General features: G+C 47.6%; 123 protein-coding genes, 1 tRNA gene, 2 pseudogenes and 3 other annotated features (1 of these 129 running past the window's edge). Of the genes and pseudogenes, 107 read left to right on the top strand and 19 right to left on the bottom strand.

Features of this window, described 5'->3' with window-relative positions:
- From C1710_RS00605 to C1710_RS00495, 24 genes are all read left to right on the top strand, one after another.
- Positions 1-379, top strand: the final stretch of a protein-coding gene (locus tag C1710_RS00605; RefSeq protein WP_180961263.1) for a replication initiation and membrane attachment family protein. The gene continues 998 nt to the left of window position 1, outside the view; 379 of the gene's 1,377 nt are visible here — the last part of the coding sequence; its start codon lies off the left edge, out of view; the stop codon is at positions 377-379.
- Between the two features lie 21 nt (positions 380-400).
- Positions 401-1,333: a primosomal protein DnaI gene (gene dnaI, locus C1710_RS00600; protein WP_102278925.1), complete on the top strand. Its 933-nt coding sequence runs from the start codon at positions 401-403 to the stop codon at positions 1,331-1,333.
- Between the two features lie 55 nt (positions 1,334-1,388).
- Positions 1,389-1,523, top strand: a sequence feature (ribosomal protein L20 leader region).
- 41 nt (positions 1,524-1,564) lie between these two features.
- Complete coding sequence (gene infC / locus C1710_RS00595; RefSeq protein WP_102278923.1) at positions 1,565-2,077, top strand: translation initiation factor IF-3; 513 nt, start codon at positions 1,565-1,567, stop codon at positions 2,075-2,077.
- 21 nt (positions 2,078-2,098) lie between these two features.
- Positions 2,099-2,296 carry a 50S ribosomal protein L35 gene (gene rpmI, locus C1710_RS00590; RefSeq protein ID WP_102278920.1) on the top strand — a complete coding sequence of 66 codons (198 nt, stop codon included), beginning with the start codon at positions 2,099-2,101 and terminating at the stop codon, positions 2,294-2,296.
- 42 nt (positions 2,297-2,338) lie between these two features.
- Complete coding sequence (rplT, locus tag C1710_RS00585; RefSeq protein ID WP_102278918.1) at positions 2,339-2,692, top strand: 50S ribosomal protein L20; 354 nt, start codon at positions 2,339-2,341, stop codon at positions 2,690-2,692.
- Positions 2,693-2,813: 121 nt separating this feature from the next.
- A complete protein-coding gene (locus C1710_RS00580) occupies positions 2,814-3,344 on the top strand; it encodes a YqeG family HAD IIIA-type phosphatase (RefSeq protein WP_102278916.1) in 531 nt (176 codons plus the stop codon).
- A complete protein-coding gene (gene yqeH, locus C1710_RS00575) occupies positions 3,344-4,468 on the top strand; it encodes a ribosome biogenesis GTPase YqeH (protein ID WP_102278913.1) in 1,125 nt (374 codons plus the stop codon). The genes C1710_RS00580 and yqeH overlap by 1 nt, the downstream gene beginning before the upstream one ends.
- A 12-nt stretch (positions 4,469-4,480) precedes the next feature.
- Positions 4,481-4,792, top strand: a complete 312-nt coding sequence (yhbY, locus tag C1710_RS00570; protein WP_102278911.1) for a ribosome assembly RNA-binding protein YhbY — start codon at positions 4,481-4,483, stop codon at positions 4,790-4,792.
- 19 nt (positions 4,793-4,811) lie between these two features.
- A complete protein-coding gene (locus C1710_RS00565; RefSeq protein ID WP_102278908.1) occupies positions 4,812-5,447 on the top strand; it encodes a nicotinate-nucleotide adenylyltransferase in 636 nt (211 codons plus the stop codon).
- On the top strand, positions 5,440-6,048 hold the full coding sequence (gene yqeK, locus C1710_RS00560; protein WP_102278905.1) for a bis(5'-nucleosyl)-tetraphosphatase (symmetrical) YqeK: 609 nt from the start codon (positions 5,440-5,442) through the stop codon (positions 6,046-6,048). Before C1710_RS00565 ends, yqeK begins: the two co-directional genes overlap by 8 nt.
- Positions 6,048-6,404, top strand: coding sequence for a ribosome silencing factor (gene rsfS / locus C1710_RS00555; RefSeq protein ID WP_102278902.1), 357 nt, complete (start codon positions 6,048-6,050; stop codon positions 6,402-6,404). Before yqeK ends, rsfS begins: the two co-directional genes overlap by 1 nt.
- Positions 6,404-7,147, top strand: a complete 744-nt coding sequence (locus C1710_RS00550) for a class I SAM-dependent DNA methyltransferase (protein ID WP_102278900.1) — start codon at positions 6,404-6,406, stop codon at positions 7,145-7,147. The genes rsfS and C1710_RS00550 overlap by 1 nt, the downstream gene beginning before the upstream one ends.
- 11 nt (positions 7,148-7,158) lie before the next feature.
- Positions 7,159-8,289, top strand: coding sequence for a nucleotidyltransferase (locus C1710_RS00545; protein ID WP_102278898.1), 1,131 nt, complete (start codon positions 7,159-7,161; stop codon positions 8,287-8,289).
- 76 nt (positions 8,290-8,365) lie between these two features.
- On the top strand, positions 8,366-8,917 hold the full coding sequence (locus tag C1710_RS00540; RefSeq protein WP_102278895.1) for a DUF177 domain-containing protein: 552 nt from the start codon (positions 8,366-8,368) through the stop codon (positions 8,915-8,917).
- A 56-nt stretch (positions 8,918-8,973) separates the two neighbouring features.
- Positions 8,974-9,153 (top strand): 50S ribosomal protein L32, encoded by a 180-nt coding sequence (gene rpmF / locus C1710_RS00535; protein WP_102278893.1) that lies wholly within the window; start codon positions 8,974-8,976, stop codon positions 9,151-9,153.
- A 172-nt stretch (positions 9,154-9,325) separates the two neighbouring features.
- The gene (locus tag C1710_RS00530; RefSeq protein ID WP_102278890.1) at positions 9,326-10,036 is read left to right on the top strand and encodes a CHAP domain-containing protein; all 711 of its coding nucleotides are present in this window, start codon (positions 9,326-9,328) and stop codon (positions 10,034-10,036) included.
- Between the two features lie 6 nt (positions 10,037-10,042).
- The gene (locus tag C1710_RS08225; protein WP_180961262.1) at positions 10,043-10,198 is read left to right on the top strand and encodes a hypothetical protein; all 156 of its coding nucleotides are present in this window, start codon (positions 10,043-10,045) and stop codon (positions 10,196-10,198) included.
- Positions 10,199-10,390: 192 nt separating this feature from the next.
- Complete coding sequence (locus tag C1710_RS00525; protein WP_102278888.1) at positions 10,391-11,080, top strand: response regulator transcription factor; 690 nt, start codon at positions 10,391-10,393, stop codon at positions 11,078-11,080.
- Between the two features lie 27 nt (positions 11,081-11,107).
- Entirely contained in the window at positions 11,108-12,571 is a 1,464-nt protein-coding gene (locus C1710_RS00520) for a HAMP domain-containing sensor histidine kinase (RefSeq protein ID WP_102278885.1), read from the top strand.
- 316 nt (positions 12,572-12,887) lie between these two features.
- Positions 12,888-14,348, top strand: coding sequence for a histidine-histamine antiporter (gene hdcC / locus C1710_RS00515; RefSeq protein WP_102278882.1), 1,461 nt, complete (start codon positions 12,888-12,890; stop codon positions 14,346-14,348).
- Positions 14,349-14,610: 262 nt separating this feature from the next.
- On the top strand, positions 14,611-15,546 hold the full coding sequence (hdcA, locus tag C1710_RS00510; protein WP_102278880.1) for a histidine decarboxylase, pyruvoyl type: 936 nt from the start codon (positions 14,611-14,613) through the stop codon (positions 15,544-15,546).
- A 98-nt stretch (positions 15,547-15,644) separates the two neighbouring features.
- Positions 15,645-16,169, top strand: a complete 525-nt coding sequence (gene hdcB, locus C1710_RS00505; protein WP_102278878.1) for a histidine decarboxylase maturation protein HdcB — start codon at positions 15,645-15,647, stop codon at positions 16,167-16,169.
- A 336-nt stretch (positions 16,170-16,505) separates the two neighbouring features.
- Positions 16,506-17,798 carry a histidine--tRNA ligase gene (hisS, locus tag C1710_RS00500; RefSeq protein WP_102278875.1) on the top strand — a complete coding sequence of 431 codons (1,293 nt, stop codon included), beginning with the start codon at positions 16,506-16,508 and terminating at the stop codon, positions 17,796-17,798.
- Between the two features lie 382 nt (positions 17,799-18,180).
- Positions 18,181-19,506, top strand: coding sequence for an ISL3 family transposase (locus C1710_RS00495; protein ID WP_102281683.1), 1,326 nt, complete (start codon positions 18,181-18,183; stop codon positions 19,504-19,506).
- Positions 19,507-19,559: 53 nt separating this feature from the next.
- Here the strand turns inward: C1710_RS00495 and C1710_RS00490 are convergent, their stop codons facing one another.
- From C1710_RS00490 to C1710_RS00475, 4 genes are all read right to left on the bottom strand, one after another.
- Positions 19,560-20,873, bottom strand: a complete 1,314-nt coding sequence (locus C1710_RS00490; RefSeq protein ID WP_102278873.1) for an MATE family efflux transporter — start codon at positions 20,871-20,873, stop codon at positions 19,560-19,562.
- Between the two features lie 79 nt (positions 20,874-20,952).
- Positions 20,953-21,363 (bottom strand): peptide deformylase, encoded by a 411-nt coding sequence (locus C1710_RS00485; protein ID WP_102278870.1) that lies wholly within the window; start codon positions 21,361-21,363, stop codon positions 20,953-20,955.
- A gap of 51 nt (positions 21,364-21,414) precedes the next feature.
- Complete coding sequence (gene yidC, locus C1710_RS00480; protein WP_102278867.1) at positions 21,415-22,335, bottom strand: membrane protein insertase YidC; 921 nt, start codon at positions 22,333-22,335, stop codon at positions 21,415-21,417.
- A gap of 72 nt (positions 22,336-22,407) precedes the next feature.
- On the bottom strand, positions 22,408-22,680 hold the full coding sequence (locus C1710_RS00475) for an acylphosphatase (protein WP_102278865.1): 273 nt from the start codon (positions 22,678-22,680) through the stop codon (positions 22,408-22,410).
- Between the two features lie 62 nt (positions 22,681-22,742).
- Between C1710_RS00475 and C1710_RS00470 the strand changes: the two genes are divergently transcribed.
- From C1710_RS00470 to greA, 8 genes are all read left to right on the top strand, one after another.
- Positions 22,743-23,510, top strand: a complete 768-nt coding sequence (locus C1710_RS00470) for a TrmH family RNA methyltransferase (RefSeq protein WP_102278863.1) — start codon at positions 22,743-22,745, stop codon at positions 23,508-23,510.
- 115 nt (positions 23,511-23,625) lie between these two features.
- The gene (locus C1710_RS00465) at positions 23,626-24,150 is read left to right on the top strand and encodes an HD domain-containing protein (protein WP_102278861.1); all 525 of its coding nucleotides are present in this window, start codon (positions 23,626-23,628) and stop codon (positions 24,148-24,150) included.
- Positions 24,143-24,481 carry a winged helix-turn-helix transcriptional regulator gene (locus tag C1710_RS00460; protein ID WP_102278859.1) on the top strand — a complete coding sequence of 113 codons (339 nt, stop codon included), beginning with the start codon at positions 24,143-24,145 and terminating at the stop codon, positions 24,479-24,481. Before C1710_RS00465 ends, C1710_RS00460 begins: the two co-directional genes overlap by 8 nt.
- A 49-nt stretch (positions 24,482-24,530) precedes the next feature.
- Positions 24,531-24,734, top strand: a binding site (T-box leader).
- A gap of 45 nt (positions 24,735-24,779) precedes the next feature.
- A complete protein-coding gene (gene pheS / locus C1710_RS00455; RefSeq protein WP_102278856.1) occupies positions 24,780-25,826 on the top strand; it encodes a phenylalanine--tRNA ligase subunit alpha in 1,047 nt (348 codons plus the stop codon).
- Between the two features lie 6 nt (positions 25,827-25,832).
- Positions 25,833-28,259, top strand: coding sequence for a phenylalanine--tRNA ligase subunit beta (gene pheT / locus C1710_RS00450; RefSeq protein ID WP_102278854.1), 2,427 nt, complete (start codon positions 25,833-25,835; stop codon positions 28,257-28,259).
- On the top strand, positions 28,259-28,624 hold the full coding sequence (locus C1710_RS00445; RefSeq protein WP_235857934.1) for an endolytic transglycosylase MltG: 366 nt from the start codon (positions 28,259-28,261) through the stop codon (positions 28,622-28,624). The genes pheT and C1710_RS00445 overlap by 1 nt, the downstream gene beginning before the upstream one ends.
- Before the next feature lie 15 nt (positions 28,625-28,639).
- Entirely contained in the window at positions 28,640-29,296 is a 657-nt protein-coding gene (udk, locus tag C1710_RS00440) for a uridine kinase (protein WP_102278852.1), read from the top strand.
- Between the two features lie 72 nt (positions 29,297-29,368).
- Positions 29,369-29,845 (top strand): transcription elongation factor GreA, encoded by a 477-nt coding sequence (gene greA, locus C1710_RS00435; protein WP_102278850.1) that lies wholly within the window; start codon positions 29,369-29,371, stop codon positions 29,843-29,845.
- A 63-nt stretch (positions 29,846-29,908) separates the two neighbouring features.
- Here greA and C1710_RS00430 read toward each other — a convergent pair whose 3' ends face one another.
- The gene (locus C1710_RS00430) at positions 29,909-32,521 is read right to left on the bottom strand and encodes a YfhO family protein (protein WP_102278848.1); all 2,613 of its coding nucleotides are present in this window, start codon (positions 32,519-32,521) and stop codon (positions 29,909-29,911) included.
- Positions 32,522-32,725: 204 nt separating this feature from the next.
- Between C1710_RS00430 and C1710_RS00425 the strand changes: the two genes are divergently transcribed.
- The 7 genes from C1710_RS00425 (at position 32,726) to C1710_RS00395 (ending at position 38,018) form a co-directional block, all read left to right on the top strand.
- Positions 32,726-34,801, top strand: coding sequence for a peptidoglycan D,D-transpeptidase FtsI family protein (locus C1710_RS00425; protein WP_102281679.1), 2,076 nt, complete (start codon positions 32,726-32,728; stop codon positions 34,799-34,801).
- A gap of 95 nt (positions 34,802-34,896) precedes the next feature.
- On the top strand, positions 34,897-35,046 hold the full coding sequence (rpmG, locus tag C1710_RS00420; RefSeq protein WP_047768829.1) for a 50S ribosomal protein L33: 150 nt from the start codon (positions 34,897-34,899) through the stop codon (positions 35,044-35,046).
- 101 nt (positions 35,047-35,147) lie between these two features.
- Positions 35,148-35,705 carry a 5-formyltetrahydrofolate cyclo-ligase gene (locus C1710_RS00415; protein WP_102278846.1) on the top strand — a complete coding sequence of 186 codons (558 nt, stop codon included), beginning with the start codon at positions 35,148-35,150 and terminating at the stop codon, positions 35,703-35,705.
- The gene (locus tag C1710_RS00410; RefSeq protein WP_180961261.1) at positions 35,702-36,361 is read left to right on the top strand and encodes a rhomboid family intramembrane serine protease; all 660 of its coding nucleotides are present in this window, start codon (positions 35,702-35,704) and stop codon (positions 36,359-36,361) included. The genes C1710_RS00415 and C1710_RS00410 overlap by 4 nt, the downstream gene beginning before the upstream one ends.
- Positions 36,361-36,603 (top strand): YqgQ family protein, encoded by a 243-nt coding sequence (locus C1710_RS00405; protein WP_102278843.1) that lies wholly within the window; start codon positions 36,361-36,363, stop codon positions 36,601-36,603. Before C1710_RS00410 ends, C1710_RS00405 begins: the two co-directional genes overlap by 1 nt.
- An 8-nt stretch (positions 36,604-36,611) precedes the next feature.
- A complete protein-coding gene (locus tag C1710_RS00400; RefSeq protein WP_102278840.1) occupies positions 36,612-37,574 on the top strand; it encodes an ROK family glucokinase in 963 nt (320 codons plus the stop codon).
- A 21-nt stretch (positions 37,575-37,595) separates the two neighbouring features.
- Positions 37,596-38,018, top strand: coding sequence for a rhodanese-like domain-containing protein (locus C1710_RS00395; RefSeq protein WP_180961260.1), 423 nt, complete (start codon positions 37,596-37,598; stop codon positions 38,016-38,018).
- 124 nt (positions 38,019-38,142) lie between these two features.
- Here C1710_RS00395 and C1710_RS00390 read toward each other — a convergent pair whose 3' ends face one another.
- Positions 38,143-38,319: a DUF3042 family protein gene (locus tag C1710_RS00390; RefSeq protein ID WP_102278838.1), complete on the bottom strand. Its 177-nt coding sequence runs from the start codon at positions 38,317-38,319 to the stop codon at positions 38,143-38,145.
- Between the two features lie 94 nt (positions 38,320-38,413).
- Here C1710_RS00390 and miaA point away from each other — a divergent pair, with 94 nt between their 5' ends.
- Both miaA and glnA read left to right on the top strand, forming a co-directional pair.
- Positions 38,414-39,337 carry a tRNA (adenosine(37)-N6)-dimethylallyltransferase MiaA gene (miaA, locus tag C1710_RS00385; protein ID WP_102278836.1) on the top strand — a complete coding sequence of 308 codons (924 nt, stop codon included), beginning with the start codon at positions 38,414-38,416 and terminating at the stop codon, positions 39,335-39,337.
- A 208-nt stretch (positions 39,338-39,545) separates the two neighbouring features.
- Positions 39,546-40,889, top strand: a complete 1,344-nt coding sequence (gene glnA, locus C1710_RS00380; protein WP_102278834.1) for a type I glutamate--ammonia ligase — start codon at positions 39,546-39,548, stop codon at positions 40,887-40,889.
- Positions 40,890-41,049: 160 nt separating this feature from the next.
- On the opposite strand, the gene C1710_RS08410 is transcribed toward glnA, so the two are convergent.
- Complete coding sequence (locus C1710_RS08410; protein WP_268874798.1) at positions 41,050-41,181, bottom strand: hypothetical protein; 132 nt, start codon at positions 41,179-41,181, stop codon at positions 41,050-41,052.
- A 207-nt stretch (positions 41,182-41,388) separates the two neighbouring features.
- Between C1710_RS08410 and C1710_RS00375 the strand changes: the two genes are divergently transcribed.
- From C1710_RS00375 to C1710_RS08405, 4 genes are all read left to right on the top strand, one after another.
- Positions 41,389-42,279 carry an exonuclease SbcC gene (locus C1710_RS00375; RefSeq protein WP_102278831.1) on the top strand — a complete coding sequence of 297 codons (891 nt, stop codon included), beginning with the start codon at positions 41,389-41,391 and terminating at the stop codon, positions 42,277-42,279.
- On the top strand, positions 42,269-43,270 hold the full coding sequence (locus C1710_RS00370) for a hypothetical protein (RefSeq protein WP_102278829.1): 1,002 nt from the start codon (positions 42,269-42,271) through the stop codon (positions 43,268-43,270). Before C1710_RS00375 ends, C1710_RS00370 begins: the two co-directional genes overlap by 11 nt.
- Positions 43,257-43,790 (top strand): hypothetical protein, encoded by a 534-nt coding sequence (locus C1710_RS00365; RefSeq protein ID WP_102278826.1) that lies wholly within the window; start codon positions 43,257-43,259, stop codon positions 43,788-43,790. Before C1710_RS00370 ends, C1710_RS00365 begins: the two co-directional genes overlap by 14 nt.
- Positions 43,791-43,888: 98 nt before the next feature.
- Complete coding sequence (locus tag C1710_RS08405; protein ID WP_268874797.1) at positions 43,889-44,011, top strand: hypothetical protein; 123 nt, start codon at positions 43,889-43,891, stop codon at positions 44,009-44,011.
- 66 nt (positions 44,012-44,077) lie between these two features.
- On the opposite strand, the gene C1710_RS00360 is transcribed toward C1710_RS08405, so the two are convergent.
- Positions 44,078-44,151: transfer RNA gene (locus C1710_RS00360), tRNA-Arg, on the bottom strand.
- Between the two features lie 119 nt (positions 44,152-44,270).
- Positions 44,271-44,340 (top strand) — a sequence feature (ribosomal protein L21 leader region).
- A 16-nt stretch (positions 44,341-44,356) separates the two neighbouring features.
- Here C1710_RS00360 and rplU point away from each other — a divergent pair.
- The 13 genes from rplU (at position 44,357) to recN (ending at position 54,030) form a co-directional block, all read left to right on the top strand.
- Positions 44,357-44,665, top strand: coding sequence for a 50S ribosomal protein L21 (gene rplU / locus C1710_RS00355; protein ID WP_102278824.1), 309 nt, complete (start codon positions 44,357-44,359; stop codon positions 44,663-44,665).
- A gap of 2 nt (positions 44,666-44,667) precedes the next feature.
- Positions 44,668-44,991 carry a ribosomal-processing cysteine protease Prp gene (locus C1710_RS00350; RefSeq protein WP_102278822.1) on the top strand — a complete coding sequence of 108 codons (324 nt, stop codon included), beginning with the start codon at positions 44,668-44,670 and terminating at the stop codon, positions 44,989-44,991.
- A 24-nt stretch (positions 44,992-45,015) separates the two neighbouring features.
- Positions 45,016-45,297 carry a 50S ribosomal protein L27 gene (rpmA, locus tag C1710_RS00345; RefSeq protein WP_102278819.1) on the top strand — a complete coding sequence of 94 codons (282 nt, stop codon included), beginning with the start codon at positions 45,016-45,018 and terminating at the stop codon, positions 45,295-45,297.
- A 128-nt stretch (positions 45,298-45,425) separates the two neighbouring features.
- Complete coding sequence (locus tag C1710_RS00340; protein ID WP_102278816.1) at positions 45,426-46,511, top strand: M24 family metallopeptidase; 1,086 nt, start codon at positions 45,426-45,428, stop codon at positions 46,509-46,511.
- An 81-nt stretch (positions 46,512-46,592) separates the two neighbouring features.
- Positions 46,593-47,039 carry an Asp23/Gls24 family envelope stress response protein gene (locus C1710_RS00335; protein ID WP_102278814.1) on the top strand — a complete coding sequence of 149 codons (447 nt, stop codon included), beginning with the start codon at positions 46,593-46,595 and terminating at the stop codon, positions 47,037-47,039.
- Between the two features lie 2 nt (positions 47,040-47,041).
- On the top strand, positions 47,042-47,443 hold the full coding sequence (gene nusB / locus C1710_RS00330; protein WP_102278812.1) for a transcription antitermination factor NusB: 402 nt from the start codon (positions 47,042-47,044) through the stop codon (positions 47,441-47,443).
- Between the two features lie 176 nt (positions 47,444-47,619).
- Positions 47,620-48,474 (top strand): bifunctional 5,10-methylenetetrahydrofolate dehydrogenase/5,10-methenyltetrahydrofolate cyclohydrolase, encoded by an 855-nt coding sequence (locus C1710_RS00325; protein WP_102278810.1) that lies wholly within the window; start codon positions 47,620-47,622, stop codon positions 48,472-48,474.
- Positions 48,467-49,828: an exodeoxyribonuclease VII large subunit gene (gene xseA / locus C1710_RS00320; protein WP_102278808.1), complete on the top strand. Its 1,362-nt coding sequence runs from the start codon at positions 48,467-48,469 to the stop codon at positions 49,826-49,828. Before C1710_RS00325 ends, xseA begins: the two co-directional genes overlap by 8 nt.
- Entirely contained in the window at positions 49,806-50,108 is a 303-nt protein-coding gene (locus C1710_RS00315; protein ID WP_102278806.1) for an exodeoxyribonuclease VII small subunit, read from the top strand. Before xseA ends, C1710_RS00315 begins: the two co-directional genes overlap by 23 nt.
- 25 nt (positions 50,109-50,133) lie before the next feature.
- The gene (locus tag C1710_RS00310; protein ID WP_102278804.1) at positions 50,134-51,033 is read left to right on the top strand and encodes a polyprenyl synthetase family protein; all 900 of its coding nucleotides are present in this window, start codon (positions 50,134-50,136) and stop codon (positions 51,031-51,033) included.
- Entirely contained in the window at positions 51,033-51,857 is an 825-nt protein-coding gene (locus tag C1710_RS00305) for a TlyA family RNA methyltransferase (protein WP_102278802.1), read from the top strand. The genes C1710_RS00310 and C1710_RS00305 overlap by 1 nt, the downstream gene beginning before the upstream one ends.
- A 17-nt stretch (positions 51,858-51,874) precedes the next feature.
- A complete protein-coding gene (locus tag C1710_RS00300) occupies positions 51,875-52,327 on the top strand; it encodes an arginine repressor (RefSeq protein ID WP_102278799.1) in 453 nt (150 codons plus the stop codon).
- 17 nt (positions 52,328-52,344) lie between these two features.
- On the top strand, positions 52,345-54,030 hold the full coding sequence (recN, locus tag C1710_RS00295; protein WP_102278797.1) for a DNA repair protein RecN: 1,686 nt from the start codon (positions 52,345-52,347) through the stop codon (positions 54,028-54,030).
- A 76-nt stretch (positions 54,031-54,106) separates the two neighbouring features.
- Here the strand turns inward: recN and C1710_RS00290 are convergent, their stop codons facing one another.
- Positions 54,107-54,427 (bottom strand): hypothetical protein, encoded by a 321-nt coding sequence (locus C1710_RS00290; protein ID WP_102278795.1) that lies wholly within the window; start codon positions 54,425-54,427, stop codon positions 54,107-54,109.
- Positions 54,428-54,593: 166 nt separating this feature from the next.
- Between C1710_RS00290 and gmk the strand changes: the two genes are divergently transcribed.
- The 23 genes from gmk (at position 54,594) to C1710_RS00175 (ending at position 81,350) form a co-directional block, all read left to right on the top strand.
- A complete protein-coding gene (gene gmk, locus C1710_RS00285) occupies positions 54,594-55,208 on the top strand; it encodes a guanylate kinase (protein WP_102278793.1) in 615 nt (204 codons plus the stop codon).
- Positions 55,209-55,316: 108 nt separating this feature from the next.
- Positions 55,317-55,535 (top strand): DNA-directed RNA polymerase subunit omega, encoded by a 219-nt coding sequence (rpoZ, locus tag C1710_RS00280; RefSeq protein WP_102278790.1) that lies wholly within the window; start codon positions 55,317-55,319, stop codon positions 55,533-55,535.
- Between the two features lie 94 nt (positions 55,536-55,629).
- Positions 55,630-56,841: a bifunctional phosphopantothenoylcysteine decarboxylase/phosphopantothenate--cysteine ligase CoaBC gene (gene coaBC, locus C1710_RS00275; RefSeq protein ID WP_180961331.1), complete on the top strand. Its 1,212-nt coding sequence runs from the start codon at positions 55,630-55,632 to the stop codon at positions 56,839-56,841.
- Positions 56,842-59,259 (top strand): primosomal protein N', encoded by a 2,418-nt coding sequence (priA, locus tag C1710_RS00270; protein ID WP_102278785.1) that lies wholly within the window; start codon positions 56,842-56,844, stop codon positions 59,257-59,259. It abuts the gene before it with no gap.
- A gap of 17 nt (positions 59,260-59,276) precedes the next feature.
- On the top strand, positions 59,277-60,233 hold the full coding sequence (gene fmt, locus C1710_RS00265; RefSeq protein WP_102278782.1) for a methionyl-tRNA formyltransferase: 957 nt from the start codon (positions 59,277-59,279) through the stop codon (positions 60,231-60,233).
- A complete protein-coding gene (gene rsmB, locus C1710_RS00260; protein ID WP_102278780.1) occupies positions 60,220-61,557 on the top strand; it encodes a 16S rRNA (cytosine(967)-C(5))-methyltransferase RsmB in 1,338 nt (445 codons plus the stop codon). Before fmt ends, rsmB begins: the two co-directional genes overlap by 14 nt.
- Positions 61,558-61,574: 17 nt before the next feature.
- Positions 61,575-62,297 carry a Stp1/IreP family PP2C-type Ser/Thr phosphatase gene (locus C1710_RS00255; protein ID WP_102278778.1) on the top strand — a complete coding sequence of 241 codons (723 nt, stop codon included), beginning with the start codon at positions 61,575-61,577 and terminating at the stop codon, positions 62,295-62,297.
- Between the two features lie 20 nt (positions 62,298-62,317).
- Complete coding sequence (gene pknB, locus C1710_RS00250; RefSeq protein WP_102278775.1) at positions 62,318-64,216, top strand: Stk1 family PASTA domain-containing Ser/Thr kinase; 1,899 nt, start codon at positions 62,318-62,320, stop codon at positions 64,214-64,216.
- 11 nt (positions 64,217-64,227) lie between these two features.
- The gene (gene rsgA / locus C1710_RS00245; RefSeq protein ID WP_102278772.1) at positions 64,228-65,112 is read left to right on the top strand and encodes a ribosome small subunit-dependent GTPase A; all 885 of its coding nucleotides are present in this window, start codon (positions 64,228-64,230) and stop codon (positions 65,110-65,112) included.
- Positions 65,113-65,130: 18 nt separating this feature from the next.
- Complete coding sequence (gene rpe, locus C1710_RS00240; protein ID WP_102278769.1) at positions 65,131-65,784, top strand: ribulose-phosphate 3-epimerase; 654 nt, start codon at positions 65,131-65,133, stop codon at positions 65,782-65,784.
- A gap of 63 nt (positions 65,785-65,847) precedes the next feature.
- Entirely contained in the window at positions 65,848-66,534 is a 687-nt protein-coding gene (locus tag C1710_RS00235; protein WP_102278767.1) for a thiamine diphosphokinase, read from the top strand.
- A 99-nt stretch (positions 66,535-66,633) separates the two neighbouring features.
- A complete protein-coding gene (gene rpmB / locus C1710_RS00230) occupies positions 66,634-66,819 on the top strand; it encodes a 50S ribosomal protein L28 (RefSeq protein ID WP_102278765.1) in 186 nt (61 codons plus the stop codon).
- 141 nt (positions 66,820-66,960) lie between these two features.
- Positions 66,961-67,326 carry an Asp23/Gls24 family envelope stress response protein gene (locus C1710_RS00225; protein WP_102278762.1) on the top strand — a complete coding sequence of 122 codons (366 nt, stop codon included), beginning with the start codon at positions 66,961-66,963 and terminating at the stop codon, positions 67,324-67,326.
- Positions 67,327-67,345: 19 nt separating this feature from the next.
- Positions 67,346-69,055 (top strand): DAK2 domain-containing protein, encoded by a 1,710-nt coding sequence (locus C1710_RS00220; protein ID WP_102278758.1) that lies wholly within the window; start codon positions 67,346-67,348, stop codon positions 69,053-69,055.
- Between the two features lie 76 nt (positions 69,056-69,131).
- Entirely contained in the window at positions 69,132-71,171 is a 2,040-nt protein-coding gene (gene recG, locus C1710_RS00215) for an ATP-dependent DNA helicase RecG (protein WP_102278756.1), read from the top strand.
- A gap of 13 nt (positions 71,172-71,184) precedes the next feature.
- Positions 71,185-72,210, top strand: a complete 1,026-nt coding sequence (gene plsX / locus C1710_RS00210; protein WP_102278754.1) for a phosphate acyltransferase PlsX — start codon at positions 71,185-71,187, stop codon at positions 72,208-72,210.
- A 54-nt stretch (positions 72,211-72,264) separates the two neighbouring features.
- Positions 72,265-72,516 carry an acyl carrier protein gene (gene acpP / locus C1710_RS00205; protein WP_102278752.1) on the top strand — a complete coding sequence of 84 codons (252 nt, stop codon included), beginning with the start codon at positions 72,265-72,267 and terminating at the stop codon, positions 72,514-72,516.
- Between the two features lie 66 nt (positions 72,517-72,582).
- Positions 72,583-73,290: a ribonuclease III gene (rnc, locus tag C1710_RS00200; RefSeq protein ID WP_102278750.1), complete on the top strand. Its 708-nt coding sequence runs from the start codon at positions 72,583-72,585 to the stop codon at positions 73,288-73,290.
- Between the two features lie 6 nt (positions 73,291-73,296).
- Positions 73,297-76,863, top strand: a complete 3,567-nt coding sequence (gene smc / locus C1710_RS00195) for a chromosome segregation protein SMC (RefSeq protein ID WP_102278748.1) — start codon at positions 73,297-73,299, stop codon at positions 76,861-76,863.
- 16 nt (positions 76,864-76,879) lie between these two features.
- Positions 76,880-78,235 (top strand): signal recognition particle-docking protein FtsY, encoded by a 1,356-nt coding sequence (gene ftsY, locus C1710_RS00190; protein WP_102278747.1) that lies wholly within the window; start codon positions 76,880-76,882, stop codon positions 78,233-78,235.
- Between the two features lie 13 nt (positions 78,236-78,248).
- Positions 78,249-78,590: a putative DNA-binding protein gene (locus tag C1710_RS00185; protein WP_102278744.1), complete on the top strand. Its 342-nt coding sequence runs from the start codon at positions 78,249-78,251 to the stop codon at positions 78,588-78,590.
- A gap of 61 nt (positions 78,591-78,651) precedes the next feature.
- On the top strand, positions 78,652-80,097 hold the full coding sequence (gene ffh / locus C1710_RS00180) for a signal recognition particle protein (protein WP_102278742.1): 1,446 nt from the start codon (positions 78,652-78,654) through the stop codon (positions 80,095-80,097).
- 77 nt (positions 80,098-80,174) lie between these two features.
- Complete coding sequence (locus C1710_RS00175) at positions 80,175-81,350, top strand: ATP-binding protein (RefSeq protein ID WP_102278739.1); 1,176 nt, start codon at positions 80,175-80,177, stop codon at positions 81,348-81,350.
- A gap of 47 nt (positions 81,351-81,397) precedes the next feature.
- Here C1710_RS00175 and efp read toward each other — a convergent pair whose 3' ends face one another.
- Positions 81,398-81,955 carry an elongation factor P gene (efp, locus tag C1710_RS00170; protein WP_102278736.1) on the bottom strand — a complete coding sequence of 186 codons (558 nt, stop codon included), beginning with the start codon at positions 81,953-81,955 and terminating at the stop codon, positions 81,398-81,400.
- A gap of 222 nt (positions 81,956-82,177) precedes the next feature.
- Here efp and rpsP point away from each other — a divergent pair, with 222 nt between their 5' ends.
- From rpsP to C1710_RS00090, 17 genes are all read left to right on the top strand, one after another.
- A complete protein-coding gene (gene rpsP, locus C1710_RS00165; RefSeq protein WP_102278734.1) occupies positions 82,178-82,456 on the top strand; it encodes a 30S ribosomal protein S16 in 279 nt (92 codons plus the stop codon).
- A gap of 12 nt (positions 82,457-82,468) precedes the next feature.
- The gene (locus C1710_RS00160) at positions 82,469-82,729 is read left to right on the top strand and encodes a KH domain-containing protein (protein WP_102278732.1); all 261 of its coding nucleotides are present in this window, start codon (positions 82,469-82,471) and stop codon (positions 82,727-82,729) included.
- A gap of 71 nt (positions 82,730-82,800) precedes the next feature.
- Complete coding sequence (gene rimM, locus C1710_RS00155) at positions 82,801-83,310, top strand: ribosome maturation factor RimM (RefSeq protein ID WP_102278730.1); 510 nt, start codon at positions 82,801-82,803, stop codon at positions 83,308-83,310.
- Entirely contained in the window at positions 83,310-84,068 is a 759-nt protein-coding gene (gene trmD / locus C1710_RS00150; protein WP_102278728.1) for a tRNA (guanosine(37)-N1)-methyltransferase TrmD, read from the top strand. Before rimM ends, trmD begins: the two co-directional genes overlap by 1 nt.
- 112 nt (positions 84,069-84,180) lie before the next feature.
- Positions 84,181-84,546 (top strand): 50S ribosomal protein L19, encoded by a 366-nt coding sequence (gene rplS, locus C1710_RS00145; protein WP_102278725.1) that lies wholly within the window; start codon positions 84,181-84,183, stop codon positions 84,544-84,546.
- Positions 84,547-84,645: 99 nt separating this feature from the next.
- Positions 84,646-85,584, top strand: coding sequence for a DNA/RNA non-specific endonuclease (locus tag C1710_RS00140; RefSeq protein ID WP_180961259.1), 939 nt, complete (start codon positions 84,646-84,648; stop codon positions 85,582-85,584).
- Positions 85,585-85,616: 32 nt separating this feature from the next.
- Positions 85,617-86,468 carry an aldo/keto reductase gene (locus tag C1710_RS00135; protein ID WP_102278719.1) on the top strand — a complete coding sequence of 284 codons (852 nt, stop codon included), beginning with the start codon at positions 85,617-85,619 and terminating at the stop codon, positions 86,466-86,468.
- A 29-nt stretch (positions 86,469-86,497) separates the two neighbouring features.
- Positions 86,498-86,965, top strand: coding sequence for a nitroreductase family protein (locus tag C1710_RS00130; protein ID WP_102278717.1), 468 nt, complete (start codon positions 86,498-86,500; stop codon positions 86,963-86,965).
- 282 nt (positions 86,966-87,247) lie between these two features.
- Positions 87,248-88,681, top strand: a complete 1,434-nt coding sequence (locus tag C1710_RS00125; protein ID WP_102278715.1) for an APC family permease — start codon at positions 87,248-87,250, stop codon at positions 88,679-88,681.
- 95 nt (positions 88,682-88,776) lie between these two features.
- Positions 88,777-89,163 carry a hypothetical protein gene (locus C1710_RS00120; RefSeq protein WP_102278712.1) on the top strand — a complete coding sequence of 129 codons (387 nt, stop codon included), beginning with the start codon at positions 88,777-88,779 and terminating at the stop codon, positions 89,161-89,163.
- Between the two features lie 5 nt (positions 89,164-89,168).
- Positions 89,169-89,330, top strand: a complete 162-nt coding sequence (locus C1710_RS08220; RefSeq protein ID WP_180961348.1) for a hypothetical protein — start codon at positions 89,169-89,171, stop codon at positions 89,328-89,330.
- Between the two features lie 94 nt (positions 89,331-89,424).
- Positions 89,425-90,219, top strand: a complete 795-nt coding sequence (gene sufC, locus C1710_RS00115; protein ID WP_102278709.1) for a Fe-S cluster assembly ATPase SufC — start codon at positions 89,425-89,427, stop codon at positions 90,217-90,219.
- Positions 90,220-90,230: 11 nt separating this feature from the next.
- The gene (gene sufD / locus C1710_RS00110; protein WP_102278706.1) at positions 90,231-91,517 is read left to right on the top strand and encodes a Fe-S cluster assembly protein SufD; all 1,287 of its coding nucleotides are present in this window, start codon (positions 90,231-90,233) and stop codon (positions 91,515-91,517) included.
- On the top strand, positions 91,510-92,745 hold the full coding sequence (locus tag C1710_RS00105) for a cysteine desulfurase (RefSeq protein ID WP_102278704.1): 1,236 nt from the start codon (positions 91,510-91,512) through the stop codon (positions 92,743-92,745). The genes sufD and C1710_RS00105 overlap by 8 nt, the downstream gene beginning before the upstream one ends.
- Positions 92,732-93,208 (top strand): Fe-S cluster assembly sulfur transfer protein SufU, encoded by a 477-nt coding sequence (sufU, locus tag C1710_RS00100; RefSeq protein ID WP_102278702.1) that lies wholly within the window; start codon positions 92,732-92,734, stop codon positions 93,206-93,208. The genes C1710_RS00105 and sufU overlap by 14 nt, the downstream gene beginning before the upstream one ends.
- Entirely contained in the window at positions 93,189-94,595 is a 1,407-nt protein-coding gene (gene sufB / locus C1710_RS00095) for a Fe-S cluster assembly protein SufB (protein ID WP_102278700.1), read from the top strand. The genes sufU and sufB overlap by 20 nt, the downstream gene beginning before the upstream one ends.
- Before the next feature lie 8 nt (positions 94,596-94,603).
- Positions 94,604-94,924 carry a metal-sulfur cluster assembly factor gene (locus C1710_RS00090; protein ID WP_102278698.1) on the top strand — a complete coding sequence of 107 codons (321 nt, stop codon included), beginning with the start codon at positions 94,604-94,606 and terminating at the stop codon, positions 94,922-94,924.
- A gap of 258 nt (positions 94,925-95,182) precedes the next feature.
- Here C1710_RS00090 and C1710_RS00085 read toward each other — a convergent pair whose 3' ends face one another.
- The gene (locus tag C1710_RS00085; protein ID WP_102278696.1) at positions 95,183-95,998 is read right to left on the bottom strand and encodes a Cof-type HAD-IIB family hydrolase; all 816 of its coding nucleotides are present in this window, start codon (positions 95,996-95,998) and stop codon (positions 95,183-95,185) included.
- Between the two features lie 114 nt (positions 95,999-96,112).
- On the opposite strand from C1710_RS00085, the gene C1710_RS00080 reads away from it, so the two are divergent.
- The gene (locus C1710_RS00080; protein ID WP_102278694.1) at positions 96,113-97,513 is read left to right on the top strand and encodes an RsmB/NOP family class I SAM-dependent RNA methyltransferase; all 1,401 of its coding nucleotides are present in this window, start codon (positions 96,113-96,115) and stop codon (positions 97,511-97,513) included.
- Positions 97,514-97,635: 122 nt separating this feature from the next.
- On the opposite strand, the gene fni is transcribed toward C1710_RS00080, so the two are convergent.
- The 4 genes from fni to mvk are packed head-to-tail and all read right to left on the bottom strand — an operon-like array spanning position 97,636 to position 101,727.
- A complete protein-coding gene (fni, locus tag C1710_RS00075; RefSeq protein ID WP_102278692.1) occupies positions 97,636-98,685 on the bottom strand; it encodes a type 2 isopentenyl-diphosphate Delta-isomerase in 1,050 nt (349 codons plus the stop codon).
- Positions 98,686-98,688: 3 nt separating this feature from the next.
- On the bottom strand, positions 98,689-99,777 hold the full coding sequence (locus C1710_RS00070; protein WP_102278689.1) for a phosphomevalonate kinase: 1,089 nt from the start codon (positions 99,775-99,777) through the stop codon (positions 98,689-98,691).
- A gap of 22 nt (positions 99,778-99,799) precedes the next feature.
- Positions 99,800-100,774, bottom strand: a complete 975-nt coding sequence (gene mvaD / locus C1710_RS00065; RefSeq protein WP_102278687.1) for a diphosphomevalonate decarboxylase — start codon at positions 100,772-100,774, stop codon at positions 99,800-99,802.
- A gap of 20 nt (positions 100,775-100,794) precedes the next feature.
- Positions 100,795-101,727, bottom strand: coding sequence for a mevalonate kinase (gene mvk, locus C1710_RS00060; RefSeq protein WP_102281672.1), 933 nt, complete (start codon positions 101,725-101,727; stop codon positions 100,795-100,797).
- A gap of 134 nt (positions 101,728-101,861) precedes the next feature.
- Here mvk and C1710_RS00055 point away from each other — a divergent pair, with 134 nt between their 5' ends.
- The 5 genes from C1710_RS00055 (at position 101,862) to C1710_RS00035 (ending at position 108,887) form a co-directional block, all read left to right on the top strand.
- Entirely contained in the window at positions 101,862-104,699 is a 2,838-nt protein-coding gene (locus C1710_RS00055; protein WP_102278685.1) for a helicase C-terminal domain-containing protein, read from the top strand.
- A gap of 50 nt (positions 104,700-104,749) precedes the next feature.
- Positions 104,750-105,268, top strand: coding sequence for a cell wall elongation regulator TseB-like domain-containing protein (locus tag C1710_RS00050; protein ID WP_102278683.1), 519 nt, complete (start codon positions 104,750-104,752; stop codon positions 105,266-105,268).
- A gap of 36 nt (positions 105,269-105,304) precedes the next feature.
- Positions 105,305-106,603, top strand: a complete 1,299-nt coding sequence (gene asnS, locus C1710_RS00045) for an asparagine--tRNA ligase (RefSeq protein WP_102278681.1) — start codon at positions 105,305-105,307, stop codon at positions 106,601-106,603.
- Positions 106,604-106,663: 60 nt separating this feature from the next.
- On the top strand, positions 106,664-107,419 hold the full coding sequence (locus C1710_RS00040; RefSeq protein ID WP_102278679.1) for a DnaD domain-containing protein: 756 nt from the start codon (positions 106,664-106,666) through the stop codon (positions 107,417-107,419).
- A 271-nt stretch (positions 107,420-107,690) separates the two neighbouring features.
- Positions 107,691-108,887 (top strand): chloride channel protein, encoded by a 1,197-nt coding sequence (locus tag C1710_RS00035; RefSeq protein ID WP_102278677.1) that lies wholly within the window; start codon positions 107,691-107,693, stop codon positions 108,885-108,887.
- Between the two features lie 63 nt (positions 108,888-108,950).
- On the opposite strand, the gene C1710_RS00030 is transcribed toward C1710_RS00035, so the two are convergent.
- From C1710_RS00030 to C1710_RS00020, 3 genes are all read right to left on the bottom strand, one after another.
- Positions 108,951-111,059, bottom strand: coding sequence for a mucin-binding protein (locus C1710_RS00030; protein ID WP_102281670.1), 2,109 nt, complete (start codon positions 111,057-111,059; stop codon positions 108,951-108,953).
- 295 nt (positions 111,060-111,354) lie between these two features.
- Complete coding sequence (locus C1710_RS00025; RefSeq protein ID WP_102278674.1) at positions 111,355-112,338, bottom strand: AraC family transcriptional regulator; 984 nt, start codon at positions 112,336-112,338, stop codon at positions 111,355-111,357.
- Positions 112,339-112,346: 8 nt separating this feature from the next.
- Positions 112,347-113,132 carry an SDR family NAD(P)-dependent oxidoreductase gene (locus tag C1710_RS00020; protein ID WP_102278672.1) on the bottom strand — a complete coding sequence of 262 codons (786 nt, stop codon included), beginning with the start codon at positions 113,130-113,132 and terminating at the stop codon, positions 112,347-112,349.
- 178 nt (positions 113,133-113,310) lie between these two features.
- Between C1710_RS00020 and C1710_RS08475 the strand changes: the two genes are divergently transcribed.
- The 3 genes and pseudogenes from C1710_RS08475 to C1710_RS00010 form a co-directional block, all read left to right on the top strand.
- Entirely contained in the window at positions 113,311-113,589 is a 279-nt protein-coding gene (locus tag C1710_RS08475) for a GNAT family protein (RefSeq protein WP_328587330.1), read from the top strand.
- Positions 113,571-113,630 (top strand): annotated as a pseudogene (locus C1710_RS08470) (hypothetical protein); the annotation flags it as partial. The gene C1710_RS08475 and the pseudogene C1710_RS08470, both read left to right, overlap by 19 nt.
- 688 nt (positions 113,631-114,318) lie before the next feature.
- Positions 114,319-115,020: pseudogene (locus C1710_RS00010) on the top strand (branched-chain amino acid transport system II carrier protein); the annotation flags it as partial.
- A 37-nt stretch (positions 115,021-115,057) separates the two neighbouring features.
- Here C1710_RS00010 and C1710_RS08495 read toward each other — a convergent pair.
- Positions 115,058-115,315, bottom strand: a complete 258-nt coding sequence (locus tag C1710_RS08495) for an IS3 family transposase (protein ID WP_408065703.1) — start codon at positions 115,313-115,315, stop codon at positions 115,058-115,060.
- Positions 115,316-115,343: the final 28 nt, after the last annotated feature.

Below are 115,343 nucleotides of genomic sequence, written 5' to 3'. Positions count from 1 at the left end.
CAACTTGCTTAACCAGGGCCTGGCTCCTGAAGTAGTTAATATGTTAAGCTACTACGTCATTGTCCAGCAGGACTTGCCGACCTTACGGAAAAACCTCGTTGACACGATTGCCAACAGTTGGCAGCGGAGCCACATCAGGACGGCTAGTGAAGCACTCAAGGAAATTAAGAACTTTAACCAACCTCGCAAGGCCAAACCGCGGAAGAGCGGTAAAAGTTATCGCCGCCGTGGGGGCCGCGTCAAAGAACAGCTGCCTGAGTGGGCACAAAACAATCAGTCTGGTAAGAAGACCAGGACGAAGGCCAGTGCAGCCCAATTGCGCGAGTCTCAGCAACTACTTGCCAAATTGAAGCAGAAGCATGACAATAAGAAGAAATAATATCGTCAGGAGGTGGGAAGAATGGAATCTGTTAGCCAGCAACTACAAAAAATTATGGCATCTCGTCATGAAGAGACTAAACGCTTGCGCCAGGAAGTATTAAATGATCCGGAGATCAGTCATTTTTTGCAATATCACCAGGCAGAGCTGACGCCGGAGATTATCGACCGGGGGATGTCCAAGCTGTACGAGTTTTACCACGAAAAACAGTTAGCCACTAATAACCAGACGACTGTTGCCCCGGGTTACTCGCCACAGTTAACCATTCGTAACCAGCAGATTGACGTGACCTACGTACCAACTGAAAAGCTGAAGGCCCAACAGGCAGCACGAGAACTGGAAAAACGGGTGACATTACGGAATATGCCCAAGTTTATCCGGCAGGCTGACTTTGACCACTTTTATACCGATGATGCACACCAAACCGCGAGCCGCCAGGAGGCTTTTAATGCGGCGCTGCGCTTTGTTAGTTCCTATCAACCCGGACAGTTCCAACAAGGACTTTACCTCTATGGCAGCTTTGGGGTGGGGAAAACCTATCTCCTGGGAGCAATTGCCAATGCCCTCGCCCAGCAAGGGGTCGAATCCACTTTACTGCATTTTCCAAGCTTTGCTGTTTCCATGAAGGCGGCCATTCGCGATAATGCTACCGGTGAACTGTTAGACCAGGTCAAGCAGGCCCCCATTTTGATGATCGACGACATTGGTGCCGATGCGATGTCGGCCTGGGTTCGTGACGATATTTTAGGGGTTATTTTGGAATACCGGATGCAGCAAGAACTGTCCACTTTCTTTACCTCTAACTTTTCGATGAAACAGCTGGAAGAAGAGCACCTGGCGATTGATAACCAGGGGAATGAAGAACCATTAAAAGCCAAGCGGATTATGGAACGGATTCGGTTCCTCTCCATGGAAACGCCAATGATGGGGGATAATTTGCGCAATGGCAACTAACTTTGCCTAACTCCTTGACATTAACGATTTGATTTAGTAAAGTATTAACCGTTGAAAGAAAAAGCAGAAGCACCCGCTTCTCGCCTAGGTTACTAGAGTGGCCGGGCAAACGAGCTGAATGTTAACACGGATCTTCCTGATTCGTGGCTAAGTGGCGGGGTGTGTATATGCCCCGCCTTTTGCTGTTTCTTTCGCGAAATAAATTGGAGGTGTGTTGCCATAGCTCAAGGAATGATTGTCAATGACGGTATCCGAGCACGTGAGGTGCGACTAATTGGTCAAGATGGTGAACAGTTGGGAATTAAGTCCCGCCGTGAAGCCATGCAGCTGGCAGAAAATGCCGGCCTCGACTTAGTACTGGTTGCCCCAAAGGCTCGACCGGCAGTTGCACGGATTATGGATTATGGGAAGTACCGTTACGAGATGCAAAAGAAGGAACGGGAAGCCCGCAAAAAGCAAAAGACGGTAGCGGTCAAAGAAATTCGCCTGAGCCCAACGATCGACACTAACGACTTCAACATTAAGTTGAACCGGGTAAAGAAGTTTATCGCTAAGGGCAACAAGGTACGAATTTCAATTCGCTTCCGTGGACGTGCGATCACGCACAAGGATATTGGTCGTGACATGATTGAAAAGATGGCCGATGCAACCAAGGAAATTGCAACGGTTGAGCAACGACCAAAGATGGAAGGTCGGAGCATGTTCTTAACCATTGCTCCGCGGACGGACAAAGATAACAAATAATAAAGAAGGTAGGAATTTCTTATGCCAAAGATGAAGACTAATCGCGCTGCTGCAAAGCGTTTTAAGAAGACTGCCAAGGGCGGTTTCAAGAGCGGTCACGCATTCACTAGCCACCGTTTTCACGGCAAGACTAAGAAGCAACGTCGTCAACTGCGCGGTACTGGTATGATGGACCAAACGAACATCAAGCGTTTCAAAAAGATGCTGCCATTCAAGTAAGCAGACGGTATTATTAACGATTAACGAGGAGGAAACGACACAATGCGAGTAAAAGGTGGAACAGTAACGCGCGCACGGCGCAAGCGGATTATGAAGTTGGCACGGGGCTACCGTGGTTCAAAGGGTACCCTGTTCAAGACTGCTAAAGACCAGGTAATGAAGAGCTACACTTACGCATTCCGTGACCGGAAGGTTAACAAGCGTAAGTTCCGTGAACTGTGGATTGCACGGATCAATGCAGCTGCCCGCATGAACGGGATCAGCTACAGCAAGCTGATGCACGGTTTGAAGCTGGCTAACATCGACATCAACCGGAAGATGCTGGCTGACCTGGCTGTTAACGATGCAGACGCATTCACTGCCATTGTTAACGAAGCTAAGAGTGCTCTTAAGTAATTAAGAAGTTTTATTGGCGGGGGACTGGTTACCGGTTCCCCGCTTTTTGTTTCAAAAATTTGAACCAGCGAAAAGACGCCGTTATAATTATTTTTGGAACCATTGAGAAAGGATTACGAACATGATTGAGCTTTTTAAACCGACGTGGATGATCGAAACGGCTTACCAAATCGACCCTCAAGCACTAAAACGGCATGGTATTCGTGCGGTTTTTAGCGATCTAGACAATACGCTGACTGCTTGGAACAACCCCAACGGGACTCCTGAAATGCGCGACTGGATGCAACGGCTGAAGGCAGCTGGCATTCCGCTAATTATCATTTCCAATAATACTGCTAAGCGGGTTGGCAAGGCGGTCGAAGCGTTGGATTTGCCTTTCATGGCGCGATCATTAAAGCCGCTCGGTTTTGGTATTACCCGGGCACGGCAAAAACTGGGCCTCAAGAAGAGTGAAGTGCTGATGGTTGGCGATCAGTTAATGACCGATATTGCCGCTGCTAACAGTGCTGGTGTCCGTAGTGCGTTGGTCAAGCCACTGATTAGTACTGATAAGTGGGTAACGAAGATTAACCGTCTGGCCGAAAAACCAGTTATGAAACAATTAAAGCGCCGTTTTCCGGAAGAAATTCAATGGCAGGAGAAAATTAATTAATGGATCAATCACAAGATAAAGAAGAACTTCGTTGCATTGGCTGTGGTGCAGTCATTCAGACGAGTGATCCCAACGAGGTTGGTTATACGCCGAAGAGTGCGCTGGAGCGTGGACTAGCGAACGATGAACTGTATTGTCAGCGCTGTTTTCGTCTCCGGCACTATAACGAGATTGCCCCGGTTTCACTGAACGATGATGATTTTTTACGGTTACTCAACCAATTAGGTAAAGTTAATGCATTAGTTGTTTATGTTGTCGATATTTTTGACGTCACTGGTAGTTTAATCCCGGGTTTGCACCGGTTCGTCGGGGATAATCCCGTCCTGCTTGTGGGGAATAAGGAAGACCTCTTGCCGCGGTCGTTAAGGCGGAGCAAGTTACGCGATTGGTTGCGCCAGCAGGTTAATCAGGCGGGGATTCGTCCGGTAGGAACAGTCCTGGTATCAGCAAAGAAAAACCGTCAGATTGATTCACTCCTGGATAAAATTGAGCATTACCGGCAGGGACGCGACGTCTATGTTGTGGGTGTTACTAATGTTGGTAAGTCAACCTTAATTAACTCGATTATTAAGCAAAGAACGGGCGTTAGCGATCTCATTACCACTTCGCGTTTCCCGGGAACGACGCTTGATAAGATTGAAATTCCGCTGGACGATGGACACCAGCTGGTCGACACGCCGGGGATTATTCATGAAGAGCAAATGGCCCACATCTTACCGGCGAATGATCTCAAGATTATTTCTCCGCAACGAGAAATTAAACCGCGCACTTACCAGCTGACTGAGTGGCAAACGTTGTTCTTCGGGGCGGTAGCACGGTTTGACTATGTGAGTGGACCGAAGGCGGGGTTTAACGCCTACTTCGATAATAATCTGATGATTCACCGCACCAAGCTGGCCAACGCAGACCATTTTTACGAGCAGCATGCCGGTGAATTATTGACGCCGCCAACGAAGGAGGAACTGAAGGAGATCCCGCCACTGGTTGAGCATAGCTTCGCTGTCTCGCAGCGCAGCGACCTAGTGATTGAAGGTCTGGGCTGGGTCACGGTACCGGCAGGATGTTCGGTCGTTGGCTGGGCGCCGAAGGGTGTCGGCGTGGTTTTGCGTCGGGCAATGATTTAAAAGGAGAAAACAATGCAGTTACGTGGAAAACAGAAACGATACTTACGGGCACAGGCCAACCACTTGTCGCCGATCTTTAGTGTCGGCAAAAACGGTCTAACACAGGCGTGGCTCGATCAATTAGATGGTGCACTGGACCGGCGAGAGCTAATTAAAGTGAGCCTCCAGCAAAATACCGACACGACTGTCGAAGAAACAGCTCAGTTTATTGAAAGTAACACCGACATTCAAGTTGTTCAAAAAATTGGTCGGGTGCTGTTGTTATTTAAGGAGTCGGCCAACGAGAAACAACGTGATTTATCAACCAAGGTTGACAAAATTTAATTAATTGGTGGTGAGAGTGATGCAGGAGCAAAAACAGGCAGGGGTTGTCGTGCAACCAGCGCCACAACCGTTGATTTTCAGCAAGCGGCGGCGTGTTGGCTTGTACGGAGGGACGTTTAACCCCGTACACAATGCGCATTTATTAGTGGCCGACCAGGCTGGCAAGGCCCTCTGTTTAGACCAGGTTTTGTTTTTGCCAGATGCTCAACCGCCACACGTTGACCATAAGGAAGCCATTGATGTCAAAGACCGAGTAGCAATGCTGCGGCTAGCTATCGCTAATAATAGCTTTTTTGGTCTTGAGCTGGATGAGGTCAAACGTGGGGGGACTAGTTATAGTTACGATACCGTCAAACGGATGAAGGAACGCCATCCCGACGTTGATTACTACTTTATTATTGGCGGCGACATGGTTGATTATTTACCTACCTGGTACCGGATTGATGACCTGGTTAAGCTCGTTCACTTTGTTGGTGTTCGGCGTCCAGGGGCAAAAAATGAAACTTCTTATCCCGTCACCTGGGTGGACGTGCCGCAAATTGATTTTAGTTCAACGGATATCCGTCAACGGGTAAAGACGGGTCAGTCTATTAAATACATGGTTCCGTCAGCAGTTGAAGATTATATTGAGGAGCATCAGTTGTACCATGACTAAGATTGAATACCAGCAGCACTTGTTGCCATTAAGTCGCCAGCAGCTCGTTAACAAGCTAGACCAGGCACTTACTACGGATCGTTTCCACCACGTCCTGCGGGTCGAGGAGACGGCAATAAAGCTAGCCAAGCAATACGGGGTTGACCCAGAGAAGGCCAGTGTTGCAGGTCTTTGCCACGACTATGCCAAGCAACGGCCTGATGAAGACTTTATTAAAGAGATTAAACAAGATGGTTTGGATCCCGACTTGTTAAACTGGAATAATGCGATTTGGCACGGAATTGTTGGTGCTGAAATGGTCAAGCACGAGCTAGGTGTGTGGGATGAAGATATCCTGAACGCAATCCGCCACCACACAACTGGTGCGCCAGTGATGAGCCGCCTGGAACAAATTATTTACATGGCTGATTATATTGAGCCGGGACGCAGTTTTGATGAGGTCGTGAAGGCCCGTCAATTGACGGCTAAAAGTTTAAAACTGGGTGTCGCCTACCAGACTGAACAGACGTTGGCCTACCTGGTGGAACGGGACTTACCTGTTTACCCGGCTACTATTCTCACCTACAATGCCTGGGTACCACAAAATAAAGGAGAACTTTAATGGATAGTAAAAAAACACTCGAACTTGTTGTGAAGGCCGCTGACGGACGGCGGGCTGAAGATATTGTGGCCATGAAAGTGGACCAAATTAGTCCGATGGCCGATTACTTTGTTGTCATGACCGGTGGTTCTAACCGCCAGGTGCAGGCTATTACCAATGCGATTGTGGAAATGGCGCATGAACAAAAGATTGAAATCGGCAGTGTTGAAGGAAAAAACGCAGCTCAATGGGTCTTAGTTGACCTCGGCGATGTGGTCGTTCACATTTTCCGCGAAGAGACGCGGCAATTTTATAACCTGGAAAAGCTGTGGTCTGATGCGCCACTGGTCGACCTTAGCGCATGGGTTAACGAATAATGGGTGTTTACCAAAGTTTTGCCAGGATCTACGATCAGCTATTTGATCCGGTAATGTATGAGCACTGGGCTGATTTTAGTCAGCAGCGTGTTCATTTGCAAAGACCAGCCGTCCTCGACCTTGCGGGGGGAGCTGGTCGTTTTGCTAGTTTGATGGCTCAGCGCGGCTGGCAAATGACCGACCTTGACCAATCTGAGGAAATGCTTGCACTGGCTTCAGAACACGCCGCGGCAGCCAATGTTAACTTGACGTTCGTCCAAGGGGATATGACGCAGCTGGCGGGCTTGCCGATCTATGATGTCGTGACCTGTTACGCAGATTCACTGAACTATCTGCCAACACCTGCGCTGGTCAGCCAAACACTCAACGAGGTGGCGGCTCATCTGACCGATACAGGGATCTTCCTGTTTGACGTGATCACACCATACCAGACAGACGTTATTTATCCTGGCTATATGTATAATGACGAAACAGACGATGAGCAGGCAGCACTGATGTGGCGGTCGTATGCTGATGATGACGTGGCTCACGGTGTTATCCATGACCTAGTAATTTTTAATCGGACCGATGATGGTAGCTATCAGCGGCAATCGGAAATGCATTTTGAACGGGCATATCCACTATCATGGTGGCAAGAGCAGTTGGCGGCTGCAGGTTTTAACAAAGTATCCGTTACGGCAGGCTTTGGTCAACAGCAGCTAACAAAAACCACGTCCCGCTGGTTTTTCGAGTGTCATCGTTAGGGGGTGACGAGATGAAAGCAGTTGGTTTAGTGGCTGAGTATAATCCCTTTCACAACGGCCACCTCTACCACCGCCAGCAGGCACAGCGGTTGACGGGGGCAGACGTGGTGGTGGCGGTGATGAGCGGTAACTTTACGCAGCGCGGAGTGCCGACCATCGTTGATAAGTGGCAGCGGGCTCGGGAGGCCCTGCAAAGCGGGGTTGACCTGGTAGTGGAGCTACCGGTCTTTGATGCCGTTCAGCCGGCCCACCTTTTTGCGGCTGGCGCATTACGGTTGTTGGCCGGACTAGGGGTTGCTGACGTTGTCTTTGGCGCTGAACACCCTGATTGGGACTTTCAACAGATGGTCGCAGCTGAAAAATCATTCCAGTCGGCCAGCTTCCAGCGCTATAACGCCACCTTTGCGACCCAGTTCAACCAGGAGCTCGCCAAGCAAACTGGTCATCAGTTGATGGATCCCAATGATATTCTGGCCTTTGCTTACTATAAGGCCAAGGCAGAGGAGAAATTGCCCCTTGCACTGCATGCCATTGAGCGCATTGGCAGTGCGTATCATGATCATAACTTGAGCGGAAACTTGGCTAGCGCGACAGCTATCCGCCAAGCAGTGGCTAATGGACAGGTTCCGGTCCAGACGGTACCAGCACAAACGGCTGCCGACCTGGGTGAGGTAGTGTCAGTGCCAACGTGGGACCAGTTGTACCCGCTATTGCGCAACCAGCTCATCCAGGCACCCGTTGCTCGGTTGGCGGAAGCTTACGAAGTGGCGGAAGGTCTGGAATACCTGATGAAGGATGCTGCAGAGAGAAACTTAACTTTTACAGGATTCCAGCGCGCTGTTAAGTCGAAACGTTATACCTACGCCCGATTATTACGTGCCGAATTTTATCTCCTCCTGCAAGCGACCACTACTGAAGTTGAAAAAGCAATGACCAGACCGTATTATCACGTCCTTGGCTTTACTGCTACCGGACAACGTTATTTACACCAGGTTAAAAAAGGTTTACCGTACCCGTTGATTGTCAAGGTGGACCAAGACCTCAAGCGGGGGATGATGAACCTTGATTACCGGGCCGGCAAACTATATCAGGTCTTTACCAAGCAGGAGCAGGATTTAAAACAGCCACCACTGCGACTGTAGGCTGTCAAGGAAATAACATTGACAATAAACGGGGCGGCTAGTATAATTCATCATGTTGCATTAGGAGGTTTAGCGCATGAAATGGTCACTATCTGAAGCACGCAAATATCACGATACCCCACTTCACATTACGCAAACTCTTGAGCTGAATGAGCCAATGACGAAGCGTTTTCCAGACATGGTGCTGGCGGTTGAGCCGGCGATCGTCGATGGTTATCTGAGTTATGATGGCGGGGATGCGACCCTTGGCGTTAACGTCAAAGTTAAACTGACGGTTCCATCTAGCCGGTCATTGGCTCCCGTACCGTTATCTCTTGACTTCGATTTTACGGAGTCGTACGTGGGTGATAAGTCCCACCTGAACCGATACGAAAAGGATGAAGTGGTGTTTGTCATCGACCCGGATCACGGGACGATTAATCTCGATTCTGCCGTCGCTGAAAACATCATTGAGCAGCTACCGCTAAGAATCCTCACCAAGGAAGAGGCGGCCGGTAAGGCAATGCCAGCTGGTCGAGGATGGCAGGTAGTCAGCGAAGATCAAGTTCAGCAGGGCAACGATCAACAAGTTGATCCACGTTTGGCTAAGTTGAAACAATTATTTCCTGATCAGGATGAAAAAAAGTAGGTTAGCCGACGGTTAAAAACCTTTGTGGATAATTCTATTTTAAGGAGGTGTCACTCATGGCTGTTCCAGCACGGAAAAAATCCAAGATGCGTAAGCGTACTCGTCGGGGTCACATTAAGTTGACTGTCCCTGGCCTGGCACCATGCCCAAACTGCGGTGAATTGCGCAAGTCACACATGGTTTGCCCTAACTGTGGTTACTATGATGGCAAGCAGGTTGTTACACCTAACAACTAATTTCACAACGAAAAAGCTTCCTAAGGGACCGGTCCTTGGAAGCTTTTTTCATTTATGTAACAAAATTTTACAAACAGATTTTAATCTGCTAACAATCAGTTTGAAAAACGGATAACAACCGCCAAATTTGCTATCTTTACTAAGGTAAATTTAGTCTTTTGGGGGAATTAGGTTGAAACTCGCACGTTTGTCAAGCAATTTCATGACGATTTTGGGAACGATCATGCTGGCCATGCCGATGACTGCTTCGACGGTTGTTGCCGGTATTCGACACCGGACAGCAGTTCCACTGGCGCTGGTCAACAAGTCGACATTGAACGCGACGGCCAGCAGCTTGAGTGCTGACCGGACAAACCAAGAAACGGCGGCAACTGCGAAGTTGCCCGCTTCACCATCGAGCACTGCCTTTACACCCAGTGAAGTGCATGCCGTTCGTCCAGACGGGACTGGAACGGTGAAAGAAAATGCCGATGCCAATGGTGGGGTTATTCGTTGGTATCTCGGGCAGGAACCAGCTGACATTAAACCATACCTGCAGACCCCGCGGAGTGCTGGCCTTGGTTACGAAACTGATCGGGGCTGGTTCAATGGTAGTGGGGTCGCTGCAGACCAGTGTGTTGGTTTTGCGTCGAGTTATTTCTATGCTCTTTGGCAGCAAAAAGGCAGCGGTCAGCGTCTGCCACGGGGGACGGTTCCTGCAGGTGGCGATGCGGCGGCCGATTGGGCTCAGGCAGTTGGTGGTCACACGGATAGTACACCGCATGCTGGCGCCATTGCCGGAACTGGTCACGACCATCCGGAACCGTTGGGAACGAACCCCTATGGCCATACCTTTGTCGTGATCCACGTCCTGGCCAACGGTGACATTATTTGTGCCGAGTAAAATGGGTTGTACTCTGGTGGAAACAACGGCCATGGACCAGCAGCTAACCAGTGGAATTACATGTTGATTTCCAAGCACCTGTACAAGGACGTTGTTCACGCTCAGTTCTTTACGCCAAATGTTGATGCACCAAATTCATCACGGTGGCAATTAAACTGGTAAAATCGATGAAAGACTGTCATCCGAACAATGAATGGCAGTCTTTTTAGTGAAAAAGCGGTACAAGGCGGATTAGGATGAGTTATAATCACATTAACGATTATTAACGATTGTCTCATTCGGTTAGGTGAGGATTAAATTAACTGGTGAGATAAGACCGTTACGACGGTAATCAAATTTTGAGGAGTTAACTTTATGAGTAGTCGGATTTTAATTATTGAAGATGAGGAAAATTTAGCGCGCTTCGTTGACCTGGAACTGAAACACGAGGGCTACGACACGCAGGTGGAATTGGACGGCCGGGCTGGCTTGGACGCGGCCCTCAAGGATGATTACGACTTAATCCTGCTTGACTTGATGTTGCCGGAATTGAACGGGATTGAAGTGGCCCGTCGGGTTCGTGAAATCAAGGACACGCCTATCATTATCATGACGGCCCGCGATTCGGTGATCGACCGGGTTTCCGGCTTGGATCACGGGGCAGACGACTACATTGTCAAGCCGTTTGCAATCGAGGAGTTATTAGCGCGGGTTCGGGCACTGCTGCGGCGGATTAAGATCGAGGACAAGAGCAACGAAGCTCATCAGCAGATGGTGACATACAAGGACCTGACCATTGAAAAAGAAAACCGCGTCGTTCGGCGGGGGGACGAAGTGATTAACCTGACGAAGCGTGAATACGAACTGCTCTTAATTTTGATGGAACACATCAACGTTGTGATGCCGCGAAAAGAACTATTAAGCAAGGTTTGGGGTTACGACTCTGACGTTGAAACCAACGTGGTTGATGTTTACATCCGTTATCTCAGAAACAAGATTGACCGCGAAGGTGAAAAGAGTTACATCCAGACCGTTCGGGGGACCGGTTACGTAATGCGTTCGTAATTGCCATTGAAAAAGTGGGGTTAAGCAATGAACTCTGAACAGGAACCACAGAAACGCTTTATTTCATTAAAAGTGAAGTGGGCAATTGGAACGGCCCTCGGTGCGTTCGTCATTTTTGTTGCTCTCGCTTCGACTCTTTTCTGGTCATTTAACTCTGACCTGTTAAAGCAGGAAAAACAGGCGGTTAACAGCAGTGCGCAGATAATTAGCCATCGGCTGGAAAATGAACATCCAGTCTCCTTGACCGAGCATAATGTCCAAGACGCGCTACTGAAAAAGCAGCCAGCACGGGCAACCGGCAATTTTTATAAGACGCCAGTAGTCGAGGGCTTGGCAGACAGCCACTTGGTGGTGACTATCTATGACCGGCAAGGACAACCGGTTTTTTCGACGGGACAGCCGCAGAAAAAACTGGTTAAAAGCTCCCGGGAAAAGAACGCCCAGCTAGTCAGGGGAAACGACCACCGGATTCTGCTGGCTAGCCGACCGTTACGGCGGGAGGGCAGCCAGCAAGTAATTGGCTACTTGCAAGTTGAAAACCCACTGAACAGCTACCACAAGCGGTTTGCTCACATGGCAGTAATTGCCTTGCTGTTGTTGCTGCTGGTGGTTCTGCTCAGCGGGCTGCTCGGCTACTTTTTAACGTACTTGTTATTGTCGCCGCTTAACAGCATTCATTCGACTCTGGAGGAAGTCAGCGCGGATCCGACCCGTGATGCCCGTGTTGAGGTTTCACGGGCAAACGATGAGCTGGCGAAGCTGGGACAGATGTTTAACAAAATGCTGGATCAGACGCAGCGCTACATCAACCAGCAATCTCAGTTTGTGGGCGACGTTTCCCATGAATTGCGGACGCCAATGGCCATTATTCAGGGGCATATTCAAATGCTCCAGCGGTGGGGGAAAGAAAAGCCCGAAATTCTTGACGAATCCATTGACGCGATCATGCAGGAAACGAAGCGGATGAACAACCTGGTCAAGGAAATGTTAGACCTGAGCCGGGCGGAACAAGTTGATATCCAGTTCCGTGACTCGACAACGGTGGTCAATGACGTCGTCAACCAGGTTTATAACGACTTTAAGATGATCCATCCCGACTTTGTTTTTATGCTCGATGATGACCTCCATCGGCCAGTCAAAGTCAAAATACACCGTGATCACTTAGAACAGATCTTGATTATCCTTTGTGATAACGCCATTAAGTATTCGACACAGCGGAAAGAAGTTCACATTACCCTGTCAAAGAGTCTGAACGCGGTGGAAATCGCTGTGCAGGACTTTGGGGAGGGGATTGCCCCTGAAGAAACCAAGAAAGTCTTTGACCGCTTTTACCGGGTCGATAAAGCCCGCAGTCGCAAAAAGGGTGGCAACGGTCTCGGCCTGGCCATCGCCAAGCGGCTGGTGGAGGGCTACCACGGAACTATCAGCTTGGAGAGTTCACTGGGGTACGGTTCGATTTTCCGGGTAACTTTGCCGATTGCTGAAGATTAATAATGTTGTGGTGCTTGAAAAATTTAAAACTAATAAGAACATTTGAGTTATATCAATGTTCTTATTTTTTATATTATTCATAATTTATAATTTGCGTTCCCCTAAGATGAGTAGGAAATGAATTGTAATAATCACTTAACATATAGAATATAATTTTTCGTTGTTATGAATTCTCAATGACCTTATTATCTCATTATTTCCTTAAAACGCTGTTTGAATGGAAGTATACAGAGTGTTAGAATTGAGCATGAACGAGAACATTTCTACTTTTTTGCAATTATGTTTTTTTTCTTACTCTTAGAGAGGTCGTGTTTTTATGGTTGATGATAACAAGGCTTCTGCCGGAAAGCTTGGCTTGTTCGGCTTACTAGCCCTATGTATTAGTGCCATGGTTGGGTCAGGTGTTTTTGACTTACCAAAGAACATGTCTATGGAAGCTGGGTTAACTGCTCAGATTATTTCCTGGATTGTAACTGGTATTGGTATTTGGTTTATCGCTGAAATGTTCGTTATTCTTAGTGATGTTAAGCCTGACTTAACTGCTGGTCTTTACAAGTATGCTCAAGTTGGTTTCGGGGACTTTAGTGGGTTCTTTACCGCATGGGCTTACTTCATTTGTGAATGTGCTGCTAATGCGGCATATGCGGTACTTGTTATGAGTACTCTTGATTACTTCTTCCCTGGTGTATTTACCGGTGGTAATAACTGGCCATCAGTTATTGGTGCTTCCATTATCACTTGGGCTATTACAGCTCTGGTACTTCGTGGTGTTGAAGTTTCAAGTAAGGTTCAATCATTCTCAACTGTGCTTATGCTTGCCGTTGTTATTGTGTTCTTGATCACTGTTGCTATTCATTTTGATCCTCACACATTTACTTTGAACGCTAATGCTACACATGCTGTAGCAAAGGTAAGCGACAAGCCGATGGGCAGCGTTATGCATCAATTGATGAATACTATGATGGTTACCTTGTGGCTGTTTGGTGGTATTGAAGGTGCCGTTGTCATGTCTGGCAAGGCACGTGATGTTCGCCAAGTTCCTAAGGCAACTGTTATGGGCTTCATTGTTTGTCTAGTAATGTACGCCCTGGTTGGTACACTGTCACTTGGTGTTTACAGCTATGGTCAACTTGCAAAGTTAACTTCGCCATCAACTGCATACATTCTGACTAATTTGTGGCACAGTACTATTGGTCGAGATGTTATCACTATCGCATTGCTGTTTGCGGTATTCTCCAGTTGGATTTCATGGATTCAAATGCTTGCTGAATTACCACAGCACGCTGCACAATCTGAAGGATCATTCCCAGCAGCATTTGCTAAGGTTAATAAGAATGGTGCACCAGCATTCTCAATCATTGTTGCAACTGTCGTTATTCAGATTATTATTTTGATTGCACACTTTGACGAGAGTGCATATCAAATGTTACTGACTATTGTTGGTGTTATGACCGTTCCACCATATCTGTTCAGTGCAATGTACCTGATTAAAATTTCGCGTCCATCTATGACTGATTTTGATAGTCAAACTAAGCACCGCAAACAGAATGGTATGATTATTGGTCTGCTTGCATTTGCTTACATTCTCTTCATGGCATATTCTGCTGAAATCAAGTATACTTTGATTTCATTTATCTTCTATGCAGTAGGTATTCCAGTATATATGTGGGCACGTAAGCAACACAATAAGAAGGCATTCACGAAAGGTGAATTAATTTTCGCTATCGTAATTGTCTTAGTTGCTCTTTACGGGATATATGTTCTTGCTAAGGGTTAATGATATTATTTCTTAGTTCATTGGTACAAATCAGAAAAGCTGTACGTTTTATCGTATGGCTTTTTTGATTTGTATATTATGTATATAAATTAAATATGTTCTTTAAAAATGACTATTTGTATTGGGAATCTCTTCACAAAAAAATGATGCAGTGGTATACTAAGAAATGTGAAGAGTAGAAAGCGTTTTCGTTCATTGCTTATTTATTCTTTACACTTATAGTTTTTACAGTTTTATTTTATTTTTGGATGGAGGATTTATTATGTCAGAATTAGATACGAAGTTGAATAAACTTGGTGTTGATCGCATTGCCATCAGTCCATACACTAAATGGTCACGTGGTTACATGGAACCAGGTAACCTTGGTAACGGTTATGTTACAGGTTTAAAGGTTGATGCTGGTGTTCGTGACAAGAGTGATGACGATGTTCTGGACGGTATTGTTTCATATGACCGTGCTGAATGTAAGAATGCTTACATTGGTCAAATTAACATGACCACTGCCTCATCATTCACTGGCCCACAAGGTCACTTGATTGGTTATGATATGCTTCGTAACCCAGAAGTAGACAAGGCAAAGCCATTATTTACAGTAAAGCAGTGGGATGGTTCTGATCTTCCAATTTACGATGCTAAGCCGCTTCAAGACTCCTTAGTTGAATACTTTGGTACCGAAGAAAACCGTCGTCACTACCCAGCTCCTGGTTCATTCATTGTTTGTGCTAACAAGGGTGTTACTGCAGAACGTCCAAAGAATGATGCTGACATGAAGCCAGGTCAGGGTTATGGTGTTTGGTCTGCTATCGCTATTTCATTTGCTAAGGATCCATCAAAGGATTCCAGCATGTTCGTTGAAGATGCCGGTGTATGGGAAACTCCTAACGAAGATGAACTTATTGAATACCTGAAAGGCCGTCGTATGGCAATGGCTAAGTCAATTGCCGAATGTGGTGAAGACGCTAAGGCTTCATTCAAGGGTTCTTGGATTGGTTTCGCACATGCTATGATGAAGCCAGGCCAGATTGGTAACGCTATTACTGTTGCTCCTTATGTTTCAATGCCAGTAGATTCCATTCCTGGTGGGTCTATCCTCACTCCTGACAAGGATATGGAAATTATGGAGAACTTAACGATGCCAGAATGGCTGGAGAAGATGGGATACAAGTCTCTGTCAGCTAATAACGCTCTTAAGTACTAATTAGTATATAACAGCCAATCGATTTCCGAAGAAGAAGGGGTAGTTTTGTTTGGCTACCTCTTCTTTTTCTTGAGTCCATAATATTGGAGCTTAAATTTATGAATGATAATTATGAAGTTAGTATGGGCCGCATTCACGAAGCCATTCCTAAGAAGTGGATTACTGATGAACTTATGAAACTAGTAAAGAATAGTGGCGTAAGGTTCTCACAGGTTATCATTAATCATGAGAATGGTCAAAATGTCTTTTATTTAACGTCTATAAAAGACTTTTACATCGCGAACGGTAATTCCTTAAAGCAATTCCACAAGAGTGATGTTGAAAGTGTCAAGTTTGTTAAGCCAGTTCCTCATGGCGAAGTAATTATTACTCTTAAGAGTGGCGAAACTTTCCAATTAAAAGACATCATAGCTGGACGTGCGTTTGACTATATCCAGGATGTTAAACCAAGAACGATTACATTAGCTGGCTATGATAATACAATTCGGGGAGAGTTTCCTCAGTTACTTGATCCGGATCATGCAGAAGAAAATGACAGATTGCGTCGCTGGATGCAGGATGGCCATATTAGCCATTACCAGTATGATGATGCAAATCCTGCTTATCCCAAAGCTGGTAAATAAATCTGATCATTTGATATTGACATTTTGCATTTCAAAAGTTAATATTAAGTCAACATCATTAAGGTAATACGCAAGCCTATGCATGCGTCCTAATTTCAGTAGTTATTCATTGAATCTATTGTAATATTGCTAAAACTAGTTACTTGCAAAACCGTATATGTGAACAAAGTAATATATATCGTGATGGGGAGCGTTATTACCCCGGCTGCTGGTTACTCAGCAGGTGTGTCATAATACTTGGACAGTATTATGGATGAGGTAAAAACACATAGTAGTAAGCTCCCTAAAGATTTTATTATCTTTAGGGAGTTTTTTAATGGAAAGGAGAGAAAGAATATGCCCAATAAGAAAGTAAAGTATCAGCGGCCACGTGGAACTGCTGATATTTTGCCAGGTGATAGTGATCTGTGGCAAAAGGTTGAAGGTGTCGCAAGGCAAACCTTTAGCCAGTTTGGTTATTCCGAAATTCGGACACCAATGTTTGAAGCCTTTGACGTATATTCTCGAAACGTTGGGGATACTTCAGACATTGTTGAAAAGCAAATGTATGATTTCTACGATAAGGGTAATCGTCACATTGCTTTACGTCCTGAGGGTACGGCTGGTGTTGTTCGTGCATATGTCCAAAATAAATTATTTGGTCCAGAATGCCCGAAACCGTATAAAGTATATTACATGGGCCCAATGTTTAGATATGAACGTCCTGAGTCAGGTCGTCAACGTCAATTTACTCAGATCGGCTGTGAAGCATTAAATAGTGAATCTCCACAAATTGATGCTGAAGTTATTTTGGAGGCTCTCTTATTCTTCAAGAGATTAGGAGTCAAAAATCTTAGGGTCGCAATTAACACTTTAGGTGATAATGAGACTCGTACAAGGTATCGTGAGTCTTTAATTAACTATTTAAAGCCATTTTATGATGAATTGAGTGAAGATTCTCAAGAGAGATTGTATAAGAATCCGCTTCGTGTTTTGGATAGTAAGGACCCTCATGATAAAGAAATTGTAAAAGACGCTCCTTCCATTCTTGATTCTTTGTCAGATTACTCTGCTAAGTATTTTGATGATGTTAAGAAAATCCTTGACGAATTCAACGTTGATTATGTTGTAGATCCGGACATGGTTCGTGGTTTGGACTATTATACTCACACCATTTTTGAAATCATGTCTAATGCGCCTGTCTTTGGCGGTGGTTACACTACAATTTGTGGTGGTGGCCGTTATAATGGGCTAATCTCTCAATTAGGTGGTCCTGATGAAGGTGGGATTGGTTATGGTATCGGTGTTGAGCGTCTATTATTGTTGCTGAAAAATGAGAATAAAAACTTTATTCCCAAACCATCATTGGACCTATTCTTTGTAACTGCTGATAAAGCTGGTAACGATTTTGCTTTCTCACTAATGGAAACACTTCGTGAAAAAGGTATTAAAGTTGACAAAGATTATCAGGGTTTAAAAGTTGGAACTCAAATCAAAGAAGCTACACGAAGAAATAGTAAGTATTTTGCTGTAATAGGTAGTAAAGAAGTGGATAGTAAGACTTTGGAACTGAGTGGGACGAGCTCTGATGAAAAAGTTAAGGTATCCGTGAACGAACTTCTTGAAAATCCATCCCAATACTTAAAATAAAACTGTAAATAAAACTGTAAAACTGTAATAAGCAATGAACGAATATAAATTAAACTGTAAGTAATAAGCAAAAAGGATTGGCCACAGTCATGGCTAATCCTTTTTTAATTGGTTCTACACTATTCGGTACTGATGGAATTTTCCATCGGTACCGTTTTTCGTTTATGATGACAATAAAAAAAACGGACAATCACCCCAAAGCCTAAATCGTGGTGATTGTCCTCCAGAAAGGAAATTAATCCTCATGACTAATGATATCAACTTTTTAACCGGAATCCAAGACCCAGGGCTTCAGCTGGATAANGATGACAATAAAAAAAACGGACAATCACCCCAAAGCCTAAATCGTGGTGATTGTCCTCCAGAAAGGAAATTAATCCTCATGACTAATGATATCAACTTTTTAACCGGAATCCAAGACCCAGGGCTTCAGCTGGATAAAGAAGGGGCTGAGACTATTGATGACCAAACCAAAATCATTCATTTGGTCAAGACTGGTGAATGTCGTTGTCCTGTTTGTGGACGCCCGATGTTGAAGAATGGTTTTCGTCATCGCCCAGTAGTCATTACCGCCCTGTCGGTCGCTGGTGTAAAGACCATTCTCATGATTAAAAAACAGCAGTATATCTGTAAGCCGTCCACTAAATGTCCGCAAACCGTGACGAAAATCGCCACGATTAAAGGCATTAGCCGCGGCTGTCGGATTGCTAATAACGTGAAGCAATTCATTATCAAAGACCTTCACCGTAATATTTCACAGAAAGAGTTAGCCCATAACTATTACGTGTCTGCTAGTACCGTTGCCAGAACCATCGATACGCTAGAAAACACCTTTGTTCCTGAGAAAGATTGGCTGCCGGCAACGATTGCTTTTGATGACTTCAAGTCAGGCCAATTCGCTGATAGTGGGATGAGCATGCTCTTAATGAATCCGACTAATCATCGCACCATCGATATTATTAAATCCCGGAACTCGCTTTATTTCAAGCACTACCTTTATCGTCTCTTTAGCCGGCGGGCCCGATGTTCTTTCCGTTTGATTGTCGTCGACCTTTATCACCCTTACCGGAGCTTAATCAAGGAACTCTTTCCTCATGCCCGAATTATTGCCGATCATTTTCATATCGTTGCCCAGGCGTATCGGGCACTTCAAGCGGTGCGGATTAAAGTAATGAATCGTTATGGTCATGGCACCCACGAGTATCGCGTTTTAAAGCGTTTCTGGAAGTTACTTTTACAAAAAATCGCTCATTTAGATAATATTCACCACTATCCACGGCGCAACTTTCGTGGCGCCTGGTTGTCTGATAGTGAGGTCATTGATCGGCTTTTGTCCATGTCACCCGAATTGCAAATAGCTTATGACTACTACCAAACTTTGATAGAGGCAGTGGATCAAGGTCAAGCAGCAGAGTTAACGGCACTCTTACAACGCAAACTCACTAATCTGCCTAAACAATTACAAAAAGTCCAGCGGACTTTACGGCAACACCAGGAAGAAATCATCAGGAGCTTTCAATACCAGTTAACTAATGGTCCCATTGAGGGTACTAATAACAAAATCAAAGTAATCAAACGGACGGCTTATGGTTTTCGCAACTTTTTCCGGTTCCGGATTCGCATACTAATAGCATTAAAAAATTCGCACATCATGGTTCAGGCACCCATAATCACAAGAAAAACCAGCCCAAGCAAACTAGTTGCTTGAACTGGTCAAAATTAGCTATCAGTACCGATTGACAAAGAGCCTTTTAATTTAGGTTATTCGTTTATATTGTTAAATTTGGATAAACAAAAGTGAGTTGCAACACTACCTATAATGGTTGTTAATAATTCGGTAATTGGAACAGCTGCCCAAACGCCATTTACTCCAAAGATTAATCCCATCAGCACAATCATTGGTAAGAGAATGATATATCCTCGTAATAGTGAGATTGAAAAGGAAGTACTAGCAGCATTGATAGCAGTTAAGAAGAGAATTAACAGAAGATTAATTGCAGTGAATATAGCACTGGAAAAATAGATTGGCAATCCATTAGTAGCGTATTTCATCATTGTTGCTTGGTGATGAGTATTAAAAATAGAAACAACTTGAGTTCGAAATAATGTCAAAATTATGAACAAAGACAAAGAAATAATAACGGTAATTTTTAGGCCATGCCAAAATGCTTGTCGCACATTTCTATAGTGATGAGTTCCATACTCTCGACTAGCAATGGGTTGGACACCAAGAGCCACGCCGTTAGCAATTGCAATAGTGATGATTGCAATGTTTGACATAATACCATACGCTGCAATAGCATAGTTTCCTGCGAGTTTCAGTAGAACAATGTTAAAAACATAAACGCTGACGCCTGTACTGAGTTCGTTTAGAAAAGCTGCAATTCCGAGTCGAGCAGCTTGGACTATTGTCGTAAACTTTGGAAAAACCCAGTGCCATTGTAAATGACGTTTAGCAAAGTGACGATGCCTTGACAAGATACATAGCGAGCAGATAGGTGAAAAGATAGTTGCAGCAGCTGCCCCCTCCATATGTAGACCAAGACCAAAAATTAAAAACCAATCTACTATAACTACACTACTGGTGTCAATAAGCGTAGCCATCATTGTTAATGTAGGATTACCATCGTTGCGAATGAAGTTGATAGATATGTAATTACAGATCGTAAAGGGGGCTGCTATTGCCATAATTCTCACATATGGAATTGCCATCGGAATAGTCTGGGAATCGGCACCGAGAATAGCGAGCAGGGGGTGGATAAAGATATTGATTCCTAATGCAATCAGAAAGCCGATGGTTAGTGCAAAGATAATAATTTCACTATATAGTGTTTCCACTCGCTCGGGGTGGCTAATTTTATTTAACGAATAATAAGCTGCCCCGCCAACCCCTAGCAGCATCCCCAAGCAGTTAAATAAGCTAAAGAGGGGTAAGGAGAGGTTGAGGACAGCCATCCCAATCGAACCACCAGTCATGGAAATAAAAATCGTGTCGATCAGGATATAGATGGATAGCCCAACGGAAGCTGCAATGTTCCGTTTAATGTAGTGGTTGAGCTCTTTGGTAAGGGTCATTTTTTCACCGCCAATAAAAACGTATTCAGACTATTCTACCAGCGGTAATAGACGGGCGTCAATCATCGTTCGGAAAAAATCAGATGATGATTCCGTCACAGTGGTCAATTTCGTGCTGAACGATTTCTGCTACCCAGCCACTGAGTGGAAGGGTTAATTGATTCCAATCCTGGTTAAGGAAACGGACGGTGATTTTCTTGAACCGACGGGTTGACCGCTGACCAGGTAAGGAGAGGCAGCCTTCCTGTGTTTGGTACGGTTCGCTTTTGGCGATAATTTGCGGGTTGATCATTACCGTGTTAGTGATGCCCATTGTGACCGCGATGATCCGCTTTTGCTGGCCAATCATATTCGCCGCCATGCCGATACAGTTCTGCTGGTGAGCTGCCAGGGTATCCAGGAGGTCTTGTGCGATCGACAGGTCCTGGCGAGTAGCCGGTTGTGACGGCCTGCTTAATTGCTTTTGATCATGGACGATTGGTTGGATCATATTATTTACTCCTTAAAGAAAGAAGGGCCCGGTTGTGACGGGTCCTACTAGTTAATTCTTATCGTGGTGACGTTGCTTGCCAGCGTTTAACTGACGGAGATCAGGATGGTGCTCCTCATTCTTCAGCTGATCAACATTTTGCTGGTGGACAGTTGGTTGACTGGCGACCACCTTTTTTACCGGGTGGGCAGCCGCCTCTTTCTTCACCCGTTCTTTTAACCGTGGCCGGTAAGCGTTGATGAAGATAGTCTGGATGATAGCGAAGATCCCACCAATCAGGAAGTAAAACCCTAACCCGGCAGAAGCCGAAATAGAGATGAATAAAATCATGATCGGACTGAGCATCATCGCAAAGCCCATCTGCTTGCGCTGGGCTTTTGGCGTCCCCATCATCATCAGCCACGACTGAGCAAGGTAGACGACAAAGGCCAGGATGGCAACGATCATGCTTGGCTTACCTAGTGCCACGCCAAAGAAGGTGGCCTTCGCCAGGTCCGGGGAGTAGCGGATTGCATCATAAAGTCCGGTAAACACAGGGATCTGGATCAACAGCGGCAAAATTCCGATACCACCGGTTAAACTAATGTTGTTATCCCGGTATAACTGCATCATTTGCGCGCTGATTGCAGCTTGCTCTTCCTGCGTCTTAGCAGCCTTCATTTTGCGCTGAATTTCACGCATTTGCGGTTGAATCATGCTTAAGCGTTCCTGGCTGAGCGTGCTCTTCTTCATCTGGTCGATCATTAGCGGCAGCAGGATTAAACGGACAATCACCACGATGGCAACCAGTGCCCAGCCGTAATTTCCGTTAAACAGCTTGGCAAACCATTCCATCAGGTGCATCATCGGCACCCCGAAGTAGCGGTAAATAAAACCGTGGGGATGGCCATTACTCTGCTTTCCGCATCCTGCCAATAGCAGCGGCAGGATTAACAACAGTCCGAAAATGGACAGGCGACGTTTATTTTTCACAATGAATTCCTCTTTTATTGTCAATAGTAGGTAATATCATACCTTATTCAGCGCGTGATTGCTACCGTTGTCCTAGAAACGGACGGTGAAGTCCGAAAAGTGTTCCAGGGATGCCGGTTTCACATCAACGTGGTCCACCCGGGCATAAGGTGTCGGTCCGTCACACATTTTTTGGATGAAGGACTTAACGACTGCTGGTTCTCCCTGGACGGCAACAAAGACGCTCCCGTCAACGCGGTTGGCCACGTAACCAGTAACCCCCATCTCACGAGCGACCATTAATGTGGAGCCGCGGAAGCCAACGCCTTGGACACGGCCGGTAATAACTAAGTGATAATTTACCATTGTTTAAATCCTCTCTATTGATTGGTCTGAAAATGGTATAATGAACGACTGAGGTGAAAATCATGCAAGAACAGCTAACATCAATTCACAACCAGCACGTTAAGAACTGGAAAAAATTACAAACCAAGCGGTTTCGCCGGCAAACCGGCTTATACCTGCTTGATGGCTGGCACCTGGTGCAAGAAGCACTCAAGGCACACGTCCACGTCAGTCAGCTAATCGGTACTGCAGACGAACTGCAGGAGCATAGTGATATTGTATCACTGGTCGATGAAGTTTATGAAGTAACGCCGGCAATTATGAGACACATTACGCCAACGGTCACACCGCAGGGAATTGCGGCGGTGGCAGACCTGCCCGACACGCATTTTCAACCACGTGAAATCCACGGGGCCTGGTTGATGCTGGACGGGGTTCAGGATCCAGGTAATGTCGGGACAATGATCCGGACAGCAGATGCTGCCGGTTTTACTGGCGTGGTCGTTAACGATAAGACGGCGGATCTATACAGCCCGAAGGTAGTGCGGTCCATGCAGGGAAGCCAGTTTCACCTGCTGTTGGTTAACGGTGACCTTCGCAAGTGGATTGCTGACTTTCAGCAGGCCGGGGCACCCGTTTACGGGACCCAGCTTAACCCCCAAGCCAAGAACTACCGGGATGTCCACCCTGGCGAAACCTTTGCGTTGATTATGGGTAATGAAGGCAACGGGATGTCAGCCGACTTGCTGAAGCGGACCGATGATAACCTTTATATTCCGATGAAGGGTGAGGCAGAATCGCTGAACGTTGCTGTGTCGGCGGGGATTTTAATGTTTACCCTCAAGCAGTAAGGTGTGGCCACTAGCATTTCGTTATGCGAACGGGCGGCAAGATGCTATAATAAAGTAAGTAAAACCATTCAACTACGTGGCTGGTCGACGTTGTCAAAGGAGGTCGGCACTTTAAATGAAGAGTAAAAACGAATGGCGTAATGATCCTGAGTATTTGTCGATTGTGGAAGACTTACTGTCACAACCAGCGGTCAAAAAACTGGCTAACTATACTCAGCACCACCATTCCAATCGCTTGCAGCACTCAATTGCGGTTTCCTATGATAGTTACCGAATTGCCAAGAAGCTGCACCTCGATTACCGGAGCACTGCCCGGGCCGGGCTCTTGCATGATATGTTCTATTATGACTGGCGAACTACTAAGTTTGACCTTGGCACCCACGCTTTCATCCACCCACGGGTGGCCTTGCGCAACGCGGAAAAGATTACCGAGTTGAACAAGAAGGAAAAAGATATTATTTTAAAGCATATGTTTGGGGCAACGATGGCAGTGCCACGTTATCCGGAGAGTTTGATCGTTTCGTTGGTTGATGACTACGAAGCCGAACACGAATTTTTCGGACCGCTGCGGCGAATGGTTGAAGTTCAAATGAGCAAGTTAAGGCATAAACGCCACCAAAGGGGGAGATTCAATGGCTAGCACAGCAATGAAGAATGACAGCTTTACACTTTGTCCGCGTTTTGCCCATACGTTCACTATCCTTGGTAAGAAGTGGAATGGGCTAATTATTGAGGTCTTACTCAACGAGGATACCCAACGTTTCAAGGACCTTGCTGCCCACGTCAGTGAATGCAGCGACCGGGTCCTTTGCGAGCGGTTGAAGGAACTGGAAGCCGACGGGATCGTTTCACGAAATACATATCCGGGCGAAAGCCGGGTTGATTACTCTCTCACTGCAGAAGGGCGGGACCTGGCGCCAATAATGCAGGCTGTCCACCAGTGGAGCGATAAGTATTGTCAGACAAATTAATTTTTTAGGCTTGACCATCAACTTGGCCAAGCCTAAAATGTACCTATCAAGAAAAACGTTGATGAAAGCTAGTAGTTTTCTCGTTTTGTTAGGGAAGGGCGATCGCTGACTGAAAGTCGCCTGCTAAATGAGAATGCGAATTTCACTTTCGGAGTGGGAATTAATCATTCCCCGGCTGATGGCCGTTATCCATTTTGAGCGTGCGGATCAATTCCGCAAACTAGGGTGGTACCGCGAGCACTTCGTCCCTTTCGGACGAGGTGTTTTTTGTTACCCGTGATTGTAAGGAGGAATTGCCATGGGCATGAAAGAAAAATTAGCCGAACTGCGCCAGCAGGGGCTAGAAGCAATTGAACAAAGCCAGGACCTCGACAAAATTAACCAGGCCCGGGTCAAGTGGCTAGGAAAAAAGGGGCCACTAACCCAGATTCTCCGTGGGATGGGCAAACTGTCTCCGGAAGAACGGCCAGCTGTTGGGAAGTACGCTAATGACGTCCGTAACGACCTGCAAGAAGCATTGCAACGGCGAAAGCAAGAGATGGAAAAGGAACTGCTGAACGCCAAGCTAATGGCGGAAACCGTGGATGTAACCCTGCCGGGTGCGCCAGTAGCCCAGGGACAGCCTCATGTTATCCAGCAGATCATTGACCAGTTGATTGACTTGTTTGTCGGGATGGGGTACGAAGTAGCTACCGGTCCTGAAGTGGAAGAAGAAGTTTATAATTTTGAAAAACTGAACCTGCCCAAGGATCACCCGGCCCGTGATATGCAGGACACTTTCTACATTACCCCGCAGATTCTGATGCGGACACAGACCTCGCCAATGCAGGCCCGGATGATGGAAAAGCATGACTTTTCCAAGGGACCACTAAAGATGATTTCGCCAGGGAAGGTTTACCGGCGGGATACTGACGATGCGACCCACAGTCACCAATTCCACCAGTTGGAAGGACTTGTCGTGGGGGAACACGTGACGATGGCCGACCTGCGTGGCACGTTGCAGGAAGTTGGGAGAAACCTCTTTGGCGACCAGCTAAACGTTCGTCTGCGCCCGAGTTACTTCCCATTTACTGAACCGTCAGTCGAAGCTGATGTGACCTGCTTTAACTGTCTGGGAAAGGGCTGTGACATTTGCAAGGGCACTGGTTGGATTGAATGCTTGGGTGCCGGGATGGTTCACCCGAACGTTTTGAAGATGTCCGGCGTTGACCCAGAGAAGTACAGTGGCTTTGCCTTTGGTCTTGGGCCAGACCGGTTCGCCATGCTGAAGTACGGGGTGACTGATATTCGTGACTTCTACTTGAATGATATGCGTTTCTTGACCCAGTTTGACGAGAAAGGATAGGTTAAAATGAAAGTTTCATACAATTGGCTTGACCAATATCTTGATTTAAAAGCAAACAAGGTTGATCCTAACGAGCTGGCCAATAAAATTGTGCTCCAGTCGGTTGACCTGAACGGGACCTATTCACCTGCCGACGGGCTAAAGAAACTGGTGGTCGGCTATGTTGAAGATGTTCAACCACACCCGAACTCTGACCACCTCCACATTTGTCAGGTTCAAGTTAGTCCCGACGAGACCGTCCAGATTGTCTGTGGTGCGCCAAACGTTGTGGCTGGCAAAAAGGTCATTGTGGCGTTACATGGTGCAAGGATTGCCGGCAACGTGAAGATTAAGCGTGGCAAGATCCGTGGTGAGAAGTCTGACGGCATGCTGTGTGCCCTTCAGGAAATCGGCTTTTCCGACAAGGTTGCGCCGAAGGACTACGAGGAAGGAATTTGGTTCTTGCCAGATGATGCAAAAATCGGCGCACCAGTCTTCCCGTACCTGGGGATGGACGATTTCATCATCGATACTGACTTGACGCCTAACCGTGGTGACATGCTGAGCATCTACGGTAACGTGAACGACGTGGCTGCCATCCTTAACATTAAAAAGCACTTTACGAACCACGATTGCGAAGAAGATGACGACCAGCAGACTAGTGACCTGGTCAATGTCAAAATTGATGACTCACATATGGTTCCGGCCTACGAGATGCGGGTGATTAAAGACGTCAAGGTTGCTGACAGCCCGCTGTGGTTGCAGATTAAGCTGTGGAACGCAGGAGTCCGGCCAGTAAACAACGTTGTTGATATCACCAATTACATTATGCTCAAGTATGGACAACCGCTGCACAGTTTCGACTACGACAAGCTGCCAAGCACCGATATTAGTGTCCAACACCCGGCAGATGGCGAGAAGTTTACTACCCTTGACGGTCAAGAGCGTGAACTGAAGGCCACTGATATTATGGTGATGGCGGGGCAACACGCGATTGCTTTGGCCGGCACGATGGGTGGCCAGGAAACGGCCGTTGATGATCAAACAACAACGGTTGCTCTGGAATCAGCAATTTTTGACCCGGTCATGGTCCGGAAGCAAGCCCACCGTCTTAATCTGCACAGTGAAGCATCAATGCGGTTTGAACGGGGCGTCAATCCGGAAACTGTTCAGACGGCCTTAAACGAAGCGGCTTATTGGTTACAGCAACTCGCAAGCGGTAAGGTGGCCACTGGTGTCGTGGTGGGTCAAGAGCCGGACACGTCGGCCACACCGGTTACCATTTCTATTGCCAAAACCAACGAAGTTCTCGGGCTGCAGTTAACGATGGCAGAAGTTGTTTCGATCATGGACCGGCTCGACTTCCCAAGCACCCAACTTTCAGCTGACCAACTGAAAGTTGACGTGCCGGCACGGCGCTGGGACATTAGTATTCCGGCAGACCTTTACGAAGAAATTGCCCGTCTTTACGGCTACGAAAAGATTCCTGCAACCTTGCCGACGATGACCCGGAATAGCGGTGGGTTAAACAGCAAGCAACGGTTTGAAGCGGCTAGCCGGCAGGTAATGCAGGCAGCAGGTCTTAACCAGGCGATTAGTTATTCGCTGTTGACCAAGGAAAAGGCAACGCAATTTACCATTGAAAAGCCTGTTGAACCGCTGATGCTTTCTTACCCGATGAGCAGTGATCACGTGGCTGGCCGGGAGAGTATTGTCAGTGGTTTGTTAAACGACGTGGCCTACAACACTGCCCGTAAAGTAGCTAACGTTGCCTTATACGAAACTGGACGGGTCTTTATCCTGAATGGCGATCCGCGGCCAAAGGAAGAAACACACTTGGCGGGTGCCCTTTGCGGACAGTTACGAGCTAATAACTGGCATCAAAAGGATAAGGCCGTCGACTTCTTTACGATGAAGGGGATTGTTGAGCAATACCTGAAGAATGCGGCGCTGGCCGGTAAAATCACTTACGTTGCTAACCAGGATCGTGAGGGGATGCACCCGGGGCGGACAGCTGACATCTACGTTGATGACCAGTTGATTGGCTACGTCGGACAAGTACACCCGTCAACGGCAGCTTCATACAAGATTCCTGATACTTATGTCTTTGAATTAAACGAAGACTTGATCTTCGCCGCCAAGAAGCGGGACCGTCACTACCGCGTCATCAGTCGTTACCCGGCCATTACTCGTGATATTGCTTTGCTGTTGCCAAATAACATCACGAACCAGCAGGTGGTAGATCTGATTAACCAAAAGGGCGGGGCCTTCTTGAAGAAAGTGCACCTTTTCGATGTTTACGAAGGGCTTCACCTGCCAAAGGGGATGAAGTCGCTGGCCTACACGCTAACCTTCCAGGATAACGAAGGGACGCTTAAGGAAGACCAGGTCAACCAGGCCATGGAAAAGGTTGAAAGTGGATTGACCAGTCAATTTAATGCCAAGGTGCGGTAGTGAAATTAAAACATTTTTCACCCGCACAGTTGCGAAAACAGAACCGCATCGTGATAATCATTGTCATAGTGATGGTGATTGCGGCCTTGGCTGTTCGTCAGGTTTTTAACCGCAGTCTGCGACCCGTTGACGCGGATGACCATCAGCGTGTTGAGGTTGTAATTGATCGCGGTGCGACCGATAAGCAGGTTGCGGCACAACTGAAGAAAAAAGGGCTCATCAGGAGTTCACTGGTTTTCGACTACTATTTGCAGACCCATAAGTCTGACGGGGTAAAAGCAGGACGGTTTGTATTGCGGCGGTCCATGTCGACCCCTCAGCTGGTTTCGCGACTTCAAAATACGCACTACGCACATCATCGATAAAGAAGAGGGATAACAATGACAAACGATAAAAAGCGTCCGGTAATTATCGGGGTTACCGGTGGTTCCGGAAGCGGGAAGACGACCGTGGCCAAGGCCATCTATGACCGTCTTCACGGTAATTCCATCATGATCATCAACCAGGATACCTACTACAACGACCAATCTGACATGACGATGGCCGAGCGGAAGGCGGTTAACTACGACCACCCCCTCGCCTTTGACAACGATTTGATGTATAAGCAGCTTCATGACCTGCGGAATGGCAAGTCGATCGAGATGCCGGTTTACAACTATGCAGAATTTAACCGGACTCACGAAACCATTCACACTGAACCACAAGACGTCATCATTATCGAAGGGATTCTGATCCTCTACGACCAACGGCTTCGCGATTTGATGGATATTAAGGTTTATGTTGATACCGATGACGATATTCGGATTATTCGGCGGATTCAGCGGGATATGCAGGAACGCGGTCGGTCACTAGACTCGGTTATTACCCAGTATAAGAAGACAGTGAAGCCGATGTACCATCAGTTCGTTGAACCAACGAAGCGCTACGCCGACATCATTGTGCCGGAAGGTGGTCAAAATAAGGTGGCCATTGATCTCTTATCTACAAAAGTTAAGGATATCCTGGTTCAACGGGGGCACAGTGAGCTGAATAACTAAATGCTATTTACTTTCTAACAAGTTAATGGTAATGTTGCAACTGTTGAACTAACTATGAAGGAGTGTTAACCAATGGCTGAGGAAAAAAGTTTTCCGATGACGGCGGAGGGAAAAAAGAAGCTCGAAAAAGAGCTTGAAGACCTTCAACTAAAGCGTCGTCCAGAGGTCATCAAACGGATTAAAATTGCGCGGAGTTACGGGGATTTATCTGAAAACTCTGAGTACGAATCTGCTAAGGACGAGCAAGCATTTGTCGAGGGGCGGATTTCTCAAATCCAAAACATGCTGCAGTATGCAGTAATTATTGATAACGAAGATGTCGACAAGGACGAAGTGACGATGGGCCGGACCATTACCTTCCAAGAACTGCCGGACGAAGATCCAGAAGCCTATCAAATCGTCGGTGAATCTGAGTCAGATCCGCTTAACGGCAAGATTTCTAACGATTCGCCAATGGCCAAGGGGCTGATCGGTCACAAGGTCGGTGAAACCGTTGAAATTGATATTCCGAGCGGTAAAATGAAAGTTAAAATTTTGAAGGTTGAATAACCTGACAACCTAAAAACCGGATGCGAAGCGGTACTATAGCCAGCGTTTCGCATCCGGTCTTTTTTAATCTTTCTGGTCGTGCTTGGCTAGCCACCAGCAGGCAGTAAGGCTGATTAGTGAGATTACTAATGCCAGAGTGAAGAATGGCGGGCGGTAGCGGAAACTGACGTGATGGTGACCAACCGTCATTGGCACTGCAGTAAACATCCCCGCGGCCGCTTTAGTGGTAACGGTTTGTCCATCCACTTGTACCTGCCAGCCAGCCTCATTTGGAATGGTGGTCATCAGGACATCCTGAGAATTCTTGATATTGACCGTCCCAGTAATCTTGGCTGGTGAGACATGCGTCAAGTGGAGCGGGCTTTTTTGCAGCTGCGTTAATGAATGATCAAAGGCACGTTGGCTGAGCCGGTAAAGGCTGACGTTTTGACACCATAAAGCAGCGTGTTTGAGTTTGATGGTTACCCGAATGTGTTTTCCACGGTCATGATAAGCAACATTGGTAACAACCGTATTCCGAAAGTTTGGGTACTGACTGAGCCGGTGGCCGTTGAGGTAAATTGTCGCGTTGTCCTTGAGCTCATCACCGAGAGTCAAGTAGTACGAGTCGTTCGTTGTGGGGACAATGTGGAGGGTAATGCTGGCATCTTTCAGCGGGTTCAAGCGGCGAAAAATAGTTCCAGTAATTTTGTGGGCTGACTGCACGTTAGTAAACGTTACAGAATTAAAGTTTTGAACGGTAAATAGCGGGGTGGCCGCCTTGCCTGCCAAGGTCTGGAAGAGCTGTGACTGGTACATCAGTGGGTCGGCGGTGGTTTGTACCAGGTGCAGGATTTGCCGGTTTGCGGCAAAGGCAATCGGGAGGACCTTCTTGTTTTGCCAAATGTCCACCAACCCGCTACGACCAACCTTAGTCATTTGTCGCAAGTCAGGACGATTGCTGGTTAGCGGCAGGATCTGAACCTGGTCTTGTTGTCCGCCATGGCGGGCACTCATGAAGTAACGGAAGTCTAAGAGGGCGTCGGTGACCTGGGTACCGTTACTGTAAGTGACAAAACCATCTCCCTCTGGCTGGCCAATTGCTGCCATGAAATTCGGCGTTGCCGGCTTGAGGGTGGAGCCAAAGTGGTCACCGCTATTGAAACCGCCCTGGAAAGGGTCGTCTTTTGTCCGCTGGAAGGTCTTGCCCACCCGGTAAAAGTCATGAGAACCCTGCGGTAATTTGGCAACGGCCTTATCCAGTTGCTTGGTATACTCACCAAATTGCCACTGCGGGACATAGGAAAGGTTGTTGAGGCTGAGTGAAGCATTAGTACCAAGGTCCAGGCAGACAATTAACAGCATGATGCCATCGACCACTAATTGGTATTCATGATGGGGAAGCGACATCCATAACAAACTAGCGGCTAATAAACCAATCCCCATGATTAGCTGTGTCCGGCTCAGGTAGTTGACCTGTTTCAGGTGAGTAAATAGCCAGCCGTTAATTACCGCTAACAACAAGGCCAACCAGCAGGCGTCCTGCCACCGCAAACGATAGTCGCTAGTAAGTGTTTGAGCTGCCAGCCAGATAATCCAAAAACTAGCTAAGTAGGAGAAACGGGACGGGTACCAAACGGGAAACTGGCCGAGGTGCCAAATTAAATCAAGCGGCTGCCAGCAAAAGGACAGCGCAAAGAAAGCGGAGATGAGCAAGGCAGTCAGCCGACTTTGCCAGCGTTGCCGTTGATCGGTGAAAAAGAGCAGTGCACCGAGGGTGGCAATCATACCAACATAAATATTGGCCTGCCCGGTTGGCATTTGACCAAAGGTAAACGAACCCGGGACAAACTTGGCCAACAGTTTCCACGGCTGATATTCAAAGACCAGGCGCCACTTATTTTCCGTATAAGTCCCCTTGCTGGATAATAAGGTTATCACGGTTGGAATGATGACGACGGCGGCATTGGCCGCACACCAGCAGGAGACCCCGATATAGGTCGTGAGGCGTTTGAGCGCTTTTTTCCCCGGTAGCGGTCGGCTAAATAAGTACCAGCTGGTAAATAAGACGGTAAAAAGGCCCACCATCCACGCCATGTAGTAGTTATCAATGAGGCAGAAAGTCAGCCACGCCAGGTATTGCCAAGGCTGCTTGCCATCGAGAATATTGATTAGCCCGTTGATGATTGGCGGAAGAAGGAATAGAACGTCGAGCCAGAGCAGGTTGAGCTGGTTGGCGATCATCCAGCCCATCAACGAGTAAGATACCGCAAAGGCGACGGCCCGTAGCCCAGATTGCAGGCGTTGCTTTTGCAGGAACCAGGCCATGCTTAAACCAGCACAGCCATATTTCAGCAGCGTCAGTAGCAAGATGCCACTGGCAATGTGCTGTCCCGGAAAGAAGAGGAGGACGAGGTTGAGCGGACTCCAGAGATAATAAGCGTTTGTTCCCCACATCTCGCCACCCAATCCCTTAGCAAAGGAATAGAAAAAACTGGTGGGGTGGTGAAGGAGGGCACGCCGGAAGTAGGCAAAAAAGTCGACGTATTGCTGCCCCAGGTCAACAGTCAAAATGGTACCTTTTCCGAAAGGCGCCATCGAACGCGTCGCAAAATAACCACCCATAATGAAGACGGGTAGGAAAAACGCTGCGATGAGGGTAATTGCCTGTTGATGTTTTTTAATTCGATTTAACACGGGGGGACACTCCTTTGGTTGTTTCACCAGCCCATTATAAACTATCTATGGTTAAATTTCGTTAAATTGTAGTGGTAGTAGTTTTCAAGAGCAGCAGACAAGCGTATTATCAATTAGTCAGTGGGCGTCATTTTGTGACGATCTACTCTAACTTTGGTACAATAGTAAATACTATGGCTAAGGAGAATTAGTGAAGTGGATTTCATGAAGCGGTTCAAGGCCTGGCTAAAAGGGCCCCGTGGTGATCACAAACGGCAAACGCACAAGTCAATTATCGGTTCACGGCTTAATTTTTTGCTGTGGGCAGTCGGAATCCTCTTGTTGCTGTTAGCAGCAAGACTTTTTAACTTGCAGGTGTTGAATAGTGGTGCTTATAAGGCAGAAGTTAAACGGTCTGATACCTCTATTCAAACGAATAACGTTCAGCGAGGGATGATTTACGATTCCCGGGGGAAAGTCCTGGTTGGCAATGAAGCCCACCAGGCAATTACCTATACCAAGGGGCCAAACGTCAGCACGGATGACATTTACCGAATTGCCAACCGGTTGGGCAAGTACGTCAGTGTTCCTGATAACCGGCTGACCAAACGGAATGAAATGGATTACTATCTTGCTGACCAAGACAACCTTAAAGAAGTGGAAAAGCACGTCCACGTGCCGAAAAACACAACTGATACTGACGCCACCTATAATGCAGCGCTTGACTATCTTGCAAAACACCCGTCTGTTTATAAACTGACCGCGGCCCAGAAAAATAAGGCAAAGATTTACGCGGCGATGAGTGGTGCTTACTCGCTGTCGACGACGTATATTAAGGAAAACCACGTCTCGGCCCGCGAACTGGCCCGCGTTGGGGAGCACCTCAACGAGATGCCTGGAGTAAAGATTGGGAAGTCGTGGTCACGGAACTACCCGCAAGGCAAGGACATCCAATCGCTGACCGGGACGGTGACGACCACTAAAACTGGTTTGCCAAGCGACTCGGTAAATAGCCTGTTATCCCAGGGTTACTCACGGAATGACTCTGTGGGTCGTTCTTACCTGGAAAAGGAATACCAGGCCACACTGGCAGGTTCCAAGTCGCAAACGGAAGTAACCACTTCTGGCGGTGATGTGACGAAGGAAGTTACCAAATATGCCGGTAAGAAAGGGTCCAACCTGGTGCTGTCGATTAATGCTGAGTTACAAAAGCAGGTCCAAAGCATCATCGAAAAGAACTATTCGTCGGCTGGGATTAGTTATTCAACTGGATGTTATGCCGTTGTTATGAACCCGCATACCGGGGCTATCCTGGCTATGGCTGGAATTGATCGTAACCCGGATACGGGGAAAATTACCACTGACCAGATCGGGGCAATTAACCACCCAATCGTTATGGGGTCAGTGGTCAAGGGTGCCACTATCATGGGAGGTCTCATGAGCGGGGTCATTACACCAACGAACAACACCCTAACTGACCAGCCAATCCGCTTGGCTGGTACTAGTGTGAAGGCTTCCTGGTTTAACAAGTCCGGGAGTGCGTCGATGGCGGTTAGTGCCCCGGTCGCACTGGAAGTCTCGTCAAACTCGTACATGATGCAACTGGCGATGAAGGAAGCCGGTTTCAAGTACTCCCCAGGTGAGGCACTGACAATGTCCACTAAGGCCTTTACGAAATTGCGGTATTACTTCAACATGTTTGGCTTGGGGCAGAAGACGGGCATTGACCTGCCAGGAGAAGTCAGTGGGGTCAAGGGTCCATCCACCCAGTCCCACATCGGGTCAGCACTTGACTTGTCGTACGGGAACTACGACGCCTATACGGTTATCCAGTTGGCACAATACATGTCAACGATTGCCAATGGCGGATACCGGATGAGGCCTTACGTTGTGCAGCAAATTCGCGGAACCAACAAGAACGGTCAACTAGGCAAGGTTGAATACACGGCTAGTCCGCAGGTTCAACAGGTCATTCCGGCAAGCAAGGAAGACTTTGATGTGATCCACCAGGGACTCTACCTCGTTACCCACGGGAGCAGCCCTTACGTGACTGCCAAGAAGCTGAGCGATGCCAAGCCGTCGATTTCCGGGAAGACCGGGACGGCCGAAACCTTCTACAAGAAGACGCCAACCAGCACGATTAGTTTCGCTGGTTACTCGCCGTCAAACGACCCGCAAGTAGTGGTGGCCCTGGCTATTCCTGATGTTACCAACGAAAACGGTGGGGCCAACATCAACATGGCGCAGCAGATCTTTGAGGCTTACTGGAAGACGGTCCAGAGTCCAAAGAAGTATGAATAAGCCGTCACTTGTCAAAGCTGGCTGATGATGATATAGTAAACAGGCTAGCTTTTCGAAAAGCATTATCAATTTATGAAAGTTTGGAGGTTGCAACCATGCGTGTGAACATTACTCTAGAGTGCACTTCATGCCACGAACGGACTTACTTAACCAGCAAGAACCGTCGTCACAATCCTGACCGGCTCGAACTGAACAAGTACTGCCCACGTGAGCGTAAGGTTACCCTGCACCGCGAAACCAAGTAATTGGTAAAAAACGGTTGGGGACAACCACAGAGCCGTTTGGCAATTCGTTGGAATTGCTAAGCGGCTTCTTTTGTCTGTTAACAATGGAGGAGTAAGCAGAAATGACATATTCGAAAAAGGAATTACGGCAGGCCTTTATTTCTCGTTTGCGGCAAATGGACCTGCAAACCAAGAAAAAACAGGAAGCCTCACTCCGTGAACAGCTCTATATTTTGCCAGAATGGACGAGTGCGAAGATCATTGCGACTACCTTAAGCATGTCTTTTGAGCTTGACACTCAGCCGCTGATTATTCATGCACAGCATAAGGGCAAAGAGGTTGTCGTCCCCCGCGTCACTGGCAAGCGGCAGATGGAATTGGTCCGGCTGACGGAGCAAACACAGTTCCAACAAAGTGCCTTTGGTGTGCTCGAACCGGTTGACGATGAAGTAGTCAGCCTTGATCAGATCGACTTGATGGTTGTTCCTGGCGTTGCTTTCACCAGGTCAGGTAAACGGTTGGGCTTTGGCGGTGGCTTTTACGACACCTGTTTAGCCAAGTTTCACCAATCCACGGTTTCGCTGGCGTTGCGACCACAAATGGCCGATGAAGATGAGTGGGAAAGTCAGCCCCATGATCAGCGAGTGGGCCGCGTTTTGATGGTTGGTGATGGTCAGTGAACTTCTCCTGGCGAAAAGCACCGGTGACGACAGTCATCATCGTTGCCTGCATCTTGGTCTTTATCCTGATGACGTTAGCGGGCGGTTCGACTAGCACGGGAGTGTTATTGTCATTTGGCGCCAACAACGGTGCACTAGTCCGTGCTGGGCAGTACTGGCGGCTGCTGACAGCGGGATTCTTGCATATTGGTTTTAGCCACCTGCTGATTAACTGTCTGACGTTGTACTTCATTGGCTTTTATGACGAGGTCTTGTTTGGTCACTGGCGGGTCGCCGTGATTTTTCTTATCAGTACCATTTATGGCAACCTGTTGAGCGTAGCAAGCTCACCAAACGAAGTTGGCGCTGGAGCCAGCACCGGAATTTTTGGCCTGTTCGGTGCCTTTATCATGTTGGGCATCGTTTTTCACGAGAATGCCGCATTGCGCGCGGTTAGTCGCCAGTTTATTGTCCTAGTTGTTTTTAATTTAATTGCTGACGTTTTTATGCCTGGTGTTGATTTGGCAGGGCACGCCGGTGGACTGCTGGCCGGCTTTTTAACGTCATCTGTGATTGGTGCACCGCAAGTTGGGAAAATAGGCTTGATTAAGCGTTTTCTCAGTGGCATTATATTAGTTATAATCATTGGCTTAACTGCTGAAATGGGGTTGCGATAATGATCGATAATAATCAGCATTTGCGGACCTATTATGATGTTTTACAGTTATTGAAGAAATTCGATGTATACATCTACGTTGGCCGACGCTTATATGATATTGAGTTAGCTGCGTTAGAGCTTGATCACTTGGCGCAAGCAGGAGTAATTGATCAGCAGACCTACCTCCAAGCAAAGATTGTTTTGCGGGCGGAACACCACCGGCAGGAAGTAGCCGATAGAAAAAAAGCACAGAAGGGGTAATTTGAATTATGGGCAAAAAGTTAATCGGAGTTGACCTTGGTGGGACAACTATTAAGTTTGCCATTCTCACAGCTGAGGGTGAAATTCAACAAAAGTGGTCGGTACGCACCAACGTTTTGGATGACGGATCGCATATTGTGCCGGACATTATCGAGTCGATCAACCACCATATTGACCTCTACAAGATGAGCCGGGAAGACTTCATTGGTATCGGCATGGGCACCCCAGGAACGGTTGACCGCGAGAAGGGCACCGTTATTGGCGCCTACAACCTTGGCTGGAAAGTTCTCCAACCGGTAAAAGAACAAATCGAAAAAGGAACGGGCCTGCCGTTCTCATTGGATAATGACGCCAACGTGGCGGCGCTTGGTGAACAATGGAAGGGTGCCGGCGATGAAGGGGATGACGTTGCCTTTATCACGCTGGGCACCGGTGTTGGTGGTGGTGTCATCACTAACGGAGAAATGGTTCACGGCTTCGGTGGTGCTGGTGGTGAAATTGGCCACATCAACGTTGAACCAAGCGGCTACTTGTGCACGTGTGGCAATCACGGCTGCTTAGAGCAGTACGCTTCTGCCACCGGAATTGTCCACGTTGCTGAAGATAAGGCTGAACAATACGAGGGCGATAGTCAATTGAAGGCCATGATTGATAACGGTGACCAAGTAACTGCTAAGGCCGTGTTTGACCTGGCGAAGGAACATGACTACTTGGCCAATATGGTCGTGGATGATGTTTGCCGCTACCTGGGTATTGCTTGTGCTAACGTCTCCAATATTTTGAACCCCCAGTACCTGGTCATCGGTGGTGGGGTTTCAGCCGCGGGTGAATTCCTGCTAGAACGGGTAAAGAAGTCGTTTTTGAAGTACGCCTTCCCAACCGTTCGTACTTCTACCCAGCTGAAGTTAGCAAAGTTGGGTAATGATGCGGGGGTTATTGGCGCAGCATCGTTAGCAAGAAAGTTTATTTAAGCAAGACGGAGGAGAGAGACATTGGTTTTAGGATCAGTCACTAGTGTTATTACGAATATTTGTTGGGTTATCATCGCTTTTGCCATTGTCTGGGCTGTGACCTGGGCGGTTAACCGTTACCGGATGCACCACTACGCAACGGTACTTGATGAAGAGAAATTTCAAGCTGGGATGCGCAAGGCCCAAGTTATCGACGTGCGGTCAGGTGCCGACTTTAAGAAGGGGCACATTCTGGGGGCACGGAGCTTGCCTTATGCTTTCTTGCGCCAGCAGTATGGTGAAATTCGGCCCGACTTGCCGGTATACCTCTACGATGCCGGGACTTCTGTTTCTGCCCAGGCAGCGAAGTTTCTTTCCAAGAAAGGTTTTAAGAAACTTTACATCTTGAATGGTGGGTACCTGAACTGGCATGGAAAGACCAAGAAAGATAAGTACGCGGACTAATTCGCTTGGTAAAAAACAAAGATCTCTAGCGTTCGGCATTCTCGAATACTAGAGATCTTTTGTGTTTAGCTGACCTTGCCACAAAAGCGTGGAAAGGCTCCTTGTTATTGTGTTAGTTTGGGGGTTAGCCCTGGTGAGCTGACCGGCCTTTACGGATGGCTGCCCGCCGGTTTTCGTCAAAGCGTTCCTCTTGTTCTTCAACGGGTTTAATAACGTTTTGGTGGAAGGCAAATACACCACTAGCGACAGCGGTCAGCGTGGCAAACGTCCCCAGGAAAAATCCCTTTGCAAATTTACCCATAAATATAACCTCCTTTGGTCTTACCTATATTATGATAGATAATGATTGATTTTACAATGTTGACGGTCAAATCTTTTAACGAGCTGGTGATACGATGAAAAAAGTGATTGCAATTGTGGGACCAACAGCGGTTGGCAAAACAGCGCTATCCATTAGGCTGGCAAAAAAACTGAATGGTGAAGTGATCTCAGGAGACTCCATGCAGGTGTACCGGCACCTCGACATCGGGACTGCTAAGGTGACTCCCGAAGAGCAGGCGGGGATTTCCCACCACTTGATTAATATTCGCGACGTTGACCAACGTTTTTCGGCAGCCGACTTTCAGTCCTTAGCGGGAGAACAGGTTAATGAAATAGTGCAGCGCAATCATCTGCCGCTAGTAGTCGGCGGGACTGGTTTTTATATTTCGGCCCTCGTTAACAACCTCGCACTTGGTGGTGACCACTTTAGTGAACAATCTGCCAAGTTGCGCCAGTACTGGGAAGAAGTCGTGCAGCAAGCGGGAAAGCAGGCAGTATGGCAGCAATTGGCACAAAAAGACCCGGTCGCCGCTCAGCAGATCCCTGTTAATAATGTACGGCGAGTCATCCGCGCGCTAGAGGTTATTCAGACCACTGGTCAGCTTTTTTCGCAGCAGCCCGCGCGTCAGTCCATTGCTGACTTTTTGCTGATTGGCCTTAATACCGACCGTCAGGTACTATACCAACGAATCAATCAACGGGTTGACCAGATGGTTGCTGCTGGTCTCGTTGACGAGGCACGGTGGCTTTATGATGCGGGGGGAGAGGACTTCCAATCAGGGAAGGGGATTGGCTATCGTGAGCTTTTCCCTTATTTTCGTGGGGAATATGATTTATCGGCTGCAATTAACCAGGTTAAGTTAGACTCACGTCACTATGCCAAACGACAGCTCACGTGGTTTCGCAATAAGTTAACCGTTCATTGGTTTGACCTGGTTAGTGGTAAAGATAGTTTTGAAGATATCGAAGATTTTGCCCGTGAGTGGTTAACAAAGTAAACTTGCAACCGCTTGCGTCCTATATTGTTGACAAACCTGCCTGCACCAATTGACTTTTAAAAACGATGTTGCTAACCTCAATAGCAGTGAATGGTTCAAGCATTCCAGCCAAAGAGGTTGATCATTAGACTTGAACTAGGAACTTGTTGGTCAAAAAGTGTCTTATTTCGTATGATGTTGAACAGTGCTGCGAAGGGAAGGTTCAATAATGTCAAAACACGTATATACCAAGAGTGAAGTTCACCAGTTGGTTAAGGATGAAAACGTACATTTTCTCCGGTTAATGTTTTCTGACTTGCTGGGAACGATGAAGAGCGTTGATATCCCGGTAAGCCAACTCGATAAGTTACTAGAAAACAAGATCATGTTTGATGGTTCTTCCATCGATGGCTTTGTCCGGATTGAGGAAAGTGATATGTACCTCTATCCTGATAACTCGACCTGGCTGGTCTTTCCGTGGGGAGCGGAACACGGTAAAGTCGCACGGGTGATTTGCAGTGTGCATAAAACTGATGGGACGCCTTTCGCTGGTGACCCGCGAAACGTTCTCAAGCAGCAAATTAAGAAGATGACTGATGCTGGATTTACTAGCTTTAACATCGGTCCAGAACCAGAATTTTTCCTGTTTAAGACTGATGAACATGGGGAACCAACCTTTAACGTCAACGACCAGGAAAGCTATTTCGATATGGAACCAGCCGATAGTGGTGAAGACTGCCGCCGCGACATTGTCCTGATCTTGGAAAAGATGGGCTTTAGCGTGGAAGCGAGCCACCACGAAGTTGCGCCTGGACAACACGAAATTGACTTTAAGTACGCGGATGCTCTGGAAGCGGCTGACAATATCCAAACTTTCAAGTTTGTTGTCAAGACAATTGCTAAACAGCACGGCCTTCATGCGACCTTCATGCCAAAGCCGTTATCCGGTATCAATGGCTCGGGGATGCACATGAACATGTCCCTCTTTGACCAACAAGGAAAGAACGCCTTTTACGACGCTAACGATAAGATGCAGCTATCAGCGACTGCTTACCACTTCCTGGCGGGGCTGCTGAAACATGTCCGCAGTTTGACGGCCATTTGCGACCCGACTGTGAACTCTTATAAACGGCTGGTTCCGGGATACGAGGCCCCGGTTTACGTTGCTTGGTCAGCCTCTAACAGGTCACCGCTGGTACGGATTCCGAGTGATCGGGGAATGGGAACCCGGCTAGAATTACGGTCGGTTGATCCGTCGGCTAACCCGTACCTAGCAACGGCGACGATCCTGGCAGCTGGCCTTGATGGGCTGAAAAACAAGCTGACGCCAATGCCAAGCGTTGATGAAAACATTTACCAAATGAGCGAAGAAGAACGTTTGGAAAAGGGAATTGACAACCTGCCAGACACTCTCCACAACGCGCTGAAGGACTTAAAGACCGATGCGGTGGTTCGTGACGCCCTCGGTGAACATCTCTTTGCTAGTTTCTATGAGGCCAAGACTCGTGAGTACGATACTTACCGCCAACAGGTATCTGACTGGGAACGGACGAAATACATGTCGCAGTACTAACAAAGTCTTAACCGCTTGTCACAGTTGATGAGGCGGCATTGTACTAGAGCACAAATAAAATACCCCGAGTTACCAATCAGTGGCAACTCGGGATTTATTTTTCCAACAAAAAAAGAGCCCTACCAAGGGACTCTTTTTAATGGTTTAAGTTCACAAATCATTATTCTGAAAGTTTCCGGGCGTCAGCGGCAATCTTTGCAAAGCCTGAGCCATCTGGCTTCTTGCTACCACGCTTTTCCATGGCCTTACGAGCCATTTCCTTACGTTCTTGCTTGCTTAATTTACGTGCCATTACTAGTTCGCCTCTTTTCGAAACTCACACGTTGAATAACACACAAATGTGTTACATTCAACGATTTAATTATACCGCTAAGTTGGTAAAAAGCAAATTCTGAGACAAGTTATTAAAAAAGCTAAACGTTCCTTGTTCTTGTTATCCAGTCACAAAATAATTTGATAAAATATTAAAGAAATGACTAAATTGCGAGGAGAGATTGCAATGTCAAAAGAGGAGTTGTCACGCGGCGCACAAGACATTAGTCAAGTAATCAACCGTCAGATTTCATCCAAAATAGAATATTTACAGGGAATTAAAGAATCCATTGAGAGTCATAATGATCGTCGGGTATTTCAGTTACTTGATAACCGCCGCTATGCAGCAGAAATTGAGCACCGGGAGCAGCAACCGAACAACCAGGACGTGATGAACTTGGTTGACGACTTGGCTGACCAACTGAGCACTTATCTCAGCGCAAACCTGATCGACTACTTAGGGCATGCTTACCCGTTCTTCTATTACGAAGAATATCAAACTGGGCACTTCCGCATCTACTTTGGTAATTGGTGGGACCGGCGTCAATTTGGTGAACTAGATGTTTTAAACCTGCGTTTTGTTTTTAACCAGGACGAATACAAGAAACTGTCACGGGCGTTTGAATTGCAGCAAAGCGGGAAACGTTATAACAGTGTCCGCATTGATGAATTGTCCAACGAAAATGACCGTTTGCAGGATTTGCTGGACCATTCTAGGGAACGCGAGCAAAAGCGCAATCGCCTGCAAGAGCAGCTGCGTGACGCTAATTCTCATGGTGGGCTTTTTGAGTCAAGTAAGGCGAAGGAAAGCCGTCAGGAATTAGTTGATCAGCTGGGCCAAGTTGAAGATGAGGCCAAGCAAGCGGAAAACGCGGCCGAAAAGATTAAGGAAAACGAAAAGACGGTCCTCGAACTGTCCAAGGAAAATACGATTCTGAGTTATGAGATGAAGAGTATTACGGATACTTTTGGCGGTTTTGAAGAATTCGAGCTGGCTAACCGCAAGTTGTACGCAGATTACCTGAAGCACTTAAGTACTTTGACTGATGGAAAGCAGGTGACATCCGATGAGCAGTAATGAACGGGTTGTCTCCAACACCATTAACCAGGTCGCAGCACTGAGTAATTCCATTAAGGAAGGACTTGAACTTGGCCAGCAATACACCTCGCTTGTGGATGAATTAATCAGCACCACGGATGACGAAAAATTGCTGCTAGCAACGAAACGGTTATCCTCACTGGATTTGACTAACGCCTTTGTGCAATTACCACAACATTATCAGGTGGCAGACTACTTCTTGTTAATGATGGACCGTTTGCTAACGCTGCACCAGATCGAAGGATTCGAGATTTTTGAAGACCATGACCACCAGTTAACCGCGACTATCCACCCGTTTGAAAAGCAAGTGACGTTTGCCTTTGCTTTCGACGATGAACACCAGGGGGCTTTCTTTAACGAAGGGGCTAGTCAAGAATCATTATTCTTCATCGATCTTGATAATCGTCAGTTACGCTTCTCTAATCATGCACTGGTAGACTTTTTTGTTGAAAACGAATTCCAACACTTTAGCGACCTGGACTTGCAGGAGGCGGTGAAACCACTTGTCGATTTTGCCAACCTCTTGAAGACCCAGCTAGGGTTCAAGATTGATCTGGGCATTTTAAATCCAACTAATGCTTACAACGTTCGTCTCGCCAAGCCGACGATGGATCTTACGATGATCGATAAACTCTTCGTTTCGACTGCCGACAGCCAGTACATGCTCTTTACCCTGCCTCATAAGAACGGTGCATTATTGAAACTGGATGCTGGCATTCAATTGCGAATTTTCTACGATCAGGAAAGCTATAGCCATGAATGGTTCTACAACGTCACTGATCCAGATGACCAGGTTTCGTTGTTTGACTTGTTAATTCATTATCCGCTATTGCGGGAATGGTACCTGGCAAACCGCGACGATGTGGCAGTACGGTCACTACCGTTGATTTTGCAGAGTGTGACTGATGAACGGCCAACCGATGGGCAATTAACCAGCAGTCGGGAGGAGGAAGCTGATGATCAAGATTAACCTTACCTCCTTATTACAGCAGGTGATAGCTCACGATTGGCAGGTAATGGACAACTTAAGCGATGAGGTTGCTCCGTTGGGTGCTGATGGCCGTCTTGATAACACGATGACCAGTTTGCTTGTTGCGTTTTCGAAGACGGCAATGGTGGATGATTGGTTTGCAAAGATCAATCAGCCGGTGAAAGAGCAGTCAGCTATTGACCGTTCGCAACTGTTGATGAACTACTGTCAGACCTTGAACCTCTTTTTGCTGTGGAGCGCTAAGCGGCAGTGGACTCACTTGGTTGTGTTAAGCGATGATGACTGGCAACGGCTTAGTGATGCCAAGGTAGCCGCCAAGGTGACAGATAAGAATAAGGAATATCTGGCGGTTATCCGCTTGCTTGGCAATGTTCAATTTAGTCACCAGCAGGAGTCGTTTCGCCATGCCTGGCACTTGTTTTTGAAAATGGGTCTCGTTGACTGGCAATTGACACCCGCAGAAATTAGTACAACTTGCCAACAATTGATGAAATTGTAAACTTTTTGTAAAGAAACGGTTTTTCACTTCAGTGAGCATTGTTGTCACACTATAATGTCGCTATCATAAAAGTATAGTCATTGAAAGGTGTGAGATAAATGTTACCGATTTTTGTCATTGTGTTGATTCTGGCACTCTCGGCTGCTGGTCAGTGGTATTTTTCAACGAGTCTGTCAAAGGGCAAGCACTCACAGCGCCTGGGAAATGAACGAAAAGCCTAGTGTTTTGCAATTATCAATTCATAATAAAAGGGACGGGAAGATTCCCGTCCCTTTAGCATTTTCATATGAAGCAGGTGAGATTCGAACTCACGACCGTTCGCTTAGAAGGCGAGTGCTCTATCCAGCTGAGCTACTGCTCCAGACCTAATAAGTATAATGATCTTCGAGAATAAAAGTCAATAGATAATCAATTAAAAAAAGCTAGTCCATTGACTGCCACTCAACTTTCTGATAGTATATTAGCGTTGTATTTGTGAACCAACAACTACAACCGCACGATAAACGAGTATAAAGCAATTGCTACTCGTTCGGCGAGTCTGAGATACTAAGGAGGTGCACAAAATTATGTACGCAATTATTGTTACTGGCGGCAAGCAGTACAAGGTAGAAGAAGGCAAGGCCATCTACGTTGAAAAGCTGGACGCTAAGCAAGGTGATTCTGTTACCTTTGATCAGGTTGTTTTCGTAGGCGGTGACGATACCAAGATTGGTAAGCCACTGGTCGACGGTGCTTCCGTTGAAGGTACGGTTGACAAGCAAGGCAAGGAAAAGAAGGTTGTAACTTTCAAGTACAAGCCAAAGAAGCACACCCACACTAAGAAGGGTCACCGTCAACCATACACTAAGGTAACGATCAACAAGATCAACGCTTAATTATGATTAAGGCGCATTTTCAAGTTAATGCGGATGGTAAGTTTGTGATGATTGAACTTACTGGCCATGCTGATTCTGGTGACTATGGGCACGATATTGTTTGTGCTGCAGTTTCTGCGGTAGTGGCGACGTGTGTTAATGCTCTCAGTAGTGTTGCCCATGTCAAGCCGCACGAAGAGTCAGACGATGAACAGGGTGGCTTTATCCGGGTTACAGAGATTGGCTCGGATCATGATTCGCAAATTATCTGCCAAACGTTGCTAGATGGGTTGTTATCAATTCAGCAGCAATATGGGCAGTACCTTGAAGTAAAAATGTTTAATTAATTTGTTTTGTGGAGGTGAACAACTATGATTATGGATTTACAATTCTTCTCTCACCACAAGGGGGGCGGTTCCACTGCCAACGGCCGTAAAACTGCCGGTCGTCGTCTGGGGACTAAGGCTGCTGATGGTTCAGTAGTTACTGCCGGCTCCATCATTTACCGTCAACGTGGTACTCACATTCACCCAGGTGAAAATGTCGGCCGCGGCGGTGATGACACGCTGTTTGCTAAGATTGATGGTGTTGTTAAGTTTGAACGGATGGACCGTCACAACCGTCAGGTATCTGTTTACCCGGTTGAAGCTTAATTGCCAACAAGGAAAAGCTGTAATGCCTAGACCACGTCTTCTGGGCTTACGGCTTTTTCTTTTACCCGCAACCTGTTAAGCAACGACCAGTAAATTAAACTTTACTGTTTTCTCTGAAAGGAGCAACCATGAAGAATAGTCGAATTGAACGCTTACGAAAGCAATTTGATGCTTACTATATCGACGCCTTGCTGGTAACCAATGACAAGAACATTTTCTACCTGACGGGCTTTCCGTTGATGGCAGGAGATGGTGCCTTGCTGGTTACCAAAGACAAGGCGGTGATGGTCACCGATGACCGTTACGCGACGGCCCTGCAAGATTTTGACAGTGATGAAGTGGTCGGGGTCATTACCCGCGATTATTACGGTGCAGTTAATAAGCTTTGTGCGGGAATGAAGATCGATGTCATGGGCTTTGAAAATACTGTTTCTTTTGAAGTATATGACATTCTCAATGACCTGATGGAAGCCGATATCGTCCCTTGCGCGGGAATGGTAGAATCACTGCGGACTGTGAAGGATCCCACTGAAATCGCGGCTCTCCGAAAAGCAGCCGACCTGCAGTCAGCTGGCTATCAGCACCTGTTAGCGATCGTTCACCCGGGAATGAGTGAGCGGCAAGTAGCTGTCGAGTTAGACTATTGGATGAAGAACCATGGTGCGCAAAAAGCATCGTTTGACACGATCGTTGCTAGCGGTGAAAATTCTGCCAAGCCGCACGCCACTGTTACTGACCGGCGGCTGCAAGCGGGCGACATGGTGACCGTTGACTTTGGTTACTATGTTGATGGATACACCGCTGACATGACGCGGACATTTGCCATTGGCGAACCCGGTGAGCAGATGCGGCAAGTCTACCAGCTGGTTAACCAAGCTCGCCAAAAGGTGATTGCTGCCGCTAAGCCGGGCATCCATGGTGATCTTCTTGATCGCGCTGGCCGTTCGCTGATCAATGATGCTGGTTATGAAAAAGAATTTCAGCACGGGATGGGACACGGCATCGGTTTATCAATTCATGAGTTGCCGCTGTCTTATGGTCCTGGTCGTGGCGACGTTGTGATTGATTCTAACCAGGTTATTACGGTTGAACCAGGGATTTACGTTCCATCAGTTGGTGGTGTCAGAATTGAAGACGACCTGTTAATTACCAAAGATGGCGCACAGCGTTTGACGACGGCTGATACTGATTTGGTCATAATTGATGCCAAATAACGCCGGCGAGAATTGCATTTTTTTGCGAGATAGTGCAAAATGAGGGTTAGTATTCAAATTGTGCGAACTGGAGGATTAACGATGGCAAAAGAGACAAACATTGTGTTAAATAGCGACGACCAGTCACTAGGAACGATTCAAATGTCACCACAAGTTTTAGAGATCATCGCTGGAATTGCGGCAAACGAAGTCGATGGTGTCGCTAAGATGCATGGGTCGCTAGCAAGCGGTGTTGGTGAGCTGTTTGGTCGTCAGCTAGACCGGCGTGGCGTTAAGTTATCCAGCAACGATGACGAGCTGGGGATTGACGTAGATGTTTACGTGCAATATGGTGTTTCAGTACCAAAGATTGCCGCTGAAATCCAGAATAAAGTCAAGCAGCAGGTAACAGTGATGACGGGCTTGACGCCAACTGAGGTTAATGTCCGGATTCAAGGACTTGTTGCTGATGAAAAGGAACAATCTATTGACCAAAACGACATTTTTGGTCTTCACAGCCAAGAAGAAAAAAGTGACGAGGAAGAGTAATTTTGAAACTGACAAGACATAAAATGCGGGAAGTCGCCTTTCAAACCCTGTTTGCTCTAGCAAGCGAACCAGATGCTGATCGGGAAACGATCTACCGAAGCCTGATTAAGCTCAATGATGATGAGCAGGCACCTGCTTTCTTGGATTCACTGGTGAGCGGTGTTATTGATCATCAAGAAGAACTGGATCAACAAATTAGTGCGCACCTGGCAGCGGGGTGGACCCTTCAGCGACTGGCTAAGCCGGATTTGATTATCTTACGGCTGGCCCTTTATGAGTTGCAGTATGAAGACGGAATGCCACAAGCAGTCGCTATTGACGAGGCACTGCAATTGGCCAAGGCATTTTCCGATGACCGTTCACGGAAGTTTATCAATGGGCTGCTGTCTAACTTCGCTGACTAAAAAAGTTGTTTCCCAATAAGAATTAGATATTAATGACCTCCAACGTTCTGACGGGTTGAACGCTGGAGGTTTCTTGGTGTTTTACCTCATTTGGTGGAAGAGACTATTTAGATTATCCGGTGGCCTCCGTGCCTGTGTTAAAATACATGTTGACTTAAATGAAAGGGGTCGGTCAAATGGCAACAATCATTGATGGCCGTGCTTATGCCAAAGAAATAAATCAGCAAACGAAACAGCGGGTTGACTGGCTCAAACAGCGGGGAATTGTCCCTAAGATGGCGGTGATCCTGGTTGGTGATGACCCCGCCAGTAAAATTTATACCAGGACAAAGCAAAAAAAGGCCAAAGCGCTGGGAATTGGCTGCCAGTTATTACGTTACCCGGTCGAAGTGACCCAGGAAGAGTTAACAGCAGAAATTGAGCGTTTAAACAAGGACCAGACGGTTAATGCAATCATGGTGCAGGAGCCATTGCCGGAACATATTGACAATATGGCCTTAGTGAGTCACATTTCTCCTGAAAAAGACGTGGATGGATTTAACCCTGTCAACGTGGGGAGACTTTATAATAATTTCCCTGGCCACTATCCAGTTTCCTGTACCCCGCGCGGTATTTTAATGGTTTTGGACCACTACCACGTTCCACTAGCAGGAGCTGACGTTGTTATTGTGGGTCGTAGCATCCTGGTCGGTCGACCCCTCCAGTCGCTTTTAATTAACCGTGATGCAACAGTGACGATGTGTGGACGAAAAACACCCAATTTAGTTAACCGTCTCCGTCAGGCCGATATTGTGGTGGTTGCAGCTGGCAAACCACGTTGGATTACTGGTAACGAAATTAAAAAGGGCAGTGTCGTCATCGACGTCGGGATCAATCGCCTGGCTGATGGGAAGCTTGTTGGCGATGTTGACTTTGCTAGTGCCAGACAGGTAGCGGGGGCGATCACCCCAGTGCCTGGAGGTGTCGGTCCACTGACGGTAGCAGTAATGGAAGCACAAACAGTAGACCTAACGGAGTGGCAGCATGAATAGTAATCATAGTTATTTAACGGTGAGTCAGCTGACTTCCTATGTTGCACGGAAGTTTTCCGCGGATCCTTATTTACAACGAGTTTACGTCAAGGGACAGTTAACTAACTTTCATCAGCGACCAACTCACCAGTACTTTAGTATTAAAGACGACCAGGCAGTCCTGCACGTGGTGATGTTTGCCAGCAAGTTTAGACGAGTTCGCTTTACCCCGACTGACGGGATGGAAGTCCAGCTATCGGGACGGGTTGACGTTTACCAGCGAAACGGTGAATACCAGTTTTACGCTGACACAATGGAGCCGGCTGGCATTGGCGACTTGTACGTCCGGTTTAAGCAAATGGCTGAAAAACTCTCCAAGGAGGGGCTTTTTAGCCGGCCCAAAAAGAAACTGCCGGTTCTTCCACAAAAGATTGCCGTGATTACGAGCCGGAGTGGGGCAGTCATTCACGATATTATTAATACTGCTGGTCGACGTGATCCACAGGTCCAGATTGTTCTCTTTCCTGCAGCCGTGCAGGGTGACCAGGCAGCCGATCAATTAGTCGCACGAATTGAGCAGATTAACGACTTAGGCGGGTTCGATGACATTATTATTGGCCGCGGAGGCGGCTCCCTAGAAGATTTGTGGCCGTTTAACGAGGAAAAAGTTGGTCGAGCGATTGCCGCTAGTAAAATCCCGGTGATTTCCTCGGTTGGGCACGAAACGGATACGACGATTGCCGATCTGGCAGCCGACTTACGGGCGGCAACGCCGACTGCAGCGGCTGAAATGGCAACCCCCCAGTTGACAGACTTGATAAGCCGGGTTGCGGAGCTGCAATCCCGGTTGACTAGCGCATTTGGTAAGTGCCTTCAGGCTAAGCAGCAGCAATTAACCACGCTGGCGGATAGTTACATTTTTAAACAGCCTGAGCGATTGTACGAAACTTACCTCCAGAACCTGGACAACTTAACAGCCAGTTTGCAGCAATCTTTCCGCCTTCAACTGAGTAATCGACAACAGGCCGTTCAAGCACTGTCGAGCCGATTGTTGCAGTACAATCCACAATCGTCCATGGCCAACTTAACTAACCAGTTAACTAATACCAAACAACGGTTAATAACTGCCGAAAAAAATAAGTTGGTTCACCAACAGCAAGTATTGAAGGGGTTACATCGCGAGTTAAGCAGCCTGGACCCGTACCAGGTCATGAAGCGCGGTTATAGTTTCATTAGTACTGACAAGCACATTGTGAATGGTGTTGATCAGCTAAGCGTCGGTCAACGGGTAACGCTGAACTTTTACAATGGGCAGGCGGCAGCAGAAATTAAGCAAACAAAGGAGAATCACGATGGCAACACGGAAAAGCAGTAAATCACAAACCTTTGAAAAACAGATGGAAGACCTTCAGACAATCGTCAACAACCTGGAGCAGGGAAATGTTCCTCTAGAAGAATCGATCAACCAGTTTAAAGACGGCATGAAGTTGGTCAATAGCTTGCAAAAGCAGTTATCTGGCGCAGAAAAGACACTTGCCAAGGTGATTGATGAACAGGGGCAGGAAAAGGAAATTGCCCAAGATGATCAGACTTCTTTTGGCAAATTCAATGGTAGCAAGGATACGACCGACGCTAATATGTCGGACTTATTTTAGTCGTTGATTGAAGGGATGTTGCATTATGGTAAAAAGCGTTGCGCAATACCAAGCTGTAATTAATGATTACCTGGCTCACCACCTCCATGCCGATGTTGATGAGTCAACTCTCTTCTCAGCAATGAATTATTCCTTAATGGCTGGTGGCAAGCGACTGCGGCCAGCGCTAACCCTCGCGGTTGTGGAAATGACTGGTGGGGTGATTACCACTGACTGTCTAAGAGCAGCTTGCGCACTGGAATTGCTCCATACGTATTCACTGATCCATGATGACCTGCCAGCGATGGACAACGATAAATTACGTCGTGGGAAGGCCACCAACCATGTCAAGTTTGGTGCAGGAATGGCAACCTTGGCTGGAGATGGCCTTCTCACACTGGCTTTTCAATGGGTCAGTGATAGTGGATTGCCCAGTGTAGTCCGGACGGAACTAACCCGTCAGCTGTCATTAGCAGCGGGACCTAGTGGAATGGTTGCAGGACAGGCACGTGATATTTTAGGCGAGAATAAGACACTAGATCTCCCTGCACTTCGCTATCTGCACCGGCAAAAGACTGGTGCATTAATTCAGTATGCGGTTAAGGCTGGCGGAATTCTAACTCGTCAACCGCAACCGGTAATGGATCAGCTGGCGCGCTTTGGGGAGCAATATGGCCTTGCCTTTCAAATTTATGATGATATCTTGGATGTCACCGCCAGTGCTGCCCAACTTGGGAAGGCTACCCATAAGGATGCTGGTGAGCATAAGAATACATATCCTGGGTTGCTCGGTTTGTCAGGGGCGAAGGAGCAGCTAGTCGCAACGTTAGAAGCAGCTCATCAAACGCAACAACTGTTAGCCAATATGACTGGGCATTCATTTGATGGGTTTACCCAGTTTTTAGCGTACTTCAAGGTTAGGGATAGCGTGGAGGAAAAACACTAATGGTTGAAAAACAACGAGTTGATGTACTGCTGGTCAAACAAGGACTTTTCGAATCACGGGAGCAAGCCAAACGGGCGGTCATGGCCGGCGAAATTTTAGGTAAGAATAACGAGCGGTTGGATAAGCCAGGTGAAAAGATTCCGGTAACAACCACTTTACACATGAAGGGTCATAAGATGCCTTACGTCAGTCGTGGTGGATTGAAGTTGGCTAAGGCACTCAAAGTTTTTCATATTAGCGTCGCTGATAAAGTTGTACTCGATATTGGTTCGTCCACGGGCGGTTTTACCGACGTGATGTTGCAAAACGGTGCTAAGCGCAGCTACGCCCTTGATGTTGGGACTAACCAGTTAGTTTGGCAATTACGAGAAGACCCCCGAGTCGTGGTCATGGAACAAACCAACTTCCGTTACAGTAAATTAGCCGATTTTACTGCGGGCCAGCCACAGTTTGCTTCAATTGATGTTTCCTTTATTTCTTTGCGGCTGATTTTACCACCCTTGGCGAAGATTTTACCGGTAGGTGGCGAGGTAGTAGCACTGATCAAGCCCCAGTTTGAGGCCGGTCGGGACAATGTCGGCAAACATGGCATTGTCCGCGACCCAGCGGTCCACCGCGAGGTCCTTCAACAGGTGCTTCATTTCGCTCGTGAGGATCATTTTGATGTGCTTGGGCTGGACTTTTCTCCTATTAAGGGTGGTCAGGGGAATATTGAATTCCTGGTTCACCTTAGACTAGCGGATGGTGTCGGAACGGTTGCTGACGGCATTAGTATTGCGGATGTTTTACGGGCAGCCCATGGTACACTTGATACAGCTAATTAATGAACGGAGGAGCGAAAGTGAACAAAAGCGAGCGACAGAAAGCCATTAAAGAATTAATTACTAATAATGACGTGGAAAATCAGGAAGGGCTAGTTAGTCTGCTGGCGCAACGGGGTGTTAACGTTACCCAGGCAACGATTTCCCGCGATATTAAGGAAATGCAGCTAATTAAGGAACCTAATCCAGAAGGTGGGTACCACTATAGTTTGCCTGTACGCCAGCAACCCAATGTTCGTCAGCGACTTGCTAATTCGTTGCGCAACGACCTTAAAGAGATTAAGGTTAGTGACCGTTTCGTCGCTTTATTGATGATCCCGGGGTGTGGTCCATCAGTTTCGCAGATGATTCAACGAGCACATTTTCCGCAAGTTTTCATCTCACTGGGTGATGACTCGACAGTACTGATTATTTGCAATTCAGCTGCTGATGCTAAGAAATTGGTGGCTCATTTGCAACCACAAAACCATTAAGAAAAGAGGGCCTGAGGGTGTTACAAGAACTCACCATTGATAATTTAGCCATTATTGACCACCAGTCACTGACCTTTGATGACCAGATGACGGTCCTCACGGGTGAAACCGGTGCTGGGAAATCGATTATTATCGATGCGGTTGGCCTCCTTGCTGGCGGGCGTGGTTCCCAGGAGTTTATCCGGCGGGGAAGTGACAAGCTGAATCTCCAAGGACAATTCACCGTTCCTGAAGACCCTCAGTATGTGGCAATGCTTGACGAACTGGGGGTCGATCACCAGGATGGTGTCTTAATCATAAGCCGGCAGATTAACCGGAATGGTCGCAATACTATCCGGGTAAATGGCCAACTGATTAATACTTCGACATTGAAAGAACTAGGCCGGGGGTTGGTCGATATTCAGGGGCAAAATGAGCACCAGCTCCTTTTACAACCGGAAACCCATCTGGGGATGTTGGATCAGTTTGCCGGGGAAAAGCTAGCGGCTGACTTGGCGAATTACCACCACTTATATGCTCATTATTTAAAGCTCAAAAAGATGATTAGTGACCGGCAACGAAATGAGCAGCAATGGGCCCAACGCCTGGATATGCTCCGCTACCAGGTTAAGGAAATTGGTGAGGCCAACCTTGTGCCTGATGAAGACGAAAAGCTGACCAGTGAGCGTGAACGCCTAGCACATTTTCAACAGATCAATACTGCGCTCCAAACGATTGTCGGTGTCCTCAATGATAATGAGGGGATGGCCGTCTTGGATCAGTTAGGGACGGCAATGGATGCTTTGCAGGGAATTGCGAAGTTTGATCCGGCTTTTGAGAAGATGAACCGGTCGTTAAATGATGCCTACTATAACTTGCAAGACTTAGCAGATAATGCTAACTCTCAACTGGAAACTTTGGAATTTGATGATGCCCGACTTGCCCAAATCGATGAGCGTCTAACGCTGATCGGGACACTAGAACATAAATACGGCGATACGGTAACAGATGTTCTGAAGTACTACCAGCAAATCCAGTCTGAATTAAGCCGGATGGAACAGAGTGCCGAGTCGGCTGATGACCAGGGAGCAGAATTGGCTCAGCTAAAGGAGCAACTAGTGACGCTCTCAACGAAGCTAAGCGAAAAGCGACACCGGGCTGCAAAACGGCTGGAGGCGCAGGTTCACCAGCAATTATCGGCATTATATATGGATAAAGCCGATTTTAAGGTTCATTTCTCACCAGTTGGCAACGAGGATGGTTTCGACGCTGGTGGCAGTGAACAAGTTGAATTTTATATTCAAACGAATCCCGGCGAAACAATGGGCCCGTTAGTCAAGATTGCTTCGGGTGGTGAATTGTCACGGGTAATGCTTGCCCTCAAGACAATTTTCGCTTCGACAGCGGGAATTACTAGTATCATCTTTGATGAGGTTGATACGGGGGTCAGCGGCCGGGTTGCTCAGGCGATTGCTGATAAAATCAAACTGATTGCCAAGCACTCCCAGGTGCTGTGCATCACCCACCTTCCTCAGGTTGCCGCAGTGGCGCAGCACCACTGGCATATTGAAAAAGGAGTCCATGGTTCACGGACAACAACAAGTGTTACCAAACTGACGAAGAGCCAACGAGTTGACGAACTTTCACGAATGCTGGCTGGTGAACGGATTACTAAGCTGACTCGTGAACACGCTTCGGAATTGCTGAAGATGGGACAACAATAAAAAATCAGCACTCTGGTCGTAAATCAGAGTGCTGATTTTTGTAATAATGGTTATCTCTTAACCATGCTGTAATTTTCTAAAGACGTGCTAAATACTGCAACTGATCAATAGTAAAAAGATAATTGACATGACCACGGGTTAACAGGTAGTGATGGTTATCAATTTGGTGAATAATACCTTGCAAGTTTGTTGGGTGATTGGCGTTTCGGCAAGGGCGTAACTGAATAAACACAATGTAGTGATGGCTGACGGACTTCTTTAAAAATAGTTGGCGCTGTGCCAGCGGCTGACGATTTAAGAGACGTGGTTGCTCGGTGGGGAGGTTAAAGAAACGTTTCATACCTTGACGTAATTGGTTAGTAGTAGTGGTTGTTAAAAGTGAAGCTGGATTTTGCATGATGTGTTCCTCCCGAACGTTTGTTTGTACCATCATTATACGAACGGGCGTTCGGAAAAGCAAGCACATTTAGAATTTTCAGTAAACGATCACGCTGGTAGTTGATTTAAGGCGGATTTTATTGCAAAATAGTAATATTATCTTTCTGCTAAGGAGCATTTGAGTGATGAGCAAACGAGGGATGTTAATTGTATTGTCCGGTCCATCTGGTGTTGGGAAGGGAACTGTGCGTAAAGCAATCTTCAACCAGCCCGGCAATGACTTTCAATACTCCATTTCAATGACCACCCGAAAGCCGCGTCCGGGTGAAAAAGATGGTGTAGATTACTTCTTTGTCAGCAAAGAAGAATTTGAGAAGCGTATCCAGGAAGGTGGCATGCTGGAATACGCTAAGTACGTGGACAACTACTATGGTACGCCACTGAAATACGTCAATGACACCCTTGATTCTGGGCGCGATGTTTTTTTGGAAATTGAAGTTAACGGGGCGATGCAGGTGCGTTCCAAGTGTCCTGACGGCGTCTTTATTTTCCTTACACCACCTGATTTGATGGAGCTAAAGCACCGGCTGATCCACCGAGGTACTGATAGCATGGAAGTTATCAATAAGCGCATTCACAAGGCCTTTGGTGAGATTCAAATGATGCAAAATTATGACTATGCGGTAGTGAACGACGAGGTTGACAACGCCGTGGATAAAATCAAGGGAATCATTAGGAGTGAACGTCTCCGCGTCCCACGGGTGATGCCTGACTACTTGGAAATGCTTGGTGACAAGTAGGTTGCATTTCACGCTGGCCGGTTAATCTGCTAAAATAAAGTTGTTGAATTAACGTATGCTAAAATTGAGAACTAAACAAAAAGTTCAGCACTTAAAGGAGTAATAGTTATGATTCTTTTTCCATCAGTTGACGAACTGTTGAAGCGGGTTGATTCCCGCTATTCACTGGTAATGCTTGCTAGCAAACGGGCTCATGAACTAGAGAATGGGGATCCTGAATTGCTATCACATTATGACTCAGTAAAGCCAGTTGGCCGGGCACTGGAAGAAATCGAAGCGGGTAAGGTCGTTATCGACCCCAATGCTCATGAAGACCTCCAGGACTAGTGGTCAGGACTAAGGGATGTGCAAACCTGCACATCCCTTTTTCTAACTGGTCAATGATATAATGAGGACGGTTTATTCATGGAGGTGCTGAATGGTGAAACATGTTGCTGTTTATGTGACGGGCAGTATCGCGGCGTATAAAGCCGTCGAACTAGTTCGAGCATTACAAAAGAAGGGTTTAACAGTGCGGGTGGCCGAAACAAAGGCGGCCACTAAACTAGTTGGACCGGTAACGTTTGCATCGCTAACCAAGCACAGCGTGCTCGTCGACTTGTGGGATAAGTCGGCAGAGGGACATGTTCCGCATATCGAATTGGCTGACTGGGCCGACTTAGCAGTAGTTGTGCCGGCTACTGCTAACGTGATCGCAAAAATGGCCAATGGAATTGCTGACGATGCCGTCACCGCCGCATTGTTAGCTACCAGTGCACCCATCGCGATCATCCCGGCAATGAATTCACACATGTGGGGAAACCCCGCTACTCAGCGCAATATCAACGTACTGAAACAAGATGGCCGTTTGTTAATGGAACCGGCGACTGGCTACCTTGCCGAAGGATACCAGGGTAAGGGGCGGCTGCCTGCTGTTTCAGCAATTGCTAACTTTGTGGAAACGGTGTTGATTGCTGATGACGACCAACTTAGCAAACGGAAAGTGGTTGTAACATTAGGTGGAACTCGTGAGCCGCTTGACCCTGTCCGCTTCTTAGGCAACCGTTCTTCGGGCAAAATGGGTGTTGCCATTGTACGTGCGGCACTAAATGCCGGTGCCACAGTGACAATTATTGCTGGCAGCGTGCAGGTTCAATTACCACAGTCGCCGCATTGTCAAATTATCAAGGTAACAACGACGGAAGAAATGGCGACGGCGGTTAACCAAGAGTTGAATGATGCCGACGTCTTGGTGATGGCAGCGGCGGTCGCTGATTTTAAACTGGCGTCGCCGGCCCAACAGAAAATTAAAAAGGCAGCTGGTCGTTCAAATTATCAGCTCACCTTAGTGCCGACAATCGATATTTTAAAGTCAGCGGGGCAGCGGAAACGACCAGGGCAGTTGGTGGTTGGTTTTGCCGCGGAAACTAACGACTTGATAGCTAATGCGCAGAAGAAGTTGGCTAACAAGAATGCGGATGTGATCGTGGCCAATGACGTGGGTGGTCTGCACGGTGCTTTTGGCAGTGAGGACAACCGGGTCACAATTTTGCAGCCCAATCAGGACCCGGATAAGTGGCCACTAATGTCAAAGAAAGCGGTGGGCAAACGACTGGTAGATTTAATTGCCCAGCTGCTCAGGAAGGAGAACTAGATGGCCCAAACTGTGCAGGTGATTGTTGATGTGCCCACCCAACAGACTAACCATCCTTTTACGTATAGCGTTCCGGATAAATGGGCAGATACCGTGAAGCCGGGGATGCGAGTGGTCGTTCCATTTGGTAAGGGCGATCGGCAGGTACAGGGGTTTGTTGTCGGTGTTGACGCGCCGCACCATTTTGACGGTGAACTGCGGCCACTAGCGGCGTTAATGGATTTGCAACCAGTAGTTAATGACGAACTGCTGAAGTTATCACAGTGGATGGCCGATGACACTTACTCGTTTTGGATTTCTTGTTTATACACCATGCTGCCGACCGCACTAAAGGGAAAGACACAACGGCTTATCCGGGTAATTGCACCGTTAAGTGACGAAGAGCGGCGAGGATTATTCGACCAGCAGGATGAGCTAGACTTTGCAACCATTCAGCAGGACCCAGACTTAGTTGCTAAAATCATCAAGTTACGTCGCCAGAAAAAGGTTCGTTTTGAGTACCGGGTAAAGAATCGTGCTGGAGTGAAGACCATTACCGGTATCAGGTCGCTTTTAACACCCGATCAAGCCGGGCTAGTAGCCAGTCATTTGTCGAAAAGGGCGGTTGCTCAGCACCGGTTGTTGGACTTTTTGGCTGGGCACTTTGACCAAACAATCCTGGAAAAAGAGGTGGAAAAACAGGCAAATATTTCTGCTAGTACCGTCAAGAAGGGTGAAGAAGAACACTGGTTGATTAAACTACCAGTCGAGCAATACCGGCGGCCTCATCAGGGTAAAGGATGTCAAAAGACTGCACCGCTCAAATTAAACCAGGAGCAGCAAGATGCTTTATCTGCCGTTGCAAGTGCGATGGACCAGGAAAACACGCAGACTTTTCTCTTACAGGGGGTTACCGGGAGCGGAAAAACTGAGGTTTACTTACAAGCAATTGCAAAGGCGCTGCAGAAGGGACAGACTGCCTTAATGCTTGTTCCCGAAATCTCACTAACACCACAGATGGTAGCTCGTGTCTGTGGTCGTTTTGGCGAACAGGTGGCCATTTTACACAGCAACTTATCGCAGGGCGAACGCTATGATGAGTGGCGGCGAATCGACCGTGGTCAAGCGCGTGTCGTTGTGGGGGCTCGTTCCGCAATTTTTGCCCCCTTAAAAAACCTGGGTATTATTATCATGGACGAAGAACATGAGACGAGCTACAAGCAGGATGATTCCCCACGGTACCATGCACGCGACGTTGCTAAGTGGCGGGCAAAATATCACCAGGCTGTGTTGCTCCTAGGGTCCGCAACTCCCAGTTTGGAGAGCCGGAGTCGTGCACAGGTAGGTGTTTACCAGCTATTACGGTTGTCTCACCGGGTTAATGGTCAGTCGCTGCCGCCGATTGAAGTAGTTGATATGCGTCCGGAGATCCGTCAGCAGGGAGAAACAAACTTTTCTCGCAGGTTGATGGAACTGCTGCAGGACCGACTCGGTAAGGGTGAACAAAGTATTTTGATGCTTAATCGGCGTGGTTTTTCTTCGTTTATGATGTGTCGTGACTGTGGGGCCGTTTTGAAATGTCCTAATTGTGATATTTCATTAACCCTGCACATGGATACACGGACCATGCGGTGTCACTATTGCGGCCATGAGGAGCCAATTCCCCAGTATTGTCCGCAATGTCATAGCCGACACATCCGCTATTACGGAACGGGAACGGAAAAAGTGGCCGCGCAGTTGTCCGCATTATTGCCGGCGGCACGTGTCTTACGCATGGATGTGGATACCACCCGTCGAAAAGGGATGCACGAAAAAATATTACGGCAATTTGGTGAACACCAGGCTGACATCCTCTTGGGGACCCAAATGATTGCTAAGGGGTTAGATTTTCCAGACGTTACCCTTGTCGGGGTACTCAATGCTGACACTGGTTTAGAATTGCCTGATTTTCGGGCAAGTGAGCATACCTTTGATTTGCTCGTACAAGTAAGTGGCCGTGCCGGGAGGGCTGATAAACCCGGTCACGTCATTATTCAAACTTTTAACCCGGACCACTACGCGATTCGTCTAGCACAGGCCCACGACTATGATCGCTTTTTTGCGACCGAAATGAATGTTCGATACCGTGGCGGGTATCCGCCTTATTATTACACTGTCCGCGTCATGGCTAGTCATGAACAGGAAGCGGTAGCGGCTAAGGCAATGATCAGAATTAGTGAGCAGATCAAGCGATCCGTTGCGCCATCAACGATTATTCTGGGGCCTTCACCGCGACCAATTGCCAGGATGAAGCGTCGCTACTACTACCAATTAGTCATTAAGTATAAGCAGGATCCACAGCTTCACCGAATACTGACGACGGTGTTGACTGAGACGCAGCCAAGGGGTTTTCGGGACCTTCAGGTATCCATTGATCCTGAACCACAGTTCTTTATGTAAAGGAGTTAGTTTTAATAATGAAATCAGTTGTTTTTATGGGGACGCCGCAGTTTGCCGTTCCAATTTTACAAGCACTTATTGATAGCCCTGATTATGATGTCTTGGCAGTTGTTACCCAGCCTGACCGCCGGGTTGGCCGCAAACACCGTTTTACGGCCTCCCCAGTTAAGGAAGCTGCACTGGCCAGTGGGGTGGATGTTCTCCAACCAGAAAAAATCAACAACAGCCCGGAAATGGCAAGGATCATTGAGATGAAACCAGACCTGATGATTACTGCTGCTTTTGGCCAATTTTTGCCAACAAAGTTACTGGCGGCGGCACAAATCGCGGCCATTAACGTTCATGCATCATTGCTGCCAAAGTATCGTGGTGGTGCACCGGTACACTATGCGGTTATCAATGGTGACCGCGAAACCGGGGTGTCAATCATGTACATGGTTAAAAAGATGGATGCTGGCGATATCATTGCGCAGAAAAAGGTGCCGATTACTAAACAGGACGATACTGGTTCAATGTTTAACAAGTTGAGCTTGCTGGGACGTGATTTACTGATGGAAACATTGCCGCACTTGATTAATGGGGACGTCCATCCCGTTGAGCAGGATTCGGCAAAGGTTAGTTTTTCGCCAAACATTAGCACCAAGCAGGAACGGATTGATTACACCATGACTGCTGATCGAATTGATGATAAAGTACGTGGGTTAAGACCATTTCCCATTGGCAACATGATTGTTGATGGCTTACGTACCAAAATATACGATGTAACCCCACTGGATGAAAAAACGGGGATGACGCCCGGTAAAGTAGTTCGGGTGGAAAAGCATGCGTTGGTGCTGGCCGCCGGTGAGGGGACGGTTTATCAAATTAATAAGCTGAAACCGGCGGGCAAGCCGTTAATGGATATTACGGCCTACCTGAACGGACATCAAAATCTGACGGAAGGATTCCAGGCAATTACCGATGACGAACATTAAAAAGACGCCGCGCTGGTTGGCAATGGTCACTTTAGACCGGGTTATTGGTCAGGAGGCGTATTCAAACCTGCAGCTGAATAATACGATTACCCACCATCAATTATCTGAAGTCGACAGGCGGTTGTTGACAAACATTGTTTACGGAACATTGCAGCACAAGTTGACGCTAGATTACCGGCTAGCGCCATTTTTAAAAAACAAAAAGCTGGCTAATTGGGTCCATGTCCTCTTATTAGAAGCTGCTTACCAGCTCGACTACTTACAACGAGTCCCCGACTTTGCAGTTGTTAATGAGACGGTAGAAATCGCAAAGGTGCATGGTAATCCGGGAATTCGCAAATTGGTAACTGCGGTTTTACATAATTACCTCCGTCATCCCCGCCGTGATTTAAGTGATATTAAGGATCCGCTTCTGCGTTTGTCTGTTAGCAGTAGTGTGCCGCGCTGGTTAGTGGAACAACTGACGACGGATTATGGAATGGAACAGACTAGGGCAATTCTTACCAGTATTAATGAACCAGCACACCTGTCTTTGCGGGTCAATTATGCCAAGGGAAGTTTAAAAAAAGTCGTTGACCAGCTTGCTAATGACGGAGTGAGGGTTCATTGCAGCCCGCTGGCACTGGCAGGGTTGGTTGTTGATTCTGGCAAGGTTATTAGTAGCTCAGCTTTCAAGAACGGACTAGTAACCATCCAGGACGAGAGTGCCCAACTGGCGGTGGATAGCATGAAACTGGCAGATGATTTTAAAGTCCTCGATGCTTGTGCAGCCCCGGGTGGCAAAACGGCACAAATAGCCGAACAACTTGGACGAGGCAAGGTAGTGGCCCTCGATCTTCATGCTAATAAGGTGCGGCTGATCCAGAAAAATGCTACTCGCTTGGGTGTTAGTGACCAGGTTGAGGCCATGGCCCTTGACGCGCGTAAAGTTGGGAAAAAATTCGCGGATGAGGAATTTGACGCTATTTTGGTCGATGCGCCGTGCAGCGGAATTGGGTTATTACGTAAAAAACCAGAAATTCGCTACGCCAAAACAGCAGCCGACAGCCAATACCTCCACCAAATTCAGCTAGCAATTTTGAATGCAGTGGCCACAAAAGTAAAAAAGGGCGGTATAATAACTTACAGCACTTGTACCTTGTTAAAAACGGAAAATGAGCTAACGGTTCGTGAATTTCTCAGTTCGAATCCGCAGTTTGCCGAGTTAACAACTAAAACAACAAAGTGTATTAAGGATGGTCGAGATGCTCGCTCGCTAACTATTTTGCCGAGTGACTATGATACCGATGGCTTTTTCATCGCTACCATCAAGCGTCTCTCCTAGAGGGGAATTTTCTGTCAATGAAAACTGCTTTCAAAAGCGATATTGGTCGTCACCGTAAGCAAAACCAGGATCGAGTAGCCTTGTTTACTAACGAGCAAGGCCTCTTTTTGGTCGTCATTGCTGATGGTATTGGTGGCAACCAGCGGGGAGACCTTGCCGCAGAACTAACAACTAAATCGTTTGGCCGTGCCTTTACTACTGTTTCGCCAATGACGCCTCAAATGGCTTCAAAATGGCTTGTTTCACAAGTGCAACTTATTAATAATAAAATTTTAGAAAAATCAAAAGAGAAACAAAGTTATCACGGAATGGGGACTACCATGGTTGCCGCAGTACTATTTGACGATCAAGTAGTGGTGGCGAACATTGGCGATAGTCGTGGCTACATTATGCACGACGGCCAGTTAACTCAGATCACGGTGGACCATTCCCTAGTGAATGAACTTGTTAAAAAAGGTGATCTCACCGAACAAGAAGCCCAAAATTCGCCACAAAACAACATCATTACCCGGGCAATCGGCATTTCTGCTGAAGCCAAGGCAGATGTCAATCGCTTCCGGCTCAAACGTGGTGACCAACTTTTGCTATGCACCGACGGACTTTCAAAAATGGTTCCGTTGCAGCAAATATCAGAGGTACTTACATCACGAAAGTCACTGAAGAGGAAGTGTGGCCTATTAATTAAAATGGCGAATAAGGCTGGAGGTCCAGATAATATCACCGTCTCAATAAGTCAATAAGACCAAGAGAGGTTATTAACATGAAGCCTGGAGATAAGCTTAGCAACCGGTACGAGATTATACGGCCGCTGGGCGAAGGTGGAATGGCCAATGTGTACCTAGCGCATGATTTATACTTAGATCGTGACGTGTCGGTTAAGCTTTTGCGGCTTGACCTCCGTGACGATCCGCAGACCCGCCGCCGCTTCGAACGTGAAGCAATGGCAACAACCCAACTTCATGATCCGCACATTGTTGGTATCTATGATGTGGGGATTGATCATGGCATGCAGTATTTAGTCATGGAATACGTTAAAGGTACTGACTTAAAGGCCTATATTAGCCGCCACTTTCCGATCCCGTTGCCGCAGGTCGTCGATATCATGGAACAGGTGCTTTCTGCCGTAGAAGTTGCCCATGCTCATGGTATTATTCACCGCGATTTGAAGCCACAAAACATTCTAATTGATGACAATAAGCACATTAAAATTACAGATTTTGGGATTGCCACGGCAACATCCCAGAACTCTTTAACGCAAACGAATACACTTCTCGGCTCTGTTCACTACTTGTCGCCTGAACAAGTACGCGGCAGCATTGCCACTGAGCGGTCTGACATTTATTCTTTGGGGATTATCTTGTACGAATTGCTGACGGGCAAGGTTCCCTTTGAGGGGGAAAATGCTGTCTCAATCGCCCTGAAACATTCCCGAGAAGAAATGCCGTCGATTCGACGACAAAATCCTAACATTCCGCAGGCGCTGGAGAACGTAGTTATTCACGCCACGGCTAAGCATCCGGCCTGCCGCTACCAGTCAGCAAAAGAAATGGCCGAGGACTTATCTACTGCTTTATCACCATCCAGAAAAGACGAGCCACCGTACACGTTCGATGATGGGGATGACGGTGAAACGAAGGTCCTGGACCTCGCTGAATTGGAACACAAGGAGCAAACACAACACCAGTCAACCGACAAAGAGCGGCCGACAAAACCATCTGTGTGGCAACGCCACAAGAAGCTGATGATTGGTAGTGGGATTGCAGCGGTTATCTTCATCGGGATTGGTTTGGGGACATACCTAAATACTGAAATCAGCGTTCCTGACGTCAGGGGGATGACGACTGCTCAGGCCAAGTCACAGTTGAGAAAAGCCCATGTCCATGTTGGCCGGGTAAAAGAACAGCATAGCCAAAGTGTGGCTGTTGGTCGTGTTCTGACTACCAGCGAGCCGGACAGCCGTGTCAAACGCTACCAACCAGTTGACCTGACGATCAGCCGTGGGGCCAAGCGTTGGACCATTAAGCAATACGTTGGCCAAACGGCAACGGATGTTGCGGATGAACTGCGATCTCATGGTGTCAAAGTGGTGATTAAACACCGCTACAGCGATAATGTAGATAAGGGGCAAATCATTGCCCAAAGTCACAAGCAAGGGACGGTGGTTAACCCAGCGCGTCAGTCAGTGACACTAACAGTGTCGGCGGGGAAGCCGCAATTTACTGTTCCTAACTTTAAGCATGACGATATTAGTGCGGTGCAGTCTTACGCCAATAAACACGGCTTGCAACTGACGACAACGGAAAAGTTCTCAAGTACTGTTCCCAGCAACCACGTCCTTAAGCAAATTCCGAAGGCGGGAGCAAAATTGAGCCGTGGTGATACGCTGACGGTGATCATTGCTTCTTCTGGTAACCAAACGAAGACAACCAACATTCAAATTAATATTCCATTTGATGGCAATGGTGGCAAGCATGAGAACCGGGTTCAGGTCTATATTGCTGATGCTAACCACAACCTAACGATGGAGTACCAAGATATTACAATTAACCAGGAAACCACGATTAACGTTCCGTTTACTCTGCGAAAAGGAGAAACTGGCTCCTACCGGGTTGTCAGAAACGGGCGGACGATTATGAGTGCAACTAACATTACCGGATAAGGAGTGACGTGGTGAAAAAAGGAATTATTCAGCAATCACTGGGCGGTTTTTATGACGTTTTAAGTGATGGCAAAATTTTTCGAACGCGGGCGCGCGGTAACTTCCGCCAGAAAAAGATCAAGCCGCTTGTTGGCGACAAGGTTGAATTCAGCGCAGATGATCCGCAACACGGCTACCTGCTAAAGGTTTTGCCACGGGTTAACAGTCTTGTCCGCCCACCAGTCGCCAATGTCGACTTAGCGGTGGTGGTTACGGCTGTTGTCCAACCGCGATTTGTTCCTAATCTATTAGACCGTCAGTTAGTGGCGCTAGAAAAGAATAAGGTTACACCAGTGATTTACTTTTCGAAGACTGACCTGGCTACCGCGGAAGAATATCAGCAAATTAAGACGGTCGCAGCAGGGTACCGCCTGGCTGGTTACCAGGTGTTTTACGATAGGAACCCCTTTGCTAATGAACAGTTAGCACAACTGAAAGAAGTACTTCGTGGACAAGTGGTGACGATGATGGGTCAAACTGGTGCTGGCAAGTCGACATTGCTTAACCACCTAGATTCCTGCTTGCAGCTGCCAACTGGCGAAATTTCGTTAGCGTTAAAACGCGGTCGTCACACTACCCGCAAGGTTAGCCTGCTGAGTGTGGGTGGGGCGTTGATTGCTGACACACCGGGATTTTCTTCTTATGAGGACCTTTCCATTGATGCTGATACGTTACCCAAGTTATTTCCGGAAATGCTGGCCCTAGCGCCACAATGCCGTTTTCGTGGTTGTCGCCACTTAAAGGAGCCGGGATGTGCAGTGAAGGATGCCGTTGACAGTGGTACAATAATGGAGTCACGATACGAAGATTACGTTGCCTTTCAGCAAATGATTGCCAACCGCAAACCAAAGTATTAGAAATGAGGAGATTTAGAAATGATTAAAGTTGCGCCTTCAATTTTAAGTGCAGATTTTGTTAACCTTCAACGCGATATTGAACGTGTTGACAAGGGTGGAGCTGAATACCTCCACATTGACATTATGGATGGGCAGTTTGTGCCAAGTATCTCGTTTGGACCAGATTTTGTGAAAGCCATCCGGCCAATTACCAACATGGTGTTAGACGTTCACCTGATGGTTCAAAACCCAGAACACTTGATTCCTGAGTTTGCTAAAAACGGGGCAGATATTATTGGTGTTCAGGTGGAAGCTACTCAGCATATTCACCGTGCGCTGCAGATTATTCACAATAACGGGGCGAAGGCGGAAGTTGTAATTAATCCAGGGACGCCAGTGGCGATGATTACACCCGTTCTTCACATGGTTGACCAGGTATTAGTGATGACCGTTAACCCTGGTTTTGGTGGTCAGAAGTTCCTGCCAGAAACGGTGGATAAGATTGCTGAACTAAACGAGTTAAAGAAAAAGCATGGTTACGACTTTGATATTGAGATTGACGGTGGTGTCAATGACCAAACTGTCGTTCCGTGCTACAAGGCGGGGGCTACCGTCGCCGTTGCTGGTTCCTTCGTTTTCGGTGCAGATGATCCGGTTGCACGGGTTAATGCCATCCGTAACGCAACAAAGTAATTAACAGTAATTATTTAAGAGGGGCTGTTTGCAGTTCCTCTTCTTTTGTTAGGTGGTGTTTTGATGAAGGAAGTTTCAACGGTTAACTTAATGGTTGGCGGCCCCCAGCAGCTAATTCCCTGGCAAGAAGTAGACCGTAAGGCTAACCAACCGTGGGTAGCAGTTGATTACGGTGCGGTGCGGTTGGTAGAGCGGGGGATTATTCCCCAGTATGCACTAGGCGACTTTGATTCCAGTACTGACAAGCAGCGTCAGGCCGTAAAAGAAGCGGTGGGCAACATTCAGCAGTTTCCGCCCGAAAAGGATTACACCGATACACAGTTAGGATTACTGACGGTTCAACGTCATTACCAGTATGACCAGGTTTGCCTTTATGGGGCGACTGGCGGGCGGCTGGACCACCTTCTGGCCAACCTTTTCTTGCCACTAGCACCGGCTTTTCGTCAGTCACTGCCGAAATTAGTAATGCGAGATTGCGGCAACACCGTCAGATTCTTTTTGCCGGGAAGCTATTGTTTAACAAGAGAAGCGGGGATGAAATATCTGGCATTCGTCAACTTAACGGCGGTTGAAGGGCTAACCCTCGTCGATGAAAAATACCCGCTTGATAATTGGAATTGTTCTTACCCGGTTTCCTGGACGAGCAATGAGTTTAATGGGGAAGAAAACCATTTTTTGTTTAAGTCGGGAATCGTTGCCGTTATTCAGTGTCGGGATGTTTTCTCGACACTGTCAAGGAAAAATACTTGAAAGTTATTCTTGCATTAGTTTGCTTGCTATGGTAAATTAACTAGGTGAGTTACAGCGCAATGCGTGGCGAATAATTTGTTCAGCAGAGGAGGGAAACCAATGGCTAAGGATTACATCACTGGCAAGCGGACGCGTTTTGGTAACAAGCGTTCACACGCGTTAAACGCTAGCCGCCGCAGCTGGAAGCCAAACTTGCAGAAGGTTACCATTCTAGAAAATGGTAAGCGGAAGAAGGTTTACGTTTCTGCACGGACCCTGAAGTCGGGGAAGCTGAACCGGATTTAATTTAGCGATTAGCTGTTCGCGATGCGGGCAGCTTTTTTAGTTTCCGGCGGCTTTGGCATGTCTTTATTTTTGAACGCTTCTTATGTTATGATTAACCAAACTGCAAACTTTATTAAGTTAACGATCAAGGAGGCCATTTAAATGGCAGTTAAAATTAAAACTCATTCTGGCACCATCGATATCGCTAATGACGTCATTTCATCTGTTGTTGGCGGAGCCGCTACGGATAACTACGGTGTTGTTGGAATGGCTAGCCGAAATCCCGTTCGCGACGGCTTTAATCAGATCCTGCGTCGTGAAAATTACAGTAAGGGTGTGGTGGTCCGTCAGCACGATAATAATATTGTCGTCGAAGTTAATATCATTGTCAGCTACGGCACTAAAATCTCTGAGATCTCGAAGAGTGTTCAGCAAAAGGTTAAGTACAACCTGGAATCGATGCTGGGAATTAACGCGGACGAAGTTAATGTTTACGTTCAAGGTGTCCGGGTTACTGACAACAACTAGGTTCAAGGGAGGAATTTAATTGGCTGTTAAAGAAATTACTAATCTGGAATTTGGCAAGATGGTCCAAACGGCAGCTGCTAAGTTAACCCAGCAGGCAAAATTTATTAACTCGCTGAACGTCTTCCCGGTTCCTGATGGGGACACGGGGACTAATATGAGTATGTCCATGGCTAGTGGTGCTAAGTATGAACGGGAGGCCACTAGTTTGAACGTCGGCGACTTAGCAGCTGCCTTAGCCAAGGGCCTGTTAATGGGTGCCCGGGGGAACTCAGGTGTTATCTTATCGCAGATTTTTCGTGGATTTGCGAAGGATGTTGAGGGAAAGAAAAGTCTCTCGGTTGAGGAATTCGTTCACGCCTACGCGGCTGGTGCACAGACTGCTTATAAGGCCGTGATGAAGCCAACAGAAGGGACGATCTTAACGGTAGTTCGCGAAAGCGCCCAGGCGGGGATTAACGATATCGAAAATGGCAACGACCAGGACATCGTTGCCGTAATGAAAGATATCCTTGATGCAGGGCAGGCGGCCCTCAAAAAGACACCGGAATTGCTTGCCGTCCTCAAAGAAGTCGGCGTTGTCGACTCTGGTGGTCAGGGTCTAGTCTTCGTCCTACAGGGCTTTTATGACGCACTAATCGGTAAGGAAAGTACTGAACAGCCTGATAGTGCGCAGATTGACGAAATGATCAACGTCAAGCACCACCAGAGCGCACAGGGAAAGCTTAATCCAGAGGATATTAAGTATGGTTACTGTACCCAGATGATGGTACGGCTTGGTCGTGGCAAGCAGGTTGATCGCAAGTTCGATTATGATACTTTCTACAACTACCTGGCTAAACTTGGCGACAGCTTACTGGTAATTAATGATGATGAGGTAGTACGTGTCCACGTTCACACTGAACACCCGGGAAAGGTTTTGTCCTGGGGCCAAGAGTTCGGTGACCTTCAGACAGTAAAGGTCGATAACATGCGCTGGCAACAAGAAGAGATCATGGAACATGATGACCAGCAGGACGACGAAGAATCATCTGAAACCCCTGTTGAACGAGCCAAGGAGCAAGCAGCAAAGAACCCCGAAACGGCAGTGATTGCTGTTGTGGCCGGTGAAGGTGTTGCTAAGCTTTATAAGGGAATGGGTGTTACCACCATTATTAGTGGAGGGCAGACGATGAACCCAAGTATCGAAGATCTTGCTGACGCAATCGCTAATAGCGGAGCTAAGCAGGCCCTGGTTCTGCCTAACAACGGCAACATCTTTATGGCTGCTGATCAGGCGGCACAGGTATCAGACATCCCAGTAGCTATTGTTCACAGTAAGAGCATTGCCCAGGGGTTGACAGCCCTTTTGGAATACAACCCTGATGCTAGTCTTCAGGAAAATCACGATAATATGGAAGCTAACTGTGTTAACGTCAAGAGCGGTGAAGTTACTATCGCCGTTCGTGATACTAAGCTGAATGGTCGGGAAATCAAGAAAAACGACTACATGGGGATTGTTGATGGTGAAATCACCAATACTAATCCTGATGTGCAGACTGCTTCTATTGACATGGTCAAGAAGATGCTTGATGAAGATAGTGAGGTTGTAACGATTCTGTTTGGTCAGGATGGTAATAAGGCCACGGCGGAAAAAATTCGCGATGCGGTTCTTGACGCCGATGATGAATTAGATGTCCAGATCTATGAGGGAGACCAGCCAGTTTACCCTTACCTGATTTCTGTTGAATAAATAACGATATTTTCGGCTGTGTGGCGTGGTCCGCACAGCCGCTTTTGGCAATCATGGAAGGGAGGCAGGTTGCACAGTGAAAAGTTTAAACGATCCTGTAACCCAGTTAACCGGTGTGGGAGTCAAAACCGCTGAACACTTGGCCAGTCTTAATATTAAGACTGTCGGCGACCTGCTAACTTATTACCCGGCACGTTATGACGACTTTGCACCGACAGACCTCCGCACAGCTAAAGATAAACAGAAAGTGACAGTTTCCGGGACGGTGATGTCCGAACCCTTGCTTTCACGTTTTGGCTACCGGCGCAACAGGCTGAGCTTCCGCCTCTTGGTTGGCCATGATGTCGTGCTTGTTAATTTCTTTAACCAGCCGTACTTAAAGGACCGGTTGATACTCAACCAGGACGTTACTGTCTTTGGCAAGTGGGAGGCTAACCGGCAGCAAGTCTTGGGGAGTAAGTTGATTACCAAAACAGTAGCAGGAAGCCAAGAAGAAATGGGTGCTATTTACCCGGTTAACAAACATGTGCGCCAGTCTACCATCCGGAAATTAGTAAAACAGGCTTATCACAAATACCAGGATGTTATTGCGACCCTTCTGCCACTGGCATTGCGCCAGCGCTATCAGTTGATGGAACGTCGTCAAATGATTAAGGAAATGCATTTTCCTAAAGATCCGGCACAATTAAAAACCGCCAGACGAACGGCAGTCTATGAAGAATTTTTCTTGTTTCAGCTCCGTTTGCAGGCAATTAAACTCACTAACGAGCAAACGCCTGGTAATGCCATTTTGTACCACAATGATGAGCTAAAAAGTTTTATTCAAACTATCCCGTTTGAACTAACTGGTGCTCAAAAACGGGTCGTGAACGAGATCTGTCGTGATTTGCGCCGCCCTTACCAGATGAATCGCCTACTACAAGGGGATGTTGGTTCGGGGAAGACGATTGTTGCGGCCCTGGCAATTTATGCGACCATCAATGCTGGCTACCAAGCAGCCCTGATGGCGCCTACTGAAATCCTTGCTATGCAACACGCTAATAAACTGGCAAAAATTTTTGCCGGGACACCGGTCAAAAGTGGCTTGCTAACGGGATCGCTCAAGCCAAAAGAACATCAACGCCTGGCAGCAGCCATTAAGAAGGGTGAGATTAACTTAGTGATCGGGACGCATGCTTTGATCCAGGATAGTATTGATTATGCTAACCTCGGCTTGGCAATCATTGACGAGCAACACCGGTTTGGAGTTAAACAGCGTCAGGCATTACGCGAAAAGGGAAATCACCCGGACGTGCTGGCGATGACGGCGACTCCTATTCCCCGAACATTGGCAATTACCTCGTATGGTGAAATGGATATTTCGATCATTGATGAAATGCCAGCGGGGCGAAAGCCCGTTGAAACTCGTTGGTTGCGTGAAAACCAGTCACCGGCGGCGCTTGACTTTGTCGACCAGCAATTAGAAAATGGTGCTCAAGTTTACGTGGTGAGCCCCCTAATTGAGCAGTCGGAGACGCTAGATGTTCAGAATGCGACCGAGTTATATGAGCGCTTTGCCAAGTATTTTGGCAGTAAATACCAAGTCGGCCTGCTTCACGGTCGAATGGATAACGAAGAAAAAGAACAGGTAATGTCAGACTTTAAGGAAGGCCAAATCCAGGTGTTGGTGGCGACAACGGTGATTGAAGTGGGGGTTGATAACCCTAATGCCACCGTGATGATGATTTATAACGCTGACCAGTTTGGGTTGGCTCAGCTCCACCAGTTGCGAGGCCGGGTTGGTCGGGGAGATCGGCAAAGTTATTGCCTACTAATTGCGGATCCGAAGACTGATGACGGAGTAGAGCGGATGAACACAATGGTGTCCACCAACGATGGTTTTAAAGTTGCCCAGCGTGACCTCGAATTGCGTGGTTCTGGGAATGTCCTCGGTAAGAAGCAGTCGGGGATTCCAGACTTTAAGGTCGGTGACACAGTAGGCGACTTGAAAATTCTTCAAATTGCGAGAAATGATGCAGAAGACCTGCTGAAAACACCGCGGTGGGAAGAAGTTGATGAAAATCAACCACTAGTGCTTTACCTAACTCGTCGTAAATTGAAGACGCACTTTGATTAGGAGAGGATATAAAATGAAAATTGCAGTTGATGCAATGGGTGGCGACAATGCTCCCCAAGCCATTATCGAGGGTGTAGAGCTGGCACGGAATAAGTTTGCCGACACCGAATTTATCCTGTACGGAAATTCCCAAGAAGTAAGCCCGTTAATCAAGGACTCTACTCGCTTGACGGTGGTTCATACCAGCGAAGAGATTAGTATGGGTGAAGAACCCGTTCGCGCAATTCGCAAGAAAAAAGATTCCTCGATTGTGAGGGCAGCAATGGCTGTCAAAAAGGGTCAAGCGGATGCCTTTTTCTCAGCAGGGAATACTGGGGCCGTTTTAGCTGCTGGTATTTTCATTGTTGGGCGAATTAAGGGGATTGACCGGCCGGGATTAACCAGTGTCTTACCAGTTGGTAATCCACAATCGACGACGAAACAATTGGTGTACCTCGATACTGGTGCAAATGCTGAAAACAAGGAAATTAACTTGATTCAGTATGCCTACCTTGGGCGTTTTTACGCGGAAAATATGTTTGGTGTTGATGATCCGCGAATTGCTTTGTTAAACAACGGCGCGGAAAAAGACAAGGGCGACACTTTGCATAAAACAGTTTGGCAAGAATTGAACGCTAGAAGAGATCTTAACTTTATCGGTAACGTGGAAAGCGGCGACTTACTGGCTGGTAAGGCTGACGTGATCGTTAGTGATGGTTGGACAGCCAATGCTGCTTTAAAAGCCACTGAAGGAACTGCTAAGACGATGTTGTCGTTGATTAAAGACGGTATTTTAAATGGTGGACTGCGGGCCAAACTGGGCTATTTGTTGCTTAAGCCGGTCTTTCACTACGTTGGTCACAAGATGAGTGCCAGCACGTATGGCGGGGCAGTTCTACTAGGACTGAAGGCCCCCGTTGTCAAAACGCATGGTTCGTCTGACGCCACTGCTGTTGCTAATACCATTTCTCAGATTCGCCAGATGGTATCGTCCAAGATGATTGACCAAACGGTTGACTTCTTTAGCAATGACGATTGCCGTAAAGAAATGGACAATTAGCGATAAAACTAATAAAATAGAAAAGCGATGCTAGATAATTAAGGAGAAAATACGATGGAGCGAAAAGAAGTGTTTGATCAGGTTGCATCAATTGTGGCTGATCATTTCGATATTGATAAGGTCAAGATTACCGAGGACCTTAATCTTCGGACTGATTTAAAGGCTGACTCAATCGACTTTGTTGAGTTTATGCTTGAACTGGAAGACACCTTTGGTTCAACAATCGATGATGATGAAGCAGAAAAGCTGAACACCATTGGAGAAGTGGTCGATTACATCGTTGCTCACCAGAACGAAGACAACTAAGGTTGAGATAATGGCTACGTTGAAATTCAGCGTGGCCTTTTTTACGGAACGGGGGTATTTAAACTAATGGACAAGGACCTCAGTGAACTGCAAGCCTATCTGGCTGATGAGTACCAGATTAAGTTTCAACGACCAGAACTACTTGCTGAAGCCTTTACTCAGGCTTCATACGTTAATGAACATCCTCACCAGGGATTAAAATTCTATGAACGAGTGGAATTTCTCGGTGATGCGGTGCTTCAGTTATTTGTTTCAGAATATATTTACAAACGCTATCCACAACTACCCCAGGGTAAACTGACCCGTTTGCGGGCGGCGATGGTGTGCGAGGACAGTTTCTCGAAGTTTGCCAAGGAATGCCATTTTGACGAATACATTCGTCTTGGCAAGGGGGAAGAAAAGGCCGGTGCGCGCCAGCGAGCGAGTTTGCTGTGTGATATTTTTGAATCGTTTATTGGTGCGTTGTACCTCGACCAGGGTCGCGATGCCGTTGAACGCTTTATTCACCGGGTAATTTTCCCAAAGTTGGATCAAGGCTGGTTTGATCACGCGGTGGACGCCAAGACTAGCTTGCAGGAGTATCTGCAGCGTCAGGGTGACGTCGATATCAAGTACCACTTACTGGCTGAACGTGGAACGGAAAACGAACCGGTCTTTAAGGTTAACGTGAGCGCCAACGGACAAATTATCGGTGTTGGGCAGGGCAGTTCTAAGAAACACGCTGAAATGGCGGCAGCCCAGCAAGCACTCGTAAAACTACGGAAACAAGAGTAAATCATTATGCAACTTTTGTCGTTACAGTTGAATGGATTTAAATCATTTGCTGATAAAACCATCATTAAATTTAAAGACGGGATCACCGGAATTGTCGGACCTAATGGAAGCGGAAAGAGTAACCTGATTGAAGCGATTCGCTGGGTACTTGGTGAACAATCAGCTAAGACCTTGCGGGGAGATAAGATGGCCGACGTGATTTTTAATGGGTCAGCCGACCGTAAACCCCTTAACCGGGCTGCAGTGACGATTACCTTTGACAACAGCGATCACTACCTGCAAAGCGAGTATAATACCATCACCGTCACGCGCCGCCTTTATCGGAACGGGGAGAGTGAATACCTGCTGAATAACCAGGAAGTGCGCCTTCGTGATATTGTGAATCTCTTTATTGACTCTGGACTAGGTCGAGAGTCTTTTTCCATTATTTCGCAGGGACGAATTGCCGCAATTTTTAACGGTAAACCAGCAGATCGGCGGGCAATTATTGAAACTGTTGCTGGGGTGGCCAAGTATAAGAAAAACAAGGAAACGGCTGGCAAGCGTCTTCAGGCAACTAACGATAACTTGAACCGGGTTAATGATATTGTCAATGAACTGACCGGCCAGTTGGGACCGCTGAAGGAGCAAAGTGCCCTCGCTCAGGACTACCTGGAGCAAAAGAAACAGTTTGACTTATTTGATCGGACACGGTTGGTCCGGTTGGTGGACAGCCAGCAAGAAAAAATGACGACTGTTAACCAGCAAGTAACTGCGGCCAAGAAGCAGCGGACATCTTATGACCAGCAAATCAAAGTTGCAGATCAAAAACTAGCTGAACTAGAGACTGCCCAGCGGCAACACCGTCAGGTAAAAGACCAGTTGCAGCAAAAGATTCTGGAACAGACATCATTAATTGCTAAACTGAATAACCAGCAGTCACTGTCAAGCGCACGTCAGCAGCAGCGTCAAGAGGAACTTCAACGGCTCAATAAGGAACTCAAAGCTAAAAAGGGCGTGCTAGCACAGCTATCGGCTAAGCTTAAACAACAAGAGAACCAGTTAACTCGCCAACAAACCAAGATCAAACAACATCGTCATGAGCTGAAAGTTGCGCAGTCGCAGAGCCTAGCCGAGCGTGAGCGAACACTGAAACAGCAAATTGAAAACCTGCGCAACCAACAAGTGGATCTCATGCAACAACAAACGACGGTTCATAACGAGTTGTTGTTTATCCAACGCAACCACCAACAAGAAAGTCAGCAGCGACGCCAAAATGAAACCCAATTGCAGGCGGCAAAACAGCGACTGGCCTTGCTACAGCACCAGCAAGCCGACCACCAGGCAGTGGTGGATCGTTTAGCACAACAATTAGACCAGCTGCAAAAAAAGCTCGCTGATTCGCAGAATCATGCCGGGCTGCTAGACCGCCAATACGACCAGGAGCAGCGTCAGTGGTACCAGTTGTTAGGTGATGTCCACTCGATGGAATCGCGGATTAAGAGTTACCGGGCGATGGCCGCCGATTATACGGGGTTTTACCAGGGCGTTAAGCATGTCCTGGAACATCGCCAGGATTTTCCGGGATTAAAAGGGGCAGTCAGCGAGCTGATTGACGTTCCGGACCAGCTGACAACGGCAATCGAAACGGCGCTGGGGTCTCAGCTGCAACAACTAGTGGTGGATAGTCAAGAAACGGGGAAACAAGTTATTCGTTTTCTGGTTCAGCAACGGGCCGGACGGGCAACTATTTTGCCCCTTAATGCGCTGCGGCCAGCACGACAGTTGAACCTCAATAGCCTAACGAGCCTCCCTGGTTTTGTGGGGGTTGCTAGTCGGCTCATCAACTTTGATTCAGATATTCAGCTTGCTATCGATCACTTATTGTCGACGACAGTTATTGCTGACAACCTTGACCACGCAACAATCATTGCTAATCGTGCCCACCATCGTGCCAGGGTAGTGACCCTTGATGGTCAGGTAATTAATGCCAGTGGTTCGATGAGTGGTGGTGCCAACCGCCATCAGCGGATTGGTTTGTTATCGCAAAAACAGCAACTGAAGTCGATGAAAACGCAGCTGGCCAACGTCCAGAAACATGCTAGCGACGCTGAACAACGAGTACAGCATTTGGCAGCGGCCCGTTCTGCTAACCATGATTTGCTGATTAAATTTCAGCAACAAAATCAGACTGTCAGTGACCAGTTAGGAAAGGCACAGTCTGACCTTCAATTGGCGAGTGCCCAGCTAGCAGCTACTAAACGGCAGTTAGATGTTTTCCAGGTACAGCGGGGGGCTGGCAGCGACCAAGATTACCACCAGCAAATAGCTGAAAAGCAACGGCAAGCTCAGGAGGTTGCCGAGCAGTTAAAACGCGTCAAGGACGAGTTGAGCCAGAAACAAACACAATTGGACGACCTAACCGCGAGTGCGGTTGCTCAAGCCGATCAGCTTCATCAAATGGAGCAGCAATTAGCGGTAGCGGAGGAACGGCTGAACCACGACCAACGCGACGCACATGAGACTAAACAACGTTGTCTTCAGGTCGAGGACGAAGTATTGTCATTAACAAAGCAGCGTGAATCACTGCAGAAAAATGACCATCTTGATAATGGTCAGCGAAAATCAACAGCCCAAGTTTTAGCAGAGACAAAAAAATCGCTGGTTGATAAACAGCAACAGGCTGACCAAAACGAAGAAAAGTTAACTAGCCTGGACCAAGAGTTAGCTGACCATAATGCAGCCAGCCAGCGGTTACGGGATTTGCAGAGAGCTACCCTCGACCAGCTGAATCAGTTGACTGGCAAGCAGGCGCGGCTTGAAACATCGATTGATAATAGCCTGAATCGCTTGAGTGAAGACTATGCTATGACCCTGGACGAAGCTAGACAGCATCTTTCAACGCTGGATGATGACACCATTTCAACGCGGCTAAAGCTATTGAAAAAAGGGTTGGATGAATTAGGCCAGGTTAACTTGGGGGCAATCGACCAGTATCGTGAAATGAAGGAACGCTTTGACTTTTTGAGCAGTCAGCGACAAGACTTGTTGGACGCCAAAAAACAGTTGCTAGAAACGATGAACCAGATGGATAATCAGGTGAAGAGTCGTTTTATCACAACCTTTAAGGAAGTCTCTACCGCGTTCACGGAAACCTTTAGTGATATTTTTGAAGGTGGCCGAGCTAAGCTCCAGCTTACTGATCCCGATGACTTGTTAAATACCGGGGTTGATATCATGGCCCAGCCACCTGGCAAACGTAACCAGCAGTTAAGTTTACTTTCTGGTGGCGAGCAGGCCTTAACTGCTATTGCCCTGTTGTTTGCGATTTTGAAGGTGCGGCCAGTCCCGTTTGCCATTTTAGATGAGCCGGAAGCCGCACTCGATGCCGTGAATGTCGACCGCTTTGCCCACTATTTGGGTCGATTTGGAAACCACGGCCCGCAATTCATTGTTATTACACACCGGAAGGGCACCATGATGAATGCTAATGTTCTCTACGGGGTGACGATGCAAGAATCAGGAGTGTCACGGATGGTATCAGTCGATGTTGCTGATGCCTTGTCAGCGGCCGAAAAGGACCAGCAGCAGTAAAAAAGGAGAGAGGCACATGGGATTATTTGATATCTTTCGCCGAAAGAAAAAAGAAAAACAGCAAGTAGCAGATAAAGTTGCCGCAGAAGAAAAAGTTGAACAACCAGCTGTTCCTCAGCCAACTGATGATGGTCAAGAGGAAAGCAGGTCTCAGGAACAGCCCACAAGCAGTAGTGAAAGCCAGTCGGTATCAGTATCTGCCAGTAAGGTGGGTTCTGTATCAGCTGCTAATGTCAGCGCTAGCCAGTTGCCAGTGGCCAGCGAGCAACATACTCAAGAGTTTTCTCAGTCATCGATAACCAGCAGCCAATCAGCCGAAACGGTAGCTCAGTCTGTCGCTCCTTTATCAAGCGACGAGACGTCCGCCAGTAAAGACGACGAAAATCGGACGGAGACATCAGATGAAGTTGAAACCGAAGAAAATACTGAGTCAACAACTGAAACGGCAAAGTATGACCGGGGATTGAAAAAATCACGGACTGGGTTTGGTGCCCGGCTCAACCGCTTTTTAGCGAACTTCCGTCACGTAGATGAGGATTTCTTCGAAGACCTTGAAGACTTACTCATTGAGTCTGATGTCGGTGTTGATATGGCGATGAAGCTTTCTGATGAGCTGCGGGATGAAGTAAAACTACAAAACGCCCACAGCAAGCAGGATGTCTCCAACGTGATTATTGAAAAAATGGTTGAGCTGTACGAGAAAGCCGGTGCTGGTGAAAATAACGCCATTAACTGGGCACCTGATGTTCCAACGGTTATCATGTTCGTTGGTGTGAACGGTGCTGGTAAAACCACCACGATTGGTAAGATGGCTGCCCGGGCAAAAAAGGATGGTAAAAAAGTCCTCCTCGCAGCCGCAGATACTTTTCGTGCTGGGGCAACCGAGCAGCTGGAAGTATGGGCTAAGCGGGACGGTGTTGAGATTGTCACAGGTCCAGAAAATGGCGACCCCGCGGCCGTGGTTTTTGACGCGGTCAAAAAGGCCAAGGAGGAACATTTTGACGTTCTCTTTGTCGATACTGCCGGCCGTTTGCAAAACAAGGTTAACCTGATGAATGAGCTGGCTAAGATGAAGCGGATCTTAACTCGTGAAATTCCTGCGGCACCGCATGAAGTCTTGTTGGTCCTTGATGCCACGACGGGTCAAAATGCTTTAACCCAGGCCAAGCTATTCAAGGAAAGCACTGACGTAACCGGAATTGTCCTGACAAAATTGGATGGTACAGCGCGTGGGGGAATCGTGTTAGCAATTAGAAACGAGTTGCACCTGCCCGTCAAATTCGTTGGGTTGGGTGAACAGGTTGATGACCTGCAGACCTTTGACCCGAGTGAGTTTGTTTACGGTCTCTTCAAGGGGTTAGTCGAAGAATAGGCGGGAGTAGCTGATGGAACTAGCAAAGAATGAGGAAATTAACGCATTATTGGGGTTTTACCAGCCGCTGCTGACCCACAAACAGCAAGAATATATGCAGCTTTATTACGGGGATGACTACTCCCTGGGCGAGATTGCGGAAAATTTTGCTGTGTCACGTCAGGCGGTTTATGACAACATTCGGCGGACGGAGCAGACCCTGCGAGATTATGAAGCGAAACTACGGCTTCACCGTCAATTTTTGGCACGTAATGAAGTGGCTGACCAGTTAGCAAGCTACGTGGTCAAACATTATCCAGAAGATAAGCAGTTGTTACAAATGATTCACCGCCTTGATCACCTAGAAGAGGAATAAACGCGGAAAAATGTTAAAATGAAGCGAACAAATTTCCGCAAAGAACTGAGGAGATTATCGAATGGCATTTGAAGGATTAACTGAACGCCTGCAAAAGGCGATGGAAAAACTGCGGCGGAAGCCGAAAGTCACCGAAGCTGACTTACGAGAAACAATGCGCGAAATCAGGTTGGCCTTACTTGATGCTGACGTCAATTTCGCGGTGGTAAAGGACTTTGTTAAGACCGTTCGGAAAAAGGCGATGGGCGCCGAGGTCTTAAAGGGGCTCAATCCTGCTCAGCAAATCGTCAAAATCGTTAATGATGAATTGACGAAGCTGATGGGGGACGAAGCAGTTCCTTTGGCAAAGGCGGCGCAGGGCCCCACGATTATCATGATGGTGGGGCTGCAAGGTGCCGGGAAGACGACCACCGCTGGTAAGCTGGCGCTTCGGTTGAAGGACAAGCAGCATGCCCGACCGTTATTTATCGCGGCTGACGTGTACCGTCCGGCAGCGATTACCCAGTTGAAACAGGTCGCGTCCTCAATTGGTGTCCCGGTGTTTGATGAAGGGACCGACGTTGACCCGGTTAAGATCGTGGAAGATGGGCTCGCTCAGGCACGTGATAATAAGAACAACTACGTGATTATTGATACGGCTGGTCGTCTGCAAATTGACGAGAAGCTAATGAACGAGCTGGCACGAATCAAGGACGTTGCCCAGCCAAATGAAATTTTGCTGGTTGTCGACGCCATGACGGGGCAAAATGCCGTTAATACGGCAGAGGGCTTTGACAGCAAACTGGATATTACCGGGGTGGTCTTAACCAAGCTAGATGGTGACACCCGCGGTGGGGCAGCTATGTCTATCCGGGCTGTCACTGGTAAACCGATTAAGTTTGTCGGTGAGGGTGAAAAGATGGATGATTTGGATATCTTCCATCCTGACCGAATGGCCTCACGGATCCTGGGCATGGGCGACATGATGACCTTAATCGAAAAAGCTCAACAGAATTTCGATGAGGAACAAGCGCAGGAAACGATGGATAAGATGCGCGCCAACACCTTTGACTACAATGACTTTGTGGACCAGCTTGACCAGGTTAATAAGATGGGGTCGCTGGAAAAGATCATGAAAATGATCCCTGGAGTGGCTAATAATCCGGCGTTGCAAAATATGCAACTGGATCCGAAACAAATGGGGCACATGAAGGCCATTGTGATGTCCATGACACCCGAAGAACGGCAGAATCCTGACTTGATGAACCCTAGTCGGCGGCGGCGGCTGGCAGCCGGTGCTGGACGGCCAATTGTTGAAGTTAACCGGATGATCAAGCAGTTTAACCAGATGCGCAAAATGATGAAGCAAGTAACCAATGGCAACATGAGCGGCATGGCTAATCTCTTTGGTGGGCAAATGCCTGGCGGCAAAATGGGCCAGATGGCAATGAATTCGATGGCGCGCAACGCCAAAAAGGCGCAGAAACGGAAGTACCGCAAGCTGCGGAAATTGCGGCGCCGTCGTTAAATAAACAAGCCCCAAGTTAACCTTGGGGCTTGTTTTAGCAATCAGATTGATGTTTAAAAGGGGAACTGTGAGTTTAAATGACGGTAATTAATTGTTTACAGAATAGTCAGGGCAATCACCCATCCATGAGCTTAGAACAACTTGGCGCGAGTCATTTGCTGGTCGTTGGTCAAACTGGTAGCGGAAAAACTACTACCACGTTATCCTTACTGGACCAGCTGGGACGAACAACCACGGCGGTAATAGTTTTAGACCCAACCGGTGAATACCGAGCGTTACCTGGCAGTCAGCACTATGTTGTTGGTCAAAACTGTTTTCTTGATGCTGGTTCCTGGGATGGGGAAGAGCTGCTAACTGCTTTGCAAATTAGCCATGACGAACGACAGCGAGAGTTAGTGGACCGCGCAATTCAGTCTCTAAGAATTGAGCTTAATATTCACCACCACCGCGGGCTTTACCGTAAAATTGGCCGAACAACGACAGAGTTTTCAGCTGACGCCAGTCGACTGGGTAGTTGGTCAAAATCGTATCCAGTCAGCTTGCTGGCTGACCAGCTGGTTGAAGAAATGATCATCCCTTTTGAAAATCAGCACGCTGATTATCATTTTCTGGGCCAGCAGTACGATCGGCAATTAATTAGTCGGCAGTGGGAGTTCATTTCGACTATTCGCCACCGATTAGTTAGTCGTGATTTTCGCGAGCTGTTTGACGTGTCCAGCCACTCCGGTAGAGTTTGTTATGAACTTCATTTTGTTCTCCAAATGTATTTGACGAAGAGATCAAACAAACCGTTAATAGTTGATTTATCACACTTAACCGAAGCGGGAAGTGTACAACGGGCTTTGATTTCCCAGCTATTAAACGAGATGCTAGTTATTCGTCAGCGGTCGGCTAGGGCTAAGGAGGACATGTTTCCAGTCGAACTGGTCATTGATGAAGCCCACCGTTACTTACCAGTAGATCAGCGGCAGTTAGCTGATAACGGTGTTTTCCGGCTGCTACGGGAGGGACGAAAAGCTGGCCTGTCGTTATTGATCACTACGCAGTCAACATTGGATTTGCCAGACCGGCTACGCTCACAGTTTGCGACGGTTCTAATTCATCACTTGGCAAGCGTTGACGAACTATCTTACTTACATTACCAGCAATTACCGACGATAGAACTGTCCACGGGAGAGGTCTTCCTGCTTCATCACGGTCTTTCCCCGCAAAAATGGCAAGTAATCGCACCCCCCCAATGGTTGAAACACTAAAAAACGGCACCCCATCAGGAGTGTCGTTTTTTGTGATGAAATTATTATTAAGCACGTGACTTGTATGAAGCGTCAGTCGTGTTGATGATGAGTTCGTCACCATTCTTAACGAATGATGGAACATTCACAACCAGACCAGTTTCCATCGTTGCCGGCTTGCCACCACCGTCGATAGTTGCACCCTTAATCATTGGTTCAGTCTTAGCAACCTTCAGGGTAACCGTTGCTGGCAGTTCAACACCAATCAGTTCAGAACCAACGAATTCCATCGTCAGGTTCATGTTTGGAACCAGGTATTGGCATTCTTCTTCGATTTGGGACTTGTCAATGTTGTACTGGTCGTAAGTTTCCAGGTCCATGAAAACGTAGTTGTTTTCTTCATTGTAAAGATATTGCGCACTCTTCTTGTCGATCGTGACGTCTTCTACCTTTTCAGTTGGCCGCATCGTTGTCTGAACGATGGCACCATTGCGCAGGTTCTTAATCTTCATCTGCATCAGGGTGTTACCCTTACCTGGCTTGTGGTGGTTAATTTCCTTAACTTGGAATAACTTGGTATCGCGCTTGAAAACCATGCCCTTTTTCAAATCGATAGTTTGGATCATGGTGAAACCTCCTCAGACAATTGAAAATAATTGATGGCGTACTTGTACAAATACGAAGTACCTCATAACTTCTAGGATACTATAATCTGGCTATTTGTACAGTAAAAATTGATCAAGCATTGACTTTTAACTATTTTTAGACTGTTAAGGAATTTTACTTTACATTTCCAATAAAGGCTGGTATATTATGACTTGTGAAAAAAACAGGGAGGTAGACATTCAATGTCCGTTAAGATTCGTTTAAAGCGGATGGGTTCAAAGCGTAACCCATTTTACCGGATCGTCGTTGCCGATTCGCGGCGCGCTCGTGATGGTCGTTTCATCACTGCACTGGGTACTTACAACCCACTGACAACGCCAAAGCAGATTAAGTTTGACGAGGAAGCAGTTCTTGACTGGTTGAACAAGGGTGCTCAACCATCAGACACGGTTCGCAACATTCTGCAAAAGGCCGGTGTGATGAAGAAGTTCCACGAAGCAAAGTTTGCTTCAAAGAAGTAGTGATTATTAATCATGACTGAACCAGATACCAAGGCACTGATTAAGGCATTAGTTGCGCCACTTGTTCGCCAACCGGATAAAATTCGGATTGCTGAGAGTGACCAGGGTAAGTTTCACCGTTTTAAGTTAACTGTTGATCGTCGTGATGTTGGTCGAATTATCGGCCGGCAGGGTCACGTTGTCTCGGCATTAAGAACGGTGATTGAGGGGAGCCGTTCGCGGCAATCACACCAGAAAAAAATCCGGTTCACTGTTCATGATTATCGTCACTAATAAGAAGAGTCGCGACAAGCCGTTTGGCGAGTGGCGGCTTTTTTCGTAAGCTAACGAAAGAGAGCAATCCAATGAAGTATTTCGACGTTGCGACAATTGTTAAAACTCACGGTATCAAGGGTGAGCTACAGGTCCTTTCGGTAACTGATTTTCCTGAAGAACGGTTTCAACCCGGCAGTCAGTTATTTTTGACAACGGCAAATGCCGGCAGCCAGCCGGTTGAGGTAGAAAGTGTGCGACCCCACAAACAATTTCTCCTGATAAAGCTCAAAAATTATGACAACATCAACGATGTCCTGCCTTTTGTTAAGGGGAAACTCCAGGTAAGCGAAGACCAGCAGGAAAGTTTGCCAGCAGGACAATACTACTACCGGCAGATTGTTGGCTTAGATGTTGCCGATATTGCTGGTCAGCATCTTGGTAAGGTCAAAGAAATTATGCCGACTGGGGCTAACGACGTTTGGGTAGTAGAACGAACTGGGCAGCAAGACCTATTATTGCCGGCAATTCCTGACGTCGTTAAAAAGGTTGACCTTGATAAGGGGACAATTACCGTTGAATTAATGGAGGGACTGGAATAATGAGAATTGACGTTTTAAGTCTCTTTCCTGATATGTTTCAGGCAACCATGGGTGAATCAATTATTGGTAAAGCCCAGGAAAGTAACCTGGTGGATATTCACGTAACCGATTTTCGTAAGTATACGACCGATAAGCACAACCATGTCGATGATGCACCGTTTGGCGGGGGAGCAGGAATGTTGCTACAAGCCCAGCCCATTTTTGATGCTTACCAGGCTATTCAAGACGAAACAGCGGGGCAATACCCACGGGGACGGGTGATTTTAGTTGACCCGGCGGGACGGCGCTTTGACCAGGACTATGCCCAGGAACTAGCACAGGAAGAACATTTGACCTTTATCTGTGGCCACTATGAAGGCTATGATGAACGCATCCGGCAGTTAGTAACTGATGAGGCTTCGCTAGGCGACTACGTGGTTACTGGTGGCGAGCTGCCTGCAATGGTAATGATTGACGCTACTGTTCGCTTTGTGCCTGGTGTGTTAGGCAACCAGGCATCGCCAATGGGAGACTCATTTAGCAACGGCTTGTTAGAGTATCCGCAGTATACCCGGCCTGCTGATTTTCGCGGCATGAAAGTTCCGGAGGTTCTCTTGAGTGGGAACCACCAGAAAATTCGTGAATGGCGGATGAAGGAATCGCTACGGCGAACCTATGAGCGGCGGCCAGACCTCTTGAAAAATGCGAAACTGTCAGTGGAACAGCAACGGCTACTGCAGGACATTAAGATTGACGAAGATCCAGATGCTCCCAAATAATCCTTGAAAGTATCCTTCGTTTTTGGTATGATACTAATCGGCTGTTTAGCCATCAATAACGATATTCCGCTGCCCAGACGGACATGAATGTCGGCGAAAGGAATAAGATAAAATGCGTCAAAATCCATTTATCGAAAAGATTACTGCTAGTCAACTTCGTGATGATATCCCGGAATTTCGTGCCGGTGATACTGTTCGTGTTCACGCCCTGATTGTTGAAGGTAAGCGTGAACGTGTTCAGATGTTCGAAGGTGTTGTTGTTAAGCGCCACGGTGCTGGCATCAGCGCAACCTACACTGTTCGTAAAATCAGTAACGGTGTTGGTGTTGAACGTACTTTCCCACTTCATTCACCACGTGTTGAAAAGATCGATGTTATCCGTCATGGTAAGGTTCGTCGGGCTAAGCTCTACTACCTGCGTGAACGGAACGGTAAGTCTGCACGGATTGCTGAAAAGCGCCGTGACGTCGAAGAATAATCGACATTCAGCTGGGCCCCGAATTACCGGGGCTCTTTTTTATTTTCATTAAGAAACGGATTCGATATAATAGAAATAATATGGCAAAGGAGGGAAGACTTGAAGAGTATTACTGGTAAGATCACTAAAACGATTGTGCTGATAACTATTGGAGCGGTTATCGGTCTCGGTGGTCAATTAGCATTAACTTATCAGCATCAGCTTCATGATCGTGAGCACTTTGCTTCCCGTGATTCACGACCAGCTAGTCAGGTTGGCGGCTTAAGTTCTCAACAGTACCAACAGCTGGCGGCAATTAATTTTCATTCAGGGCAGTCACCAGTTTTCCAAGTTAATGGGGGACGGTCAACTCTGAACCCCAAATCTTGGCGGGACAGCCACGTTGTTTTTCAGCAACTCGATGGCCAGGGCCGTACTTCACGATCAAATACAGCTTTCCTCACCTGGCGCAACCATGCTAATACTGCATTACGTTCTCAACAGACGGTGGCACCAGCTGGCTGGCACAATAACCGAAACGGGTTATTGGTTTACAACCGCGGTCACCTAATTGCCTACTCACTGACTGGCGGGATTGACCAGCAAACTGGCGAGTTTACTGGTAGCGGTGCCAATGGTGACCAGAATAACCCACGGAACCTTTTTACCGAGACTGATTTTACAAATCAGGCAGTTCAAACGATTTATGAGGGAAAAGTCCGGCGGGCGATTGAGGGCCATCACCGGGTAATTTACCAGGTGACTCCCATTTTTCGCGGTAGTGAGTTAATGCCGCGGGGGATCAACCTGCAAGCAATTGCTACTGACGGCACGTTGAACTTTAATGTTTACCTTGCTAATGTTGAACCGGGGATTCGTTTTGATTACCAAACTGGCGATTCAATATCTGACCCGACAAATTCGGTTGCAGTTCCGCTTGACCCGGAAGGTGATACGATGGATGATAAAGAAGAGCAGCGTGATGACATTCAAACGGTTGGCCACTACCAGCGACCAGTTGCCAGTCAGCCACGCCATTACCGGCGGGTGATCAACTAATTGACGCGTTAGATAGCAAAGGAGAATGAATAATGACTTCAGTAAGTGATAAGTGGCTTTCACTAGCAGATGGTAATAAGATGCCGCAAGAAGGTTTTGGGGTCTATAAGATCACCGATGATAACGAAATGAAAACGGCCATTAAGGCGGCCTGGGAAACGGGTTACCGTCTTTTTGATACTGCCCAGATGTACAAGAATGAGGAAATGCTGGGTAAGGCCTTAAAGGATCTTCGCGTTAGTCGAGACCAGTTCTTTTTAACGACCAAGGTTGCCGAAAGCAACCAGGGATATGAGACGGCTATTAATTCGGTAAAAGATTCATTGCAACGACTGAGATTAGACTATGTTGACCTTCTCCTGGTTCACTGGCCCGTTCACCAGCACTTCTTTGAAACCTGGCGGGCTTTTGAAGAAATGAAGAAGGAAGGGCTGACCCGCTCAATCGGGGTCTCTAACTACACGATGGTCCACCTCGAATACCTCGCAACCCAGGCTGATGAGATGCCAGTAGTGGACCAAATTGAATGCACGCCGCAACTGTCCCAAGCACCAATGCGGGCTTTTAACCACCAACACGGGATTGTGACACAGGCATGGTCGCCACTTGCCCGTGGCCGGATGATGGATAATACCGTGCTCAAAGCGATGGCTGCTAACCATGGTGTTTCGGTGGCCCAGGTCATCCTCCGCTGGCACCTTCAGATTGGCAACTCCTTTATTCCAAAGTCAGTTCACGCTTCCCGAATCAAGGAGAACGCAGCTATTTTCGATTTTGAACTGAGTGCAGATGAGATGCGGGCCATTGCTGATTTAGATAAGAATAAGCGGGTAAGTATGGAGCCGGAGCTGGTTTACGAAAACAACGCCCAATACCCGCACTAATTACTGAGTCCAGAGGAGGTGCTATCAGAATGGAATTAACGGAAGCGATTTTTACGCGGCAATCAGTTCGTGATTATACGGATCAGCCGGTCTCCAGAGATGAATTAGCAACCGTCATACATGCCGGCCAAGCTGGTGCAGCGGGACGCGGAAATTATGAAGTCTATCATTTTACCGTCATTAGCAATTCCCGCGTTACTGCTAAGTTGGAAAATACTTACCATGCCCCGGCAGTCATTGTTATTTCCGTTCAAAGCGACCAACTTCGGGCATCAAAGTACCTTAGTGCTGGAACAATGGTTGAGAACATGGCCTTGGCAGCTGAAAACATTGGCTTAGGTGCTTGTATGAACATGGCAGCCCTGTCATCGTTACCGCAGGGGGTCTTGCCGGAAAAGCAGACGCCATTAATTTGCTTAACCTTGGGCCACATTAAACGGCGACTGCAGCGGCGTAGCATCCCCCAAGACCGGGTGCCAACTGATTATCTTGATTGATCTTGCAGGGGCTTTTTGATCCTTTTGATTAAAAACCAACACTGGATGAGCTAATCCTGTGTTGTTTTTTAGATTAATGTAAAAAACATTGAAACCCTTTTCTACTAAAATAACGTTAACTGATTCACTATTAAGGCATTGCTAGTTAACAAATTGTGATTGGAATGGGCAGATTGTTCGCATTGGAACTTACCGTTTGCTAGATTCACTATTGACGCAAAGTGAGAGACTTGCTAGAATTAACTAATCAAATTCTAATTTTAGCAGGGAGAGTGATTGCCGATGAGTCTGTGGAAAACAATGACACGAAAAGAGGACCCAAGTGTTTACGAGGATAAGGATAGCCACCTGGTTCGGTCGCTGCGAGTTCGTGACTTCTTGGGGCTCGGTGTCGGGACCATTGTTTCTGCCTCAATTTTCACAATGCCAGGGGAAGTTGCGGCGCTGCATACTGGGCCAGCAGTAGCTATTTCTTATCTCATTGCCGCCGTTGTTGCTGGGCTGGTGGCCTTTGCTTATGCCGAAATGGCTGCTGCGATGCCGTTCGCAGGTTCAGCCTACTCGTGGATTAACGTTATTTTCGGCGAGTTTTTCGGCTGGATTGCTGGTTGGGCGCTCTTGGCGGAATACTTTATTGCACTGGCCTTCGTTGGTTCTGGGCTGTCTGCCAATTTTCGGGCGTTAATTGCACCGCTAGGGTGGCAACTGCCGAGTTCATTGTCTAACGCCTTCGGGACTAACGGGGGAATTATGGACCTGGTCGCGGTAGTTGTCCTCCTGGTTGTTTCGTTTTTGATTAGCCGCGGGGTGTCAGACGCTGCCCGGGTGGAAAATGTCTTGGTGATTCTAAAGGTTGCCGCCATTTTGCTGTTTATCATCGTCGGCCTGAGTGCGATTAAGACTCAAAACCTCGTGCCATTTATCCCCAAGTACCGGCCAACGGCCAACGGTGCTTTTGGTGGCTGGCAGGGGATTTATGCCGGGGTTTCCATGTTATTCTTGGCTTACATCGGCTTTGACTCCATCGCTGCTAACTCCGGTGAAGCAATCAACCCGCAGAAAACGATGCCACGAGGAATCATGGGTTCGCTGATTATTGCGGTGGTACTGTTCGTTGTGACTTCGGTTGTTCTGGTAGGGGTTGTCCCGTATCAAAAATACGTTAACAGTGCCGAACCAGTTGGCCTCGCTTTACGGACAGCAGGTCATCCGCTGGTCGCAACCGTGGTTCAAACAGTGGCGGTTGTGGGGATGTTAACGGCGCTGATTGGAATGATGATGGCCGGTTCTCGACTGATCTATTCTTTTGGGCGTGATGGGATGCTGCCTAAGTTTTTAGGGAAGCTTGATAATAAACAACGGCCCAACAATGCTTTGTTGGTCTTAACGATTGTCACCCTGATTATCAGTGCCCTGTTCCCGTTTGCTTTCTTATCGCAGCTTGTTTCCGCTGGGACGCTTATTGCCTTCATGTTTGTTTGCTTGGCAATTTACCCGCTTCGCAAACGCGAAGGTCAGGATATTGCTGATCCGGCCTTCAAGATGCCGTTTTTCCCTGTCTTACCGGCGCTTGGTTTCCTGGCGTCACTGGTAGTTTTCTTGGGACTGGATACTCAGGCTAAGACTTACGCTGGCGCTTGGTTTGTGATCGGAATTATCCTGTATTTCACTTACGGGATGAGACATTCGGTGATGAGCAAGAAAAAAACAAATTAATCGTTTGACTTAAACCGCTCCGTTTGGCGTCTTTGGCCAGCAGGGCGCTTTTTAGTTCCTGACGTGATAAAATAAGCGCCAAAGGAGAGGATAAAATGAAACTCGAGGTTACCGCAGCGGGCGCTTCTGCCATCAAAGAGGGGCTCAACATTAATAAGGCCAGCTCGGCGATCGTGCGCTTGAGGGTGGTTCGCCCTCATAATAGTGGTGTTGATCATGTTAAGATTGTTCCCGTCCTGGTCAAACAGGCTGAACAGCCCATTGCCAGTGCAAAAGTGGCAGGTATTGATTTTTACGTCGATTTTGAAGACGAGTGGTATTTTTCCGGGAAACAGGTCCTGGTTGACTTTCAGGATGGGCAGTTGGTTTATAAGTTTAACTGGCTGACGATAGCTTCGGCGCCTGTTTCAGAAGATCAGTCTCCACACGTAAGTGACGCGACGACTTCGGCTTCTCAACATTTTGAAGAACTCTGGGATTGAGAATCATGAATCAGCAAAAACAAAAGACAAGGTGGCGAACAAAGCTACAGCGGGCGTTGATGTCCTACCTTGGGATTTTTGCAGGCGAGCAACGTTTCATCAATAGCCACCGTGGGAAGAGCAGTATGATCAAGGAACAAGATCGTTATGGCAAGTTTAAAAAGTAGGGCTTATAATTCCCTACTTTTTTAATTTTGCCTGGTATAATGAGGCAGTAAAATGTCGTTAAAGATAACGGACAAATTGTGGGAGGACTCGCAGATGAGCAAACTGGAAATCAAAGACTTGCACGTGACGGTAACAGACGAGGAAGATAAACAGCAGCAGGAAATATTACACGGGGTTAACCTGGTAATGAATACTGGTGAAATTCACGCGATAATGGGGCCCAACGGGACAGGAAAGTCGACCCTTTCGCAGACCATTATGGGAAACCCGAGTTACCACGTGACTTCTGGCGACATTCTCCTTAACGGGAAAAGTATCCTTGGATTACCAGTTGACGAGCGGGCCCGTGCTGGTCTCTTTTTGGCTATGCAGTACCCAGCGGCGATTCAGGGAGTGACCAATGCTGAGTTTCTGCGGGCGGCGATGAATGCTCGGCGACCCAAGGATGACCAGTTATCAGTGATGGACTTTATTAAGGAACTAGAAAAGAATCTTAACTTGTTGGATATGAGTGATGAGATGACTGAACGCTACCTTAATGAAGGCTTTTCCGGGGGAGAAAAAAAGCGGAACGAAATTTTGCAACTACTGATGATTAAGCCGACCTTTGCGATTCTCGATGAAATTGACTCCGGCTTAGACATCGATGCACTGAAAGTCGTTGCCCGCGGAGTTAATTCGATGCGCGGCGATAATTTTGGTTCTTTGATCATCACTCACTACCAGCGACTGTTGAACTACATTGTTCCTGATGTGGTTCACGTCATGATGGGTGGCAAAGTGGTAGCCACCGGGGGACCTGATTTGGCTAAGCGCTTAGAAAAGGAAGGCTATGCCGGATTACGTGATGAGCTGGGCCTCAAAATTGAGCTGACGGACGAAAACTAGGGGGAAGGATGATGACCTTCAATTTAAAGCAAACCCAACAACAGATAAAAAATGCGGCAAGTCAAGTGGGAGAACCTGCAGACTTTATCGCTCGGCGGCTTAAGGCAGTGGAACTATATTCACGGTTGCCAATGCCAACGATGCAGGAGTTTTCCTATGATGGCTGGTCATTGCTGCCATCAGATGACCAGTTCAAGCTTGCGACTTTGGAGCCGTCAGCAGCAGCCATTAATGCTGCTCAGCAGAACGATAAGACTGACGTCAGCCTCCATAGTTTTGCTTCTGACCAGCAAATTATTGACGAACAAGTACCTGCGGGTGTTCGTTGCGAGTCGCTTCATCAGGCCATGGTTGAGCACCCTGAAGTAGTAGCTAAGTACTTTATGTCCGTCATTAGTGCCAACCAAGATAGGCTGACGGCTTATCACCAGGCGGCGCTAAACAGTGGATGCGTCATTGAAGTCGGTGCCGGAATAACTGTCGAGCAACCGTTAGAGATTCACCAGGTGCAGGATGCAACTAATCCTCACCAGCCGCTTGTCAACCACCTGTTGGTTGTGGCTCACCCCCACTCAGTGGTTCATGTTGTCCAGCATCTGTCATCAGTGGGGACGGTCGCAAACCTGGCTAATTTGATGGTGGAGGTTGTCGCTGAACCAGGCAGTGAGGTTCATTTTGCGGTACTTGATGAAACTGATGCCAATATTACTACTTACCTGAACCGTCGTGCCCACCTGGCAGAAGATGCCAATGTGGAATGGGCAGTGGGAATGATGAACGCTGGAAATGTTCTTGGTGATATTGATGCGGAATTGATCGGTGAAGGTAGCAAAGCAGACTCAAAACTGATTGCGGTAACGGGCGGACACCAACATGTTGGCCTCAACAACCGGGTGACTAATCGTGGCCCGCACTCAACTGGGTTAATTAACCAGCGAGGCGTTGTTTTGGACAGTTCTGAGCTGATTTTTAACGGGATTGGGCAAATTGTGCATGGTGCTCACGGTTCGAATGCCGAACAGCAGAACCGCTTATTGATGATGTCGCCAGCAGCTCGCGGGGATGCCAACCCGATCCTGCTGATTGACGAAAATGATGTTAATGCTGGCCATGCTGCTAGTGTTGGCCAGGTGGATGCCCAACAACTGTACTACCTGCTAAGCCGTGGTGTTCCTGAGCACCAAGCCAAGCGGATGGTCATCCGGGGATTTCTTAGCGCGGTTTTGACGGCACTACCGAATCGTCAGCTAGAGGAGCAAATGATCACGCTTTTGGAAAGGAAGCTGTTGAATGAGTAAGTGGGATAATATCCGTTCGGATTTCCCGATTCTGGAGCAACGGGTGAATGGGGAACGGCTGGCTTACCTTGATAATGCGGCGACTACCCAGCGCCCGACCCCGGTTCTCAACGACTTGATGCATTTTTACCAACATGATAACGCCAATGTCCACCGGGGGGTTCACACGCTCGCAGTTCGCGCAACGACCCAGTACGAAGAGGCAAGAAAAGTGGTTCAACACTTTATTAATGCTGCTGACGCGCGAGAAATTATTTTTACCAGGGGCGCTACTGAGGGGTTAAACCTCGTTGCCGCTACTTACGGACGTCAACACGTTCATGCCGGCGATGAGATTGTGGTCTCTATTGCCGAACACCACAGTAACCTGGTCCCTTGGCAACAGTTAGCAATTGCCACTGGAGCAAGTTTGAAATATATCGGCTTAACGGCGGCGGGGTCGCTGGACCTGAACTCTGCTGAAAAACAGATTACGGACCGAACAAAAATTGTTGCCGTGACTCACGCGAGCAATGTTCTCGGGACCAAAACGCCGCTGAAAAAATTAGCAGTACTAGCACACCAGCATGGTGCAATCATTGTTGCTGATGGTGCCCAGGCTGTCCCCCATTTTGCTGTCGACGTTCAGCAATTGGGAGTGGACTTTTACGCCTTTTCTGGTCATAAAATGATGAGTGGCATGGGAATTGGTGTTTTATACGGGCGGTACGATCTTTTGCAAGCAATGCCCCCATACCAGTTTGGTGGCGAGATGATTAGCACCGTCAGCCAGCAAGCAACAACTTTTGCTGAACCACCGCACAAGTTTGAAGCGGGGACACCAAACGTCGCGGGCGCCATTTCCCTAGCCAGCGCGATGAACTATTTGCAACAGCTGGGGATGGTTAATGTTGAGCGTCATGAACAGGAGTTAGTTGAGACTGCATTACCACGATTACTGGCTGAAGACTATGTCACCGTGTATGGTCCCCACGACCCGGTTAAGCATACGGGTGTGATTTCATTTAATATTACTGGCCTTCATCCCCATGACGTCGCGACGGCCCTCGACATGGAGGGGGTTGCGATTCGTGCGGGCCATCACTGTGCGGAGCCTTTAATGGACCAGCTGGGTGTCACGGCCACCGCCCGTGCCAGTTTTTACGTTTACAATAGCCAGCAAGACGTTGACCAGTTAATTGACGCAATTAGAGAAACGAAGGAGTTCTTTCACATTGGGACTATCTAAGTTAAATCAACTTTATCGGGCGGTTATCCTCGATGCGGCTGCCAATCCCCACCACAAGGGAGATATTGCGAAGCCGACCAACCAGCAGACGCTTCATAATCCCACTTGTGGCGATACCGTTAATCTTGAATTGAGGGTGATTGATGGACGTGTTGCTGAGATTGGTTTTACCGGGGAAGGCTGCACAATTAGTCAGGCGTCGGCGAGCATGATGGCCGATGCAGTTGCTGGAAAAACGACCAGCGAAGCATTAGCAATGGCCAAGGTGTTTTCCGACGAAGCGATTGGCAAGAAACACCAGCCAGCAGAGTTAGCGAAATTAGGTGATGCGCAAGCGTTGACCAGCATTATGCAGTTTCCGGCACGGATTAAGTGCGCAACATTATCGTGGTGGGCGCTAGCGCAAGCACTGGAACAAAATGAGCAGGAGAGAGGGGCTACCCATGACCGACAAAGCAAGTGACATTCTCAAAGATGAAGATTATCAGTATGGCTTTCATGACGATATTAAACCGACTTATTCCACTGGCCGTGGGCTCACGGAAGATGTTGTACGGCAAATTTCCGCGGAAAAGGGTGAACCGCAGTGGATGCTCGACTTTCGTTTGAAGTCATACCGGCTTTACCAGCAGATGCCGATGCCTAACTTTGGGCCGGACCTGTCGGATTTAGACCTCGATAATATGTTGTATTATCAAAAAATGACGGACCGTAAGTTCCGTGACTGGGACGATGTGCCAGCTGACTTAAAACGGACGTTTGACCGGCTCGGGGTCCCCGAAGCAGAACGCAAGTATCTGGCCGGTTCCTCAGCACAGTACGAGTCAGAAGTGGTCTACCATAACATGAAAAAGCAGTTTGACAAAATGGGAATCATTTTCACCGATACTGACACGGCCCTCAAAGAGCATCCCGCACTTTTTAAAAAGTGGTTTGGCAAGCTGGTTCATCCGGATGATAATAAGTTTGCGGCCTTAAATGGTGCGGTGTGGTCTGGTGGTTCTTTTATTTACGTTCCTAAGGGAGTTCACTGCAAGACACCGATTCAGTCGTACTTCCGCTTAAATGCGGAAAATTCCGGTCAGTTTGAACGGACACTCATTATTGTCGATGAAGGAGCGAGTGTCGACTACGTGGAGGGGTGTACCGCTCCTAATTATTCCAGTGATTCCCTCCATGCCGCGGTGGTGGAAGTCAACGTTCAAAAGGATGCTTACTGCCGCTATACGACAATTCAAAACTGGTCCGACAACGTGTACAGCCTCGAAACCAAGCGGGCTGCTGCTCAAGAGAACGCGACGATGGAATGGGTTGACGGAAACTTGGGATCGAAAGTGACGATGAAGTACCCTAGTGTTTACCTGGATGGCAAAGGGGCCCGGGGGACGATGTTATCGATTGCGGTCGCCGCTAACGGTATTCATCAGGACTCTGGTGCGCGAATGATTCATAATGCGCCACAAACTTCGAGCTCGATTGTTTCAAAATCCATTGCCAAGAGTGGCGGCTCAACGGACTACCGGGGACAGGTTCGCTTTACTAAAAATGCTGATGGTTCCAAGGCACACGTCGAATGCGATACCATTATCATGGATGATCAGTCGAGTTCGGACACGATTCCGTACAACGAAGTCGATAACGCTAACGTGGCAATGGAGCACGAAGCACGGGTTTCCAAGATTTCGGAAGAAAAACTTTATTACCTGATGAGCCGGGGGTTATCCGAGGCCAAGGCAACCGAAATGATTATCATGGGGTTTGTCGAGCCATTTACCAAGAAATTACCGATGGAATACGCGGTGGAACTTAACCGGCTGATTAGCTTTGAAATGGAAGGTTCGATTGGTTAACGGAGGATATGATGGAAAAGCATGAGGAACTGATCGAAAAAGTGAAGGCAGCCCTGGGAGAGGTCATCGATCCTGAATTAGGCGTTGACCTAGTTAACCTGGGTTTGATTTACGGGATTGACGTTGATGACCAGGGAATGTGCACGGTGACAATGACGCTGACAACGATGGGCTGTCCAATTGGTGACCTGCTCGACCGCTCAATTAGGTTTGCGGTTAAGAGCGTTGACGGGATTAATGACTGTCAGATTCGACTAGTATGGGAACCAGTCTGGACTGTCGAACGGATGTCAAAGTACGCGAAGATAGCACTTGGCATCCACATGTAAGAAGCCGAAGAAACAAAAGGACCGTGACATAATCGCTCCTATCTATACTAAAAGTTAACAAGCGGTACAACAATGGCTCCTAACGTTCTGGCAAAGCCGAACGCTAGGAGCCATTGTTGTTCGCAGGGGCGGCGGATAGCCTAGCTGCGCGTCGTGACGACGAAGTCATAAATGACTTCCGCGTTAGAACCGTTCAAAAACGAAATCATTCTGATTTCTGTTTCACGGTTTGTCACGCTCACTTTATTGCTGATAATGTTATTCGTCGCGCAGGCCGAAGAAACCTTGCAGGTACCGGGCCATCCCGTCGGCATTATTATCCCAGGGGGTGACGTCATTTGCGACTTGTTTGACCTTGCTAATGGCGTTTTTCATTGCTACCCCGGTCCCAGCAAACTTCAGCATTTCACTATCATTGCTTTCATCCCCAAAAGCAATGATGTTTCGCTGGTCGATACCATAGGCGTTAGCGATTTTTTTGACGCTTTTTTCCTTGTGGATTCCGCGATGAATGAGTTCAATAATGTCATAATGACCACCCCACACTCGCGGTTCCACAATTTGGGCATAGTTTTGCTCAACGTAGGCTTTTAGCTTAGGCAAACTATCGTGCGTGTAATGAACGGTAACGCAGACAGGGTCATGACGAAGCGTTTGTGGGGAGAGAATTTGGTTAGGATCTAGATGGTCGGGCAAAAATTCCGGGAGGAGCTTTGTCGGCTTATTGGCCCACACGTGAGTCTTGTCTTCAACGCTCATCGTGTCGATCCCCAGTTCCTGTTGGTGGTCCAGTAAGTCAAAGACCAGGTCACGCGGAACGGTGTCACAGTACTCATCTTGCCAATGCTGATAAGGAATGTGGGTAATGGCACCATTCAAGTTGGCCATGGGGCTGTGCAGTTGCAGCTGGTCATAAAACTGGTGAGAAATCCGAAATGGCCGACCAGTAATGATGCTGACAACGTTTCCCAGATGGGAGAGCTTGTCCAATGTCCGTTGAGTACGCAAGCTGATTTGAGACTGGTCATTTAAGGTCGTTCCATCCAGATCAATCGCGATGAGGTACTTACTCATATTCACACTTCCTTTTCTCCAATATTTCTATTTAACACTGTGAGACACGGAAAAGCAAGCTGGAATCACGCTAACTATGTTAGAATAAGCGGAGAAAATTCTGGAGGGTTAGAAATGGATTTGCCAGCAGCTTTTATTGAGAAATACCAGCGCCTGATGGGTTCCCATGAGGCGGCAGACTTTATCGGGGCACTGACAGCGAAACCAGCGGTCAGCGGGTTTCGGGCTAACCCGGGAAAGCCGGGGCTCCCACAAGCCACTATTAGTGAAACAGGATCGTGGCCAGTACCTGGCGTTGCTAATGGCTATTATGGGCAAGTCGACGGCAAGTCACTCGACCACGTTACCGGTTGGGTATATAGCCAGGAGCCATCGGCAATGAACGTCGCAGTGGCATTAGATCCGCAGCCAGGTGAGAAGGTGTTAGACCTCTGTGCTGCTCCGGGTGGTAAATCCACGCAGATCGTTGCCCTGATGCACAATCAGGGACTATTAGTAGCCAACGAAATTTTTGCTAAGCGGGCCAAGGTACTAGCAGAAAACTTGGAACGGTGGGGAGCAGTGAACACTGTCGTCACTAACGAGTCTCCAGCAGAATTAGAAAAACAATTTCCCCGTTTTTTTGACCGAATCCTCGTTGACGCTCCCTGCTCGGGAGAGGGGATGTTTCGGAAGGACCCTGATGGAATTCAGTACTGGAATCCGGACTATCCTGCTGAATGTGCCAACCGCCAGCGGCAGATCCTGAAGTCGGCTTTGCAAATGCTCAAACCGGGAGGAACGCTGGTGTATTCCACTTGTACCTTTGCCCCTGAGGAAGACGAGCAGAATGCTGCCTGGTTACTGGCTAATTATGATCTAACTATTTGCCCTCTTCATCAAGAAGAAGGGATGGATAATGGTCGGCCGGAGTGGGCCGATGGTAATCCTGACCTGGCCAAAGCTATTCGCTTATTTCCTCACCACTACCATGGTGAGGGTCACTTCATTACCAAGTTTCAACTAGCTGTTGGCAACTCTGCTAAGATAGGATTGCTGACAAAGCAGCACCCGAAGAAAAAAAAGAAACGCCGTCAGCATCAAGGAGAGATGAAACCGAGCCGACAAGAGACGATGGAATGGCAACAGTGGTGCCAACAAGTTATGCCGGGGTTTTCTGCGTCGCGCCTGGTGAAATTTGGCGACCAACTGTATGCATTGCCTTCATTGATGACGTCCTTAGACGGTCTCCATGTTCTTCGACCGGGTCTTCACCTTGGCACACTCAAGAAAAAGCGTTTTGAGCCATCGCTAGCGCTTGCCCTGGCACTTTCTTCAAACGGGATGGCGGCAGTTCGCCGTTTAAATGTTTCTGGCGAGCAGTGGCGCCAATACGTCCATGGTGATACGTTAACGGTGGATGCCGGAAATGAAAATGGTTGGTACCTCCTCGTTACTGAGGGCCACCCATGCGGCTTTGGTAAGCTGGTGGGGACGACGGTTAAGAATTTTTACCCGAAAGGGCTGCGGTTCTAATTAGCCCCGCATAGGGGTTGCCGATTAGGTCACATCAGCATGGCAATATTTTAGAAGAAAAACAGAGTTCACTTCAATGGGTGGTGAACTCTGTTTTTGATTTGGGATAAAAAGTTGAACAGTTATATTTTTAAGTGTCGTTGTTGAACGTAGCTTTCCAGTTGCGGATTAAGAATAAAAGGAGCATTGACGAGGTCCGTAAAACGATGGCAACCCGCTAGTAACACCATGGCTTGAATATTTTGCTTCCAGTCATCGATGAGTTGGTCTAGGCCGGACGAATTAGTGTTTAACTGGTGGAGGAAAAATCCTGCGACCCCGACAGCGGTAGCGCCAAGTGCACCAGCCTTTACAACATCAGCTGGTGTTTGGACACCACCTGAGGCAATGATGGTAGCTTGCCGGTGGTTAGTTGACCGTGCTTCCAGGAGCGACTCGACTGTTGACTGCCCCCAATTAAATAATGGTGACCAATCAACGGTCTGACCAATTCTTTTGCCACGCAGACTTTCAATGGCGGCAAAGTTGGTTCCACCGCGGCCGGCGACGTTAATCCCAGCGACCCCGTTATCCGCGAGCAACTGAACATTTTCCTTTGTCATGCCAAAGCCGACTTCTTTGACGATCACCGGGAAACGGGCAGCTAGCTTTTTGATGTTGGTTAACCAGTGGTAGTCATGCGAACCTTCCGGCATGACGACTTCCTGGGCACTATTGAGGTGAATTTCTAACGCATCAGCATTCACTAGGTCTATCGCTTCAGCTGCTTGGTCAACACTGGCGTTGGCACTGAGGTTGGCGAGAATGACACCATGAGGGTTTTGCTGTCTTACGACCTCAAAGGTAGGTTTAGTAGTCGGGTCTTTGAAGATGATACTCATCGATCCGGTGGCCATTGCTAAGTGGTGTTTAGCTGCCAAGGAGGCCAACTGTTTGTTTATCATGCCACCCTTTTTACTCCCGCCAGTCATGGCTTCAATGTAAAAAGGACTGGTAATCGTTAAACCATCGATCAGGGAAGTGGAGAGATCGACTTCCGCAAGTGATTGCTCTGGCAGTGCCTGGTGCAAGAGTCGAACACCATCAAAATCGTTTAGCTGTCCCTGCCGGGCTGAGTTTGTCATTTCCGCGTAACGGAGGTGCTCATCTTTACGTCGCGAGTCGATTGTCATCTGCTAGTCCTCCTTGGTTGGCTGATGCCAAAAGACATGAAGATCCAACGGTGTAATGTGGGCTGTTTGCCACTGTTGTTGCAGTTGGTGGATGTCTTGTCGATTATCAATCAGAGCAATTCCACAATCGCCACCACCAGCTCCCGACGTCTTGGCGGCTCCACCTGCTTTTTCAGCAATCGCACACAATTCTTGCAGGAGGGGTGTTTCAATGCTGACGCCGGATAGCTGACCAAGACGGACAAGCAGCTGACGGTTGGCACGGATTTGCTTTTGGATCAAGTCGAGCCGATTAGTCCGGAACCCTGTAATCATTTGGTCAACGCATTTCCGGCTATCAGCAAGGAATTGCCGGTATTCTTGCTGATGAACAGCCTTAAAAAGAGAGATTTTGTCCACGAGCAGGGAAGTCGACGCCGGTTTTCCAGTCCAACCGATGAGCAACCGTAATTGCTTCGGAGTCGGTAATGATTCGACTTTCAAGTCCGGCCACGGCAGTTTGATGAGGGTCGCTAGGTCTACAGCCTGCTGTTGTTCAGCTAACCATTGGCGGTCAAAAGAATGGTAAGCAATCCAGCCGCCATAGACGGACGCGGCAACATCACCCAATGACCCGTTCTTTTGGACAGTAAAGTGGGCGATGGCAGCTAGTTTAAACAGCTTTTCGTTTGTCACCCTTAATTGGTAGAAGCGGCAAAGAACCTTCACAATAGCAACGGTAACCGCAGCGGACGAACCGAGCCCGTATTTACGACCGTTTTCGCTGTCCAAATCACTATCAATGGTCAGGTCGAACATTTTTAATTGCCGCCCGCATGACCGCGCGTAGGCTTCCGTTACTTCGATGGCCTGAATGATGTAAGAAAAGGGGTTGTCACGCTGGTCAACAACTAGTTGGTCGCCTTGCCTGCGCCAGGACAGTTCAATGTCTTGATACTGGCGGCTGATGATTCGCCCGGTTTGGTGTTGGGCGGACGTTAATTGGCAGGTGACAAACTGGTCGAGCGCAACCAAAATAGCAGGGGTTCCGCTTTCGACAACTGCGTATTCACCAGCAATGTATAACTTTCCAGGTGCTTTTTCAGTAATCAAATGTATGAATCTCCTTGTTAAGCTAAAGTTGGGTGATGCTAACACCAGGTCCTGGTTTAGCGACAATTAGCCTGTCCTTGCCAAAGACAGGGGCTAGCTGGTCAATTAGTTGTTGACGATCTTTACTATTATAGATCAATTTGACGTTGGGACCGGCGTCCATTGTGTAATAGCATGGAAGACCATTATCGTTTAAGGTATCAACCAGTCTCATTGCCGTTATGGTTTGTTCCTCAAAGTAGGTATAGCCGGGATTAGCCGAAAGGGTCAGGGCATGCATTCGCAGGGCATTTTCCTGTGCTAATTCTCCAATCCGGTTAATGTCGTGAGCATCAATCGCCGTCTTCATCTTGATCATGTCATCAGTAACGATTTTTCGCCATTCAGGATAAAACGGTGAAGTTTCAACGCATCGTTGCATCCCGGTGCGGCTTGAAATCTTTTTTTGACCGGCATCGATAACAATTGCCAACATTTCCAGCGGAAAGTCAACATGTTCCATTACTGGTTCGGCAAAGGAAGTTTGGTCACTGGTTCCGCGGTGCCATTCAACTAGTCCGCCGTAAACCGAGCGGGTGGCAGATCCAGAACCCCGCCGTGCCAGCCGACTGAGTTCCCGTCGGTTAAGATGACAACCAGCCTCCTTGCTTGCAGCAGCTGCCAGAGCGGCAAAAGCCGAGGCTGAAGATGCAAGACCGGCACTCGTTGGCACGTGGTTAATCGATTGGACGTTAAAGCGGGTGTCTGTGCCAGCTAATTGACGAATGATGTCTAAAAAGGATGCTAGTCTGGCCGCGTTCTTATCATCAACTACCTGCCCGTTAATAGTAAAACGGTCGTGCTTTAAGTTGCCATTGGCCGTCACGGTTGTGTCGGTAAAAAATTTATCCAGGGTTAGCGACAGGCTGTCTGTTTGTGGCAGCATCAGCTGCGGGTCGCGTTTTCCCCAGTATTTGACCAGGGCAATATTGGTATGGGCACGCGCCTTGGTAGGCATATTAATCTTCCTTTCTTTAACTAACGAAGTGGTTGCAGCCAGGTTTTTCTGGCACCAGCTTCAATGAGGGCGTCAGCCAAGCGACGTGCCTGGGCACTGGTTTTAACGAGGGCAAACATGCAGCCGCCGCGGCCGCCACCGGTTAGTTTGGCTCCCAGAGCATCGTTAGCCCTTGCTGTTTCCACTAGTTGGTCTAACTTGTGATCGCTTACCTGCAACCGTTGTAATTGTTGGTGGGCCGCTAATAAGATGGCACCAAGTTTTTCTACTTCATTTAGTTTCAGAGCAGACTGTGCTTGCCGTGTTAATGAGCCGAGTTGGTTAATGCAAGCGCGAGTTTTTGAGGGCGACTGTTCTAGCAATTGATGAACGGCAGTAACTGCTTCCCTCGTAGCTCCTTCAATGCCAGTATCTGCAATGACCATCGTTGCCTGTAAATGCATCGGGATCGGGGTGCCGACCTTACCGCGAACAAACCACAGCGGTGAAGGGGAAGCGGCGGTAGCGGCGTCAAGTCCGCTGGGATTACGGTGGGTAATGTCTTCTTCAACCGCTACTAGTTGCAAAAGCAATTGACGATTGATGGGCTGTTGATAATAATCAAAAAAGGCCCGTACCAGGGCAATCGCCGTTGCGGCTGAAGAACCCATGCCGCGTTCGGCTGGCAAATCGCTATTAATGGCGAGGTCCCAGTAGTCATGGTTGCCACCAAGGCGGTCAACCAGTGTTTGAATTAACTTGCCAACCCCGTCCATATTAGTAGGTAACGCGTTGAGGTCACCATCAAAGTATGAACTATGGATTAAACGATGACCATCCGAGCGTGGCGTGATGGTTACTGTTTCGGCAACATTGGGTAAGGGGAGCGCAATTGCGGGTTGGCCGTATACGACGCTATGCTCGCCAATTAAAATAATTTTGGCGTGACTCTTGCCAATTCCCTTCGACTTCATTGACGTCCCAGCCTTTCTGTAAGAACTAATCATATTATACTTTTCCGATAAACCATTCTCAAACCTAAACAGTTTACCACTTTTCGTATATTGATAGTATGATGGAAAAAGAAAGATGAAAGTACGGTGATAAAATGCCAAGAAAGAAGTTAAGGGGACCGATTTATTCGGTGGTTGATTTAGAGACTACCGGGACCAGCGTCAAAAACGGCGACCGAATTATTCAGATTGGCTGCGCCCTAGTCCAGGACGGGACGGTGGTGAACCATTTTGAAACTTTAGTCAATCCGCGAGCCAAAATTCCTCACCAGATTGAACAGCTAACTGGTATTAGCAACCACAACGTGCAGTCTGCGCCCTTGTTTGAAGACATTGCCGGGACCGTTTTTAGTTTGTTGACTGGAACAATCTTTGTGGCCCACAATGTCAACTTTGATTTTCCTTTCCTCAATCGCGAATTAGAGCGTGCGGGATACCCGATATTGACCATTCAGGCAATTGATACGGTGACGCTCAGCCAGATTCTCTTACCGACCGCGAAGAGTTATCGTCTGCGTGACTTAACGGCCTACCTCACCATTCAGCATAACCACCCGCATAGCGCCGCCTCGGATGCTGATGCCACGGCACAGTTATTAATCGACTTGCTAGCTAAATTAAAAACAATACCGACGATTACGCTTCGCCAGCTCGTATCGATGAAGTTGGAATTACCTCAGCAAACTGCCGATGTTTTTGCCACTGAGCTAGGCCGGCGTAAACGTGACCCAGTTAAACTAGACGGATCAATGTACGTTAGCCACGGGATGGTTCTTCACCGACCACGGCGGGTAAGTACTAATATTAGCGGCCGTCAGTTCAAGTACCCGTCAACGAAGAAAGCTAAGCAGAAGTTGTTTGGTGATCACTTAACGGTTCGGCCAGCCCAGGCTAAGTTAATGAATGCTATCTATAACCATTACCGTCAGGACAAGGCGGAATACATGGTGGTCGAAGCCGGAACAGGAATTGGTAAGACGCTTGGTTATTTGCTGCCACTGCTGTTTCATACTTACCCAGACCGTCGCCTGGTAGTCAGCACCGCGACTAATTTGCTCCAGCAACAGATTGCCGAGCAGACGATGCGGCAGTTAAACCAAATCCTGCCCTTTGAAGCAACCAGTGTGGTTGTCAAGGGGAGCAGTCACTACCTTGACTTGACGAAATTTGTTCACTCCTTAGGGGAGAGCAGCGACTCGAAATTGGTCCAGCTGTTAAAAGCAAAGATTTTGGTCTGGCTTTTGCAGACGACGAGCGGTGATTTGGACGAGCTTAACTTAACCGTTCAAAGTTCACCTTACTTTGCCGAGATTCGTCATCAGGGAGTTGAGAGCCTGGATCAGCAGGGACCGTATTACCAGGACGACTTTCTTGTCCGCCAGCAATCCCGCCTCAAGCATGCTAACGTGATCATCACAAATCACGCTTACTTAGCCGCACACGCGGAGGAACTGGGCGCGCAAAATGGCCAGCCATTCCTGGTGGTTGACGAAGCCCAGCACCTTAGCGACAGCGTCTTGAAAATGGCTCGCCACACGATTAGTTTTCAGGAGCTAATGGCTAACGTAAATACTTTGCGGGGGCTTGTGAATGCTGATAATGAGTTTTCGTTGTTTGATACTTTTGCGGCCTTGCCCTTAGCAGATTACAACGTGGAACTGTTAACGAGTGACTTGCAGCACCTGGATGATGCCATTGTTGATTTTCAACAGGCTCTCTACCGCCGCTTTATTATCCAGTTTGACTCCAATAGTACCGAACGCATTATTGAGTCACCAGTTGATAATAAGCAGTTAAGCCAGGTCCTTAATCCGTCGTCATCGTTGATTATGAACATGGAGCAAGCCCTTGCCAGCACTCGTCTTCACTTTCGGGCACTGGAGCATATTTTCGAATCGCGTCGTGATAGTTGGCTAGCCAGTGATCGGGGATTGATGAACCAGTTCAGCTCACACCTGGATAAGCTGGCACAAGCCGATGAAACAATTCATGACTTTCTTCGAATCCTCGAAGAACGACAATCGTCAGCTGTTTTTTGGCTCACCATTCAGCAGTCTCACGAAAGCAGCTCGATGAAGCTGAGCGGAGGGCTGATGGAGACCAACCATTTTCTCAGTGAAAGGGTTTATCCGTCATTTGCCCGGCCGCTTTTTATTGGTGCCACCTTGTTTAATTCTAGTCGGTCGCAGTACTTGTACCACCAACTAGATATTGACAGGCAGGAGACGCAGGTGAAGCGTTTTTCTTCTCCTTTTGATTACCAACAAAATAGCGCGTTGTTAATTGCCAAGGATGCACCACAACCAGCAAGTCGTAACAACGGGCACTACATTAACTACCTTAGTCAGACGATTCGCCAGCTAGCCGATTCAACGCAGTGTCAAACAATGGTCCTTTTTAACTCCTTATTGACGATTGAGCAAGTGTACAGTCAGTTGCGGGGAACCGACCTTTTCGATCAGCGTGATATTCTTGCTCAGGGAATCACCGGCAGCCGGGAAAAATTGCTTAAACAGTTTTCAACGGGAGAAAACGCAGTCCTTCTTGGTGCTTCCAGTTTCTGGGAAGGGATTGACCTGCCGCGAAACTTGCTCCAGTTGCTGATCATTACGCGGTTGCCATTTGACTCGCCAAATGACATTATCATTCGGGCGCAAAGCAACATGATCCAGCAGGCGGGAAAGAATCCGTTTTACCAACTGCAATTGCCGAAAGCAACCATCAAGCTGCGACAAGGGGTTGGACGTTTGCTGAGGACGCCAGATGATTACGGTGTCGCGGTCTGTTTAGATCCGCGCTTGTATCAACGACGTTATGGGAAGTCAATGCAGGCAGTTCTCCCTAAGGAGATGCCCAAGAAGGTCTTATTGACCGACCAGTTGATTAAGCAGACTAAAAAATTTTTAAATGACCATCGACGACGCGCTAAGTAGCAAGTATTTTGGTATAATAAGACGGATTATTTAATGAAGGGGTGACTGGTATGCAAAGTCGCCGCGAGATCCAACGGCAAAATAGCGAGAACCGTTCACTGAAGCTAATTCGTAACCTGCTGTTGATCATCTTGCTGATTTTCTTACTCGGGTGGGGGCTCTACGCTGTTGGCAATCACCCGCGTGCTGCTGCTAGGCGTCAGGCAACACAAATTGCAAAAAAATACGCTGGCCTGAAAAAAGCTGATGCTTTTTACATTTATAACCGCGAGAAAACCTACTACACGGTTGCCGGGAAGAATAATAAAAACCAGCAAGTGCTGGTGATTGTGCCGCAAAAGGGCGGCAATGTCAGGGTAGTTCAACAGTCAAAAGGAATTACCAAGAACCAGGCATTGACAAAGGTGTGGCAAAAAGAAAAGCCCGAGAAAGTTTTGAAGGTGGCTCCCGGGGTCTTTAATAACCACGTGGTTTGGGAGGTTACCTATACAAATCATCAGGGCAACCTTTGTTATGATTTACTCAGGTTTAGTAATGGTCAACTAGTTCAACAGATTAATAATTTGTGATAAAGTTGATATTAAATAATTAACGGAGGGAACACAGTGGAAACGATTAAAATTAGTGATGCACCACAGCATGTGGGTGAAACAGTTAAAATTGGTGTTTGGTTGACTGATAAGCGCTCAAGCGGGAAGATTTCTTTCCTGCAGTTGCGTGATGGGACTGGCTTTTTTCAGGGAATTATTCGCAAGAATGATGTCGACGAAGCAACGTTTAACCTCGCAAAGCATGACCTTCACCTGGAAACTAGTTTTGTAGTTACTGGGGAGATTGCTGAGGATAAGCGATCAAAGTTTGGTTACGAAATCCACATTAAAGACATTGAAGTCGTTGGCAAGAGTGAAGATTACCCCATCGGTAACAAGGACCACGGGATTGACTTTTTGCTGGACCACCGTCACCTGTGGCTGCGTTCACGCAAGCCGTGGGCACTGATGCGGATCAGAAGCCAGGTTAAGTTGTCAACGATGGAATTCTTTGACAAGCATGGCTTTACGCAATTTGATGCCCCGATTTTGACTTCGTCTGCACCAGAAGGGACGACGGACTTATTTGATGTTAAGTATTTTGACACCGACGCCTTCTTGTCACAATCTGGGCAGCTTTACGGTGAAGCGGGTGCAATGGCACTGAGTCGGATCTACACGATGGGACCAACGTTCCGGGCAGAAAAGTCGAAGACTCGTCGTCACATGACCGAGTTCTGGATGATTGAGCCAGAAATGGCTTGGTGCCATGAGGAAGAAAGTGAAGAAATTCAGGAGCAATACGTTGCCTACCTAATTCAGGACTTGATCGACAAGTGCCCAACTGAACTAGAAATGGTTGGCCGGTCCGTTGATAGTTTGAAGCCGTTCACGGAATTGCCATACCCGCGGGTAACTTACAAGAAGGCCATTGAGATGCTGCAAAAGGGCGGCCTAGACGTTAAGTATGGCGATGACTTTGGTTCACCGGAAGAAACCTTCCTGGCTGACCAATTCAACAAGCCGGTCTTCATCAAGAACTACCCACGGGAGATCAAGGCTTTCTACATGCCGACTGATCCGGAAGACGATCGTCAGGTAATTTGTGCTGACTTGCTGGCACCAGAAGGCTACGGTGAAATCATTGGTGGGTCCGAACGTTCCTACGACTACGAATACATCACCAAGAAGTTGGAAGAAAACGGCCTTAACAAGGAAGATTACGGCTGGTACGATGATCTCCGCAAGTACGGCTCTGTTCCTCACTCTGGATTCGGGATGGGACTCGAACGGTTCCTCGCCTGGGTTACACTTCAGGATCACATCCGGCAAAACATCCCGTTCCCACGGATGCTCAACCGGCTGCGCCCATAAGTTTGATGTTCAAGGACGTGATTCATCACGTCCTTTTTGTTGCGATTAAGGGGGATTAGCATGCACGACATGGATTTTCTGGAATCCTTTGTAAAGGCCGGCGAAACATCGGTTAGCAACCTGTTGCTCCACCACTACCACGATTACGGTTTAACGACCGGTCAACTGGTGGTTTACCTGCAACTGAAATCGGACATTGACCGGGGAATCGGGATGCCTGATATTGCGGAAGTCGCGAAACGCCTAGGGACGACCAGTGATAAGGTTTATAGTCAAATTCAGCAGATGATGGCCAAGGGAATCTTAAAACAGGAAATGCGGACTGATGACCAGGGTCAAGAAGAAGCATACTATGACTTTTCACCACTGCTGGCACGCATGTCCGGTACCGAAGTTGCTGGTAAGCAAAAAGGCGACCAGCCCCGGACTAGTCGCGAAGAATTGTATTCAACAATTGAAAGTGAATTTGGCCGACCACTCAGTCCCCTGGAAATGGAAACTGTTGCCGACTGGGTCGATCAGGACCGTTATTCGCCGGAAATGATTGTCTTAGCATTAAAAGAAGCGGTGATGAATGGCAGGCTGCGGCTCAAGTACGTTGACTCCATTCTGTTGAATTGGCAGCAAAACAACCTGAAAACTCCTGCCGACGTCACAGCTGAAAAGAAGCGTTTTAATGAGCAGCGGGCTAACCGCGTTGGGCGGTCAAAGACAGGCGATAGCAAACCATCCCAGGAAAAGATTCCGATTTTTAAGCTGGATGGACTGAAAAAGAGTTCGCCATTTAAACACGTTGACAAGAAAAAGCCGAGGTAAAGCATCTAATTATTTCGTATACTGGTTGTTTCAAAAAACGAACATTCCTGGAGAGTTGCGTTGTTATCATAAAAGGGCGAGAATGACAGCAAAAATTTGATAGATAGGGATCATTTTTTCTAATGAAGGAAAACATGGTTCCTATATTTGTTATTGTTAATAGTTTAGATGTAGTTATAACAAGCGACTGTTCGTTTGGTACAATTTATCTGTTGCGAGTGATCGATGATCCCACAGGCAAGTTAGAAGAAAATGGGGGGCGGAATAACGAATGACAAAACGATGGAAGGACCGGCTTAACCTTGGCCTGTACGCTACTTTTTGGAGCTTCGTGATTGGGCTCGCCACGGCAAGCTACCTTAACCTGGTTAACTGGCTGATTGAACTGGTCTGGCATTCCTACTTGCACGGCGATAATGGATTGGGCCGCTGGTACCCCTTCCTGGTGTGCGGCCTGGGTGGTGCCGTGATTGGCTGGCTCAACCGGCGCTGGGGCGACTACCCTTGGACGATCGAGCAGGTGTTAAGTAAGGTCCGCATTCACGGCTGGCTCGACTACCACCAGTGGTGGAAGTCAATGGTGCTCGGCTTGCTGGTGTTGAGCTGCGGAGGCAGTATCGGTCCGGAAGCGTCCACGACAGTTTTGACCAGCAGCATGGTCAACTGGTTCGGTGACCGTTTACGGTGGGGAACCGGCCAGCCCGCTCGACATCTTTGGACTGGCCGGATGAATCCAGTACAGTTAAAACGAGCACCGCGCTTTTTTGCATTGTTTTCGTCAAAGGCGGAGCGCCGGGTCACGGTGACTGGCCTGACCATTATTGGTGTCGTGGGTGCCGGAATTATTTTCAAACTGTTCCCGGAAAAGGGGGCCTTTGGTATTCACCACCAGGTGATCCAGTTGGCACCGGCCAACCTGTGGACTTGGCTTCCAGCAGTACTGGTCGGAATCGCCTTTGGTGGTTTCTTTGTCTACCTGGAAAATAGTCTGGCCAAGCTGATTAATATCCGCTTTGGGCCAATCGCCCAGGGAATCATCTTTGGCCTCACTTTAGCGTTGGGCTCGCTGGTTAGCCCGGACATCATGTTTTCCGGCGAATTTCGGATCGTGCCGTTTAGCAACGAAGCGCTCAAACTATCGGTTCCCTTTTTGATCCTACTAGCGGTGATCAAGGCGCTACTGACAAATCTTGGATTTGTGATGGGCTGGCGTGGGGGAACCATCTTCCCGGCCATCTTTTCCAGCCTGGCACTCGGGGTCGCCTGCGCAATGCTCTTGCCTGGCAACCTGCGGGTCAACGCTATCATTGTGGTTACGGCTAGCTTAATCACGATCTTGGGGAAACCCGTCCTGGTGATTGTCCTGCTCTTCTTCCTGGTGGCGGTTGAACTGGCGCCAGTCGTAATCATCAGTGCGCTGCTGGTCAGCGGCCTGGCAACCGTTACAAGTAAATTAACGAAAAAATAAATCGACGCGGATTTAGTCGCTCAATGATGAGTGCTAATCCGCGCCGATTATTTTTGCAGCTACTTACCTGCTTTGCTCGAATTTCTTGCGTCCGGCTAATCCGAACAGGGTGAGGAGGGCCAGACTGCCGAGCGCAACTAACCCTTCGTTCGGCTGGCTACCAGTTTGGGGGAGGGCGGCCTGCTGGTTGTATGACCTAGCTACCTCCTGTCCAGGAACGGCTCCAGTTCCCGGACGATTGCTGGCAGGATTACCAGGTTGGCCAGGCAGGGGCAACTGACCAGTACCACCCGTGCCGGGCTGGTCAGGCTGAACTGGTACCGCCTGATAGGTCACGACAACGGTCTGGTTGCTTGTCGCAGCATCCACCGCTTGAGCTGCGACCGTGTCAACGTCTGCAGTATAACCAGGGTACTGCGGGACGGTGAAGGCCGGCCAAGCACTGCTGCTTGGCTGCCAGTCACCCCAGTCGGTCACGCCGGTTGCCAAGTTTTTGACGCCGGACCGGGTGAAGGTAACCGTCTGTTCAGTGATATGGACCGTTCCGTCGGGTGCCTGAACCTTGATGGTCCGCACAACCTGCTTTGTGTCGGTGACCTTTTCGGTCTTAGCAGTGTAGTAAATCTCAATGGTTTGATCTGCAGTATCTGGAGTTACCGTCTGGGCCGCAACCGTTGACTGACTGCTCGTGTAGTTTGCAATCGCCGGGACTGGGTATTCTGCCCAGGAGTGGTTGTCCGCCGTCAAAGTACTCCAAGCGCTGGCCTGACTTTGGTCGTTGCCGGTCAGCACCTTTAATTCTGCTGGGCTGATCTGCTTGCCGGTGATTTGGTCAAAGTTGGCAAAGTCCTGAAAACTGACCTGCTGGCTGACCTGCTCGTCACCGGTCGGCTTGTGGAAAATGATTGTCCGTGTCTTTGTCATCTGTGAACCCGGAACCGGAGTGTAGGCCTGATTGACAATGGCAAGGTTAAAGGTAAAGCCCGTCTGGTTGTTGGCAACTGCGTTGCTCAAACTGATTCCGTCCAGTTGATTGAACTTGCCGTCCGGGCCGAAGAAGCCGTAAAGGCGGTAGTTGCCCGCAATTCCCATCCGGTACTGGTCGAGGAACTGGTTGGCATAGTAGAGAATCTGGGGCGTGGTGAGCGCCTGCGAATAATTCAAAGTTTCCTGACCGTTGAAAACTGCCGGCCCCTTGCCAGCGACGCTGTAAGTATTCCCGTTTAGGTCCTTGTAAACGAAATTCAGCGGGGCAGTGAAGACAATCTTCTTCGCAAACGATGATAAACCGGTAACATCGTTTAGCGCGCCGTGGTAAGTAATACTATAACCAGAACTGTCAACCGAGATGGTTGCCCCGGTAATGTAGTAGTGTCCGTTTTGCTCAACGACGTTATCAATTGTTGGGTATAGCATCGAGGGGTGGTAACCTGTTGGAATTCCATAGTCCTGGTTGGTGATTTCGATCGGTGGGATGGTTACGGTTTGACCGTTAGTCAGAACGAAAACCTGTGAGAGCGTCTTCTCGCCCGTTGAGCTTTGAATGCTAAAAGTCCTAAATAAGAAGTTAACTTCCCAGTGCTGGTTGGCCTTTGTAACCTCGTCAGTAGCGTCAAAGTGAACTGGCGGAACTGTCACGCCAGGCGGAAAGGTCCCCTCTGGTGGAAACCAATCGATGGCGTCCCAGTGGCCATCAACAGCCATTTGAATAATCCGCTTGTGAACCAGGTCCCCAGTACTGTCGCCGTCCAGATCGTACTGTGGGTAATAGTTAATGGTAATGATCCGTTCATAGTTATTGCTCCAGTCGTCGGGATGGTGCGAAGAAGATGGACCAGTAGTGGTAGATGAAGTCGGAACGGGAGCGGTGTCCTGAGTATTATTGTTGCTAGTTGTGGTTGGAGCAGTTTGAGTAGCCGTTTGATTGGAAACGGACTGGTCATCTGTCTTTGGAGCGACACTAACTAGTTCTTGTTGGTTAGTGCTGGTTACTGGATGTGAAGGACTGTTAGTTGATGACGCAGGATTTGAATTATCGACATTAGTACTTGACAAATTATCATTTGCCTGAACATCAACAGCGCCAAGCGTTAAGGATAACAAGAGCGTTGAACAGCCGATAACCCACTTTTTCTTCTGCTTATATAATTTAAAATGTCTTCTCTTTGTCATTGTGAACGCTCCTTTTGAATCCTAGGCAAGGATTACTTCTATAATCATTTTCATTATATCAAGTTGCAGCGGAATAATAAAGTTTCTTGAATCTTAATGGTTAGAGCTCGACTAGCCATAATTTCTAGTGTTTCCCCTATAACATAATTGAAGCGTTGCGTTAACGTCCGCATTTGATAAAGTTTTTTGGAAAGGTAATACCAGTTATCCACTGGGGCAAAACTGAATTACGGTTATCAAAAGATAAAAACAGCCCGCAGCGGTGGGCAAATGCCAGACCGGGCGGGGCACAACTTTAGTGGTGTAATTGTCGATACTGCTGGACACTCATCCCGGTCCAGCTATTGAAGGCGCGCAAGAAAGAATTTGTTTCCTGGTAGGCTAAGAGAAAGGCGATGTCATCAGCAGGCAGCGAAGTGTTTAGCAGGTAATTTTTCGCCAGCATTTCGCGGGTGGCGTTTAGCTGCTGTTGGAAATTAGTGTTTTCCGCCTTGAGCTTTCGCTGGAGAGTCCGCTTGCTGACACCCAACGCGGGGGCCACTGCCTCAATCGCGGCGGTTCCTCGGGGCAGGAGCTCCACTAGGGCGTTTCGGACGCGGTTTCCGTAAGAATCATCGACCGTTAAGTCCGCCAGGCGCTTTGTTAGTTCCGGTTCCAGGCATTCAAGCAGGGATGTGTTCGCACTGGCGAACGGCAACTGCAAGTCCGCATTCCGGAAACTGATGGAATTACTGTCCCCCAGGTTGAAGTAGCTGGCAAAGAAACTTTGGATGGCCGGATTATCCTCATTAAAGCTTGTCCTAATCCGGACCGGCTTAATCGCCCTGCCAGTTGCCTTAGTGAGCAGCTGGACCATAAAGGCAAATTCACCGTTAACGAAAAAGAGTGGTAGTGGTTCCTGAACGTTCAGGGTGGAAAGGGTGATGGTTGTAACCCGGTCAGCTGCGGTTATCTGGTAGGCCACCGGACAGATTAATTTTTTATAGTGGGCCAGGCGGTGCAGGAAGTGTTCGCCATCTTTACTGCAATAGGCGGCAAAAATCGCTGGCGAAAAGGTTTCGATCCCCTCCGTGCCAGCTAGCTTAACGGGCAGGAGAGGGTCCGTGCTCAGTGAATCAATTGCCGCCACCATTTTGAAGTAGTCGGTTTCTGTTAACTTAATGGTTTGGTGCGTGAAGGTATCAATTGGCAGTCCCACCGTTTTGAGGACCGTGGAGGGATCAATTCCATTGGCCAGCAGGAGTTGCCCATAGCGGCCATCAATAATAAACTTTTCCACTTAATCACCTATTTCTGCTTGGAATGCTGGTCAGCAATAAAACGCATCATGGCCTTTTTCGGCATCATTGGCATCATGCTAACGAATGGCCGTTGCCAGCCGCGAAGACCGGTGTACACGTTCATTTTACCATTAAGCATCGCTTGGTAGCCCTCTTCGGCAACCTTTTTTGGACTGACGGCGTTGGCAAACATCTTGGTATTAGTTAAGCCACCGGCCTTAGCAAAGCCGGTTTCCATAGCGCCGGGCATTAGAGTAGTCAACGTTACTCCAGTATCTCTTAACTCATGCCAGAGAGCATCACTAAGGGAGGTCAGGTAGGCCTTGGTTGCGTAATATTCCGCTTGAAGCGGCCCGGAAACCAAAGCTGCCAAAGATGACACGTTCAGCACCCGGCCGCTGCCCCGCTTGACCATTTGTGGAAGAATTAGCTTCATTAACTTGGTTGGTACAATCATGTTAACCTTGGCCATGTTAATGTCTTCTTCCATTGTTCGCTCAAGGAATGTTCCTTGTCCACCAAGTCCGGCGTTATTAATTAGGTAGTCAACTTGAATATTAGCTTTTTGCAATTCACCAAAAATTTGTTCCGCAGCATCAAATTCAGTGAAGTCGACCGTGATGGTGGTTACCTGAACGTGGCATTTATTTTGGACATCGTGTTGAAGCTGTTCAAGTTTTTGCGGGTTTCGCCCAACGAGAACAAGGTCGCCACCGGTTTCTGCATGAATGCGGGCAAATTCCTTACCAAGACCACCAGTAGCACCAGTAATTAAAGCAGTTTGCTTTGACATAATAACTTCCTCCTCAAATGTTATCTTTCGTTTGTTGTTGTCATTATATGAGGAAGAAGGTCAACAATTAACATCAAACGGCGCCAATTAATTATCAAATTGTGCCTGCAGAAATAGTGTTCAATCATCCCAAATTACGGTATCCTTTATAAATAAATTCAGAAATTGGAGGATCCGAATGGAAATTAAAGAATTGACGGCCATTACGGCTCCGGAAATGGCCCAATTAGTTGGGATTTGGGAAAGTGCGGTCACGGCTACCCATCGCTTCCTGAGCACAGAAGAAATCGCGGCCATTAAAGAATACGTTCCGCAGGCGTTTCAGGATGTCCAGCACCTAGTCGTTGCAATTAGCAATCAACAAATCAAGGAGCTGATGGGGTCAACGGTACTAAGCTGGAACTGCTCTTCGTTGACGCAAGCGAGCGCGGTAAGGGAATTAGCAGCTGGCTGTTAGAATATGGGATCGCCAAGTATGGCCTTGACGAATTAGCCGTCAACGAACAGAATCCTGCAGCACGGGGATTTTACGAGCAGATGGGCTTTAGGGTAGTTGCCCGGTTCCCACTTGACGACCAGGGGAAGCCATACCCGATTTTGCGGATGAAGCGCAAGACAAGTGAAGAACTGGCCAGGTCATGAAGTTAGACGAGCAATTAGGGTAGGACAAAATGTTTGGCGGTAAAGCCCGTTGAGTTTTTTCACCTGGACTAATTACCGGCGGCGCATACCTATTTGGAAAGCCAAACTGGCGACGGCAAGGTAATCGTCTTGGAAGAATGAGAATCTTTATTAAAAAATTAAAAATAAATGATAAAAAGTGTTGACATTTTTAATTTATCACGTAAAATGTTTATCAAATAAACGGTACGAACAACCACTGAGAATAGGAAATTAGCTTTACCGATACTAGTCAGCGAACCCAAGTTAGTGCGAGTGGGGATAGGGAAGGAAAAGTGAAAGTAGCCTAGGAGTGGCTAAGGTGAGAGCGATGGTAGTCTTAGCCGGGTGCGCCCGTTATAGCGTCTACGTATCTAGTTTTTACTACGTACGGGGTAAGGGGGCAATAGCGATATTACTCTGAAGAAAAGGTGGTAACACGCGTGTAGCGTCCTTGTAAGCATTTGCTTATGAGGACGTTTTTTTGTACCAAAATAATTAGACTTTACTGAAAGGAATGGTTAATATGCAGACAAGCAAAGCGAGTATTGAGCAGTCAATCATTATCGCATCACTGATTTTTGGAATGTTGTTTGGGGCGGGGAACCTGATTTTCCCGGTTCACCTGGGACAGCTGGCCGGCAGCCACTGGTTAATTGCGAGTAGCGGCTTCCTTGCTTCTGGAGTCTTGCTGCCGTTGATGGCGCTGCTGGCAATTAGTATTACGAAATCAAACGGGATTTATGACCTCGCACTGCCGAACGGCCGGACCTATGCACTAATCTTTTTAATTTTGATTCACGCAACCTTGGGACCGCTGTTTGCAACGCCCCGGACGGCCACCGTTCCTTATGAAATTGGCATCGCTCCTCACTTATCCGCGGCAGCGAATTCCTGGGGGCTGTTGATTTATTCGGCACTCTTCTTCGGCCTGGTATACCTGTTTTCAAACCATGAAGGAAAGATTACCACTTTAATTGGCAAGGTTTTGAACCCCCTGTTCCTGTTACTGTTGTTTATTATCTTCTTGTTAGCGTTCATCCACCCGTTAGGCTCTGGTAAGACTGCTAGTGTAACTGCGGCTTATACCAGCCACGCCTTCTCCAACGGCTTTTTGCAAGGGTATAACACCATGGATGGCCTGGCCGCGCTGGCCTTTGGGATTACTATTATTACTGCGATTAAAGAACTGGGGATTAAAAAATCGCGGCAAATTTCGCTGGCAACGTGAAGTGCTATAAAAAAGTTGGACACTTTACTAACTTTTAAAGATTGGAATGATATCGAATATATTGATTCGGTGTCATTCCTTTTTTATTTGCTGAAATTCGTACGTTGTTGTACCAATAGATGTATTGCTCAATGACAGTTTTAAATTGCTGAAATGAAGTGATCTTTATCCGATTCAAACACTCGCGTTTTAACAAGTTAAAAAAGCTTTCGGCTGGTGAGTTATCTAAGCAATTTCCTTTACGGGACATCGACTGAGTAATTCCGTGTTGACGTAATAAAATTTGATACAAGTGGTGTTGATACTGCCATCCTTGATCT

Source organism: [Lactobacillus] timonensis (assembly GCF_900240275.1).
GTDB classification, from domain to species: Bacteria; Bacillota; Bacilli; order Lactobacillales; family Lactobacillaceae; genus Limosilactobacillus; species Limosilactobacillus timonensis.
Note: the sequence above shows the minus strand (reverse complement) of the source record. Positions and strands in the feature narration are given on the sequence as shown.

Bases quoted from the DNA above. Each gene is read 5' to 3' on its own strand.
- dnaI (WP_102278925.1), top strand. From the start codon at position 401: ATGGAATCTGTTAGCCAGCAACTACAAAAAATTATGGCATCTCGTCAT.
- infC (WP_102278923.1), top strand. From the start codon at position 1,565: ATGATTGTCAATGACGGTATCCGAGCACGTGAGGTGCGACTAATTGGT.
- rpmI (WP_102278920.1), top strand. From the start codon at position 2,099: ATGCCAAAGATGAAGACTAATCGCGCTGCTGCAAAGCGTTTTAAGAAG.
- rplT (WP_102278918.1), top strand. From the start codon at position 2,339: ATGCGAGTAAAAGGTGGAACAGTAACGCGCGCACGGCGCAAGCGGATT.
- C1710_RS00580 (WP_102278916.1), top strand. From the start codon at position 2,814: ATGATTGAGCTTTTTAAACCGACGTGGATGATCGAAACGGCTTACCAA.
- yqeH (WP_102278913.1), top strand. From the start codon at position 3,344: ATGGATCAATCACAAGATAAAGAAGAACTTCGTTGCATTGGCTGTGGT.
- yhbY (WP_102278911.1), top strand. From the start codon at position 4,481: ATGCAGTTACGTGGAAAACAGAAACGATACTTACGGGCACAGGCCAAC.
- C1710_RS00565 (WP_102278908.1), top strand. From the start codon at position 4,812: ATGCAGGAGCAAAAACAGGCAGGGGTTGTCGTGCAACCAGCGCCACAA.
- yqeK (WP_102278905.1), top strand. From the start codon at position 5,440: ATGACTAAGATTGAATACCAGCAGCACTTGTTGCCATTAAGTCGCCAG.
- rsfS (WP_102278902.1), top strand. From the start codon at position 6,048: ATGGATAGTAAAAAAACACTCGAACTTGTTGTGAAGGCCGCTGACGGA.
- C1710_RS00550 (WP_102278900.1), top strand. From the start codon at position 6,404: ATGGGTGTTTACCAAAGTTTTGCCAGGATCTACGATCAGCTATTTGAT.
- C1710_RS00545 (WP_102278898.1), top strand. From the start codon at position 7,159: ATGAAAGCAGTTGGTTTAGTGGCTGAGTATAATCCCTTTCACAACGGC.
- C1710_RS00540 (WP_102278895.1), top strand. From the start codon at position 8,366: ATGAAATGGTCACTATCTGAAGCACGCAAATATCACGATACCCCACTT.
- rpmF (WP_102278893.1), top strand. From the start codon at position 8,974: ATGGCTGTTCCAGCACGGAAAAAATCCAAGATGCGTAAGCGTACTCGT.
- C1710_RS00525 (WP_102278888.1), top strand. From the start codon at position 10,391: ATGAGTAGTCGGATTTTAATTATTGAAGATGAGGAAAATTTAGCGCGC.
- C1710_RS00520 (WP_102278885.1), top strand. From the start codon at position 11,108: ATGAACTCTGAACAGGAACCACAGAAACGCTTTATTTCATTAAAAGTG.
- hdcC (WP_102278882.1), top strand. From the start codon at position 12,888: ATGGTTGATGATAACAAGGCTTCTGCCGGAAAGCTTGGCTTGTTCGGC.
- hdcA (WP_102278880.1), top strand. From the start codon at position 14,611: ATGTCAGAATTAGATACGAAGTTGAATAAACTTGGTGTTGATCGCATT.
- hdcB (WP_102278878.1), top strand. From the start codon at position 15,645: ATGAATGATAATTATGAAGTTAGTATGGGCCGCATTCACGAAGCCATT.
- hisS (WP_102278875.1), top strand. From the start codon at position 16,506: ATGCCCAATAAGAAAGTAAAGTATCAGCGGCCACGTGGAACTGCTGAT.
- C1710_RS00495 (WP_102281683.1), top strand. From the start codon at position 18,181: ATGACTAATGATATCAACTTTTTAACCGGAATCCAAGACCCAGGGCTT.
- C1710_RS00490 (WP_102278873.1), bottom strand. From the start codon at position 20,873: ATGACCCTTACCAAAGAGCTCAACCACTACATTAAACGGAACATTGCA.
- C1710_RS00485 (WP_102278870.1), bottom strand. From the start codon at position 21,363: ATGATCCAACCAATCGTCCATGATCAAAAGCAATTAAGCAGGCCGTCA.
- C1710_RS00475 (WP_102278865.1), bottom strand. From the start codon at position 22,680: ATGGTAAATTATCACTTAGTTATTACCGGCCGTGTCCAAGGCGTTGGC.
- C1710_RS00470 (WP_102278863.1), top strand. From the start codon at position 22,743: ATGCAAGAACAGCTAACATCAATTCACAACCAGCACGTTAAGAACTGG.
- C1710_RS00465 (WP_102278861.1), top strand. From the start codon at position 23,626: ATGAAGAGTAAAAACGAATGGCGTAATGATCCTGAGTATTTGTCGATT.
- C1710_RS00460 (WP_102278859.1), top strand. From the start codon at position 24,143: ATGGCTAGCACAGCAATGAAGAATGACAGCTTTACACTTTGTCCGCGT.
- pheS (WP_102278856.1), top strand. From the start codon at position 24,780: ATGGGCATGAAAGAAAAATTAGCCGAACTGCGCCAGCAGGGGCTAGAA.
- pheT (WP_102278854.1), top strand. From the start codon at position 25,833: ATGAAAGTTTCATACAATTGGCTTGACCAATATCTTGATTTAAAAGCA.
- udk (WP_102278852.1), top strand. From the start codon at position 28,640: ATGACAAACGATAAAAAGCGTCCGGTAATTATCGGGGTTACCGGTGGT.
- greA (WP_102278850.1), top strand. From the start codon at position 29,369: ATGGCTGAGGAAAAAAGTTTTCCGATGACGGCGGAGGGAAAAAAGAAG.
- C1710_RS00425 (WP_102281679.1), top strand. From the start codon at position 32,726: ATGAAGCGGTTCAAGGCCTGGCTAAAAGGGCCCCGTGGTGATCACAAA.
- rpmG (WP_047768829.1), top strand. From the start codon at position 34,897: ATGCGTGTGAACATTACTCTAGAGTGCACTTCATGCCACGAACGGACT.
- C1710_RS00415 (WP_102278846.1), top strand. From the start codon at position 35,148: ATGACATATTCGAAAAAGGAATTACGGCAGGCCTTTATTTCTCGTTTG.
- C1710_RS00405 (WP_102278843.1), top strand. From the start codon at position 36,361: ATGATCGATAATAATCAGCATTTGCGGACCTATTATGATGTTTTACAG.
- C1710_RS00400 (WP_102278840.1), top strand. From the start codon at position 36,612: ATGGGCAAAAAGTTAATCGGAGTTGACCTTGGTGGGACAACTATTAAG.
- C1710_RS00390 (WP_102278838.1), bottom strand. From the start codon at position 38,319: ATGGGTAAATTTGCAAAGGGATTTTTCCTGGGGACGTTTGCCACGCTG.
- miaA (WP_102278836.1), top strand. From the start codon at position 38,414: ATGAAAAAAGTGATTGCAATTGTGGGACCAACAGCGGTTGGCAAAACA.
- glnA (WP_102278834.1), top strand. From the start codon at position 39,546: ATGTCAAAACACGTATATACCAAGAGTGAAGTTCACCAGTTGGTTAAG.
- C1710_RS08410 (WP_268874798.1), bottom strand. From the start codon at position 41,181: ATGGCACGTAAATTAAGCAAGCAAGAACGTAAGGAAATGGCTCGTAAG.
- C1710_RS00375 (WP_102278831.1), top strand. From the start codon at position 41,389: ATGTCAAAAGAGGAGTTGTCACGCGGCGCACAAGACATTAGTCAAGTA.
- C1710_RS00370 (WP_102278829.1), top strand. From the start codon at position 42,269: ATGAGCAGTAATGAACGGGTTGTCTCCAACACCATTAACCAGGTCGCA.
- C1710_RS00365 (WP_102278826.1), top strand. From the start codon at position 43,257: ATGATCAAGATTAACCTTACCTCCTTATTACAGCAGGTGATAGCTCAC.
- C1710_RS08405 (WP_268874797.1), top strand. From the start codon at position 43,889: ATGTTACCGATTTTTGTCATTGTGTTGATTCTGGCACTCTCGGCTGCT.
- rplU (WP_102278824.1), top strand. From the start codon at position 44,357: ATGTACGCAATTATTGTTACTGGCGGCAAGCAGTACAAGGTAGAAGAA.
- C1710_RS00350 (WP_102278822.1), top strand. From the start codon at position 44,668: ATGATTAAGGCGCATTTTCAAGTTAATGCGGATGGTAAGTTTGTGATG.
- rpmA (WP_102278819.1), top strand. From the start codon at position 45,016: ATGATTATGGATTTACAATTCTTCTCTCACCACAAGGGGGGCGGTTCC.
- C1710_RS00340 (WP_102278816.1), top strand. From the start codon at position 45,426: ATGAAGAATAGTCGAATTGAACGCTTACGAAAGCAATTTGATGCTTAC.
- C1710_RS00335 (WP_102278814.1), top strand. From the start codon at position 46,593: ATGGCAAAAGAGACAAACATTGTGTTAAATAGCGACGACCAGTCACTA.
- C1710_RS00325 (WP_102278810.1), top strand. From the start codon at position 47,620: ATGGCAACAATCATTGATGGCCGTGCTTATGCCAAAGAAATAAATCAG.
- xseA (WP_102278808.1), top strand. From the start codon at position 48,467: ATGAATAGTAATCATAGTTATTTAACGGTGAGTCAGCTGACTTCCTAT.
- C1710_RS00315 (WP_102278806.1), top strand. From the start codon at position 49,806: ATGGCAACACGGAAAAGCAGTAAATCACAAACCTTTGAAAAACAGATG.
- C1710_RS00310 (WP_102278804.1), top strand. From the start codon at position 50,134: ATGGTAAAAAGCGTTGCGCAATACCAAGCTGTAATTAATGATTACCTG.
- C1710_RS00305 (WP_102278802.1), top strand. From the start codon at position 51,033: ATGGTTGAAAAACAACGAGTTGATGTACTGCTGGTCAAACAAGGACTT.
- C1710_RS00290 (WP_102278795.1), bottom strand. From the start codon at position 54,427: ATGCAAAATCCAGCTTCACTTTTAACAACCACTACTACTAACCAATTA.
- gmk (WP_102278793.1), top strand. From the start codon at position 54,594: ATGAGCAAACGAGGGATGTTAATTGTATTGTCCGGTCCATCTGGTGTT.
- rpoZ (WP_102278790.1), top strand. From the start codon at position 55,317: ATGATTCTTTTTCCATCAGTTGACGAACTGTTGAAGCGGGTTGATTCC.
- priA (WP_102278785.1), top strand. From the start codon at position 56,842: ATGGCCCAAACTGTGCAGGTGATTGTTGATGTGCCCACCCAACAGACT.
- fmt (WP_102278782.1), top strand. From the start codon at position 59,277: ATGAAATCAGTTGTTTTTATGGGGACGCCGCAGTTTGCCGTTCCAATT.
- rsmB (WP_102278780.1), top strand. From the start codon at position 60,220: ATGACGAACATTAAAAAGACGCCGCGCTGGTTGGCAATGGTCACTTTA.
- C1710_RS00255 (WP_102278778.1), top strand. From the start codon at position 61,575: ATGAAAACTGCTTTCAAAAGCGATATTGGTCGTCACCGTAAGCAAAAC.
- pknB (WP_102278775.1), top strand. From the start codon at position 62,318: ATGAAGCCTGGAGATAAGCTTAGCAACCGGTACGAGATTATACGGCCG.
- rpe (WP_102278769.1), top strand. From the start codon at position 65,131: ATGATTAAAGTTGCGCCTTCAATTTTAAGTGCAGATTTTGTTAACCTT.
- C1710_RS00235 (WP_102278767.1), top strand. From the start codon at position 65,848: ATGAAGGAAGTTTCAACGGTTAACTTAATGGTTGGCGGCCCCCAGCAG.
- rpmB (WP_102278765.1), top strand. From the start codon at position 66,634: ATGGCTAAGGATTACATCACTGGCAAGCGGACGCGTTTTGGTAACAAG.
- C1710_RS00225 (WP_102278762.1), top strand. From the start codon at position 66,961: ATGGCAGTTAAAATTAAAACTCATTCTGGCACCATCGATATCGCTAAT.
- plsX (WP_102278754.1), top strand. From the start codon at position 71,185: ATGAAAATTGCAGTTGATGCAATGGGTGGCGACAATGCTCCCCAAGCC.
- acpP (WP_102278752.1), top strand. From the start codon at position 72,265: ATGGAGCGAAAAGAAGTGTTTGATCAGGTTGCATCAATTGTGGCTGAT.
- rnc (WP_102278750.1), top strand. From the start codon at position 72,583: ATGGACAAGGACCTCAGTGAACTGCAAGCCTATCTGGCTGATGAGTAC.
- smc (WP_102278748.1), top strand. From the start codon at position 73,297: ATGCAACTTTTGTCGTTACAGTTGAATGGATTTAAATCATTTGCTGAT.
- ftsY (WP_102278747.1), top strand. From the start codon at position 76,880: ATGGGATTATTTGATATCTTTCGCCGAAAGAAAAAAGAAAAACAGCAA.
- C1710_RS00185 (WP_102278744.1), top strand. From the start codon at position 78,249: ATGGAACTAGCAAAGAATGAGGAAATTAACGCATTATTGGGGTTTTAC.
- ffh (WP_102278742.1), top strand. From the start codon at position 78,652: ATGGCATTTGAAGGATTAACTGAACGCCTGCAAAAGGCGATGGAAAAA.
- C1710_RS00175 (WP_102278739.1), top strand. From the start codon at position 80,175: ATGACGGTAATTAATTGTTTACAGAATAGTCAGGGCAATCACCCATCC.
- efp (WP_102278736.1), bottom strand. From the start codon at position 81,955: ATGATCCAAACTATCGATTTGAAAAAGGGCATGGTTTTCAAGCGCGAT.
- rpsP (WP_102278734.1), top strand. From the start codon at position 82,178: ATGTCCGTTAAGATTCGTTTAAAGCGGATGGGTTCAAAGCGTAACCCA.
- C1710_RS00160 (WP_102278732.1), top strand. From the start codon at position 82,469: ATGACTGAACCAGATACCAAGGCACTGATTAAGGCATTAGTTGCGCCA.
- rimM (WP_102278730.1), top strand. From the start codon at position 82,801: ATGAAGTATTTCGACGTTGCGACAATTGTTAAAACTCACGGTATCAAG.
- trmD (WP_102278728.1), top strand. From the start codon at position 83,310: ATGAGAATTGACGTTTTAAGTCTCTTTCCTGATATGTTTCAGGCAACC.
- rplS (WP_102278725.1), top strand. From the start codon at position 84,181: ATGCGTCAAAATCCATTTATCGAAAAGATTACTGCTAGTCAACTTCGT.
- C1710_RS00135 (WP_102278719.1), top strand. From the start codon at position 85,617: ATGACTTCAGTAAGTGATAAGTGGCTTTCACTAGCAGATGGTAATAAG.
- C1710_RS00130 (WP_102278717.1), top strand. From the start codon at position 86,498: ATGGAATTAACGGAAGCGATTTTTACGCGGCAATCAGTTCGTGATTAT.
- C1710_RS00125 (WP_102278715.1), top strand. From the start codon at position 87,248: ATGAGTCTGTGGAAAACAATGACACGAAAAGAGGACCCAAGTGTTTAC.
- C1710_RS00120 (WP_102278712.1), top strand. From the start codon at position 88,777: ATGAAACTCGAGGTTACCGCAGCGGGCGCTTCTGCCATCAAAGAGGGG.
- C1710_RS08220 (WP_180961348.1), top strand. From the start codon at position 89,169: ATGAATCAGCAAAAACAAAAGACAAGGTGGCGAACAAAGCTACAGCGG.
- sufC (WP_102278709.1), top strand. From the start codon at position 89,425: ATGAGCAAACTGGAAATCAAAGACTTGCACGTGACGGTAACAGACGAG.
- sufD (WP_102278706.1), top strand. From the start codon at position 90,231: ATGACCTTCAATTTAAAGCAAACCCAACAACAGATAAAAAATGCGGCA.
- C1710_RS00105 (WP_102278704.1), top strand. From the start codon at position 91,510: ATGAGTAAGTGGGATAATATCCGTTCGGATTTCCCGATTCTGGAGCAA.
- sufB (WP_102278700.1), top strand. From the start codon at position 93,189: ATGACCGACAAAGCAAGTGACATTCTCAAAGATGAAGATTATCAGTAT.
- C1710_RS00090 (WP_102278698.1), top strand. From the start codon at position 94,604: ATGATGGAAAAGCATGAGGAACTGATCGAAAAAGTGAAGGCAGCCCTG.
- C1710_RS00085 (WP_102278696.1), bottom strand. From the start codon at position 95,998: ATGAGTAAGTACCTCATCGCGATTGATCTGGATGGAACGACCTTAAAT.
- C1710_RS00080 (WP_102278694.1), top strand. From the start codon at position 96,113: ATGGATTTGCCAGCAGCTTTTATTGAGAAATACCAGCGCCTGATGGGT.
- fni (WP_102278692.1), bottom strand. From the start codon at position 98,685: ATGACAATCGACTCGCGACGTAAAGATGAGCACCTCCGTTACGCGGAA.
- mvaD (WP_102278687.1), bottom strand. From the start codon at position 100,774: ATGCCTACCAAGGCGCGTGCCCATACCAATATTGCCCTGGTCAAATAC.
- mvk (WP_102281672.1), bottom strand. From the start codon at position 101,727: ATGAAGTCGAAGGGAATTGGCAAGAGTCACGCCAAAATTATTTTAATT.
- C1710_RS00055 (WP_102278685.1), top strand. From the start codon at position 101,862: ATGCCAAGAAAGAAGTTAAGGGGACCGATTTATTCGGTGGTTGATTTA.
- C1710_RS00050 (WP_102278683.1), top strand. From the start codon at position 104,750: ATGCAAAGTCGCCGCGAGATCCAACGGCAAAATAGCGAGAACCGTTCA.
- C1710_RS00040 (WP_102278679.1), top strand. From the start codon at position 106,664: ATGCACGACATGGATTTTCTGGAATCCTTTGTAAAGGCCGGCGAAACA.
- C1710_RS00035 (WP_102278677.1), top strand. From the start codon at position 107,691: ATGACAAAACGATGGAAGGACCGGCTTAACCTTGGCCTGTACGCTACT.
- C1710_RS00030 (WP_102281670.1), bottom strand. From the start codon at position 111,059: ATGACAAAGAGAAGACATTTTAAATTATATAAGCAGAAGAAAAAGTGG.
- C1710_RS00020 (WP_102278672.1), bottom strand. From the start codon at position 113,132: ATGTCAAAGCAAACTGCTTTAATTACTGGTGCTACTGGTGGTCTTGGT.
- C1710_RS08475 (WP_328587330.1), top strand. From the start codon at position 113,311: ATGGAAATTAAAGAATTGACGGCCATTACGGCTCCGGAAATGGCCCAA.